This window comes from Rheinheimera sp. ATLC3 (genome assembly GCF_059429535.1).
On sequence record NZ_CM182103.1, the window covers coordinates 2,765,869 to 2,881,211 of the forward strand.

The 115,343-nt window shown below is 51.8% G+C and carries 102 protein-coding genes, 1 pseudogene and 1 riboswitch (2 of these 104 only partly in view); of the genes and pseudogenes, 54 read left to right on the top strand and 49 right to left on the bottom strand.

Features of this window, described 5'->3' with window-relative positions:
* Positions 1-1,028, bottom strand: the 5' portion of a protein-coding gene (locus tag AC5SV9_RS12820) for a sugar porter family MFS transporter (RefSeq protein ID WP_475149788.1). Its footprint begins 409 nt before the window's first position; the window shows 1,028 of its 1,437 coding nt (coding positions 1-1,028); its start codon is at positions 1,026-1,028; its stop codon lies off the left edge, out of view.
* A gap of 170 nt (positions 1,029-1,198) precedes the next feature.
* Between AC5SV9_RS12820 and AC5SV9_RS12825 the strand changes: the two genes are divergently transcribed.
* The 5 genes from AC5SV9_RS12825 to AC5SV9_RS12845 are packed head-to-tail and all read left to right on the top strand — an operon-like array spanning position 1,199 to position 10,145.
* Positions 1,199-2,527, top strand: coding sequence for a family 8 glycosyl hydrolase (locus tag AC5SV9_RS12825; protein WP_475149787.1), 1,329 nt, complete (start codon positions 1,199-1,201; stop codon positions 2,525-2,527).
* A gap of 29 nt (positions 2,528-2,556) precedes the next feature.
* Complete coding sequence (locus AC5SV9_RS12830) at positions 2,557-4,044, top strand: MFS transporter (protein ID WP_475149786.1); 1,488 nt, start codon at positions 2,557-2,559, stop codon at positions 4,042-4,044.
* A 4-nt stretch (positions 4,045-4,048) separates the two neighbouring features.
* Positions 4,049-5,068 (top strand): glycoside hydrolase family 43 protein, encoded by a 1,020-nt coding sequence (locus AC5SV9_RS12835; protein ID WP_475149783.1) that lies wholly within the window; start codon positions 4,049-4,051, stop codon positions 5,066-5,068.
* 14 nt (positions 5,069-5,082) lie between these two features.
* On the top strand, positions 5,083-7,551 hold the full coding sequence (locus AC5SV9_RS12840; RefSeq protein ID WP_475149782.1) for a glycoside hydrolase family 3 N-terminal domain-containing protein: 2,469 nt from the start codon (positions 5,083-5,085) through the stop codon (positions 7,549-7,551).
* 29 nt (positions 7,552-7,580) lie between these two features.
* Positions 7,581-10,145, top strand: coding sequence for a glycoside hydrolase family 3 protein (locus AC5SV9_RS12845; RefSeq protein ID WP_475149780.1), 2,565 nt, complete (start codon positions 7,581-7,583; stop codon positions 10,143-10,145).
* 254 nt (positions 10,146-10,399) lie between these two features.
* Here AC5SV9_RS12845 and manD read toward each other — a convergent pair whose 3' ends face one another.
* Entirely contained in the window at positions 10,400-11,608 is a 1,209-nt protein-coding gene (gene manD / locus AC5SV9_RS12850) for a D-mannonate dehydratase ManD (RefSeq protein WP_475149779.1), read from the bottom strand.
* 173 nt (positions 11,609-11,781) lie between these two features.
* On the opposite strand from manD, the gene AC5SV9_RS12855 reads away from it, so the two are divergent.
* On the top strand, positions 11,782-13,671 hold the full coding sequence (locus AC5SV9_RS12855; RefSeq protein WP_475149777.1) for a sialate O-acetylesterase: 1,890 nt from the start codon (positions 11,782-11,784) through the stop codon (positions 13,669-13,671).
* Positions 13,672-13,708: 37 nt separating this feature from the next.
* Here AC5SV9_RS12855 and AC5SV9_RS12860 read toward each other — a convergent pair whose 3' ends face one another.
* From AC5SV9_RS12860 to AC5SV9_RS12925, 14 genes are all read right to left on the bottom strand, one after another.
* Positions 13,709-14,011: a type II toxin-antitoxin system RelE/ParE family toxin gene (locus AC5SV9_RS12860; protein ID WP_475149776.1), complete on the bottom strand. Its 303-nt coding sequence runs from the start codon at positions 14,009-14,011 to the stop codon at positions 13,709-13,711.
* Positions 13,999-14,256 (bottom strand): type II toxin-antitoxin system Phd/YefM family antitoxin, encoded by a 258-nt coding sequence (locus tag AC5SV9_RS12865; RefSeq protein ID WP_475149774.1) that lies wholly within the window; start codon positions 14,254-14,256, stop codon positions 13,999-14,001. Before AC5SV9_RS12865 ends, AC5SV9_RS12860 begins: the two co-directional genes overlap by 13 nt.
* Positions 14,257-14,348: 92 nt before the next feature.
* Positions 14,349-14,693, bottom strand: coding sequence for a hypothetical protein (locus AC5SV9_RS12870; RefSeq protein WP_475149772.1), 345 nt, complete (start codon positions 14,691-14,693; stop codon positions 14,349-14,351).
* A gap of 53 nt (positions 14,694-14,746) precedes the next feature.
* Positions 14,747-14,983, bottom strand: a complete 237-nt coding sequence (locus AC5SV9_RS12875) for a helix-hairpin-helix domain-containing protein (protein WP_475149771.1) — start codon at positions 14,981-14,983, stop codon at positions 14,747-14,749.
* A 70-nt stretch (positions 14,984-15,053) separates the two neighbouring features.
* Positions 15,054-15,392 carry a hypothetical protein gene (locus AC5SV9_RS12880; RefSeq protein WP_475149769.1) on the bottom strand — a complete coding sequence of 113 codons (339 nt, stop codon included), beginning with the start codon at positions 15,390-15,392 and terminating at the stop codon, positions 15,054-15,056.
* A gap of 426 nt (positions 15,393-15,818) precedes the next feature.
* Positions 15,819-16,055: a Tsi2 family anti-toxin gene (locus tag AC5SV9_RS12885; RefSeq protein ID WP_475149767.1), complete on the bottom strand. Its 237-nt coding sequence runs from the start codon at positions 16,053-16,055 to the stop codon at positions 15,819-15,821.
* Entirely contained in the window at positions 16,048-16,524 is a 477-nt protein-coding gene (locus AC5SV9_RS12890) for a Tse2 family ADP-ribosyltransferase toxin (protein ID WP_475149766.1), read from the bottom strand. The genes AC5SV9_RS12885 and AC5SV9_RS12890 overlap by 8 nt, the downstream gene beginning before the upstream one ends.
* A 310-nt stretch (positions 16,525-16,834) precedes the next feature.
* On the bottom strand, positions 16,835-17,308 hold the full coding sequence (locus AC5SV9_RS12895; protein ID WP_475149764.1) for a hypothetical protein: 474 nt from the start codon (positions 17,306-17,308) through the stop codon (positions 16,835-16,837).
* Between the two features lie 77 nt (positions 17,309-17,385).
* Complete coding sequence (locus AC5SV9_RS12900; RefSeq protein WP_475149762.1) at positions 17,386-18,330, bottom strand: hypothetical protein; 945 nt, start codon at positions 18,328-18,330, stop codon at positions 17,386-17,388.
* A 191-nt stretch (positions 18,331-18,521) separates the two neighbouring features.
* Positions 18,522-19,232, bottom strand: coding sequence for a DUF6445 family protein (locus AC5SV9_RS12905; RefSeq protein WP_475149760.1), 711 nt, complete (start codon positions 19,230-19,232; stop codon positions 18,522-18,524).
* Positions 19,233-19,237: 5 nt separating this feature from the next.
* On the bottom strand, positions 19,238-20,740 hold the full coding sequence (locus AC5SV9_RS12910; protein WP_475149757.1) for a tryptophan halogenase family protein: 1,503 nt from the start codon (positions 20,738-20,740) through the stop codon (positions 19,238-19,240).
* A gap of 16 nt (positions 20,741-20,756) precedes the next feature.
* A complete protein-coding gene (locus AC5SV9_RS12915; protein WP_475149755.1) occupies positions 20,757-21,824 on the bottom strand; it encodes a cupin-like domain-containing protein in 1,068 nt (355 codons plus the stop codon).
* A gap of 9 nt (positions 21,825-21,833) precedes the next feature.
* Positions 21,834-22,577, bottom strand: coding sequence for a SapC family protein (locus tag AC5SV9_RS12920; RefSeq protein WP_475149753.1), 744 nt, complete (start codon positions 22,575-22,577; stop codon positions 21,834-21,836).
* Positions 22,578-22,833: 256 nt separating this feature from the next.
* The gene (locus AC5SV9_RS12925) at positions 22,834-25,914 is read right to left on the bottom strand and encodes a TonB-dependent receptor (protein ID WP_475149751.1); all 3,081 of its coding nucleotides are present in this window, start codon (positions 25,912-25,914) and stop codon (positions 22,834-22,836) included.
* A gap of 404 nt (positions 25,915-26,318) precedes the next feature.
* On the opposite strand from AC5SV9_RS12925, the gene AC5SV9_RS12930 reads away from it, so the two are divergent.
* From AC5SV9_RS12930 to AC5SV9_RS12960, 7 genes and pseudogenes are all read left to right on the top strand, one after another.
* Complete coding sequence (locus tag AC5SV9_RS12930) at positions 26,319-27,326, top strand: isopenicillin N synthase family dioxygenase (RefSeq protein ID WP_475149748.1); 1,008 nt, start codon at positions 26,319-26,321, stop codon at positions 27,324-27,326.
* 54 nt (positions 27,327-27,380) lie between these two features.
* A complete protein-coding gene (locus tag AC5SV9_RS12935) occupies positions 27,381-28,538 on the top strand; it encodes a trans-sulfuration enzyme family protein (RefSeq protein WP_475149745.1) in 1,158 nt (385 codons plus the stop codon).
* Positions 28,539-28,750: 212 nt separating this feature from the next.
* Entirely contained in the window at positions 28,751-28,906 is a 156-nt protein-coding gene (locus AC5SV9_RS12940) for a hypothetical protein (protein WP_475149742.1), read from the top strand.
* Between the two features lie 257 nt (positions 28,907-29,163).
* Positions 29,164-29,295: pseudogene (locus AC5SV9_RS12945) on the top strand (DUF1993 family protein); the annotation flags it as partial.
* Between the two features lie 79 nt (positions 29,296-29,374).
* A complete protein-coding gene (locus AC5SV9_RS12950; RefSeq protein ID WP_475149740.1) occupies positions 29,375-31,774 on the top strand; it encodes a TonB-dependent receptor plug domain-containing protein in 2,400 nt (799 codons plus the stop codon).
* Between the two features lie 292 nt (positions 31,775-32,066).
* Positions 32,067-33,035, top strand: a complete 969-nt coding sequence (locus AC5SV9_RS12955) for a DUF1852 domain-containing protein (RefSeq protein ID WP_475149737.1) — start codon at positions 32,067-32,069, stop codon at positions 33,033-33,035.
* Positions 33,032-34,063: a methionine synthase gene (locus tag AC5SV9_RS12960; RefSeq protein ID WP_475149734.1), complete on the top strand. Its 1,032-nt coding sequence runs from the start codon at positions 33,032-33,034 to the stop codon at positions 34,061-34,063. The genes AC5SV9_RS12955 and AC5SV9_RS12960 overlap by 4 nt, the downstream gene beginning before the upstream one ends.
* A 93-nt stretch (positions 34,064-34,156) precedes the next feature.
* On the opposite strand, the gene AC5SV9_RS12965 is transcribed toward AC5SV9_RS12960, so the two are convergent.
* The 8 genes from AC5SV9_RS12965 to AC5SV9_RS13000 all read right to left on the bottom strand — a co-directional run bounded on the left by AC5SV9_RS12965 (position 34,157) and on the right by AC5SV9_RS13000 (position 42,141).
* A complete protein-coding gene (locus AC5SV9_RS12965) occupies positions 34,157-34,900 on the bottom strand; it encodes a hypothetical protein (protein WP_475149732.1) in 744 nt (247 codons plus the stop codon).
* Positions 34,901-34,930: 30 nt separating this feature from the next.
* The gene (gene recG / locus AC5SV9_RS12970; protein ID WP_475149730.1) at positions 34,931-37,009 is read right to left on the bottom strand and encodes an ATP-dependent DNA helicase RecG; all 2,079 of its coding nucleotides are present in this window, start codon (positions 37,007-37,009) and stop codon (positions 34,931-34,933) included.
* Positions 37,010-37,019: 10 nt separating this feature from the next.
* Complete coding sequence (locus AC5SV9_RS12975; RefSeq protein WP_475149727.1) at positions 37,020-37,850, bottom strand: substrate-binding periplasmic protein; 831 nt, start codon at positions 37,848-37,850, stop codon at positions 37,020-37,022.
* Positions 37,851-37,858: 8 nt separating this feature from the next.
* The gene (locus AC5SV9_RS12980) at positions 37,859-38,251 is read right to left on the bottom strand and encodes a RidA family protein (RefSeq protein ID WP_475149726.1); all 393 of its coding nucleotides are present in this window, start codon (positions 38,249-38,251) and stop codon (positions 37,859-37,861) included.
* 5 nt (positions 38,252-38,256) lie between these two features.
* Entirely contained in the window at positions 38,257-40,380 is a 2,124-nt protein-coding gene (spoT, locus tag AC5SV9_RS12985) for a bifunctional GTP diphosphokinase/guanosine-3',5'-bis pyrophosphate 3'-pyrophosphohydrolase (RefSeq protein ID WP_475149724.1), read from the bottom strand.
* A gap of 126 nt (positions 40,381-40,506) precedes the next feature.
* Positions 40,507-40,782: a DNA-directed RNA polymerase subunit omega gene (gene rpoZ / locus AC5SV9_RS12990; protein WP_134052557.1), complete on the bottom strand. Its 276-nt coding sequence runs from the start codon at positions 40,780-40,782 to the stop codon at positions 40,507-40,509.
* Positions 40,783-40,827: 45 nt separating this feature from the next.
* Entirely contained in the window at positions 40,828-41,460 is a 633-nt protein-coding gene (gene gmk / locus AC5SV9_RS12995; RefSeq protein ID WP_475149722.1) for a guanylate kinase, read from the bottom strand.
* Between the two features lie 198 nt (positions 41,461-41,658).
* Positions 41,659-42,141, bottom strand: a complete 483-nt coding sequence (locus tag AC5SV9_RS13000; RefSeq protein WP_475149721.1) for a DUF4442 domain-containing protein — start codon at positions 42,139-42,141, stop codon at positions 41,659-41,661.
* Between the two features lie 175 nt (positions 42,142-42,316).
* Here AC5SV9_RS13000 and AC5SV9_RS13005 point away from each other — a divergent pair, with 175 nt between their 5' ends.
* On the top strand, positions 42,317-45,271 hold the full coding sequence (locus tag AC5SV9_RS13005; protein ID WP_475149719.1) for a ligand-binding sensor domain-containing protein: 2,955 nt from the start codon (positions 42,317-42,319) through the stop codon (positions 45,269-45,271).
* A gap of 95 nt (positions 45,272-45,366) precedes the next feature.
* Positions 45,367-46,842, top strand: coding sequence for an aminoacyl-histidine dipeptidase (locus tag AC5SV9_RS13010; protein ID WP_475149717.1), 1,476 nt, complete (start codon positions 45,367-45,369; stop codon positions 46,840-46,842).
* Between the two features lie 74 nt (positions 46,843-46,916).
* On the opposite strand, the gene AC5SV9_RS13015 is transcribed toward AC5SV9_RS13010, so the two are convergent.
* On the bottom strand, positions 46,917-47,852 hold the full coding sequence (locus tag AC5SV9_RS13015; protein ID WP_475149716.1) for a DMT family transporter: 936 nt from the start codon (positions 47,850-47,852) through the stop codon (positions 46,917-46,919).
* A gap of 89 nt (positions 47,853-47,941) precedes the next feature.
* On the opposite strand from AC5SV9_RS13015, the gene AC5SV9_RS13020 reads away from it, so the two are divergent.
* Together AC5SV9_RS13020 and AC5SV9_RS13025 are read left to right on the top strand one after the other, a co-directional pair.
* The gene (locus tag AC5SV9_RS13020; RefSeq protein ID WP_475149714.1) at positions 47,942-48,841 is read left to right on the top strand and encodes a LysR family transcriptional regulator; all 900 of its coding nucleotides are present in this window, start codon (positions 47,942-47,944) and stop codon (positions 48,839-48,841) included.
* 74 nt (positions 48,842-48,915) lie between these two features.
* Positions 48,916-49,326 carry a hypothetical protein gene (locus AC5SV9_RS13025; RefSeq protein ID WP_273021913.1) on the top strand — a complete coding sequence of 137 codons (411 nt, stop codon included), beginning with the start codon at positions 48,916-48,918 and terminating at the stop codon, positions 49,324-49,326.
* A 6-nt stretch (positions 49,327-49,332) separates the two neighbouring features.
* Here the strand turns inward: AC5SV9_RS13025 and AC5SV9_RS13030 are convergent, their stop codons facing one another.
* Complete coding sequence (locus AC5SV9_RS13030; protein WP_475149712.1) at positions 49,333-50,253, bottom strand: M14 family metallopeptidase; 921 nt, start codon at positions 50,251-50,253, stop codon at positions 49,333-49,335.
* A gap of 196 nt (positions 50,254-50,449) precedes the next feature.
* Here AC5SV9_RS13030 and AC5SV9_RS13035 point away from each other — a divergent pair, with 196 nt between their 5' ends.
* From AC5SV9_RS13035 to AC5SV9_RS13060, 6 genes are all read left to right on the top strand, one after another.
* Positions 50,450-52,171 carry a GAF domain-containing protein gene (locus AC5SV9_RS13035; protein ID WP_475149710.1) on the top strand — a complete coding sequence of 574 codons (1,722 nt, stop codon included), beginning with the start codon at positions 50,450-50,452 and terminating at the stop codon, positions 52,169-52,171.
* 13 nt (positions 52,172-52,184) lie between these two features.
* Positions 52,185-52,829, top strand: coding sequence for a response regulator (locus AC5SV9_RS13040; RefSeq protein WP_475149708.1), 645 nt, complete (start codon positions 52,185-52,187; stop codon positions 52,827-52,829).
* Positions 52,830-53,056: 227 nt separating this feature from the next.
* Complete coding sequence (locus AC5SV9_RS13045; protein WP_475149706.1) at positions 53,057-54,040, top strand: alpha/beta fold hydrolase; 984 nt, start codon at positions 53,057-53,059, stop codon at positions 54,038-54,040.
* A 71-nt stretch (positions 54,041-54,111) separates the two neighbouring features.
* The gene (locus tag AC5SV9_RS13050; protein ID WP_475149704.1) at positions 54,112-55,551 is read left to right on the top strand and encodes a catalase; all 1,440 of its coding nucleotides are present in this window, start codon (positions 54,112-54,114) and stop codon (positions 55,549-55,551) included.
* A 27-nt stretch (positions 55,552-55,578) separates the two neighbouring features.
* Positions 55,579-56,076 (top strand): hypothetical protein, encoded by a 498-nt coding sequence (locus AC5SV9_RS13055; protein ID WP_475149702.1) that lies wholly within the window; start codon positions 55,579-55,581, stop codon positions 56,074-56,076.
* A 52-nt stretch (positions 56,077-56,128) separates the two neighbouring features.
* Positions 56,129-56,833 (top strand): SDR family oxidoreductase, encoded by a 705-nt coding sequence (locus tag AC5SV9_RS13060; RefSeq protein WP_475149700.1) that lies wholly within the window; start codon positions 56,129-56,131, stop codon positions 56,831-56,833.
* Positions 56,834-56,864: 31 nt separating this feature from the next.
* Here AC5SV9_RS13060 and AC5SV9_RS13065 read toward each other — a convergent pair whose 3' ends face one another.
* Positions 56,865-57,140, bottom strand: a complete 276-nt coding sequence (locus tag AC5SV9_RS13065; protein WP_475149698.1) for a Rho-binding antiterminator — start codon at positions 57,138-57,140, stop codon at positions 56,865-56,867.
* Between the two features lie 148 nt (positions 57,141-57,288).
* Between AC5SV9_RS13065 and AC5SV9_RS13070 the strand changes: the two genes are divergently transcribed.
* The 4 genes from AC5SV9_RS13070 to AC5SV9_RS13085 all read left to right on the top strand — a co-directional run bounded on the left by AC5SV9_RS13070 (position 57,289) and on the right by AC5SV9_RS13085 (position 60,427).
* Positions 57,289-57,795: a MarR family winged helix-turn-helix transcriptional regulator gene (locus AC5SV9_RS13070; protein ID WP_495473514.1), complete on the top strand. Its 507-nt coding sequence runs from the start codon at positions 57,289-57,291 to the stop codon at positions 57,793-57,795.
* Positions 57,792-58,856 carry an HlyD family secretion protein gene (locus AC5SV9_RS13075; protein ID WP_475149694.1) on the top strand — a complete coding sequence of 355 codons (1,065 nt, stop codon included), beginning with the start codon at positions 57,792-57,794 and terminating at the stop codon, positions 58,854-58,856. Before AC5SV9_RS13070 ends, AC5SV9_RS13075 begins: the two co-directional genes overlap by 4 nt.
* 10 nt (positions 58,857-58,866) lie before the next feature.
* The gene (locus AC5SV9_RS13080) at positions 58,867-59,922 is read left to right on the top strand and encodes a DUF2955 domain-containing protein (RefSeq protein WP_475149692.1); all 1,056 of its coding nucleotides are present in this window, start codon (positions 58,867-58,869) and stop codon (positions 59,920-59,922) included.
* Positions 59,923-60,031: 109 nt separating this feature from the next.
* Positions 60,032-60,427: a cupin domain-containing protein gene (locus AC5SV9_RS13085; RefSeq protein ID WP_475149691.1), complete on the top strand. Its 396-nt coding sequence runs from the start codon at positions 60,032-60,034 to the stop codon at positions 60,425-60,427.
* 61 nt (positions 60,428-60,488) lie between these two features.
* Here the strand turns inward: AC5SV9_RS13085 and AC5SV9_RS13090 are convergent, their stop codons facing one another.
* Both AC5SV9_RS13090 and AC5SV9_RS13095 read right to left on the bottom strand, forming a co-directional pair.
* Positions 60,489-61,502, bottom strand: a complete 1,014-nt coding sequence (locus AC5SV9_RS13090) for an alpha/beta hydrolase (protein ID WP_475149688.1) — start codon at positions 61,500-61,502, stop codon at positions 60,489-60,491.
* Between the two features lie 61 nt (positions 61,503-61,563).
* Positions 61,564-62,355: an alpha/beta fold hydrolase gene (locus AC5SV9_RS13095; protein WP_475149685.1), complete on the bottom strand. Its 792-nt coding sequence runs from the start codon at positions 62,353-62,355 to the stop codon at positions 61,564-61,566.
* Positions 62,356-62,528: 173 nt separating this feature from the next.
* Here AC5SV9_RS13095 and AC5SV9_RS13100 point away from each other — a divergent pair, with 173 nt between their 5' ends.
* A complete protein-coding gene (locus AC5SV9_RS13100; protein ID WP_475149683.1) occupies positions 62,529-63,344 on the top strand; it encodes a cupin domain-containing protein in 816 nt (271 codons plus the stop codon).
* Between the two features lie 15 nt (positions 63,345-63,359).
* On the opposite strand, the gene AC5SV9_RS13105 is transcribed toward AC5SV9_RS13100, so the two are convergent.
* On the bottom strand, positions 63,360-65,732 hold the full coding sequence (locus AC5SV9_RS13105) for a fatty acid cis/trans isomerase (RefSeq protein WP_475149681.1): 2,373 nt from the start codon (positions 65,730-65,732) through the stop codon (positions 63,360-63,362).
* A gap of 110 nt (positions 65,733-65,842) precedes the next feature.
* Between AC5SV9_RS13105 and recC the strand changes: the two genes are divergently transcribed.
* The 5 genes from recC to AC5SV9_RS13130 all read left to right on the top strand — a co-directional run bounded on the left by recC (position 65,843) and on the right by AC5SV9_RS13130 (position 76,912).
* The gene (gene recC, locus AC5SV9_RS13110) at positions 65,843-69,238 is read left to right on the top strand and encodes an exodeoxyribonuclease V subunit gamma (protein WP_475149679.1); all 3,396 of its coding nucleotides are present in this window, start codon (positions 65,843-65,845) and stop codon (positions 69,236-69,238) included.
* Positions 69,235-72,969, top strand: a complete 3,735-nt coding sequence (gene recB / locus AC5SV9_RS13115; protein WP_475149677.1) for an exodeoxyribonuclease V subunit beta — start codon at positions 69,235-69,237, stop codon at positions 72,967-72,969. Before recC ends, recB begins: the two co-directional genes overlap by 4 nt.
* Positions 72,959-74,884, top strand: a complete 1,926-nt coding sequence (gene recD / locus AC5SV9_RS13120; RefSeq protein ID WP_475149675.1) for an exodeoxyribonuclease V subunit alpha — start codon at positions 72,959-72,961, stop codon at positions 74,882-74,884. Before recB ends, recD begins: the two co-directional genes overlap by 11 nt.
* Before the next feature lie 24 nt (positions 74,885-74,908).
* Positions 74,909-76,360 carry an NAD-dependent succinate-semialdehyde dehydrogenase gene (locus AC5SV9_RS13125; RefSeq protein ID WP_475149674.1) on the top strand — a complete coding sequence of 484 codons (1,452 nt, stop codon included), beginning with the start codon at positions 74,909-74,911 and terminating at the stop codon, positions 76,358-76,360.
* Positions 76,361-76,489: 129 nt separating this feature from the next.
* On the top strand, positions 76,490-76,912 hold the full coding sequence (locus AC5SV9_RS13130) for a BLUF domain-containing protein (protein WP_475149673.1): 423 nt from the start codon (positions 76,490-76,492) through the stop codon (positions 76,910-76,912).
* A gap of 25 nt (positions 76,913-76,937) precedes the next feature.
* On the opposite strand, the gene AC5SV9_RS13135 is transcribed toward AC5SV9_RS13130, so the two are convergent.
* Positions 76,938-77,798 carry a YicC/YloC family endoribonuclease gene (locus AC5SV9_RS13135; protein WP_475149671.1) on the bottom strand — a complete coding sequence of 287 codons (861 nt, stop codon included), beginning with the start codon at positions 77,796-77,798 and terminating at the stop codon, positions 76,938-76,940.
* A 125-nt stretch (positions 77,799-77,923) separates the two neighbouring features.
* On the opposite strand from AC5SV9_RS13135, the gene rph reads away from it, so the two are divergent.
* From rph to AC5SV9_RS13150, 3 genes are read left to right on the top strand one after another with little or no spacing between them, the layout of a single operon-like run.
* Positions 77,924-78,637: a ribonuclease PH gene (rph, locus tag AC5SV9_RS13140; RefSeq protein WP_008219734.1), complete on the top strand. Its 714-nt coding sequence runs from the start codon at positions 77,924-77,926 to the stop codon at positions 78,635-78,637.
* A gap of 34 nt (positions 78,638-78,671) precedes the next feature.
* Complete coding sequence (gene pyrE / locus AC5SV9_RS13145) at positions 78,672-79,316, top strand: orotate phosphoribosyltransferase (protein WP_230818440.1); 645 nt, start codon at positions 78,672-78,674, stop codon at positions 79,314-79,316.
* Between the two features lie 19 nt (positions 79,317-79,335).
* Positions 79,336-79,707: a diacylglycerol kinase gene (locus tag AC5SV9_RS13150; RefSeq protein ID WP_134052513.1), complete on the top strand. Its 372-nt coding sequence runs from the start codon at positions 79,336-79,338 to the stop codon at positions 79,705-79,707.
* Positions 79,708-79,871: 164 nt separating this feature from the next.
* Here the strand turns inward: AC5SV9_RS13150 and slmA are convergent, their stop codons facing one another.
* The 3 genes from slmA to coaBC are packed head-to-tail and all read right to left on the bottom strand — an operon-like array spanning position 79,872 to position 82,161.
* The gene (slmA, locus tag AC5SV9_RS13155; RefSeq protein WP_331924654.1) at positions 79,872-80,462 is read right to left on the bottom strand and encodes a nucleoid occlusion factor SlmA; all 591 of its coding nucleotides are present in this window, start codon (positions 80,460-80,462) and stop codon (positions 79,872-79,874) included.
* A gap of 1 nt (position 80,463) precedes the next feature.
* A complete protein-coding gene (dut, locus tag AC5SV9_RS13160; protein ID WP_273024589.1) occupies positions 80,464-80,922 on the bottom strand; it encodes a dUTP diphosphatase in 459 nt (152 codons plus the stop codon).
* Between the two features lie 24 nt (positions 80,923-80,946).
* Positions 80,947-82,161 carry a bifunctional phosphopantothenoylcysteine decarboxylase/phosphopantothenate--cysteine ligase CoaBC gene (coaBC, locus tag AC5SV9_RS13165; RefSeq protein WP_475150110.1) on the bottom strand — a complete coding sequence of 405 codons (1,215 nt, stop codon included), beginning with the start codon at positions 82,159-82,161 and terminating at the stop codon, positions 80,947-80,949.
* A gap of 82 nt (positions 82,162-82,243) precedes the next feature.
* Between coaBC and radC the strand changes: the two genes are divergently transcribed.
* The 5 genes from radC (at position 82,244) to mutM (ending at position 84,873) form a co-directional block, all read left to right on the top strand.
* Positions 82,244-82,918: a RadC family protein gene (gene radC / locus AC5SV9_RS13170; RefSeq protein ID WP_230818441.1), complete on the top strand. Its 675-nt coding sequence runs from the start codon at positions 82,244-82,246 to the stop codon at positions 82,916-82,918.
* A 164-nt stretch (positions 82,919-83,082) separates the two neighbouring features.
* Entirely contained in the window at positions 83,083-83,319 is a 237-nt protein-coding gene (gene rpmB / locus AC5SV9_RS13175) for a 50S ribosomal protein L28 (protein ID WP_040551802.1), read from the top strand.
* 11 nt (positions 83,320-83,330) lie between these two features.
* Positions 83,331-83,486 carry a 50S ribosomal protein L33 gene (rpmG, locus tag AC5SV9_RS13180; RefSeq protein ID WP_008219722.1) on the top strand — a complete coding sequence of 52 codons (156 nt, stop codon included), beginning with the start codon at positions 83,331-83,333 and terminating at the stop codon, positions 83,484-83,486.
* Between the two features lie 95 nt (positions 83,487-83,581).
* Positions 83,582-84,061 (top strand): hypothetical protein, encoded by a 480-nt coding sequence (locus AC5SV9_RS13185; protein WP_226766507.1) that lies wholly within the window; start codon positions 83,582-83,584, stop codon positions 84,059-84,061.
* 2 nt (positions 84,062-84,063) lie between these two features.
* Complete coding sequence (gene mutM, locus AC5SV9_RS13190; RefSeq protein WP_134052503.1) at positions 84,064-84,873, top strand: bifunctional DNA-formamidopyrimidine glycosylase/DNA-(apurinic or apyrimidinic site) lyase; 810 nt, start codon at positions 84,064-84,066, stop codon at positions 84,871-84,873.
* Position 84,874: 1 nt separating this feature from the next.
* On the opposite strand, the gene AC5SV9_RS13195 is transcribed toward mutM, so the two are convergent.
* The 3 genes from AC5SV9_RS13195 to AC5SV9_RS13205 form a co-directional block, all read right to left on the bottom strand.
* A complete protein-coding gene (locus tag AC5SV9_RS13195; protein ID WP_475149666.1) occupies positions 84,875-86,491 on the bottom strand; it encodes a BamA/TamA family outer membrane protein in 1,617 nt (538 codons plus the stop codon).
* 84 nt (positions 86,492-86,575) lie between these two features.
* A complete protein-coding gene (locus AC5SV9_RS13200; RefSeq protein ID WP_134052499.1) occupies positions 86,576-87,424 on the bottom strand; it encodes a mechanosensitive ion channel family protein in 849 nt (282 codons plus the stop codon).
* Between the two features lie 12 nt (positions 87,425-87,436).
* Positions 87,437-88,237, bottom strand: coding sequence for a DUF432 domain-containing protein (locus AC5SV9_RS13205; protein WP_397471171.1), 801 nt, complete (start codon positions 88,235-88,237; stop codon positions 87,437-87,439).
* A 162-nt stretch (positions 88,238-88,399) separates the two neighbouring features.
* Here AC5SV9_RS13205 and mgtE point away from each other — a divergent pair, with 162 nt between their 5' ends.
* The gene (gene mgtE / locus AC5SV9_RS13210; RefSeq protein ID WP_134052495.1) at positions 88,400-89,743 is read left to right on the top strand and encodes a magnesium transporter; all 1,344 of its coding nucleotides are present in this window, start codon (positions 88,400-88,402) and stop codon (positions 89,741-89,743) included.
* A gap of 3 nt (positions 89,744-89,746) precedes the next feature.
* On the opposite strand, the gene AC5SV9_RS13215 is transcribed toward mgtE, so the two are convergent.
* The 5 genes from AC5SV9_RS13215 to AC5SV9_RS13235 all read right to left on the bottom strand — a co-directional run bounded on the left by AC5SV9_RS13215 (position 89,747) and on the right by AC5SV9_RS13235 (position 95,207).
* Positions 89,747-91,648 (bottom strand): putative bifunctional diguanylate cyclase/phosphodiesterase, encoded by a 1,902-nt coding sequence (locus tag AC5SV9_RS13215; protein WP_475149664.1) that lies wholly within the window; start codon positions 91,646-91,648, stop codon positions 89,747-89,749.
* Positions 91,649-91,716: 68 nt separating this feature from the next.
* Entirely contained in the window at positions 91,717-92,580 is an 864-nt protein-coding gene (locus AC5SV9_RS13220; RefSeq protein ID WP_475149661.1) for a cation diffusion facilitator family transporter, read from the bottom strand.
* Positions 92,581-92,640: 60 nt separating this feature from the next.
* Positions 92,641-93,852: an organoarsenical effux MFS transporter ArsJ gene (gene arsJ / locus AC5SV9_RS13225; RefSeq protein ID WP_475149660.1), complete on the bottom strand. Its 1,212-nt coding sequence runs from the start codon at positions 93,850-93,852 to the stop codon at positions 92,641-92,643.
* Positions 93,853-93,855: 3 nt separating this feature from the next.
* Positions 93,856-94,866 (bottom strand): ArsJ-associated glyceraldehyde-3-phosphate dehydrogenase, encoded by a 1,011-nt coding sequence (locus AC5SV9_RS13230; RefSeq protein WP_475149657.1) that lies wholly within the window; start codon positions 94,864-94,866, stop codon positions 93,856-93,858.
* A gap of 11 nt (positions 94,867-94,877) precedes the next feature.
* The gene (locus AC5SV9_RS13235) at positions 94,878-95,207 is read right to left on the bottom strand and encodes a metalloregulator ArsR/SmtB family transcription factor (RefSeq protein ID WP_475149656.1); all 330 of its coding nucleotides are present in this window, start codon (positions 95,205-95,207) and stop codon (positions 94,878-94,880) included.
* A gap of 160 nt (positions 95,208-95,367) precedes the next feature.
* Between AC5SV9_RS13235 and AC5SV9_RS13240 the strand changes: the two genes are divergently transcribed.
* A complete protein-coding gene (locus AC5SV9_RS13240) occupies positions 95,368-96,999 on the top strand; it encodes a methyl-accepting chemotaxis protein (protein ID WP_475149654.1) in 1,632 nt (543 codons plus the stop codon).
* A gap of 32 nt (positions 97,000-97,031) precedes the next feature.
* Here AC5SV9_RS13240 and AC5SV9_RS13245 read toward each other — a convergent pair whose 3' ends face one another.
* Positions 97,032-98,372 carry a hypothetical protein gene (locus tag AC5SV9_RS13245; protein WP_475149653.1) on the bottom strand — a complete coding sequence of 447 codons (1,341 nt, stop codon included), beginning with the start codon at positions 98,370-98,372 and terminating at the stop codon, positions 97,032-97,034.
* A gap of 155 nt (positions 98,373-98,527) precedes the next feature.
* A riboswitch (TPP riboswitch) is annotated at positions 98,528-98,626 on the top strand.
* Between the two features lie 38 nt (positions 98,627-98,664).
* On the opposite strand from AC5SV9_RS13245, the gene AC5SV9_RS13250 reads away from it, so the two are divergent.
* From AC5SV9_RS13250 to AC5SV9_RS13265, 4 genes are read left to right on the top strand one after another with little or no spacing between them, the layout of a single operon-like run.
* Complete coding sequence (locus tag AC5SV9_RS13250) at positions 98,665-100,752, top strand: TonB-dependent receptor (protein WP_475149651.1); 2,088 nt, start codon at positions 98,665-98,667, stop codon at positions 100,750-100,752.
* 47 nt (positions 100,753-100,799) lie between these two features.
* Positions 100,800-101,048, top strand: a complete 249-nt coding sequence (locus AC5SV9_RS13255; protein ID WP_134052479.1) for a YkoF family thiamine/hydroxymethylpyrimidine-binding protein — start codon at positions 100,800-100,802, stop codon at positions 101,046-101,048.
* Positions 101,045-101,674: a nicotinamide riboside transporter PnuC gene (pnuC, locus tag AC5SV9_RS13260; RefSeq protein ID WP_397471162.1), complete on the top strand. Its 630-nt coding sequence runs from the start codon at positions 101,045-101,047 to the stop codon at positions 101,672-101,674. Before AC5SV9_RS13255 ends, pnuC begins: the two co-directional genes overlap by 4 nt.
* Positions 101,626-102,486, top strand: coding sequence for a phosphotransferase (locus AC5SV9_RS13265; RefSeq protein ID WP_475149648.1), 861 nt, complete (start codon positions 101,626-101,628; stop codon positions 102,484-102,486). The genes pnuC and AC5SV9_RS13265 overlap by 49 nt, the downstream gene beginning before the upstream one ends.
* Here the strand turns inward: AC5SV9_RS13265 and AC5SV9_RS13270 are convergent.
* Positions 102,481-102,663: a MerR family transcriptional regulator gene (locus AC5SV9_RS13270; RefSeq protein ID WP_134052473.1), complete on the bottom strand. Its 183-nt coding sequence runs from the start codon at positions 102,661-102,663 to the stop codon at positions 102,481-102,483. The two genes, AC5SV9_RS13265 and AC5SV9_RS13270, sit on opposite strands and share 6 nt — an antisense overlap.
* Before the next feature lie 186 nt (positions 102,664-102,849).
* Between AC5SV9_RS13270 and AC5SV9_RS13275 the strand changes: the two genes are divergently transcribed.
* The 4 genes from AC5SV9_RS13275 (at position 102,850) to AC5SV9_RS13290 (ending at position 108,980) form a co-directional block, all read left to right on the top strand.
* Positions 102,850-104,973 (top strand): S9 family peptidase, encoded by a 2,124-nt coding sequence (locus AC5SV9_RS13275; RefSeq protein ID WP_475149647.1) that lies wholly within the window; start codon positions 102,850-102,852, stop codon positions 104,971-104,973.
* Positions 104,974-105,164: 191 nt separating this feature from the next.
* The gene (locus AC5SV9_RS13280) at positions 105,165-105,962 is read left to right on the top strand and encodes a DUF4198 domain-containing protein (protein ID WP_475149646.1); all 798 of its coding nucleotides are present in this window, start codon (positions 105,165-105,167) and stop codon (positions 105,960-105,962) included.
* Positions 105,963-106,008: 46 nt separating this feature from the next.
* The gene (locus tag AC5SV9_RS13285) at positions 106,009-106,605 is read left to right on the top strand and encodes an EF-hand domain-containing protein (RefSeq protein ID WP_475149644.1); all 597 of its coding nucleotides are present in this window, start codon (positions 106,009-106,011) and stop codon (positions 106,603-106,605) included.
* Between the two features lie 26 nt (positions 106,606-106,631).
* Positions 106,632-108,980 (top strand): TonB-dependent hemoglobin/transferrin/lactoferrin family receptor, encoded by a 2,349-nt coding sequence (locus tag AC5SV9_RS13290; RefSeq protein WP_475149641.1) that lies wholly within the window; start codon positions 106,632-106,634, stop codon positions 108,978-108,980.
* A 72-nt stretch (positions 108,981-109,052) separates the two neighbouring features.
* Here AC5SV9_RS13290 and AC5SV9_RS13295 read toward each other — a convergent pair whose 3' ends face one another.
* From AC5SV9_RS13295 to AC5SV9_RS13310, 4 genes are all read right to left on the bottom strand, one after another.
* A complete protein-coding gene (locus AC5SV9_RS13295) occupies positions 109,053-109,619 on the bottom strand; it encodes a type 1 glutamine amidotransferase domain-containing protein (RefSeq protein ID WP_475149639.1) in 567 nt (188 codons plus the stop codon).
* 140 nt (positions 109,620-109,759) lie between these two features.
* Positions 109,760-110,218 carry a hypothetical protein gene (locus AC5SV9_RS13300; RefSeq protein WP_475149636.1) on the bottom strand — a complete coding sequence of 153 codons (459 nt, stop codon included), beginning with the start codon at positions 110,216-110,218 and terminating at the stop codon, positions 109,760-109,762.
* Positions 110,219-110,320: 102 nt separating this feature from the next.
* A complete protein-coding gene (locus AC5SV9_RS13305; protein ID WP_475149634.1) occupies positions 110,321-110,896 on the bottom strand; it encodes a hypothetical protein in 576 nt (191 codons plus the stop codon).
* A 162-nt stretch (positions 110,897-111,058) separates the two neighbouring features.
* Positions 111,059-111,649 (bottom strand): TetR/AcrR family transcriptional regulator, encoded by a 591-nt coding sequence (locus AC5SV9_RS13310; protein ID WP_475149632.1) that lies wholly within the window; start codon positions 111,647-111,649, stop codon positions 111,059-111,061.
* A gap of 173 nt (positions 111,650-111,822) precedes the next feature.
* On the opposite strand from AC5SV9_RS13310, the gene AC5SV9_RS13315 reads away from it, so the two are divergent.
* Together AC5SV9_RS13315 and AC5SV9_RS13320 are read left to right on the top strand one after the other, a co-directional pair.
* The gene (locus AC5SV9_RS13315; RefSeq protein WP_475149631.1) at positions 111,823-112,215 is read left to right on the top strand and encodes a RidA family protein; all 393 of its coding nucleotides are present in this window, start codon (positions 111,823-111,825) and stop codon (positions 112,213-112,215) included.
* A gap of 88 nt (positions 112,216-112,303) precedes the next feature.
* Positions 112,304-113,152, top strand: coding sequence for a DMT family transporter (locus AC5SV9_RS13320; protein ID WP_475149629.1), 849 nt, complete (start codon positions 112,304-112,306; stop codon positions 113,150-113,152).
* Positions 113,153-113,193: 41 nt separating this feature from the next.
* Here AC5SV9_RS13320 and AC5SV9_RS13325 read toward each other — a convergent pair whose 3' ends face one another.
* Positions 113,194-114,696, bottom strand: coding sequence for a S10 family peptidase (locus tag AC5SV9_RS13325; RefSeq protein WP_475149626.1), 1,503 nt, complete (start codon positions 114,694-114,696; stop codon positions 113,194-113,196).
* Positions 114,697-114,953: 257 nt separating this feature from the next.
* On the opposite strand from AC5SV9_RS13325, the gene bfr reads away from it, so the two are divergent.
* Positions 114,954-115,343, top strand: the 5' portion of a protein-coding gene (gene bfr / locus AC5SV9_RS13330; RefSeq protein WP_134052449.1) for a bacterioferritin. The gene runs 84 nt beyond the window's last position; the window shows 390 of its 474 coding nt (coding positions 1-390); the start codon lies at positions 114,954-114,956; its stop codon lies off the right edge, out of view.

Sequence of the window (115,343 nt, forward strand, 5' to 3'; positions counted from 1 at the left end):
TTCAGCAGTGGTTTGCGGCCAATTTTATCAATCACCAGCAGTGTAATGACACAGGCCGCTATACTAAGCGCGCCGCTGATCACATTAATCAGCAAGGCATCCGATTCGGAAAAGCCTACCGCCTGCCACAGCACAGCGCCGTAATAAAATACCACGTTAATGCCCACCAACTGCTGAAAGGTGGCCAGGCCAATGCCCACCCAGACAATGCGGCGCAGTTTGCCGCTGGGCTTATCCATTAAATCACTGAGCCGTGGCTGATGATTACTGCTTAAAGACTGCTCGATATCAACCTGCTTGCGCGCGGCTGCCGCATCGCCATACAGCTTACGCAGCACCTGAGCCGCCAGCACGGCTTTACCTTTTAGCACCAGAAAGCGCGGGCTTTCGGGAATAAACAGCAACATCAGCAAGAACAGTATTGCCGGCAGTAGCTCCATCCAGAACATCCAGCGCCAGGCGCTGTAATCCAGCCACAGTACAGAAGTAGACGCGCCGGCAAACTTTGCCAGCAGGTAATTGCTGATAAAGGCCATAAACAGGCCAAAAATAATGGCTATCTGCTGCACGGTAGTTAACATGCCGCGATAGCGCGCCGGCGCCACCTCGGAAATATAAGCCGGCGCCATTACCGATGCTGCACCCACGGCCAGGCCACCTAAAATGCGGTATAGCACAAACTCCAAAGAGCTTTCTGCAATACCCGAGCCCCAGGCGCTGATCACAAAACAGACGGCCGCGATTTGTAATAAGGTGCGCCGGCCCAGAATATCGGCTAAGCGGCCGGCAAAAAACGCCCCTACTGCACAGCCGAGTAACATGCTGGCGACATTAAAACCGGTACCGGCGCTTTCAGAGTTAAACGCCTGTTGCAAGCCATCAACAGTACCGTTGATAACGCCGCTGTCGTAACCAAACAAAAAGCCGCCCAGCGTGGCAACAACAGTAATAAATAAAATAAAGCCACGATTGTCAGCTTCTGCTGCGTGGGTGGCGGGGGTGGTCAGTGTTGCTGTGTCAGGCTGCAAAATGGTAACTCCTGTTGTTGTCGTTATCTTTAAGCAGCATAAAGTTTAATCGCCCGCTGTACAGTCTGCTTGTTAAAAAACATAAATCTTTCAGTACATTTCATTAATCCGCTTAACACTCTTGCGTTGTATGGTAAGGCCATTCAGCCATTTTCGTCGCGACGGTCAGCATGACATCAGCACTTAGCATTACTGCCTTCCTCAAGCCCTGCATGTTGGCCAGCATACTGTTATTCGCGCTTTGCGCCGGTGCAGCTGAAACAACCCAACAGCCACAGCAGGGCAGTGCCGTAAGCGGGCAATACCCTGATTTGTTTGCGGCCCAGGGCTACAGTGCACAGGCGGTGAATGCCAAAATTCAGCTGGCTTTTACGCAGCTGTTTTATGGCGATGCGGCAACTGAGGCGGTGTATTTTCCGGCGGGCAGCAATGCCGCAGGTGCCAAGGCGTATATTCTTGATATCAACAACAACGATGTGCGCTCTGAGGGCATGTCTTACGGCATGATGATCGCCGTGCAACTGAATAAACAAGCTGAATTCAATGCGCTGTGGAACTGGGCCAAAAGCCATATGTACCATGCCGATGCCACTCACCCGGCCTACGGCTACTTTGCCTGGTCGGTGCGCAGCGATGGCGTAGCACTGGATGAAATGCCGGCACCGGACGGTGAAATTTACTTTGCTACCGCCTTGTATTTTGCCGCGGTACGCTGGGGTGAAGGCGAGGGTATTTACCAATACAAGGCGCAGGCCGATACGCTGCTAAAACATATGCGTCACCGCCAGTTGATCACCGGCAATACACAGCGCGGCAGTCAAACCGGTACTAATATGTTCCATCCGCAGTATGCGATGGTGCGCTTTACGCCGGATCTACCCAATGCCGACCATACCGACGCTTCTTATCATTTACCGGCATTTTACGAAATCTGGGCCAGAGTAGGGCCAGAAGCTGACCGCAGTTTCTGGCACAAGGCGGCGCAGGTTAGCCGCGACTATTTTAGCAACGCTGCCCATCCGCAAACCGGCCTGACACCCGATTATGGCAATTTTGATGGCAGCCCCTGGGCCGCGCCCTGGCGGCCTGAAGCCGCCGACTTTCGTTTTGATGCCTGGCGCAGCGCAATGAACTGGTCGTTTGACTGGAGCTGGTGGCGTAAAGACCAACGTGCGGTAGAGCGCAGCAATCGTTTACAGACGTTTTTTGCCAGCCAGGGCTTAAATAATTATGGCGGCCAGTACAGTTTGGATGGTAAAAAACTCGATACAGATCAAAATGCTGGGCCAACAGCCGGTCTGGTTGCGATGAATGCGGTAGCCAGCCTGGCGGCAAGCAACCCGCACTCGGCAGACTTTGTCCGGGCCTTGTGGCAGCAGCCGATCCCAAGCGGCCAGTACCGCTACTACGACGGCATGCTGTATTTACTCGGGTTGCTGCATGTCAGTGGTCAGTTTCAGGCATGGTTGCCGGCTGCACAAGCAGCAAAAACAGAATAAAAACAACGATAACCAACAGGCAAATTTAAATGCAGACAGTAACGCATAAACTAAGTGTGACGGAGAAAATCGGCTACAGCCTGGGTGATCTGGCTGCCAATCTGATTTTTCAGACGCTGATGACTTTTCTGGCATTCTTTTACACCGATGTGTATCAGATCCCCCCGGCCGCCGCGGCTAGTATTATTTTTGCCGGCGGTGTTATTGGTGCCTGTTTTAACCCGGTGATGGGCCTGATAGCAGACCGTACCCAAACCCGCTGGGGTAAATTCCGGCCATGGATCTTATGGACTGCCGTGCCTTTTGGCGTCATAGCGTTACTGGCGTTTAGCACCCCGGATTTCAGCCCACAAGGCAAAATTATCTATGCCTTTACCACTTATGTGTTGCTGGTGCTGGTTTACTCTGCCAATAACCTGCCGTACTCGGCATTAAGCGGTGTGCTCACCGGCAATATGGCCGAACGTAACAGCTTGTCGGCTTACCGTTTTGTCGCTGTGATGATAGCGCAGTTTATTATTCAGGCCTTGTTGCTGCCACTGGTGCTGATCTTCGGCGAAGGCGATAAAGCCGCCGGTTTTGAAAGTGTGATGTTGCTGTTTGCCGGCACCGGTATAGTGTTTTTTCTGATCACTTTTTTCACTACCCGTGAGCGTGTGTTTGCACCACAGGCCGAAAAATCCAGTATCCGCCAGGACTTAACTGATCTGGCCGGCAACAAACCCTGGGCGATTATGCTGCTGCTGACCGTGCTGGTGTTTATTACGCTGGCACTAAAAGGCGGCATGTATATTTTTTACTTCGAGCATTACTTAAGTGCACCGGATATCGCGCAATTTTTGCAGGATATTGGTTTTAATGGCTTTATTAACGGCTTAAATGCACTGCTGAACAGTATTGGCTTAAACAGCTTTTTATGGCCTGAAGATGCGGCAACGTCCGGTTTCAGCCTGTTTAATGCCGGCGGCATTATCTGCATGATTATTGGCATTGGCTTTTCCAAGCCGCTGGCCGACCGCTTTGGCAAACGCGATGTGTTTGCTACAGCGCTGTTTATCTCGACGCTGTTTATTCTGCTGTTTTATTGGCTGCCTGCCGATGCTATTGGCCTGGTGTTTTTAGCGCAGATACTGCACGGCTTATTTTACGGCATTACCATTCCGCTGCTGTGGGCGATGATTGCTGATGTAGCCGATTACTCTGAATGGAAACATCACCGCCGTGCTACCGCCATTATTTTTTCGGCGATGATTTTTGGCCTGAAACTGGGCCTGAGCATTGGCGGCGCATTGGTAGCAGGCATACTGGCGCACTACGGCTATGATGCCCAGCTACCGCTGCAGGCCGCCGATACGGTGCAGGGTATTAAGCTGTCGGTCAGTATTTATGCCGCCTTGCCGTTCCTGCTTGGGGTTGCCTGCATGCTGGTATACGAAATTAATAAACGTAAAGAATCTGAAATTGAGCGGGAGTTGCAGCAGCGCCGCGCTGTTTCTGCTGCCGTGCAGGGAGACTAACACCATGGCCGACACTCTTCTGACCGACAACGAATGTGAGGCTTTGCGCGAGCGCGCCTTGTCACAGCCACTGGTCACGCATATTTATACTGCAGACCCTTCTGCCCATGTGTTTGAAGGCCGCATCTATATTTACCCGTCGCATGATATCGAGGCCGGTGTGGCCTTTAATGACAATGGTGATCATTTTGCCATGCAGGACTATCATGTGCTGTCGCTGGACCATCCGCAGGCACAGGCGGTGGACCATGGCGTGGCGCTGCATATCGATGATGTACTCTGGGCCGAGCGGCAAATGTGGGCGCCGGATGCCGCCTGCAAAGAGGGGCGCTATTATTTTTACTTTCCGGCAAAAAATGCCGCCGGTCGCTTTCAGATAGGCGTTGCCTGCGGTGACAGCCCGGCAGGGCCCTTTACGCCGCAGCCAGAACCAATACAGGGCAGCTACTCAATCGATCCGGCGGTGTTTGCCGACGATGACGGCAGTTATTATCTGTATTTTGGTGGTATCTGGGGCGGGCAGTTGCAGCAGTACCGTGACAATCAGTACAGCGCACAGTATGGCGAACCTGAAGCCTCGGCGCCTGCACTGGGGCCAAAAGTGGCCAGGCTGCGTGGTGACATGCTGGAATTTGCCGAAGCGCCGCGTGAAATTATTATTCTGGATGAGCACGGCAAACCCTTGCTGGCCGGCGATACTGAGCGGCGTTTCTTTGAGGCATCCTGGCTGCATAAATACCAGGGTAAGTACTATTTTTCTTATTCTACCGGCGATACGCATTTTATCTGCTACGCCACCGGCGACAGCCCGTACGGCCCCTTTACCTATCAGGGCCGCATTCTGCAGCCGGTCGTTGGCTGGACCAGCCATCATTCAATCTGCGAAGTGGACGGCAACTGGTATCTGTTTTACCACGACTCGGTGTTGTCAAAAGGCGTCACCCATCTGCGCTCGGTAAAAATGGCGCCGCTGCAACACGACGCCAACGGCCGTATTGTTACCCTGACGCCATACCGTGATTAACCGGGAGCCCCGTTATGCATAAAGCTTTGTTGTTTGCTGCGCTTGTATCTGCCGGTGCACTGGCCGCAGCGGAGCCTGCGGCTTTGCCGTATCAGGACAGCAGCCTGGCGGTAGATCAGCGGGTAGATGACCTGCTGGGCCGCATGACACTGGAAGAAAAAATTGCCCAACTGCAAACGGTATGGCAGCAAAGACGCACGCTGGAAGATAAACAGCTGCGGTTTGTTGCTGACGCAGCCGCTAAGCTGATACCGCACGGTATTGGCCATATTGGCCGGCCAAGCGAGTTTAAAACGCCTCAGCAGACCGCCGAATTTAATAATGCGTTGCAGCGCTGGCTAAAACAACACACCAGGCTGGGCATACCGGCGCTGATGCACGAAGAAGCCTTGCATGGTTATGCCGCCTTTGATGCCAGCAGCCTGCCGCAGGCGATTGCGCTGGCCAGCAGCTGGTCACCACAAATTATGCATGATGTGTATGCGCTAGCAGCGCAGGAAATGCGAGCCACCGGTGCGCACTGGGCGCTGACGCCAATACTGGATATCGCCCGCGACCCGCGCTGGGGACGGATTGAAGAAACCATGGGCGAAGACCCTTATCTGATGTCAGCACTGGGCGTGGCCGCCGTTAAAGGCTTTCAGGGCAATGCTGGCAAAGACGGCGCCTTTGCTGAAGATAAAGTGGTGGCCACGCTGAAGCATCTTACCGGCCATGGCCAGCCGCAGGCGGGCGTTAACATTGCACCGGCGCAAATCGGCCCGCGTGAGCTGCATGAAGTATTTTTACCGCCGTTTGAAGCCGCAGTAAAGCTGGCGCATGCCGGCAGTATTATGGCGTCTTATAACGAAATTGACGGTATACCGTCACACATTAACCAGCCGTTGCTGCAGGGCATAGTGCGCGGGCAATGGGGTTTTAACGGTGTGATTGTCAGTGACTATTTTGCCATTAAAGAGCTGAACAGCCGCCATCAGTTATACAGCAGTGATGCGCTGGCCGCTAAAGCCGCACTGCTGGCCGGCGTGGATATGGAAACCCCCGATCCGGACACCTTTTTGCACTTGCAGGCCTTGGTTGAAGGCGGCGAGTTAGCCGAAACGGCTATTGATCAGGCGGTGCGGCGCGTGCTGCGGGTGAAGTTCCGGCTCGGCTTATTTGAAAACCCTTATGTTGATGCCGCTTTGGCGGATGCAAAAGTGGGTGCTGATGCCAGCCAGCGCTTTGCGCGCGACGTAGCGGAAAAATCAATGGTATTGCTGAAAAATGACGGCACTTTGCCGTTAAATGCCGGCAAAATTAAAAAACTGGCGGTCATCGGGCCGCATGCGGATGAAACCTTACTCGGCGGTTACAGCAGTATTCCGCGCCAAACGGTCAGTATTTATCAGGGGCTGAAACAAAAACTGCAGGGTAAAGCTGAGGTGGTGTTCGCCCGCGGCACACTGCTCACCAAGCCCTTGCCGGCAGCACCGGCAAGCTCAGCCGAACAGGTCTTTGCATTGGCCGATGTACGCCAGCGTAGCGAGCAGGCCGGTACCTTTTCCATGCAGCGCTGGAACCATGATGATATAGCACTGGCTGACGAGCAGGACCGCCAGGGGTTACTCGATGAAGCCGTGACACTGGCAAAAAGCGCTGATGCGGTGGTGCTGGTACTGGGTGAAAACGAAGGGCTGTCGCGTGAAGCCTGGGCCGATAAACACCTGGGCGATCGCACCAGCCTGCAGCTGGTGGGTAATCAGCTGCAGCTGGCCAACGCGCTGCTGGCAACCGGTAAGCCGGTGGTGCTGGTGCTGCAAAATGGCCGGCCACTGGCGCTGGGCGAGCTTGCGCAAACCATGCCAGCCATTATTGAAAGCTGGTATCTGGGCCAGGAAACCGGCAGTGCAGTGGCGAATGTGCTGTTTGGTGATGTTAACCCCTCGGGTAAATTGCCGCTGACATTCCCGCGCAGTGCCGGCCATATTCCAAGTTATTACAACCATAAAGCATCAGCAAAACGCGGCTATCTGTTTGACGATATCAGCCCGCTGTATCCGTTTGGCCATGGCCTCAGTTACACCAGCTTCAGCTACAGCGACCTGAAAATTGATGCCAGCAGGGCTCAGGCCAATGGTGAGGTCGGCATCAGTCTGACGGTGCGTAACAGCGGCCAGCGTGACGGCACCGAAGTGGTGCAGTTATACATTCACGATCCGGTAGCCAGTGTTACCCGGCCGGTACAGCAGTTGAAGGGCTTTACCCGGGTTACGCTCAAACGTGGCGAACAAGCCACAGTCCGTTTTAGCTTGCCGGTTAACTTACTGGCATTTTTTGATCAGGCTATGCGCTGGGTAGTGGAACCTGGCGAAATCAGCGTGCAGCTTGGCAGTTCGTCAGCAGATATCCGCTTACAGGGCAGTTTCAGTATCGGCGGAGCGCTGACCGAGGTCAGTGACAACAAAGCCTACTTAAGTCAGGTTAGCGTCACCGCGCGCTGAGCGCAGATACAGGGTTCACAGGAGGCATAATGATGTCTGATAACACTAAATACCGCACGCCGTTACGCAGCTGCCTGCTGCTTGGCAGCGTTTTACTGGCTGCCTGCAGCCAGTCACCGCAGCAGGGCAGTAGCGACGCACAGCTGCAGCCGCGCATTGAGCCCGAGAACTGGCCAATGCAGGCCTCGCCGGTTGCGCGCTCTGCAGCCATAGAACGCAAAGTCAGCAGTTTGCTAAGCCAAATGAGCACCGAACAGAAAGTCGGCCAGATTATTCAGGCCGATATCGCTTCGGTTACGCCACAACAGGTACGGCAGTATTATCTGGGTTCCGTACTCAATGGCGGTAACTCGGCGCCGGGGCGTGATAACAGAGTGGGCGCTGCGGCCTGGCTTGAGCTGGCTGATGCCTTCTGGCAAGCCAGCACCGACACCAGCGATGGCCGGCCTTATATTCCGGTGTTCTGGGGCACTGATGCCGTGCACGGCCACAGCAACGTAAAAGGTGCGACGATATTTCCGCACAATATCGGCCTTGGTGCTATGCACGAACCCCAGTTACTGCAGGCTATTGGCCGGGCAACCGCGGTTGAAATGCAGGTAACCGGGCTGGACTGGACTTTTGCACCGACGATAGCGGTAGCGCGTGATGACCGCTGGGGCCGTACTTATGAGTCGTACAGCGAAGATCCGGCGCTGGTTGCCAGTTATGCGCCTTATATTCTGCAGGGCATTCAGGGCAAGGTTGGCGCAGAAGATTTTTTACGCGGTGAACATATGCTGGCCACGGTAAAGCATTTCCTTGGTGATGGCGGCACAGTGGCCGGTAAAGATCAGGGCGATAACATCAGCACTGAAGCTCAGCTGCGCGATATTCATGCCTTGCCGTATTACAGCGCCATTAAAGCCGGTGCCCGGGTGGTAATGGCGTCGTATAACAGCTGGCATGGCAGTAAAATGCATGGTTTTGCGCCTATGCTGACCGATGTGCTGGTAAAGCGCATGGGCTTTGACGGCTTTGTGGTAGGAGACTGGAACGGCCACGGCCAGGTTGCCGGCTGCACGCCAACTGACTGCGCCAACGCGCTGCTGGCCGGGCTGGATATGTATATGGCACCGGACAGTTGGCAAACGCTGTATGCCAATACGCTGGCGCAGGTAAAAGATGGCCGTATCAGCATGGCGCGGCTGGACGAGGCAGTAAGCCGCGTGCTGCGCATCAAAGCCGAAATGGGGCTGTTTGATCAGGTCAGGCCGTCACAGCGGCCGCTGGCCGGGCGTTATGAGCTTTTGGGGAACGCCAACCACCGCGCACTGGCGCGCGAAGCTGCGCGTAAATCGCTGGTACTGCTGAAAAATAATCAGCAACTGTTACCGCTGCGCGCTGGCAGCAGAGTGCTGGTAGCCGGTGACGGTGCCGATAATATCGGTAAGCAAAGTGGCGGTTGGACGCTCAGTTGGCAGGGCTCTGGCAACAGTAATCATGATTTCCCCAATGGTGAGTCTATTTATGCCGGTATTCAGCACGCTGTGCAGGCCGGTGGCGGTAGCACGGAGCTAAGTGAAAACGGCCGTTTCAGCGTTAAGCCCGATGTCGCCATAGTGGTGTTTGGTGAAGAGCCGTATGCTGAGTTTATTGGCGATCGCAGCCATCTGGCGTTTGACGATGGCCGGGCACTGCAAATTCTCAAACAGTTAAAAGCCCAGGGAATTCCAACCGTTAGTGTGTTTTTATCCGGCCGGCCATTGTGGGTAAACCCGGAGCTGAACCAGTCTGATGCCTTTGTAGCGGCTTTCTTACCGGGCTCAGAGGGTGGGGCTGTAGCTGATGTATTGTTTCGTGCCGCTGATGGCAGCGTGCGTTACGACTTTCAGGGCCGGTTATCATTCTCCTGGCCTGACAACGCCAAAGGCGAGCCGCTTAATGTCGGTGACGCTAACTACAACCCGCTATTTGCTTACGGCTATGGCCTGAGTTACCGCGACAATACTGTGCTGGCGCCTTTGCATGAAAATGCCGGCATCAGCGCCGCGGCAATGTTAAATACCAGCCGTTATTTGTATGCCGGTAAAGCCGTGACGCCGTGGCAGTTACAGCTGTCAGATGCAGGCACCATCACGGTGGTGGCGGATGCGCAGCAGCGCTCTGCAGCAGGGGCGGTTACCGCGCAGGCCACCGACCGGCTGCAACAGGAAGACTCGGTCACGCTACGGTTTGACAAAACTGCGACAGTACGGCTGGGCCACGCTGATGGCATAACACTGGATTTAGCCCGCCAGTCAAACGGTGATATGGCGCTGGAGCTGGAGTATCAGGTGGTGTCGGTTGCTGCAGGCACTAAGGTTGAACTGGGTATGCAGTGCGGCGATAACTGCGCCAGTATGCTGGATATCAGCAGCAAGCTGCAGGCAATGCAGGGTAAAGGTTGGCACAGTACGAAAATAGCGCTGCGCTGCTTCAGCCAGGCCAACGGTAACTTTGATATTAGCCGGGTAACACAGCCTATGGTTCTGCGCAGCGATGCTGGCCTGGTACTGCAACTGGCCAATGTGCGGCTGGCACAAAATGAAGGGAATGCCACCTGCGGGAATTAACAGCGGTGTCTGGTAGGAATGGCGCTGCTGGTTGAGGAGAACAGGTTTACCCTAAGCCAACCGTTGAAGCCCTGGACGGGCGGACAAATTCGCCGGGAACGAATTTGAACAGCTCTGCTGGCCCGTAGGGTGAACTTCATGGATGAAGTTCATAAACGAGCCCCCAGGGATGGGTTTACGGCGTGTTGGCGTGGGTAAACCTGTTCGGGTGGATACAGCTTTACTACGGCGTTCAGATTTACCAGTTAAGCTTTTTACCAATTAAATAAGGTGCCATCTTCCAGCCGGTTTACCGGCAGATAAGCCCGCTGATACGGGTATTTGGCCGCCAGTTTCTCGTCAATATCGACGCCATGGCCCGGGTTTTCACCGCAGTGCAAAAAACCCTGCGCAAAATGGTAGTCGTGCGGAAATACCGCATCAGTTTCATCCGTGTGGCGCATATATTCCTGAATACCAAAGTTAGGCACCCAGGTATCAAAATGTAGCGCCGCGCCCATGGTAACCGGCGATAAATCGGTGGCACCGTGAAAGCCGGTTTTAACGTGGTACAGCTCAGCCAGGGCGGCAATGCGGCGCAGGTGCGTAATGCCACCGGCATGTACTAACGTAGTGCGGATATAATCAATCAGTTGCTCGCTGATAAGCTGCTGGCAATCATGAATTGACGAGAACACCTCACCCACTGCCAGTGGCGTAGTGGTGTGCTGGCGAATGAGCCGGAAACCCTCCTGCAGCTCCGCCGGTACCGTATCTTCCAGCCAGAACAGCTTGTAAGGCTCCAGCTCTTTACCCAGCCTGGCGGCTTCTATCGGCGTTAAACGGTGATGTACGTCATGCAGCAGGTGCAGTTCATCACCAAATTGCTGGCGCAGCTTGGCAAACAATTTTGGTGTGTGGTTAAGGTACTTGCTGGTTGACCACAGGTTTTCTGTTGGCAGGCTGGCATCGGCCGGCTCGTAAAATAAAGTATCTTTAGACACGCCATAGGTAGAGGCTAAACCTGGCACGCCAGACTGGGCGCGGATGGCCTGATAGCCCAGCTCGCGGTATTTCGCCACGGCTTCTACCGTATGGTCGATGTCGTTACCGTTGGCATGGCCATACACCAGCACTTTATCGCGGCTGCGCCCGCCCAGTAACTGATACAGCGGCATACCGGCGGCTTTGGCTTTAATGTCCCACAGCGCCATATCCACCGCTGCCAGCGCCGTCATATTCACCGGGCCACGGCGCCAGTACACTCCGCGGTAAAAATACTGCCAGATATCTTCAATCTGGCTGGCATCCCGGCCAATCAGGCAGGGCAGCATGTGGTTGTTCAGTATACTGGCCACCGCCAGCTCGCGGCCATTTAGCGTGGCGTCGCCAATGCCGTACAGGCCCTGATCGGTTTCGATTTTCAGCGTGACAAAATTACGGCCGGGGCTGCAAACAATCACCCGTGCAGCAATGATTTTCATAGTGGTTACCCTGTTAGTAAAAACACAGGCTAACATGGCGTTATGGCAGGGCAATTGAGAAAGCCATTGCCAGTTTTACGTTTTTTTATTCGCTATTAGCCATTCTTAGGCAAAGGCTTGGCGCACTGATACAGCATGGTAGGCTGAAGCCATCGTATTGCCGGAGATACCCGATGACGAAAACACTATTACTGCTGGCCTTAAGTTGTAGCTTCTGTGCACAGGCCGCGATTACTTTGCCCAAGCTGCTCAGTGACCACATGGTATTGCAGCGCGGCAGCGCCATTACGCTGTGGGGTTACGCAGATGATACTGAAAAGGTGACAGTAAGCTTAAACGACACTGTGCTCGGCCAGACGCGCGCTAAAAACGGCCGCTGGCAGTTTACGCTGCCATCGCAAGCGCCGGGTTGTGGCCATAGCCTTACATTTGCCGCCTCAAATAACATTACGCTGACCGACATTTGTTTTGGCGATGTCTGGCTGGCGTCGGGCCAGTCGAATATGGAGCTGCCAATGGCAAGGGTAGCTGAGGCTTATCCGCAGGATTTAAGTAGCGCCAATTATCCGCAGGTTCGCCAGTTTACCGTGCCGCAGCGTTATAACTTTGATGCGCCGCAGCAGGATCTGAGTGGCGGCAAATGGCAGCCCGCTACCACAGAACATATTGCCGGTTTTTCGGCGCTGGCATTTTATTTTGCCCGCGAGCTGTATCAGCACAATGGCATCCCTGTGGGTATTGTAAATAACGCGCTGGGCGGCTCGCCGGTTGAGGCCTGGCTCAGCGAAGAAGCGTTGCAGGCGTTTCCGGATGCACTGGCACAAGGGCTAAAGTTTCGTGATAAAGCGCTGATAGCGCAGATTGAAGCGGCCGATAAAGCCAAAAATGCACAGTGGTATGGTGCTTTGGCCAAAGCCGATGCCGGTTTAACCGGTGATACGCCCTGGTATGCACCAAAGCTGGATGACAGCAACTGGCAAAGCTTCAGCGTACCGGGCTTTTTGCCCGAGCCCTTTACCGGCGTTTGGTGGTTGCGTAAAACCCTGCAGCTCACAGCGGCGCAAGCTGCAGCTGCCGATACCTTGCGGCTCGGTTCTATCATCGATGCCGATGAGGTGTACATTAACGGCGTGCAGGTTGGTCATACTACGTATCAGTATCCGCCACGGCGCTACCCTTTACCTGCAGATGTGCTGAAAGCCGGGCCTAACGTGATTGCCGTGCGCATTACCGCGACCACCGGTAAGACCGGCCTGATGCCGGATAAACCTTACTGGCTGGGTAACGATACGCAGCAAATAGCGCTTAGCGGCGACTGGAAAATGCGTACCGGTGGCAAAGCAGAAGTGTTACCGGGCGATACCTTTATCCGCTGGCAGCCGCTGGGTTTATATAACGGCCTCACGGCGCCACTGACCAAATTGCCGCTAAAAGGCGTGATCTGGTATCAGGGCGAGTCGAATGTCGGCCGCGAACAGCAGTATCTAAGCCGTTTTCGCGCGTTAATTCGGGACTGGCGCGCTAAGTGGCGCCAACCAGACCTGCCGTTTTTATATGTACAGCTGGCTAATTATCTTGAAAAGAACCCTCAGCCCGTCGACAGCGGCTGGGCAGCGCTGCGTGAGGCGCAGCGCCGGGTACAGGACGAGCCCAATACCGCCATGGTAGTGGCGATCGACGTAGGCGAGTGGAACGATATCCACCCGGTGGATAAAAAAACGCTCGGTCAGCGCCTGGCATTAGCGGCACGTGCGGTAGCACTGGGCGAAGATGTGCAATATCAGGGGCCGCAGCTGCAAAAGGTGCAAGCGCAGGGCGATAAGTTGCTACTCAGCTTTGACCTGCAGCTGGTGCTTAAACCCGGCCAAAGCTTTGCCATTGCCGGCAGCGACGGCCAGTACCGCTGGGCGCAGGTAAAATTACAGGGTAAACAGGTAGTGCTATCGCATGCTGATATTAAAGCGCCGGTGCAGGTGCGCTATGCCTGGGCCGATAACCCGGATGCAGTGCTGTATAACCAGGCAGGCTTACCAGCATCGCCTTTTGTTTATCCGGCAGATTGATGCCATTTGCAGACGTAGCAGAGTTCGCTGCGGGTTGTTAGCGGTTTTCAAGCATGTACGCGCGAAGCTGTCTTTCCTCCCGCATCACATGGAGGATAAACACCTGCTGCTGTTCCTGACGGTAAAAAATGCGACAGGGCGGCACCACCAGCTCCCGGTAAACCGAGTCAGGCAGTTCTGGTGGCATGCGGCCGGATTCGGGGAAGTTTTCCAAACGCCCGGTTTTATCGAAAACATCTTGTACCAGCTTGCTTGCGGCAGCAGGATTATCTAAAGCGATGTACTCAGCGATGGCGTCCAGTTCCAGAAGAGCGGGCTCTGTCCAGATTACTTCAGCCATTTACTCATTTTCTGTTTGGCTTCACTCTGGCTATAGGTTCTGCCTTCGAGTACCGCACGTTCTCCGCGTGATAGCCCCTCAAGCAGCTTAAGCCGATGCTGCATAAATTCATAATCCTGCACATCAACCAGATAGGCAGATGGCTGGCCGTGCTCGGTAATCAGCACGGGCTCTTTCGATGAATGTAGCTCCGCCAGAATCTTAGTAGCCTGGCGCTTAAGGTTGGTAACCAGCTCAACTTTCATAGGCTCACTCTGACCTGAATTAAAGTGATACTATAGTGTCACTTTGCCAGCGGGGCAATCTCAAAGCTTAAAGCAAGCGCGATAGATGTCGCTTACTCAATATTAGTAACTTGGTATTTTGCCCCAAAACTATTGCCTTGCTCCAATTCTCGTAGTGTTATTACAACACCATTTAAATCCTGTTTTAGCAAAGCATGTCGGCCATAAATAACTTTAAATGACGGGCTAGGTTCAGTACCAACGATTACTTTGTTCACATTCGCATTGAACAAGTAGAACGTAGACCAGGTCGAGCAATCGTTTTCACCAAAGCATAATTTTCCAGATTCCTTTTGGGTATCTAACAGAAACTCTAGATCGGCTTGCACTTTGATTTCATTCACCGCGAATGCACAACAAGGTAAAAGCAAAAAGATTAAAATGATTGAGTTTTTCATAAAGGCTTCTAACCCCCGGCTTGGATCATTTCGATCTGATGCTGTTTATTGGTCTATAAACCTTGTCTTGCTCTTTCTATTGCAGACGCGACCGCCGACAAGGCTTGAGGGCTGTTTTTCCAGCAAGTCGTTCTAAGCATAGACGCCACTCTTTCAGCAACTTCTTTTGGCTCATAGGTCGCTAACTCAGCAAATGAGTCTATACCTATTTCCTCAAAACGTTTCACTACCGTAGGCCCGACACCCTTCACGGCGAGTAGAGCGTTTTTTTCTGATTCACTAAATGCCAAACGAAGTTCCTTACGCCACATAGCTATAATTTTGATCTGACGCCGTTTATTACTGCTGGTTATACATTTTCTAGTTGATAGCAGATAACAAGTTATTGCGGTTCTGTTCTACTGCTTTTATATCACCACCGGCAACATTGACATACACAAATGATCCATTACCTTGAGCAAGGCATTGAATGCCAACTCTCATTTTTTCTTTTGTCGCGTAGAGAAAATTATACTCTTCATTCAACGAAATATTTTTATACCCATTCTTCAAAAGCGCGACTTGCGACTTTAAGACACACTTCTCAACATCGCTTGTCAAAGCTTCATGGCCCCACCACAAATGCGGAGCCTCGTCTTCGGCAAATGATAAAGAACTAAACAAAAGCCCAGCTACGAAAATTTCTGCTTTAAATTTCATATTCATCCTTAAAGAGTACGTATAACGCCGTCAACAGCAGCGGAGTGATGCTGACTAGTCTTGTTATAACTATTCCTATGCATCCCGAATTGGAGCCGTAAAATACGATGAAACAATGAAAAGTACCAGGCCAACAATGACGGAGATAGCCACGACAAAAGGGCTGAAACCACCTAACAGTTTACCCAAGATATAGCCGCCAGATGAACACATCACACACGGCACCCACAAGCTTGCTCCACCTTCTGCCGATATAACCGATTTGCATGAAGGACAAATTAACGGCTTGGTTTTAGACGATGTCATTCGTTGCGGAACAATGTTAAAGAACGGCAGCATCTTTGTGCAGTATGGGCAGGTTTTTATGGTTCATTCCTTTGATTTATAGGGCTTTCTGATTTACCCGCATTTAAATTTAAGTGCGGATTAACCCGCTTTTGGCTGTACCAACTTCTCATACACCGGGAAATTGCTACCTTCTTGCCGACGGCTTTGGTATACCTGTTTAAGTTCTTCTGCTGCATTATCCAGTGACAACAGCAATTCTTGGATTTCTTCTTTATCCCTTACGGTTTCAGAACTCAACAGACCTTCAAAATACTCAATTTGTTTGGCCACTGCCTGGATGCTTACCATCAGGGTAGCAAGACTAAGTTCAACCATTTCCCAGCTTCCTTCTTTGCGCTTCTGCATTTCGGGCTAATTGATCCAGCAAAGCGATAAATTGTGACTTTGGCATAGTGTAATTGGGGCTTATCGAATAATGCGTGGCATTAAAACGTCTGTTATAACTGTCTTTGGTAATGATTAATCCAGATGGAATCTGTGTGCCTTCCGGGATCTCAAAGTAAGTCCAGTTGCCTGCTCCGAACGCGCCGGGCTTATCGAATAACGATGTACCTTTACCAAGTTGCGATACGACCAATTCGTTGCCGCTTTTATCTTTTGTTACTTCTACATCTGGCGCTCGCAATACGCCAGCGCGAACTTCACGCTCCTCAAAATCAGGATATAGCGGATTATTTGCTTTGGTTGAGTTGTGAAGTGCCCGCCAAAGGTACAGATGTAACTGTCCAACGTAAATGCGCTCAAGCTCACCACGCGATATTAGTAGTTTTTCAATCGTGTTCATAGAGTAGTCCTTTATCTTATAGGTTTAACGTTTGGTTCTTACCAGAAGGCCTGAAACTGGATTACAAAATCAGATTCATAAGTGCTCAAAATATTAACCTATAAAACGATATTTTAACAATGAGTAAGACTGGCTTTATCAGAAGTGAAAAGGTAGGCAATTTATAAAGATGCTTTTACGTTTAACAACAAGGCTTTATAACAGTGGGATGGTCGTTTTATCTTGGTTTACGTTAATCTTGATTTGACCTCGCTTATTCTTCACGCGGGGCGCTCGGGTGCACTTTAGTGCATCCAGATGAGGCGAATGGCTATAAATTTTTTTGGACAAATTGCTCAATGCTGAGATGCTGTCCCTTGCTCTGGTAATGGCGTTCTAAGGCATAGGCCATTTTTTCTAGCGGAGCATTGTCATACTTATATTTATGAATCTCTTGAATATAGCGCTCTATGAAACCTTGAGGGCCTAGCTCTCGCCATTGCAACACATGAACCAATTCATGGAAGTGAAGCTGAAGATTGTTTGCGGCCTCTTTCTTTACGTAATAGGTATCGTTGTAAGTAATACCTCCAACATCCATGTCGATGAAGTCTCCTAAACCTGCTTCCCGGAGTTGTGGAAAATCAGGCTTTGGAATTTCGTCGGTAACAACGAAAAATGCTGTCTTGAGAAAGTCAGGCGAGTAAAAACCGTTAAAATGTTCGGCAAATACGGAGCAAGACCGACGCACTTTTCTATGTAAATAATTCACGTGTTGTATCCATTCCCAAATATCTCTGATCATTACTCCTCCTATTATAACGCTCGCAACACCGGACAATTTTTCAGCGCGGCGGAAACTCATTTGAAGGCTTGAGATTTTTATATTTTTGCTTGAATGTCGATATAACCAACACCCCAATCTCCATCATCTTGTTGCGTAAAAACTAAGTTCACTTTGGTGAGGAAAGAACTATTTGTACCCATCCATTTGACCAACTTTGCTTTCTCATCAGATAGCTGTACATTTTTCTTCGAAACTTCTCTTTGAAGGATTTCTTGTACAATACCAGCTGAAAAATCAGTCAAGCTGAGTAAGTCATTTGTTACTGCATCCTTTTCAAATGGCTTTGCAAACCCATATATTTTGTACAGATTATCGCTATACATTGCGAGGCATCGTCCAAATATCTTCTGTGTGTGGGTGAAATCCCGTTTTTTCCCGTCCACATTTATTGAATCGTGATCGCATAACCACAGTATTTTTTGGCCTGAGAAAGCAACAAGAGACATAAATATACTAATTGCATGGCATACCCGAAGTACTTTTTCTGACTCCTTGCCTTTCCACTCGCCTAAATCGTTTTTTAGAAATAGATCAACAATTTGACTTTGAGCTTCTTTTTTATCAAGACCAAAAAGACTCGGTATTTTCTGATCTATTGAAATAGTCACCAAGATTCCATGAATGAAATTATTAGCGAGACTAAGAAATTCATCTAATGACCTAGAGATTGGGCCATAAGCTAGATCTTTAAAACCAAATTCTTTCCATGGATTATCCAGACCATTTTTAGCTCTTAATTGTTTAGTTTTCTCTTCGAAAAAAAATCTTTTGTCAGCAGAGCAGATCAAGATTGAGTAGGTTGTAAAGTCAGCCCCTTTATGTTCACCACCAAAATCGGAAAGAATAAACAACCCTTTGTCATCAGAAAAATCAGGCAGGGAAGCCAACTTCTCTACTTCTCTAGCAAGCAATTGTCCATAAAATGGGTGATCATCTGATAATTTAGGAACCTTAAAGGGACCGCTCTTAATTATGTTCATACTTCCTCTAAAATATGACACTTATTCGGTGGGTCGAGCCGCTTTTAAATACGGATTAACCTGCTTTTGTAAATTTAGTTTACTGAACACTACACCGCTTATTTAGAACTTACAACAACTTACAGGAACAGCTGATAGTTGTGTTGGCGACAAATAAGGGGGTAAGCCATCTGACAAAGTATCAGTAGTGTTTAGCCAAGCTCTGGCTGCAGGTCAATAAAGCTGCTGATGGTTAGCCGCCCTTGTGCTGGATTGGCCGACAGGCTGGCGGTGGGCGGGATTATGCCGCTGTGCAGCGCATGGCGACGGTAGATCACCAGCCGGTTAAATACGCCTTCGGCTTCTGCTATCTGTGTAAATAAAGGCGTATCGCCGTGAATATAGCCGGCATCGCGGCCCGGCAGGTTGGGGCCGTCGTTTTCGGCTTCCAGCGAGCGGTAATACTGTGCAGCGCGGCTGTCATCTATGGTTTCAAAACCACTCTGGCGGTGGCGGTAAAAGGCGGTACCGCCCTGATTGCCGTGAAATAAGTAATGCACTGCCGCCAGCGCGTGTTTTTCGGTGGTGTCAAAGTGTGGAATGCGCTGCAGCAGCTTTAACTGCTCAGGCGCTGTGGTGACCAGTGAATAGTGGCAAACCGAAAAGCTCAGCGCGCCGGCGGGCAGGGCGAATATTTCACGCAATACCGGCGTCAGGCTTTGCAGCAGCACTTGCTGATACGCTTGCGGTGCCGGTGCACGCACGCCGGGGTAATAAGGCGAGTTAGCGCTAAAGTGTTGCTGACAGGCATCGGCGACTAGCAGCTCTGGCTTCGCCAGAAAGTTATCCACCAGCAGCAGCGGTGATTGCTCGTCGCCGGGGCGCAGGCATTGGATCTGCATAGCGGGGTTAGCAGCGAGCATAGCGGTTAGTCCGTATTGGCGGCACAGTACTGGCGGATAAAATCGCTGTGCTGTGGTAAACGCGCCACGGCATGGCTGATGGTGTCACGAATTTGCTGCAGGTGCGCCTGCAATTGCTGCGGCGGCAGGCTGGCGACTAACTGATGATAGCTTTGTGGCATCAGGCGCTGCCCCAGCATCACATGCGACCATGACTCCAGCCGGAACATTTCTTCCCCGGTTTGAAACGCATGCGCGCTGGCGCGGAACAGCTCGATGCGGTGTGCCAGTGAATCGGGAATGCTCATAGTGCGGCAGTAGTTCCAGAACTCGCTGTCGCTGCGCTCAGTCTGGTGGTAATGCAGAATAATAAAGTCGCGGATTTTTTCCAGTTCGCTGATCGACTGGTGGTTATATTCATCAATCAGTGGTTGCTGCACGCCGTTAAACGGGAATAACCGCAGCAGCCGGATCACGCCATTCATAAACAGATAAATACTGGTTGATTCCAGTGGTTCAATAAAGCCGCTGGATAAGCCCAGTGCGACACAGTTTTTATGCCAGAACTTTTTACGCCGGCCAGTTTGATAACTCAGCATTCGTGGCTCAAACAGCGCTGCTGTTTCCAGGTTACCGAGCAAGCGTTGCCGGGCTTTATCGTCTGACAGGTAGTCGGCGGCGTACACCAGGCCATTACCCACGCGGTGTTGCAGCGGAATACGCCACTGCCAGCCGCTGTCGTGTGCCATCGCCCGGGTGTAAGGCGGCAGGGTGCTGGCTGATTCAGTTTGTACCACCATGGCTTTATTGCAGGGCAACCAGTGGTCCCAGCGTTCAAAGCCGGTTTGCAGTGTTTGTTCAATCAACAGCGCGCGAAAACCGGTGCAGTCGATAAATAAATCACCGCTGATTTCAGTACCGTCTTCCAGTACCAGGGCGCGGATATCGCCGTTAACCTGTTGCTGCACCTGTGCAATTTTGCCTTCTATGCGCACCGCGCCCTGTGCTTCGCTAAAGGCACGTAAAAAGCGGGCGTAGCGTGTGGCATCCAGATGATAGGCATAGCTGATAACAGAGCTGTCGGTTTTGGCAAACTTGCCGGCCAACGCTGCCTGCAATTCGTAGCAGTAGTCGCCAAAAGGCGCCTCTATGCCAAGCGTGCGGCCATGCAGGTAATAATGCTGAAAATCAGCCAGAAAACTGCCTTTGCCGGTAACGCCAAAGGGGTGGATATAGCGGTCGCCCAGCTGACCCCAGTTTTCAAACGAAATACCCAGTTTGAAGGTGGCGTCGGTGGCGCGCATGAACTCCTGCTCGTCGATACCCAGCAGGTTATGAAACAGCTGCACCGGCGGTATTGTCGACTCGCCAACGCCGACAGTGCCAATCTCTGCTGACTCGACCAGCACGACGTCGATTTGGCCTTTCAGGCGTTTTGACAACGCCGCTGCCGCCACCCAGCCCGCCGTGCCGCCACCGGCTATAACCACTTTTTTAACCGCAGGGTGATGTTCAGTATCAGTGTGCACGGCAGAGTCCTTCTTGTTAGCGATTTAAACGGTTAAGCAGCATGGCTCTGAGCTGGCGGGCCTGCATATCGTCCAGCGGGCCAAGCACGCCTTGTGCCTCTGGCGGTAAATGCGCTGCTGCCTGCTGTGGGTCGTCAAATACGTAGTAATTCAGCAGTGCCTGCCAGGCCTTGCGTTCATGTTCAGGTTTATCGCGCAGGCTCATCAGCGCGTGATACAGCAGGTTCATACCCGAGCCGGTATAGCGCGGGGCGTTGCTCCACCAGTAATTAATCAAAACGTTAAAAGTGCCGCCCGCTTCTACCTGATGCCACCACATACTGGGCAGATACAGTGCATCGCCGGGTTCCAGTTCGGCAATGTAACCCTGGTGTATTGCCTCGACAAAACGCGGGTAGCGCTGCAGATCGGGCTGGTCAAAATTCACCATGCTGATCACCTGGCCCCCCGGTGTGGGCTGCAGTGGGCCCGGGTATAAATTAGCAACCTGATCCGGTGGAAACAGCGTAAAACGGCGCTTCCCAGCCACGCAGCAGGCTAAATTTTCTGACGCGTCATAATGGCAGGCGGCAACCGAGCGGTTACCCAGCCAGATACTGACCCTGTCCGGCTCGGTGGCATAGTATGGCTTGGGCCGGTTCAGCTGTAACGGCAGCTCAGCGCTGAGTGTCGGGAAATGGCTCTGGATCAGGTTAGAAGCGATATAGGCTGAAGGCGGCTCTGGCAAACTCTGCCAGGCCAGCAGCTGCTGCAGAACCTCGTCTACCTTGCCTGTGTCAACGGTGAAATTCAGCGCTGTGGCGTTTTCGTTGTAAAAATAGCGGCCATTCAGCCCTGGCCCGGCGCGGTACACTTGGGTGGGCTGGCCGTTGTAGTGGCCGGCAATATAACCGGCCAGTGCGCTGTTACCCTGTTGGCCTTGCTGCACTATCGGCCAGTGGCTAACCAGGCCTTTAAGCACCACAGGTTCGGCGGTGCTGAAAATATCCTGTGGCACCTCGCCGCTAGTACAGCAGTCAATAACACGGCATTGCCGGCTGATTGTCAGCGTTTGGGATGTCGTGCTTGCAGCGGTGTTATGCATGATGCCGCCTCAGGCCGTCGCGGCCAGGCGTTGCAGCAACTGGTTTTTACGCTCAATTAAGCCACTGATATGGCGCAACGAGCCTTGCATGGCAAATGCCAGTTGTAAAAAACCGGCCTGGTGTAATTGCTCCAGCTCTGGGCCACGCAGCGCTGCCAGCGCTTCTGTATTAAGGCAATAATTGCCGCTCAGGCGGTGTTTTTCGCCGTTTTGCAGGCTGTATTCAATATTGGCCGGCTGCAGCAATTGCAACTGGCGAAAGGCGTTAAACACAGGTTTAGTCAGCGCCATGCCCTGATGAATACGCTGCAGTGTATCCGTGATGTGCTGCAGGTAAGGGCTGTTGCCACCCTGGTCTAAAAACAGCTGCTGGCCATGTTGGTTATTAACCTTAGGATGTGCCAGATCGATATGCACCACCGCCTCGGGCGTGGCGTGTTGCTGCTGTGAAAAGCCGATACGAAACGGGCCTTTTTCCATTAGCGCCGGTATATAACGCGCATCCCAGCCATTACCGCTGTTGTTGCTCAGATACAGGTTTTCGTCTGGCGCTAAGCCCAGTAAGGCGATGGCGTGAAAGCTGTCGTCCTGTTCGTTATGGCGTGCCAGAATGGCGTATTCGTGTTGCAGCGCAGTAAATTCGGTGGGAAATACCGGTACCGATACCTGATTGTCGCCGTACTCAGCACTAAAATGGTGTAACACCCGGGTATGCTGGTGGTCGATATTGTTCAACAGTACGTGTTGTGTCATGTCTGTGTCCTGTCTCTGTTGTACAGCTGCTGTTGTACTGCAAAAACCACGCTGGTCAGTGAATGCTTCAGCTGCCATCGGTTTGCCCACGCCAACACGCCGTAAACCCTTCCGTGGGGGCTCCTCTCAGCCCATCCAGGGCTGAGACGGTTAGCTTAGGGCAAACCGACTCTGCTTGAGTTATCTTTATCCAGGTGTTGGCTTTTACAGTACAACGAACAGAGAAAAGCCGCCACTGTCAGTGGCGGCTAGCGCATCAGAAATCGTAGCGCAGGCCAATCTGGTAGCGTGGCCCCAGATCAGTCAGATACCACAACATGGCTTTGTTACGTGCATGTGAGCGGCTGTCTTCACCGGTCAGGTTCAGCGCTTCAGCAAATACCGTCAGCTGCGGGTTAATATCGTAGCTAACGTTAACATCAATTTGCCAGTAGGCTTCTTCAAACCGCGGGTTGTTCGAGCCACCCTTATTCACTTCTGCCAGATACTTGTCACGCCAGTTCCAGGCAATACGCGCCTGCCAGCTGTCTTTCTCGTATATACCAATCAGGTTAGCGGTATCACTAAGGCCGACCAGCGCAAACTGTGACTCATTCGGGTCAGCATTGGTGTCAAAACCGACATCGCCACGTACTACTGTGTAGTTGGCCTGGATACCAAAACCGCTTTCACCAAAGAAATGCTGAATTGCAAACTCTGCACCGTAGATTTTTGCGGCTCTGTTGTTATCCGGCGTACTGGTACGGAAAATAACTTCAGGGTCGGCATCGGTAGCGCGTAAATCGAAGCCCGGGTTATTGGCCAGGAAGTCTATCTGTGACGGGCTACCGGTAAACTGCGGGTTAGCACCAAACTCAGCAATCATATCCGGGTGGTTACGGTATTCATTAAATACCATCATCGCATACAGATAGGTATCATCCAGCGGGAAACCACCATCTTGTATTGCCTGTGCAGCGGCCAGCGCGCGTGGGCCAGAGGTAACATCACGGATGCCCAGTAACGGCTGATCAACCTGGCGGCTACCGATAAAATTAACCACGTCTTTCTGAAAGAAACCGGCCGACATATAACTGAACGGGTTGTAGTACCACTCCAGTGACAGGTCGAAGTTACTGGATTCCAGTGGCAGCAAACCAGGGTTTGAAGCCTCTGCGGTAGGTTTTGCACCCAACAGTGTAGAGCCGCCGCCGCCGCCGAAGTCAGATGCGGAAACCCCCAGGCTGCCAAGGCCGGCTCGGGCAATGGTTTTACTGTACGAGAAGCGGCTTATCAAATCATCTGTTATATGCAGGCTGACGTCTAAGCTGGGCAACAGGTAATCGTAGTCGTTTTTCGCAGAAACAGGCTCTGCCGGCACGGTGGAGTCGACATAGGCAACCACATCATCGTTATCTTCCCACTGGAAGTAAACCTGGCTAACCAGTGAGCTGGATTCCGTATCGGTTTTCTCGTAGCGCATGCCGGTTAATACATCAAACTGCATACCACCAAGCTCGCCTTCCAGTGCAACCTGGAAGTACACTGCATCGGTATCTTCTTTAACAATGTTGTCGTACGACAAAGAGCTTTCCACAGTGGTTGGAATGCCAGGGTATAAATCCAGTGCCGCGGTGTATAACGCGCGTGGGTCGGCGATAAAACCATAACCGCCTGGCAGCGCGCTGAAATCATCAAACTCGCCTGGTAAATCAAACGGCTGGATCAAGTCGCCAAACTCACCCGGGTTACCAACGTTCCAGTTACCCAGTGCGATATTATTACCGGCGGTTTGAATAGAGCGTGACTCCATCCGGCGCAGCTCGGCACCAAAATCAAAGCGGCCATCGTCAAACTCGTAGCTGCCGTCCAGTTTTACCTGTTTAATTTTACTTTCCTGGCTGGCGTTGCGGATGCGGGCAATGGATGAACCCACATCTCCGGCATCGACCATGCCGTTAGCATTGGCACCTTTATCCGGCAGGGTGTCGTCATACACGTTCAGGTAAGTGGGTAAATCAGCACCCCAGAACCATTCACGCGATGTCACTATAGGTGCACCCAAACCCACTGCCAGCTCGCCCGAGCCACGCGGGCCGGTACCACGGCTGAATAATTCAGAGCTATGCGCATCCAGTGCCAGTGTCAGGTTGTCGTTTACCTGATACTCCAGGTTTAAACCGGCAGATTTCAGTGTATTGGTTTGCTCACGCCATTGTTGCTCGTAGCCTTCATCAACGGCGCTGGCATAGGTTTCCTGAATGTAAGACGGGGTTTTTACCGTGTTATTGTCAAACTCTACTACCTTGGTGTTGCTGCCTCTTTGCACCCAGTTGGTAATTTCGCCGCGGTGTTCTACCAGGTTGTTTTCGGCAAAGGTGTAGTCGGCGGTGGCGGTAAAGTTATCGTGTGGCCTGAATTGTAATGTCAGTTGCGCATTGTCACGTTTACGCTCGGTGTTCGAAAACGCATAACGAATATCGTTTGGCCGCGCATAAAGCTGCCCTTGCTCCGGCGCGTTAATAACTTCGGTGTCGGCGTTGTTCCATAGCCGGTCAGCATCGGCGATATCATCCCAGTAACCGACTTCCCAATCGTTAACGGTTGCGCCGGTATAACCGGAATCACGTTGCTGATGGCTGGCTGAGATACTGACACCAAATTTGCCGTCGTCCAGTGCATGGCTAAAAATACCTGAGATTTCAGGCGTAACATCGTCGCCGGTGCGGTTGGTGGTGTCGTGTACGGCTTTTACCCCGACACTGGCTACCGTTTCACCGGTGTCCAGCGGACGCGCGGTTTTTACGTTAAGGGTGGCACCAATACCGCCGGTAGCGATATTGGCTTTACCGGTTTTATATACTTCTACCGCGCGGATACTTTCTGACGCCAGATTAGAAAAGTCAAAGGCCCGGGCGCTGCCGCCGCGGGTGGTGCCGTCGGCACCGGAACCTGCGCCATAAGTTGTGGCTGATGGCATGGTACGGCCGTTCAGTGTCACCATATTATTGTCGCCGCCAAAGCCACGCACAGTCACTTCAGAACCTTCACCGTTGGTGCGGCTTATTGACACACCGCTAATACGTTGCAGTGATTCGGCCAGGTTGGTATCGGGGAATTTACCGATATCTTCTGCTGAGATGGCATCGACCACCCCCATAGAATTACGTTTAATGGATGCGGCTTCCTGCATACTGGAGCGCACGCCCCGCACCATAATAACTTCAATGCCGCTGGCATCTGTTTCTTCCTGAACCGGTGCCTGCTGTGCGTATAGCGGCATAGCCGCCGCACTACCAAGTAACACTGACACTGCCCGGGCCAATGCCGTCCTGGTAAAGGTTTTCCTGTTTTCCATTTTCTCTACATCCCCTCGTGATTTGTTATAAGTCATTCAAATCAAACAGTCGGGCAGTATGGCTTTTAGTTATTGCATGAATCAGGCCCTGCCGGCATGTTCGTTTGTGCAGGTGCTGACTGTTACGGCTTCCTGCATGTCCATGCTGAATAGCCAACCCCCGACCCTCATTGTAGTAATGTTGTTACACAGGGGAAGTTGCCAAAATGCGTTACCTTTTTGCTTTTTTTATCAGGCGGTATAAAACCTGTTGTGCAATGCCGTAAAGACTGCACTTTAGCTAGCTATATATCCAGACGGCCGAATATCGTGATTTGATATAACTAATAGTTATCAAATCCTTCGGCTTGTGTTGCTACAGGCATAAAATGCCAGCATTGAGAATAACTGCAATGGTGAGTCTAATGAATGTCAACCTGCCTGTACTGGATCTAACCTTATGGTATGCCGGTGGCGAGTCTCGCCGCCGTTTTCTGGCCGAACTTGGTGCGGCCGCGCGTGATGTCGGTTTTTTCTATCTGACCGGCCATGGTATCGCGCAAAGTCAGCAGCAAGCCATACTGCAGCTGGCCGCTGATTTTTTTGCCCTGCCGCAGGCCGATAAACACAGTGTGCAGATGGTAAACTCGCCGCATTTTCGTGGTTACACCCGCTTAGGTGGCGAGTTAACACTGGGTAAGGCTGATCAGCGCGAGCAGTTTGATATTATGGCCGAGCACAGCGCACCGCAGGTGCAAAGCGCTGAACCGGCATGGTGGAAACTGTACGGACCAAACCAATGGCCGGCGGCCTTACCGCAAATGCAAAGCACGCTGTTACACTGGCAGGATCAGCTGACGGACCTTACCGTAACCTTACTGCGGGCCTTCGCGCTGGTATTGCAACAACCTGAAGACGCGTTTGACAGTACGATTAAAGATGGCCCATACCGCCATATGAAACTGATACGCTACCCGGGCCGCGCCACACAGCAGGCGAAGCAGGGTGTGGGTGCGCACAAAGATCCGGGTTATCTGACACTGGTGCTGCAAGACGGTCAGAGCGGACTTGAAGTACAAACCGAGCAGGGCTGGGTTAGCGCCACGCCTTTACCCGGCGCCTTTGTGGTAAACATTGGTGAATTGCTTGAGTTGGCATCAAACGGTTATTTACGGGCAACCTATCACCGGGTAAGCAGCCCGCCTGCCGGGATTGAGCGGTTGTCCTGTGCTTTTTTTATGGCAGCACAGCTTGATGCGACGGTACCCTTGCTACCACTGCCGCCAGAGCTGGCGCAGCAAGCTAAAGGCCCGGCCAGCGACCCGCTTAACCCGCTGTTTTATCAGGTGGGGCAAAATGTATTAAAAGGACGGCTGCGTTCGCACCCGGATGTGGCCGCAGCACATTATAATGCGCTACAACATGTTGTTTAATTATCCATTTTAAATCGCCGCTGTTGGCGGCGATGCTTATATAAGAGCCTGATAATGAAATTTAAAACCCAATTGTTGCACAGTAGCGGCGGCGATCAGCAAACCGGCGCTTTAACCACGCCGATTTATCAAAGCAGTACCTTTACCTATGGCACTGCCGCCGAAGGTAAAGCCCGTTTTGCCGGTGAGCACAGCGGCTTTATCTACAGCCGCATGGCTAACCCGACGGTGCAGGCACTGGAGCAACAACTGGCGGTACTGGAAGGGGCAGATGAAGCGCTGGTCGTTGCCAGCGGTATGGCGGCTGTCAGCAGTATTTTTTATGCGCTGGCAAGCGCAGGCGATGAAGTGGCGTTTATCGACCCGGTTTATGGTGGCACAGCGGCGTTTTTGGTGAATACCCTAAGCCGTGCCGGCATTAATGTCAGCCGTTATGCCAGTGATGACGACTTGCTGGCCAATATTCACCCGGCGACTAAGCTGGTGCTGTTTGAGCCGATTACCAACCCTAACCTGAAGGTAACCGACTATCGCAAGATCAAAGCCGCCGCGGCGAAAACCGGCGCCGTGACGGTGTGCGACAATACCTTCTTAACACCTTACCTGTTTAAACCGCTGGAGCACGGCATCGATTTAGTGATGCACAGTGGCACCAAGTATTTAAGCGGTCATGGCGATATTATTGCCGGCGTGGTAGCCGGGCGCACAGAGCTGATGCAGCCGGTGCGTACCATAGCACTGAAGCATATTGGCGCTGCGATAGGCCCGCAGGAAGCGTATCTGCTACAGCGCGGCTTGCGTACGCTGGCGCTGAGGATGGATGCACACCTGGCTGGTGCGGCCAAGGTGGCGGCGTTTTTAGCCCAGCACCCGGCAGTAAGCAAAGTGATATACCCTGGCCTGACAACCGATGCCGGTTACCCGGTACTGGCGGAAACGGTGGGCGCTTTTGGTGGCATGGTCAGCATTGAGCTGGAAGGCGGCTTTGCCCGCGCTGAGCGTTTTCTCGATAAACTGGCACTGTTTACTCAGGCCGTTAGCCTGGGCGATTTGGAAAGCCTTGCTTGCCACCCGGCCAGTACGACGCATGCGGCGATGGATGCCCCAAGCCGCTTAGCAGCAGGTGTAACCGATGATTTAATCCGCCTCAGTATCGGCGTAGAAGATCCCTCAGATCTTATCGCCGATTTAGCTCAGGCATTGCAGGTGTAATACCAAAGTGCATAGCGGCGTTAGCGTAAAAAATACTTTTATATTCCATAAGTGAATTAATATAACTATTTACCGGTTAAAAAGTCATATTAAGATGTTTGAGTAGGTTTTGCTTACTCCTGCTTGTCACCTGTCTTTCACGGCATCTTATGATGCCGCGTTTTTTACAGTGCAGGATAACTATCCCGTTTGTCCGGCACAGGAGAGGTAACATGGCTATCAGTTTGTATGACATGACCGTCCCGGTTTTTATTCGCAGCTTAACCAATCTGGCCAGTTTTTTACGCAAAGCGGGTTATCAGTCCACTGATGAAGCGCTACCCGGCAGCGCTGCTATTACGAAGCTGTTTGTACCTCGATATGTATGAAATATCGCGCTAGATGAAGCGATCAGCTGATATCGCCAGTGAAACCGTTGAGCTTTATAGCGGAATTAAAAGTGTAGCCTTTACCGAAGATGTGGGACGATTGAGCAGCGTATTGCGTATGTTAACCACAGTATCAGTTATCTTTTAACGATAGCACCGCGACAGTTTGAAGGCTTAGAGCAACAAAGTTTTAGCCTGCCGCCGCAGCACGAGGAGCGTTACAGTGCTTTAGGCTATGCTTTGTTTTATACCTACCCAACTTTTATTTTCACATTACTACGGCCGGTAACATTTTACGCCACCAAGGTGTGGAAATAGGTAAACAGGATTATCTGGGTCTGCACAATTATCAGCAAGATGGCTGGCACAGTGACGGCTCTGGTATCTGAGCCGTCAATATAGCCGGGCAGAATTCAGGCTACATATCAGGTTTTATTACAATAACAGCAACACTTACAAGGAATGACTATGGCATTGCAAACAAAACTGACCGTATCAATTGGGCTGGCACTGGCAGCAAGTTATGCTGGGGTAGCACAGGCACAACAGGAACAGGCTGACGTAGAGAAAATTTCGGTGATCGGCAGCCGTTTATCGGTGCGCTCGGCCACGGAAACCAGCGCGCCGCTGGATATTATCGGCGCAGACCAGTTAGTAGCCACTGGTGCACTGGAAACCGCAAAAGCGTTACAGTTGCTGGTGCCGAGTTTTAACTTTCCGACATCCTCTATTACCGACGGCTCTGATGCTGTGCGCCCGGCCAGTTTACGTGGATTATCGCCTGATCATACTTTGGTGCTGGTTAACGGTAAGCGCCGGCATGGCACGGCGTTAGTGCATCTTAACGGTACTATGGGGCGTGGCAGCTCTAATGTCGATTTGAACGCTATACCCATGTCGTCTATTAAACGTATTGAGGTATTACGTGACGGCGCCGCTGCACAATATGGCTCTGACGCTATTGCCGGTGTGATTAATATCGTACTAAAAGACCAGACACAGGGCACCGATGTGGCCATCAGCACCGGCCAAACCTATGAAGGCGATGGCGAATATTATAAAGCCAGCTTTAACTCGGGTTTTCAGTTTGGCCGCGATGGTTTTGTTAATTTCAGCGTAGAGCAACAACATAAAAATGCGACGAACCGCGCTGGGTTAGACCCACGCCAGCAGTATGCCACCATAGATGGCGAGCCTGATCCGCGTGAGGCTAGCTTTAACCGGCTGAACCATGTGGTGGGTGATGCGTCGTTTGAGCAACAGGCAGTATTTTTCAATGCAGGCTGGCGGCCGGACAATATACAGTTTTACGGTTTTGGCGGCATTAGCCACCGAGAGTCTTCATCGGGAGCCTTTTATCGACGCGCATTGGATGACCGAAATTTAACTGAAATTTACCCGGACGGTTATCTACCGAAAATTGCGCCGGAATCGACAGATTACTCTTTCACCGCTGGGGCCAGGTTCGAGCTGGCAGATTGGCAATTTGATGTATCGGCAGGTATTGGCGAAAGTGAGTTTGATTATTATGTCAATAATTCACTTAATGCCTCGTTTGGCCCGACCAGTCCAACCCGTGCCTATGCCGGTTCACTGGAAAACCAGGAACAAAACTTTAATATTGACGCCAGTAAGCGCTTTGATTTCGTCAACAATTCTGAACTAGTTGTATCGGCAGGTATCAGCCGCCGCCACAATGCATACCGCATCAGCGCCGGTGACGAGCTATCGTGGCGTAATTATGGTTATCAGGAGAAAGCAGGTGGCATTCAGGGCTTCGGTGGCTTTACGCCTGAGTCTGCAGTTGATGAGTCACGCCATAATACCGCAGTGTATCTGGAAGTAGAAAATGCATTAAGTGATGCCTTTACCTGGGGCGCAGCGCTGCGTCAGGAAGACTATTCAGACTTTGGTAACGACACCAGCTGGAAAATCTCGGGCCGTTATCAAATCAATGACCAATGGGCATTCAGGGCAACCGCAAACGATGCCTTCCGTGCGCCAAGTGTGCAGCAGCTGTATTTTTCTAACCTGTCGACCCTGTTTGTTGCCGACCCGCAAACCGGTGTGCTGATGCCTACCGAATCAGGTACCTTTAATAACGTGTCTGAGGTAACCCGTGCTATCGGACAAGGCCAACTTCAGCCTGAGTCTGCTATCAGTCTTAGTGCCGGTATTACCTTTCAAGGCGACAGCGGTTTAACCTTTACGCTGGATACTTACCGTATAGCAATAGATGATCGCATCATTCTTACCGGCAGTGTTAACCGTACCAGCAGCCCGACGCTTGACGAGTTGTTAGGTAACTCCGGCGCGAATGCTGTACGGTTCTTTACCAATGCCGTAGATACTACAACCGAAGGGGTTGAAGCTGTTGTGGCTTACCAGTGGGATACGGCGAGTTTAGGCCAGTGGAAAACATCGTTCAGCGCACAATACAACGATACCAGTATTGATCAGATTAAAGTGCCTGCTTTACTTGATGGCCTGCAGGACAGCTTGTTTGACCGGGTAGAGCAGGTGCGTTTAACTAAAGCTAACCCTAATAAAGGCGCAGTACTGAGCTTAAACCATCAGTATAATAAACTGACATCTGATATCCGGCTGAACTATTTTGGTGCTTACACCTTAGGTTATGCCACCGGCGATAAAATCTACAGCGGCAAAACCACGGTAGACATCAGCTTTAACTACGCCGTTACCGATGCACTGCAGCTAGGTGTAGGGGCCACTAACCTGTTTGATACCTACCCGGACAAACAGCCAGAGGTGAACAGCTTTAACGGTATTTTTGCCTACCCGAATACCAATGCCCCGTTTGGTTTTAATGGCGGGTCTTACTACGCTGATTTACGTTATTCGTTTTAAAAAAGCACGCTTAGCAACGGCAAACGTGTAGCTAAGCATAGTAGTTAAAACGTATTTTACGCCTGAAAACCGGCTTGCTCCATGCTTTGTAAATGTCATTTTGCAGGGTGTTGGGTAAGCCGGTTTTTGTTGCCTGCAACTAAAGGCAAATAGGCTGAATCATTAATTTTACTCATGTATTAATGAAATAATATCATTTTTATTCATGCAGCCCTGCGCGTATAACTATCTCGTGATTTTAGACGTCTAGATGCCTTTATGGCGGGTTGGCGAAAAAGGATACCATAGCATCATGAGTAACAATCTTAGCTTTACGATTAAAAGCATTGGTTTTGATGAGAATTATCAGCCAGCGGATAGTACGCGGCTTACTACCAACTTTGCTAATCTGGCCAGGGGCGAAAGCCGCCGGCAGAATTTACGCAATGCGCTGAACATGATCAACAACCGTTTTAATGCGTTAGCGCAATGGGACAACCCAAGTGCAGACCGTTACTCGGTAGCGCTGGAAATAGTGTCGGTTGATATTAATATCGAGGGCAGTGGCCATAGTTTTCCATCGATTGAAGTGCTGAAAACCAATATTGTCGATCACAAAACCAATACGCGCATAGAAGGTATCGTCGGTAATAATTTTTCCTCTTATGTGCGTGATTATGACTTCAGCATACTGCTGCTTGAGCACAATAAGCAGCAGGCCAGGTTCAGCGTGCCGGCTAACTTTGGTGAATTGCACGGCAAACTGTTTCAGCGCTTTGTTCACTCCGATACCTACAAGCAGCATTTTAGCAAGCTGCCGGTAATATGCCTCAGTGTGTCGGATGCCAAGGTGTATTACCGCACTGAGAATCAGCATCCGGTATTGGGGGTGGAATACCTGCCAAATGAATCCTCGTTAACCGAGCAGTATTTTAAAAAGATGGGTTTGCAGGTGCGCTATTTCATGCCGGCAAACAGTGTTGCGCCGCTGGCATTCTATTTCTTTGGCGACCTGCTGAACGATTACACCAATCTGGAGCTTATCAGCACCATCAGCACTATGGAGACGTTTCAAAAGATCTACCGGCCGGAGATATACAACGCCAACGCGGTGGCAGGTAAATGCTATCAGCCAAATTTAAAAAATCAGGACCATTCTATTACACAAATTGTGTATGACCGGGAAGAGCGCAGCAAGCTGGCGGTTGCCCAGGGCAAATTTGCTGAAGAACATTTTATTAAACCGCACCGGGCAGTACTGGAACAGTGGAGCTTAAGATGAAAAAACTATTACCAACCTCAACGGCGGGCAGTTTGCCTAAACCGTCCTGGCTGGCGCAGCCCGAAACACTGTGGTCACCGTGGAAACTGCAGGGTGAAGAATTGATCGCAGGTAAACAGGACGCACTGCGCCTGGCACTGCACGAGCAGCAACTGGCCGGGGTCGATATTGTTAGCGATGGCGAACAAACCCGGCAGCACTTTGTTACCACCTTTATTGAGCATTTAAACGGCGTCGACTTTACCAGGCGCGAAACGGTGCGCATTCGTAACCGCTACGATGCCAGTGTGCCTACTGTGGTTGGGCCGGTATCGCGGCCTAAACCGGTGTTTGTCGACGACGCTAAGTTTTTACGCCAGCAGACTAAACAACCGATAAAATGGGCTTTGCCAGGCCCGATGACGATGATCGATACTCTGTACGATGCACATTATAAAAGCCGCAAAGAACTGGCCTGGGAGTTTGCCAAAATACTGAACCAGGAAGCCAGAGAGCTAGAGGCAGCCGGTGTTGATATTATCCAGTTTGATGAGCCGGCCTTTAATGTGTTCTTCGATGACGTAAACGACTGGGGCATCGCCTGTTTAGAGCGCGCCATTGAGGGGCTGACATGCGAAACGGCCGTGCATATTTGCTATGGCTATGGCATTAAAGCCAACACTGACTGGAAAAAGACGCTCGGCAGTGAGTGGCGCCAGTACGAAGCAGTATTCCCCAAACTGCAACAATCGAATATCGATATTATTTCGCTGGAGTGTCATAACTCACGGGTGCCGGTTGAGTTGCTGGCGCTTATCCGCGGTAAAAAGGTGATGGTAGGTGCCATTGATGTGGCGACCGACAGCATTGAAACACCGGAAGAAGTAGCCGCTACGCTACGTCAGGCGCTGAAGTATGTTGACGCTGATAAACTATACCCCTGCACCAACTGCGGTATGGCACCATTAGCCCGGCATATTGCAAGTGGCAAGCTCAATGCGTTAGCCGCCGGTGCAGAAATCGTACGCCAGGAACTGCTGGCCGGGTGATCAGCGATACATTTACCAGGTTATCGGTCGGGCGAGTACGAACTGCCAATAAAAACCGGTAACCTTGATTTTATAAAGGCGGGCCATCCCCGGTTAATCTGGTAATTGATAAAACGCTTCGCGTGACTCAGCTATTTGTTGCCAGATTTGCAGCATTTCTGCGTGGCTCAGTAAATGCTGTTTCTGACTGAAAACAGTAAAGACAGGTTGTGAGTAGAAGTAGGGTTTGAGTTTTCTGATAATGCCTAAATTTTGCTCTTCCAGCAGTTTATCAGCGGCATTTTCGGGTAGCACCAAACCGTCCACCCTGTGATTTATCAGCAGATTAAAACCTGCTTCAATACCAACGTCGATATTGAGTAACACACTCATCTGCTGCAATAGCTTTTCAACAATATAACCTTTAGGTGCAGCAATACCGAACTCGACATTGTTAAATGCTGTACCATCCCAACTTAGCCGGCTATCTGCACGTACATACACCGGGTAATTTATGCTACTTAGCCTGAACGGAGCCTGGGTATCGCTAAGCGGAGGAAAGATATATTTTTTGCTGCGTTCAGCTGTCCATCCCATACCGATGGCGGCCGTGTAAACGCCCGTTTCAACCAGCTGGGTGCAACGGGTCCAGGGTAACTGGTCTATAACAAACTGGTATTGAAGTTGTGTCAGAGCCTGTGCTGTTATAGCAACATATTTGCCAACATAAGAGATATTGTTAACTGTGTAGTGGGGCAGTTTTAGCTCTTCTGCAATAAACTCCTGACACAGGCGCAGTGATTTGGCAGAGGCAAATAGTGGCAGCAGGCAAAACAGGACTATTATTTTTTTCATCATGCAGATCTGCCGTTTCGAGCGTGTTTGGTATTAAGCATTGCCGTAAACTTCTTTGTTTGCCAGCCAGCGTTTTATCAGCTGCAGGCTGGCGTTGCGATCCTGCTGCCATAACCGGGTAGCAAGTTGCTGCGCCTGCGGCAATAATTCGGCGTCGCGGCTTAAGTCGGCAATTTTAAATTGCAGTACGCCAGTCTGACGGGTGCCGAGTAATTCACCCGGGCCGCGTATTTCCAAATCGCGCTGGGCGATAACAAAGCCGTCGTTGCTGTCACGCAACACACCCAACCGGGCCTGAGCTGTTTTCGACAGTGGCGCATGGTACAGTAGCACACAATGCGACGCAGTGCTGCCGCGACCTACCCGGCCCCGTAGCTGGTGCAGCTGGGCTAAACCGAGCCGCTCCGGGTTTTCGATAATCATCAGACTGGCGTTGGGCACATCTACACCCACTTCAATCACCGTGGTCGCTACCAGTAAATCCAGCTCGGCGTTGCTGAACTGCTGCATCACAGCCTGTTTTTCGGCGGCTTTTAGCCGGCCGTGTACCAGCCCGATGCGCAGGTCAGGCAGCGCTTGCTGCAGCAGTACTAACGTATCTTCAGCGGCCTGATTTTGCAGCGTTTCTGACTCTTCAATCAGCGTACATACCCAGTACGCCTGACGATGCTCGGTTTTAACGGCACTGCGCACCCGCTCAATAATATCGTCGCGCCGGGTATCCGGTATCGCCACTGTTGTTACCGGTGTGCGTCCGGGAGGCAGCTCATCAATAATCGAGGTGTCTAAGTCGGCGTAGGCGGTCATTGCCAGCGTACGTGGAATGGGGGTTGCAGTCATCACCAGTTGGTGCGGATAGACACCGGCGATACCGCCTTTTTCGCGCAGGGCCAGTCGCTGGTGCACGCCAAAACGGTGCTGTTCGTCAATAATAATTAAAGCCAGCCGCTGAAAGCTGACCTGCTGCTGAAACAGCGCATGAGTGCCGACTATCATTTGGGCACTGCCATCGGCAATGGCAGCCAGCGTGGTTTGCCGGGCTTTACCTTTGGTTTTACCGCCAAGCCAGGCCACGCTGATGTCAAGCGGGGTAAACCAACGGGCAAAGTTGGTAGCGTGTTGCTCGGCCAGCAGTTCAGTCGGTGCCATTAATGCCACCTGATAGCCATTACCGATAGCGGTCAGCGCGGCCAGCGCGGCCACCAGCGTTTTACCTGAACCAACATCTCCCTGCACCAAACGTAGCATGGGCAGAGTCTGGCCTAAGTCATGGCGTATTTCTGCGGTGACCCTTTGCTGCGCGCCAGTGGGGGCAAAAGGTAATGCCGACAGAAAGCGCTGCTGCAGGCTTTGGTCGATCTGTAACGCTATGGCCTGTTGCTGCTGGCCCTGGCTGCGCAGTTTATACATGCTCAGCTGCTGGGCTACCAGCTCTTCAATAATCAGCCGCTGCTGCGCCGGATGTTTGCCAAGTTCCAGCAGCTGCAGGCTGGCATCCGGCGGCGGGCGGTGGATATAGCTAAGGGCTTGTGTCAGTGACCAGCTGTGCTGCGTGTGGTCAACGGGTAAATATTCATCGGGCTGGCTGCGCTGTAAGTGCTGTAAAGCGGCATCTGTCAGGCTGCGCCAGGTCGCCTGGCGTAAGCCTTCGGTCGTGGGATAAATAGGTGTCAGCGTTTCGCTGACTTCGGTCAGCAACTCGTCGTTAAGCAGCCGGTATTCCGGATGCAGCATTTCCAGGCCGCGCGGGCCGCGTTTGGCCTCGCCAAAGCAGCGCAGCAGCATGCCCGGTGTGACGGCATTTTTTTGCGCCGCACTAAAATGAAAAAATCGTAGCGTCAGATAGCCGCTGCCATCTTTAATTTTCACCAGCCAGCTGCGTCTTTTACCGAGCTGAATTTCACTGCTGACGACTTCTCCGAGCACAGTACCGTGCATCAGCGGCATTAAATCGGCGATGGCATAAATACGGGTACGGTCTTCATAACGCAGCGGCAGGTGAAACAAAATATCCTGTATTGACTCGATACCCAGCTTGCTGAGTTTCTCGGCGGCTTTAGCACCAACGCCTTTGATTACGGCGACCGGGGTTTGTTGTAGTGAACTGCTCACGCTTGGCTTGTCACTCTGGCTTTGCCTTTAACTGCTTGATCCTGGGGCTTAGCACCATATCGGTGTAAAGCCGCTTTACGGTACCATCAGCTTGCATGGCTTTTATATGCCGCTCGATGGTTGGCAGTAGCTTGATATACTGGCTTTGGCGGGATACGCCTATGTTGATATGGGCATTATTGCCGGCGCTGATATTCAGCGCCGCAATACGAAAGCGGTCCTGATAACTGCTGGTAGAAAAAATTGCATCGGAGGTACTGACCGTCGGCGAAATAAGCGCGTCTACTCTGCCGCGATACAGCATTTCCAGGCCAGACTCTATCGACTCCACCTCTGCTACATGCGAGCGGTTTTGCCGGATAAACTGCATAGTATTTTCGCTGTACAGATAGCCGCGGATGCTGGCAACGGTCAGGTTTTTCAACTGGCTGAACTGCGTCAGCGGCCTTTTGTCGCTGCGCAATAAAAACACACTTTCGGCGATGGTGTTTTCATAAGGCAGCAACACCATAATTTTTGCTCTGTCTTCGCTAAACTTCAGGTTAGACATTAAATCGACCTGGCCTTCTTCCATCAGGCGAAAACAGCGGTTTATGGTGGTTCTGGGCGTAAACCGCAGCGTAAAGCCGCTGCGCCTGGCCAGTTCACGCATCAGGTCGACCGATGGCCCATAAGGCTCTGTGACATCTTCATAGTGGTGAAAGCCTGAAAAGTGGTCCAGGCACCAGGTGAGTTCCGGCTGCTGCGGTTCGCTGTGGCTAACCGGTTCTTCAGCTTTGAGCACAGCGCTGAACAACGCTGTGCCTGCAACAAGCATCTGTAACAGCCGGTGGTTACGCATAAAACATCCTAGTGGGTGGACGGCACTTCCATCACGCCATCGATTTCAATCTGGCTGGCGCGCGGCAGGGCTGATACCTGCACTGCGGCACGGGCCGGGTAAGGCTCGGCAAAGTACTGGCTCATAATCTCATTGACGGTGGCAAACTGGCCTAAGTCGGTCAGGAAAATATTCACTTTTACCATATCGTTTAAGCTACCGCCGGCGGCCTCACACACGGCTGCCAGGTTCTTGAATACCTGATGTGTCTGCTCGGCAAAATCGTCTGACACCATTTGCATGCTGGATGGCACCAACGGGATTTGGCCTGACAGATACACGGTAGTACCAATTTTCACCGCCTGGCTGTATGTGCCTATGGCTTTAGGGGCATCATTGGTACGGATAATCACTTTTGACATGGGGGTTATTTCCTTCTGTATACTTTCTGTACATCCGGCATAACGCGTATCTTACGCATTACATTGGCCAGTTGTATTCTGTCGCGTACCGACAGTGTAATTTTGATCACGTACTCACCGGTGTCGCGATCGTCGGTTGCCAGATCCTGAATGTTTGAATCCTGCGAGGCAATAAGGGTGGTCAGTTTCGCCAGCACACCCTGACGGTTAACAATAAACACCCGGATATCGCACAGGAATTGTTTATCGCCGGTTTTATCCCAGCGCACCGGGAAAAACTTACCGGGTTCTTTGTCCCAGCCTTTAATGTTACGGCAATCTGCCCGATGCACATTCAGGCCTTTACCCGGTGTGGCATTGGCAACAATTTCGTCGCCTGGTATTGGCCGGCAACATTTGGCAAAGGTTAACAGCATACCTTCAGAGCCGATAATAAAGGCTTTGCTCTTCTGCATCGGGCCGACATTGTCTTTCTGGCTGCTTTCATCTGACTCAAATTCGCCCAGCAAGCGCCGTGCTACGGCAATGGCCAGCTGGTTGCCAAGGCCGATTTCGCTGCACAGTTCATCCAGCGATTTCTGTTTCGTATTTTGCAGCACCTGCTCGATACGCTCCGGCGCGATATCTTCCAGTTTTACTTCGCCAAGCGCTGAACTGAGCAAGCGCCGGCCCAGGCCAATAGATTCGTTTTGCTGCTGCTTTTTCAGATAATTACGGATACCCAGAATGGCACGGCTGGTCACCACATAGTTCAGCCAGTTGGCATTGGGTTTACCGCCCGGGCTGGTGACAATTTCTACCGTCTGGCCAGTTTCCAGCGGTTTATTAAGCGGATAGGGGCGACGGTCGACTTTGGCACCGACACAGCGGTTACCAATATCGGTGTGAACGGCATAAGCAAAGTCAACGGCAGTGGCGCCTATCGGCAGCTCAACAATTTTACCCTTGGGTGAGAACACATAAAGCTCATCCGGGTACAGTTCAGATTTAACGTTTTCGACAAACTCTGCGCTGTTGCCGGCATTTTGCTGCAGCTCCAGCAGACTTTGCATCCAGCGCCGGGCACGAATTTGTGCAGTGGTATCCTGATGCTGGCCGTTGGCTTTATACATCCAGTGCGCAGCAATACCTTTATCGGCCATTTCATCCATTTCGCGGGTACGCATTTGTATTTCAACCGGAATACCGTGCGGCCCAACCAGCGAGGTGTGCAGCGACTGATAACCGTTCTGCTTGGGAATGGCGATATAGTCTTTAAAGCGAATTTCTATTGGCTTGTAAAGGTTGTGCACCACGCCCAAAGTACGGTAGCAATGATCAATGCTGTCTACCACAACACGAAAGGCGTATATGTCCATTACATCGTTGAACATCAGCTCTTTGTTTTTCATTTTGCGGTAGATGCTGTACAGGTGTTTTTCGCGGCCACTGACATCAGCATTGATACCGGCTTGCTCCAGCCGGCCTAAAATTTCATGTTGAATTTTTTCCAGCAGCTCGCGCCGGTTGCCACGGGCCTGTTTAACGGCAGTCGACAGTGCGCGGTAGCGCATTGGGTATAATGCCTGGAAACCCCAGTCTTCCAGCTCGTTTTTAATATTGTGAATACCCAGGCGGTTAGCGATAGGGGCGTAAAGTTCAAGCGTTTCTTTGGCAATACGGCGGCGTTTCTCTGGCCGCAGGGCGCCCAAGGTGCGCATATTGTGGGTGCGGTCTGCCAGCTTGATTAAGATAACGCGGATATCCTGCGTCATCGCCATAAACATTTTCTGCAGATTGGTGACTTCAAACTCGTGATAGTCTTTAAACTTCACTTTATCGAGCTTACTGACGCCCTGTACCAGCTCGGCTACAGTGTCACCAAATTTACTGGCAAGTTCTTCTTTGCTAACCGGTGTGTCTTCAATAACATCATGCAGTAGCGCGGCCATCAGGGTTTCATGGTCCATATGCATATCGGCCAGAATACTGCTGACAGCAACCGGGTGGGTAATATAAGGCTCGCCGCTGGAGCGGATTTGCGGCGCGTGCGCGTCGCGCGCGACCACATAGGCCTGTTGCACTAGGGCAACCTGCTCGGGTGGTAAGTAAGCACTAATCTGTTTTTTCAGACCTTCAAATAAATACACCTGTGCTCCCAAACTGCGACAGCAAACAAAACACGCCCTTAAGCGCGGGATTTATTATGAATATACGTCTATTTGTTACAGTTGCCAACGGCTAATGCGCCGCTGGCCTGCAGATGGCGGGGGTTTTTAGTGGTCTGAACCAATAATAGCGGCTACCGCTGCCATTTCTGACGCTTCCTGCTGGATTTGATCGCGACGTTCCTGCTCATCCAGTACTGAGTTGGTGATCAGGCCTTTTTCGATTTCTCGCAGGGCAACAACAGTAGGTTTATCGTTTTCGATATCTACCATCGGCTCTTTGCCTTCAACGGCTAACTGACGGGCACGGCGTGCAGCCACCAGAATTAAGTCAAAACGGTTACCAATTTTATCTACTGCATCTTGAACAGTTACGCGTGCCATTTACCACTCCAGTGTTCGGGCCATCACAAGACCGCATAGTTTACGCTAGTTTGCTGTTTTCGCCAACAGTTGTGTAAGCAGCGTCTTATGCTTGCAGGCCTGGCTGCCAAAACCATTACGTTGCGCCAGCACTATTCGTTCAAACTCCGCCAGTGCTGTATCAAAGTTATCGTTGATAATCAGGTATTCGTATTCACCGGCATGGCTCATTTCACTTTGTGCCTGTGCCATACGTTTGGCAATAACCTCGCTTGAATCCTGGCCGCGGTTATTCAGCCGCTGCTCCAGCTCGCTTAAGCTTGGCGGCAGGATAAAAATACCCCTGGCTGAAGGCTCTTGCTGTTTAATCTGCCGCGCGCCTTGCCAGTCGATATCTAAAAACACATCAATACCAAGGCTTAAGCTGTCGCGTATTGTGCTTTTAGAGGTGCCGTAGTAGTTGCCAAATACTTCAGCCCATTCAAAAAATTCATTGTTGGCAATTAAAGCTTTAAACTCATCCACGCTGATAAAATGATAGTGCACGCCGTTTTGCTCTCCGGGGCGTGGCGCGCGGGTAGTGTGAGACACACTGACCTGCATATCGTGATGGCGTTTCAGTAATGCCTGGATCAGGCTGGATTTACCGGCACCACTTGGTGCGGAAATAATAAATAAGTTACCTGCAAGTTCCTGCATAGCTGTTCACAGTTGGCGGTTAAAGACAGCGGATTTTAGACGCTACCTGTTCGACGTGCAAATTTGCATTGATTTAGGTGAAGTTTGGCTTGTACTAAACCAACCGTTGGAGCCCTGGACGGGCGGAAACGAGCCCCCATGGATGGGTTTACGGCGTGTTGGTGTGTATAAGGTAAATTTCACCACTCGCTGATGCAACTAGCGTCGCTTTTTTGCCTTAACAGACAGTGTCAGGGTAAAGGTTGCCATGGCTTCATCACCATGCAGGCTGGGGCAGGTAACGACTACCGATACCGGCTTATTTATACGCTCGCCTGTAGCTAACGACTCGTCAATCATCGCATCAATAACATCACCATCGTGGCTGGTAAAGTGTACCCGCGCTTCAGGCCGTTTTAAAAAATGCCCTTGCACATCTTTAAAAGCAAAGTTGGCATTTACACCCCGTGCTTTGGCTTTGCTGAACACCAAAAAAGCACCGGCTAAATCAGCGCCTATCGCCAGCGCACCGAAATAAATGCTGCCCAGATGGTTTTTTGTACGCCAGCCATGCGGCATGGTGACTTCCAGAGTTTTGCTGTCCATCCGCACGATCCTGGGAGAACAAAAACCTATCAGCGGAATATAACGCCAGGCGAATAATTTCAGGCCCCAGTTGGCTTTGCGTAAAGAGATGGCCATTGCTCTGGCTCCTTGGTTAACTATGCAGGCGAGCTTACACTGGTAAGACCATTGCTGCAAGGCAACCGCTCGGGCGCTTAAAGATACCACTCGTCCGGATTCTGTTGGTTCGCCTAAAGCGAGCTATAGTAGAGTCTGAATACATAATAATTTCTAAAAGCAGGGTGTTAACGACGTGCGCTGGTATGTTGGCTTTTATGCGCTGATGCTGCTTGGTTGCGTTTGTCTGACCAAGTCGCAGGCTATGGTGCTGAGTCAGGATGAGTATCTGTATCGTGTCTGGTCGGTAGAGTCCGGCTTACCACAGATTTCGGTTACCGCTATTGCCCAGGATGCACAGGGTTTTCTCTGGCTCGGCACGCAAAATGGCCTGACGCGGTTTGATGGCGTGCACTTTGATGTATTCAATACCGCCAATACCCCTGCGTTGTCGTCAAACCTGATTACGGCACTGCATATCGATCAGCAGCAGCGGCTCTGGATTGGCACGGTAAATGGCTTGATGCGTTATCAGCAGGGCCAGTTTACCCGGCTGGATCAGCAACAACCGTTGCAAGGCAATATTACCAGTTTTGCTGAGCTGTCAGATGGCACTATGTATGTTGGTGGTGCCCAGTTGTATCAATGGCAGGAGCCTCAGGCTGAGCTGACACCGGTTGCGGCACATAACGGCGCGGTATTTCAGTTGTTTCAGCAGCAGGATACCGTTTGGGTTGGTGCGTTAAATGGTTTTGGTATCTTAACGGCTGGCGGTTATCAATGGCACAGCGCACCACAAAACCTTGCCGGGCTTCAGATAAGCGAGTTGGCCAGACAAGACAGTGATCTCTATCTTGGCTCGAATCTTGGCTTGTTCCGCTGGCAGCGTGGACAATGGCAGGCGATGCCGTTGCCGGGACAGCCGGATGAAACCCGGATTGAGCTGCTGTATCTCGATCCTCAGCAGAAGTTGTGGGTTGCCAGTTATGACAAGTTGTATAGCCTGCAGCAGGGGCAATTGCAGCTGGCAGACAGCGTGCAGGGGCCAGTGGAAAGCTTCTCCTGGATAGAATCGATGCTACAAGACCGGCACGGTAATATCTGGCTTGGCAGCCACTCTCACGGCTTGAAGCGGCTGCGGCGGCCACCGACCCAAAGATTTAGTAAAGAGCAGGGCATCGCCGACCCTTATGTCTGGGCAGTACAGCCGTGGCAACAACATTTACTGGCTGGCACCAGCGGTGGCTTGTCGTTGTTGCAGCATGGCCGGTTTCAGCCACTGATGGCGAATCAGTATCTGCCCAGTGTATTTGTTTACAGTATGCTGCTGGACAGTGAGCAAAGGCTGTGGGTAGGCACCCGGGCCGGTCTCAGCCGGTTAGACGGAAAAAATCTGGCCTGGCAGCGTAATTATGCTGACATTTCTCATTTGCTGGTGACCACGCTGGCGCAGGAAGGTGAGCGTATCTGGGTGGGCACTAATGGCGGTCTGTTTTATCTGCAGGATGATGAGTTACAGCAACAACAGGTGCCGCAAGCACTGCAAGGGGCCAAAATACGCATAGTGCTGCCCGACAGCCGGCAAAGGTTATGGGTTGGTACCGAAAATGGTTTGTTCCTGCGCGACAAGGAGAGTTTTGCCCGGCTTGATAATATGCCGCTATCCGGTAGCTTTATCAGCATGGTAAAAGAGTTTGCTGACGGCAATATTTTGGTTGGCAGTTTTGACCAGGGTTTTGTATTGGGGCAACCCGGGAACTGGCGTTGGTTTACCCAGTTGCAGGGGTTACCCGGTAATGGCGTAATGCACGCAGAGTTAGTTGAAAATCAGTTGCTGATCAGTAACTTTCAGGGCTTTTACCGGGTGAATTATCCGGCCTTAAAGCAAGGCAGCGTGGAACAGCTCTATATGCTGGTGGACGACCGCCGGCCCGATGCAGAAACTGATTCGCACCGCTGTTGCAACGGAGCCGGCAGCAGTAAAGGTGTGGTACATCAAGGGCGGGTGTGGTACCCAACATTAAACGGCGTGCTGTCTTTACCTTTGCAACAACTTATCCAGCATGCGCCGGTACCTGAGCCGGTAATCAGAAGTTTATCTGCTGGTTCAGAGACCTATCGCAGTAATAACGTGCGTTTAGCCCCGGAGCAGAGCGACTGGCATTTTCGCTTTACCGCCCCTTATTTTGTGCATCCTTCATCAGTGCAGTTCCGCTATCAGCTGCATGGCTATGACAGCAACTGGATTGATGCCGGTACCCGGCGCGAAGCCTTTTATACCAACCTGCCGCCGGGACATTACACTTTTAGTGTACAGGTGCGCCAGGCAGCCGATTACCGCTGGAGCGACACCATCAGCATGAACGTAGAGCTCAGGCCATACTGGTACGAAACTGCCTGGGCCAGAGCACTGTTTTTACTATTGTTTTTACTGGCGTTTTGGGGGCTGTACCGCTGGCGGCTACATGCGATGGCCAATGCGCAGCAGCAACTGGCTGATCTGGTTGCGGCCCGCACCTCTGAATTGCATGCTGCGAACGAGAAGCTGCAACAGATGAGTATGCATGATGCACTGACGGGTCTGCACAACAGACATTATCTGGACACGAACATCCAGCAAATCCTAGCACGGGCAGATCGCCACGGCACACCACTGATCTGGGCACTGCTGGATTTAGATCACTTTAAACGGATTAATGACTCTTTTGGCCATCAGACCGGTGATGCCATTCTAACCACAGTGGCCGAGCTGTTAAGGCTTAATAGCCGCAGCTCTGACCACCTGATCCGCTGGGGCGGCGAGGAGTTTCTGCTGCTACTGGAACACAGTGATGATGCATTACAGGTCTTGCAGCGTATTCATCATGCTATTGGTAGCTACAACTGGCAGAAAAATATGGCATTGGAACAGCCTTTAACCTGTTCAATCGGGGCCGTTGCGCAACTGCCTGACGGCAGCTGGCAGCAAAGCCTGCGGCTGGCTGATCAGGCGCTGTACTGGGTAAAAGAGCATGGCCGTAATGGTTACATGCTATTGCATCCTGCATCAGGCGGCGCTTTATCAGCTGAAAACACTGATATCAGCGTATTGCTGGCGCAAGGTAAACTGCACGCCACCAGTAACAAAGACTTTACTGTAGCAGAAGCCTGACAATTGACGGCAACAGAGCTGTGGCTGTAAAGGCGGCAGCGGGCTGTGCTAAAATAGCGGCCTTTAATTTGTTGCAGTTGTTTCAGGAGAGCGCAGTGTCAGCACCCGCAGAGTCAGTTTTAGCATCATTATATCCACAGCCACTGTGGCAGTGGTTCGCCCGGATTTGCGCCATTCCGCACCCCTCTAAGCATGAACAGGCACTCAGTCAGCATATTCAGGGCTGGGCCCGCGATAAAGGATTAAGCCTGACAGAAGATAAGGTAGGTAACCTGATTATCCGCAAAAGTGCTACTGCAGGCATGGAAAACCGTAAACCTGTGGTGATCCAGGCACACCTGGATATGGTGCCGCAAAAGAACGCCGATAAAGTACACGACTTTACCAAAGATCCTATCGACGCTTATGTTGATGGTGACTGGGTAAAAGCCAACGGCACCACACTGGGTGCTGATAACGGTATTGGTATGGCGTCAGCTTTGGCGATTCTGGGCAGTGATGACATTAAGCACGGCCCGCTGGAAGTGCTGCTGACCGTTGATGAAGAAGCTGGCATGACCGGTGCTTTCGGTGTTGAGGCGGGTATGCTGCAGGCAGAGATCCTGATTAATACCGACTCAGAGCAGGAAGGCGAAATATACATGGGCTGCGCCGGCGGTGTTGATGCCGAGTTCAGCGTACCCGTGCAGTGGCAAGCTACTGCAGGCGATGTAACTGCATTTAACCTAAGCCTGACCGGACTAAAAGGCGGCCATTCCGGTGTTAATATTCACCTGGGCCGCGGTAATGCCAACAAACTGCTGGCACGGTTTTTAGCCGATAACGTCGCAGCATTAAATATCGCTGTCGCCGGTTTCAACGGCGGTTCTTTGCGCAATGCGATACCACGTGAAGCGAGCGTCACGTTAACCGTTCCGGCGGCAAACCTGGCCCAGCTGCAGCTGCAGGTCGCAGACTTTGAAGCCTTACTGCGCCAGGAGCTGGCAGCCGTTGAACCAGCCCTAACATTAAGCCTGACAGAACAGCCTTTACCACAAAAGGTGCTGACAACGGCGACTCAGCAAAGGTTGATCAATCTGTTAAATGTCTGCCCGAACGGCGTAATGCGCATGAGTGATGAGGTTGAAGGTGTTACCGAAACATCGCTGAACATGGGCGTTATTACCACCAAAGACAACAGCGTACAGGTACTGTGTTTAATCCGCTCGTTAATCGACAGCGGCCGTGAGCAGGTACAAAGTATGCTGGATTCACTGGCGCAGCTCTCGGGTGCTGAAGTGACGTTCAGTGGTGCTTATCCGGGCTGGAAACCGGACCCGGCATCGCCAATCATGGCGGTGGTAAAAGACACCTATCAGGCCATTTACAATAAAGAACCGGTCATTATGGTGATCCACGCCGGTTTAGAGTGCGGCCTGTTTAAAAAACCGTATCCGGATATGGATATGGTGTCTATCGGCCCGACTATCCGCTTTCCGCATGGGCCGGATGAAATGGTCAATATCACTACCGTAGGGCAATACTGGGAGTTGCTGCTGGCAGTATTGGAACGTATTCCAGAGCGCAGCTGAGCGGTCCGTTGTTAAGCAAAAAGCTAAGTGGGTAAACCGCTTAGCTTTTTTCTTTTCAGCACGCGTCTATTTGCTTAACTCTGACAAGGCTGTACTGCCGTGCGTGGCCGCAGCAGTTTCAGCAACTGTGGCAGCATTAAACCGCATAATACTATTGCCATGCCGCTTACTTGCACTGCTGTCACGGTTTGTCCCATCATCACAGCCGTAAGCGCAGCACATACCGGTATTAAGTTAAAAAACAACGCCGCCGGTGCTGAGCCCAACCGCTGTACTGCATTTAAAAAGAACACATAGCCCACCACAGTGCCAAATACACCTATATAGACAACTGCCATAATGCCTTGTAGTGGCAGGCTCAGCAGCTCTGTCACCGGATGGATATCGCCGTGAAAGCTGTTAAAGGCCAGAATAAACGCATCGCCGGCTAGCATGCTGACCAACGTAAAGGGTAACAAAGGTAACCAGCCCGCCACTTTTTGTGAGGCTGTGGTGTAGGCGGACCACAATAACATGGCGGCGATAACCGTCAGATCGCCCTGATTAAACTGAAATTGTGCCAGTGCCTGCCAGCTGCCATTAGTAATAACCAGCAACACGCCGGACAAGCCGATCGCCAGGCTCAGCGCTTGTGTTCTGCTTAACCATTTACGCGACAGCGCAGCAACCATCAGTGCGGTAACCAAAGGGCTTAGTGCCATCACTAAAGCGCCGTTGGTCGCCGCCGTGAGTTTTACGCCTGTAAACAGCAGTAAATTAAAGCCACCCACGCCCGCTACGCTGAGTACCAATAACCAGGCGTACTGTTTAATGCTAAGCCGGGGCCAGTGCTGGCGTTTAACCAGCAGACAAATCACCAGACACAGAGCAGCGATACTAAACCGCCACACCACCAGTGAGTTTTCAGACATTTGGCCCAGTACCAGCTTGGATACCGGGAATACGCTACCCCAACAAAAAATGCTGAGTAATAACAGAAAGATAGTAACAATGGGTGTTTGAGGTTTCATAAACTTGACCAGCTGTTTTTACTTGCCGTATAGTTTATTTGTTTCAAAATTAAAATATATAACGATATTTAGCAGGTTAAATGCCATAAATGAAACCTAATTACTCACTGGACGATATGCGGCTGTTCTGGTTAGTGGCAAAAGCGGGCAGTTTTCGTCAGGCGGCAGAGGTGGTTGGCATTCCGCCATCGACACTAAGCCGGCGCATTAACGCACTGGAGCAGGCATTAGGGCTGCGCCTACTGCACCGTGATGCGCATCGTATTAACCTGACTGGCACCGGCCAGCAATATTTTGAGCGCTGCGGCCCGCTGTTTAACGAACTGAATGATATTTCCGGCGATTTGCACGCTGAGAAGCATGAGCCAGCCGGAGCACTCAGAGTCGCTGTGCCGGTGAATACTATGTACCGCTGGCTTGCCACAGCATTGAACCAGTTTCAGCTGCGCTATCCGAAAATTGATTTAGATATCCGCATGTCAAACTGGGTGATTGATGTTGGCGAGCAGGCAATCGATTTAGCTATCCGGGTCGGCGAGCCTGCGCTGCAGGGCTGGATAGCACGGCCGCTAACCAATGTGCAGTCATTGCTGTGTGCCAGCAGCCAGGCTGTGCAGTGGCATCAGATCACGCACCCGTCTGAGCTGGTGCATTACCCTGTGGTGGTAAGTAGCCCAATCAACGTCTGGCGGTTTGAACACCAGCACTCTGAGCAGCAATTTGAATTCCGGCCGCAGGGTAATGTGCGGTTGTCCGTTGATGATATGAACATTGCTATGCAAGCCGTAGCCGCCGGAGTAGGTATCGGCTACTTACCCCGACGGGTGGTATTTGAACATATGCAGCAGGGTGAGCTGACGGCACTTGCGCCAGACTGGCAGGGGCCACTGCGTAAAACCTATCTGTTATACCGCGACCGCGATAACCAGCCGCTGCGCTTGCGTTTGTTAATTGAGCACCTGCTGCAAGTCGCACCGGCTGAATACTAGTAACATTTAGTTGTAAAAACGGGTGCACTAGTTTTACATGGTGGCTGTGTTTCCTCATTAGGGATGATTAAAATTTGAAGCTCAAATATCTTTTGTTACTGTGTGTCAGCTGTAGCGTGTTGTCTCAGGAGTTTGTTGATAAAGATGATGGTGCTGCAATAGGTAACGGCGGTATTCCATGGGAACTGTTTGTCGATCGGGGCAAATTACTGGGTTGTATTTACGACAGCCGCTTCTATTCGCTTGGATCTATTTTAGTTCTTGAATCCCTGCCACGAAAATGTGAGCTGGCATCTGATCGCACCGGTATGTGGTCTCAACTGTCTGAAGCTGAATTATTGCTGTTCAAAGAGAATATTGAAACGCAGCAAAAGCTGGAGCGTGAGTCGACCTATATTGGTAAAGAGCCGATTAACGAAGAAGAAGCCCGGGTGATAAGATACCTACGCCGGGCAAAAGATTTTGCAGATAAGCAAAAACGGTAATCGTTATTATGCTTGCAGCAAATATTCCAGCGCGCCGGTTACTGCCGCTACCTGCGCCTGAATACATTGCTCGGGTGTCGCGCTTGGGCTGTCCGGATACACTTCTGTGGTGCTAACCAAAGGTGCGTCAGTTACGCTACCACACAGGCCCAGTGTGGCTTTGGCGTAGTTAATCACGCCCGGTTGCTGCATGGGCTCACCGATTAATTTACCCTCGTCATCCGGCTCGGCAATATGGGTCACGTTAGCCACGCTGCTGATAATGGCTTTTTGCAAGGCCGGGCACGGGTGCTCAGCGTCATCCACGGTGTAAAAGCCATCAGGAATATTCCAGTTCTTATTCACTGTGCCATCTTGTGCTGCTTTCGCCGGGCGAAACTCGCTGTTATCTGAGTCAGTGGTTTCATGCAGGTCAATATGCAACGCAAACTGGCTATTCAGGCTGGCCAGGTATTGCTTTACCTGCTGCGCTTCGCTGGCTTTGCCGGTTTCGCCAAAGCTGCGGTTTGGGTCTATCGCTTGTGGATTCCAGCGGTTGATCGTTTCATAGCCCCAGGGGCTGATACAAGGCAGTACCAGGATATTCAGCTCGTCGCTGTAAGCTTTGGCCTTGGTTTGCAAAAAACGCAGTGCGCCATGCACGCCGCTGGTTTCATAGCCATGCACGCCGCCTGTTACTAAAACGGTGGGTTTATCGCTTTGCCAGTTGCGGCTTTTTACCGCAAACAACGGGTAGCTTTGTCCACAGACATGCTGATAGTCCAGCTCGCCGTATTGTTCAACGTTGAAGTCGTTTTTAAGCGCGGCTATAGCCGGTAGTACGTCGTCGAAAAAACTGCGTTTTATCTGTTGCTCGCTCAGCCAATGTGCTTTTTCAGCGTCTCCCCAGGGTTGGCCGACAGTGCCGATATGGTAAATTTTGTCCATTGGTAATCCTGTATTGTTTGTTGCGACATAGACGTTGACCAGCACTATACCACTTAGGGTACCGAAGCCTCCAATTAAGGGCGTTGAGCTGTTCACCTTGCCGGATCAATACAACCAGAATGCCGAAAACCCGCGTGCAAGTGAAAAAATATGTTTCATACTGAGTTACCGGCAGTAAAAAACTGACAGCAGCAGAATGATAAGGGAATCGCGGCCAAATACGGATTTGATAAGTTCAGCCAATCCTTTACTGGCAGGTGAAAAGCACCTGTTGGAAATGACAGCTCGTAATGCACCTTTGCCACAGATCCTGAATGCTCTGTGCTATCTGGTTGAGCAACTTATTCCAGATTGCCATTGCAGTATTGTGATGTTGGATAAATCCGGCGGGCATTTGCGTCAGTGTATCGCCCCTAACCTGCCGCAAGCGTACAGCGAGTTTCTGGTGGGCCAGCAGGTACAGGCCGCCGCCGGGCCTTGTGCACTTGCTGCGAAGCTGAAGCAGCAAGTGGTTATTGCTGATGTGGCGGGTGAAATCAGTGCTTCATTGCAGGAATGGTGTCAGCATGCGCTGCTGCACAATCTGCGGGCTTGCTGGTCAACCCCTATATTATCTTCTGACAACGCTGCGTTGGGCAGTTTCGCTATCTATTATGAAAAGCCCCATCAGCCCAATGCACAACAACAATACCTGATTGAGCAGTTTGTGCACCTTGCCAGTATTGCGATTGAACGTAGGCAAGCTGCAGCTGCTTTGCAGGCTTCTGAAAAACTGGCGCGAGATCAGTTACAGGCGTTGACCAGTATGCTGGATTCAATGGCACTGGAGGCAGATCCTGACAAACTGATCGAACATGTGTTACGCACTATTACCTCCCATTTAGGGGCTGTCAGTTGTTGTGTCTGGTTGCAGGATACTGCTTCACCTTTGATGGCCTTTGCCTATGGTTTTGAACACGACAGATTACTGAACCGTAACGATGCCAGCCTGAGCAGCATTTTTCCAGTGCTGGACTTACAACAGCATTGGCCAAACCTGCGGCAAACCCGGCAGCCGTTGGTGCTGGCGGACATTCGCAGTGTACCTGACTTTCCATGCCGTCAGCGTCAGCTGGAGCTCGGGGTGCGTGCCATGCTGATTGTGCCGATACTAGTGTCAGGGCAGGTTGAAGGGATCCTGGCGGCAGGCTTTACCTCTTTGCGGCAGTTTTTAGCCGAAGAGTTAGTACTGGCGCAGGCTTTGGCACATCAGACTATGCTGGTGCTGCAATTATCTCGCCTGTCTTTACGAAACCAGCAGGCTGCTATAGTTGCAGAGCGATGCCGGCTTGCCCGGGATATACACGATACGCTGGCGCAGGGCATGACAGGGGTTATTCTGCAATTAGAAGCCGCGGCCGATGCCCTTGGTAGCGGCTACGCAGTGCAATTAGAACAACATTTGTTGCGGGCAAATAATCTGGCCAGGCAAAGTCTGCAGGAAACTAAACGTTCAGTGCAAGCGCTGCGGCCACTGGCGCTGGAAGATAAAAGTCTTGGCGTCGCACTACGCGAACTATGTGAAACGGTACTGGCCGGACATGCTATCCGGCTGCAATATACAGAGCAGGGCATAGCGCCTTGTTTACCTCAGATACAGGAGGACAATATTCTGCGCATTGTGCAGGAGGTACTGACAAATTGCCTGCGTTACGCCAGAGCCAGCGAGTTTGCCCTGAGTGCTCGTTATGCCGTCAGTGAACTTGAGCTAATACTGCAAGATAACGGCTGTGGCTTTGATCTGTTCAGTGCCAGCGATGGTTATGGCCTTACCGGCATTCGTGAGCGGGCGCAGCTGATGGGGGCAGAGGTGCAGATATATAGCTCCGCTGTCTCAGGTACGCGGTTGGAGTTAAGGCTACCGATACTGGACGTTTAGGAAGGAAGCACTTATGTCATCTGTTCAGTCGCATTTTGCTCAGCCAATAAAGGTATTAATTGCCGACGATCATGTCACTGTACTGGAAGGATTGGCAGCTATTATCGGTCGTCAGCCCGATATGTGTGTGGTAGCTCAGGCGTCAGACGGGGCTATGGCGGTTAGGCTGTGGCAACAACACAGGCCTGACCTGGCATTATTTGACCTGCGAATGCCGTATTTGGATGGCGCAGAAGCCATTGCCGAAATCCGCAGGTCTGACACTGCTGCCAGGGTTGTTTTGCTTAGCACCTTTAACACTGATAGTGATGTCTGCCGTGCGATTAAAGCCGGCGCCAAAGGATACTTGCAAAAAGAGGCCCGGCGCGAAGAGCTATTGCAATGTATCCGCACTGTACATGCCGGCCAACTGGTATTTCCGGCTGATATTGCCAGCAGGCTGGCCAGTGAGCTTGCTGAGCAGCCACTGACAGAGCGGGAGCAGGCTGTGTTGTCGCTTTTGGCATCGGGTAAAAGTAACCGAGAGATGGCGACAGCGCTTTATATCAGTGAAACAACGGTAAAAACACACCTGCGAAATATTTTCACCAAGCTCAACGTTATCAGCCGTACCGAAGCTATTGCTACCGCGTTACGCCGTGGGTTGATCCAACTTTGAACGGCTTCGAAACCTTTAAAATCAAGGCGACTCCGCCAAAAGAATGATATTTCACTCGTCCGATACTAGTAGCTAAAAAGCATTCTTTGGTGGCATGGCGTTCTGTTGCTTTTCGCCGGATGCTTAACAGGTGCTCCGTCTTACCTTGTTTTAGGTTTGCGTTAATAAGTCATTGGGTTGCCGTGTCGAAGCGCTGTTTTGTGGCAATGTTAACAAAGGAATGACTTATGAACGACAACGCTTTTACCGCTCAGCCTGCCAGTAAACCGCGGCGGCAATTTCTCAAAACCGGCGCTGGTCTGGCTGCTGCCGCCAGCCTGACAGCTGTCAGTGCAGCAGTACCTGTCGCTAACGCTTCCCAGAAAGTAACCTCACAAGGAAACCAGGCTATGAGCATGATCACCACTTCTGATGGCACCCAGATTTTCTACAAAGACTGGGGCAAGGGGCAGCCCATTTTGTTCAGCCATGGCTGGCCGCTGACCAGTGATGACTGGGACAACCAGCTGGTATTCTTTGGCAAGCAGGGCTATCGCGTTATTGCCCATGACAGGCGTAGCCACGGCCGCTCTTCGCAAACCTGGGATGGCAATCATATGGATCAGTATGCAGACGATCTGGCAGAACTGATTAACAAGCTTGACCTGAAAAACCTTGTGATGATTGGCCACTCTACCGGCGGCGGTGAGGTCGCGCATTATCTCGGGCGCCATGGTACTTCGCGTGTAGCTAAGGTGGTGCTGGTAGGTGCGGTGCCGCCATTAATGCTGAAAACTGCCAACAACCCCAAAGGTTTACCGATAGATGTGTTTGATGGTATCCGCAAAGGCACGCTGGATGACCGCTCGCAGTTTTACAAGGATGTGACCATTCCGTTTTACGGCTATAACCGGCCCGGTGCCAAGATATCTGAAGGCGTACGCGACTCATTCTGGCTGCAGGGCATGATGGGCGGTTTACAAGGTCAGCTTGATTGTATCCGGGAATTTTCCGAAGTGGATTACAGCGACGATCTGAGAAAAATCGATAAGCCAACGCTGATCCTGCACGGCGACGATGATCAGATAGTCCCGATAGAAGCGTCCGCACTAGAGTCGGCCAAACTGGTCAAAAACGCCACTCTGAAAATATACAAAGGCTCATCCCACGGACTGGCCAAAATTGAAGCTGACCGCTTTAACCAGGATGTACTGGCCTTTATTAAATCCTGACGGGCAAGGCGGTGACAGCATCCTGAACTATTTAGCCGTGGCTTGGTGGTTGAGCTTTATAGGTAATCAACATGACAGCACTTAAACTGACTCATGCTAACGGTGCGCCGGTAGCTGACAATACGAATATTCGTACCGCCGGTGCCCGTGGCCCGGCTTTACTGGAAGATATCTGGCTAATTGAAAAACTGGCCCATTTTGACAGGGAAGTTATACCTGAGCGGCGCATGCACGCAAAGGGCGCGGGTGCCTATGGCACCTTTACTGTGACTGGCGATATCAGTGCTTACAGCCGGGCTGCGTTATTCAGCCAGGTTGGTAAGCAAACGCCGGTATTTCTGCGGTTTTCCACTGTGGCCGGCGAGCGTGGTGCGGCCGATGCAGAGCGCGATATCCGTGGCTTTGCGGTGAAGTTTTATACTGAAGAAGGTAATTGGGATTTGGTGGGGAATAATACACCGGTATTTTTCTTTCGCGATCCGCTGCAGTTTTCTGATCTGAACCATGTGGTAAAGCGGGACCCTCGCACCGGCGTGCACAATGCACAAAGTAACTGGGATTTCTGGACGTTGTTGCCGGAGGCCTTGCATCAGGTCACTATTTTGATGAGCGACCGCGGCATTCCGCGCAGTTACCGCCATATGCATGGTTTTGGCAGCCATACGTTCAGTTTTACCAATGCTGCCAGGCAGCGACACTGGGTGAAGTTTCATTTTCAGTCACAACAACCGATTGAGAACCTGACCAATGCGCAGGCCGCTGCCGTTATCGGGCAGGATCGGGAGTCGCACCTGCGTGATCTGTACGACAGCATTGCTGCCGGACAATATCCGCGCTGGACCTTGTCAGTACAGCTGATGACTGAGCAGCAGGCCGCCCGCCATAAGCATAATCCGTTTGATCTGACCAAAGTCTGGCCGAAAGCTGATTATCCGCTGCACGAAGTAGGTGTGCTGGAGTTAAACCAGAACCCGCAAAACTATTTTGCGGAAGTCGAGCAAGCCGCGTTTTCTCCGGCGAATGTGGTACCCGGTATTGGCTTTTCGCCCGACAAAATGTTACAGGCCAGGTTGTTTTCGTATGGCGATACCCAGCGTTACAGGCTTGGCGTGAACTTTAACCATATACCGGTAAATGCGCCGCGTTGCCCGTTTCATAGCTACCATCGTGACGGCTCAATGCGCACAGACGGTAATCTGGGCGCTACCGTCAGTTATGCGCCGGATTCTGAGGCGACCTGGCAGGATACGCCGGCGCTGTCTGAGCCGCCGTTGCCACTAACCGGCGAGGCCGATCATTGGGATCACCGGGTGGATGAAGATCATTACGAACAGCCGGGGTTATTGTTCCGGCTGATGTCAGTAACCCAGCAGCAAGCGCTTATCAGCAATACTGTCGCCAGCTTGTATGGTGTCAGTGAAGAGGTGCAGCGCCGGCATGTAGCCAATTGCACAAAAGCAGATGCCCAATACGGCACCATGCTGCAGCGCGCGCTGGAGCTGGAAATGTAGCTGGCAGCAGCCAGCGGGGAGATGAAGATGGACACCTATTTGTTTATTCATGTGGTACTGAGTTTTATCGGATTGCTTAGCGGTTTGGTGGTGATGCTGAGCATGCTCAGCGGCCGGCATAGCCCGGTCTGGACGCTGCTGTTTTTGCTCAGCACCGCACTAACCAGCCTGACTGGCTTTATTTTGCCGGCAGACAAACTGTTGCCCTCGCATATTGTGGGTTTGTTGTCGCTGCTGGTGCTGGGGTTTGCTGTTCACGGCTATTACATCGAAAAACTGCAGCGGCGCTGGCGGCTGATATATGCCATCAGTGCAACTATTGCATTTTATTTCAATAGCTTCGTTGCGGTAGTGCAGGCATTTTTGAAGATACCGGCGTTGTATCAGTTGGCGCCAACGCAAACTGAACTGCCTTTTATAGTAGCGCAGGCACTATTGTTATTACTGTTTGTTATTGCCGGGTTATTAGCGGCAAAACGGCTGCCGGCTCTGGCCCCATCACGTATGGGCATGCAGCATATCTGAGTCAGGTACACCGTTGTTTTATATAACAAGGTCACCGTACAAGGAGAGCAATATGCAACTGAACAATGAAGTTGTCTTTATCAGCGGCGCTAATCGCGGTCTGGGGCTGGCGTTTGCCCGCGAGGCGTTGGCACGCGGTGCTAAAAAAGTCTATGCCGGCGCGCGCAAACCAGAAAGTGTCACGCTGGCAGGGGTGATTCCGCTAAAGGTGGATGTTACCAATCAGCAGGATATTGCAGATGCTGCCAGACAGTGCCCGGACGTAACTGTGCTGATTAACAATGCCGGCATTGCTGAAACCGGCAGTTTTTTAACTGACGGGGCTGAAGCAATGTTGCTGCGGCAGATTGAGGTTAATGTGTTAGGCCCGCTACGTTTAACCCGCGCTTTTGCGCCTGTGCTGGCCAATCAGGGTGGCGGCGCTGTGATTAATGTGCTGTCGGTTGCCAGTTGGATCACCGGGCCCTTGCTGGCTACTTATGCGGCGACTAAATCTGCTGCCTGGTCGCTAACTAATGCACTAAGGCAAGAGCTGGCCCCACAGCAGACTCATGTGCTTGGGCTGCACGCCGGCTTTATTGACACCGATCTCACCACGGAGCTGGATGTACCCAAAGCGTCACCTCAGTCAATTGTGACAGCTGCGTTTGATGGTCTGCAGCAAGGCGCTATGCAGGTGCTGGCCGACGATATCACTAAGCAGGTGCATCAGGCGCTGTCAGCGCACCCGCAGGTGTATTTAATGGCCGCGGAGTAAGGCCGCGACAGTATTGTTCCAGCTGTGGATGTTAAATAGCGCAACTACCACCCTGTTGCAACCAGATTGTCTGTTGCGGTGCGCTGGCATCCAGTACGTCAATGTGCTCAATCTGCAGCAGGGGGATTTCAATGCTGTCGCTGTCCTGCTGCAACAACAAAAACTCTTGTTGTGCATTGCTGCGGGTGTCGTATGCGGTGCCCTGAACGGTCGAACCGTCGAGCAGGTGTACAGCGACCGGGTAACGGCGCATGCAGATGATTTCTATATGATCATGTAAATCGCAGGCTAGAACATTGGGGGACATGTTGACTCCGGGTAAAGGTAACAGTAAGGGCGGTAGTCATGTAATAGCGCCGAATATTGTGCTCGTCAAATTCATCACTAAATGCTTAGCTTGCTAACTATTTAAAGGTTGTGTAAAATACTTAGCATGCTAACTAATTGCTGGGTGTATGATGACTGACACCACTGATCTGAATGATATGAAAGCCATGTTGCAAGTGCCGCTGGGCAACCAGATAGGCCGTGTGCACCGCTTATGGCGCAGTGCTATTAGCGCTGCCGTGCAATCACTGGATATGACCGAAGCCCGCTGGACTGCCATGCTGCACTTGCAGCTGTTAGGCGAGGGCGCAACGCAACAGGCGCTGGCGCAGGAGTTAGGGATTGAGATGCCGTCGTTAACCCGCACGCTTGGCCAACTGGTTGAACTGGATATGCTGGAGCGGCGGCCACACCCAACCGACAAAAGAGCACACTGCCTGTATTTTACGCCTGCCGGCCAAAAAACACTGACTAAACTGATTGAACGCACGATGCAGATAAGGCAGGCGCTGTATCGGGATTTAACACCGGCTGCCGTGCAGCAGCTGATGCAGGCGCTGGACCTGATGGAGCGCAACGCCCGAACGTTACTGGCCACAACAGCAGCAGCCACCGCAGTGGAGGATAGCCTATGACACCGGATCAGGTTTTTAAACGCTGGGTGCACGGTGCGATCGTCGTCTTTGTTGTCGCCTTTGTGTATTTTATTGTCGCCGATATCTGGTTACCACTCAGTGCCCAGGCCAGGGTGATGCACCCGGTCGTGGGTATTGCTCCGGACGTGAGCGGCCAGGTAACACAGGTGCTGGTGCAGAATAATCAGCAGGTAAAAACCGGTGACATTTTATTTAGTCTGGACAAGCAAAGCTACCAGTTAGCAGTGGACAAAGCTGAACTGGCGCTGGAGGGCGCACAGCAGGAAAATGCCCAGCTGGACGCCGCTATTGCTTCGGCCCAGGCCAGTGTCGCAGCGTATCAGGCTCAGGCTGATGAACTGGGGCTGGAGGTTAAGCGGCTGCAGCAGTTAATTGGTTCACGTAGCGTGTCGCAGCAGCAACTGGATAAAGCCGCTGCCAATTATCAGGCAGCGCTGGCACAAGTTGATGCGGCCAAAGCGCAGGCACATGAGCTGGTCGTGCGCCGGGGCGAGCAGGGCGAGGCTAACTTACTGTTACGCCAGGCCGCTAATGCGTTGGCGAATGCACGGTTAAACCTGCAGTACACCGATGTGCGCGCCAAGGTAGATGGTGTGATGACCAACCTGCAGCTGGTACCGGGCAATTACGCGACAGCAGGTAAAACGCTGGCTGCACTGGTGGCGAGTAAGGCCGATATTATTGCTGACTTCAGGGAGAAATCGCTGACTAAAGTTAAAGCTGGCACAGCAGCCAGTGTGATGTTCGATGGCTTGCCGGGGCAGGTATTTGCCGCGACGGTGCGAGCTATCGATGCCGGTGTCAAAGATGGCCAGCTTAACGCGGATGGCAGCCTGGCGAACCCGGAAAGTTCTGACCGCTGGGTGCGTGATGCGCAGTATTTACGCTTACACCTGACACTGGATGACAACGACGCGGTGTTGGCCGCGTTGCCTACCGGTGCCCGCGCGACTGTGCAGCTTTACCCTGCCGCAGGCCCGGCGCGTTGGTTGGGGCAGGCGCAGGCACGCTTTATCAGCCTGTTGCATTACATCTATTAAGGGGCAAAGCATGTCTTCGCCCGCCAGTATTACTCACCCAAAACTGCAGCTTAGCAGCAATGATGTCAGGCAGTGTCTGCGCATTGCCTTTGGCGGCACACTGGGCTTTGTTGTGTGCAAACTGATGGACTGGAATTACGGCACCTTTTTTGCCGTCAATCCGATGCTGTTACTCGGGCTGGTGCCGGTATTAAATGCGCATGTGGTCCGTCAGTTTATTGCCGGTATTTTGTTTGTCAGTGTCAGTGTGTTACTGGTACAGGGGCTGTTTGGCGACAAACCCGGCCTGATGACATTGCTGGTGGTTCTGCAGTTTGGTTTTTTATTCCGTTGTATGACACAAGGCGTATATTTTTTATTTGGTGCCACCACCCTGGTCGGCTTGTCGATGCAACTGCATTTTGCCAGTTATCCGGCACCGCTGACCCATGTTGGTGATATCGTGATGTCGAATCTGGTGGCCGGTGTCTTTACGTTGTTTGTTACCTTTTTGATGTATACCTTGTTTCCGGATACCTCACCGCGCGCTGCTCGCCAGATGCCGGCTAAGCCGCTGAGCAACCAACGCCATGAAGTGATCCTGGCAACAACGGTGGCAACCCTGTCGTTTATGGTATTTCAAAGCTTTGATCTGATTGATTCACTGTCGGCACAGATAGCATCGGTACTGGTGTTGTTTCCGCTAAACTGGCACGGCGCCGGTAAAGCAGGCTGGAACCGTGCGGTTGGTACCCTGGTGGGGTGTAATGTCGGTCTGGCTATTCAGCTGTTGCTGTATAGCCATTCGAATATTTTGCTGTTTGTCACGCTGGCGATGTGGGTCAGTATTATGCTGTTTGCCCGTCATCATATGTTTGAGGGCGGCCAGTCCGGTGCTGGTTTTGGCGCCATGACAACGATGGGGATTTTATTCGGCCAGTATCTGACGCCACAAAGTGATCTGGTGTACAGCGCTTTGTACCGCTTCAGTTCAGTCGCTATTTCGGTGGTTTGTACGCTGATTGCGGTGTATCTGATGCATCAGTTGTTAAACCGCTTCGCCGCCACACGCTTAGAGTTACCCTAGCCAGCGTTGAAACCGTCCGGGGGGAGCTGCAGCGTTTTCTGCCCTGCTGTGCTTTACTGTTGCTATGTTGCCGGTGTTTTTGCCCGGGCAAAGCAGTGCAAAGGACAGTATGATGACAAAAACAACCTTGTCGATTGACAGCGAGTTTGTGGTGTTAAACCCGAACCAGCAGGCATCCGTTGAGTTGGCTGACGGTGAGTTATATCAGCGGCTGGATTCAGCCTATAACGGCTTTGCCGGCCATCAGTTGGTGTCGTGTTACGCATTCAGTGCTAACTGGCCAAGCTGGGAGAGGCATCCGAACGGTGATGAAATCGTGATCCTGTTAAGCGGCCAGACGGAGTTTATTCTGCAAACCGACGATGGCGATGTCAGTATTAAGCTAAGCCGGCAGGGCGAATATGTGCTGGTTCCTCGTAATGTCTGGCATACCGCCAGAACAGAGAGCAGTTGTAAATTGTTGTTTATCACCCCGGGTGAAGGCACCGAACACCGGCCTGTTTAAATACTGCAACATGAGCGTAAATAGTAAAGCCCCATGTAGGGGCTTTATCCGGCACGGGGGCTTATTGCAGGTGGTCTTTTAACTCACGACCGGCCTGGTCCAGTGCGTCTTGCACTGCCGGTACGTCGCTTAGCACGTTCAGCAAGCCAAAGTCATGGATCATACCGTTGTAACGCACTGTGGTTACGGTTACACCCGCATCGTTCAGGTGGCGGCCATAGGCTTCACCTTCATCACGCAACACATCCATTTCAGCGGTCTGAATTAATGCCGGTGGCAAGCCTTGCAACTGGGCTTTGGTCGCACGCAGCGGTGAGGCATAAATCTCGTTACGCTGCTCCTGTGACGTGGTGTAGTTATCCCAGAACCACTGCATCATGTTGCGGGTTAAAAAGTGACCATCGGCATAGGTATGGTACGACGTATTGTTAAAGCCGGCATCGGTGACCGGCCACAGCAACAGCTGGAATTTCAGCGTCGGTGTGCCTGCTTCTTTCGCTTTCAATGCCACTACCGCCGCCATGTTACCACCGACGCTATTACCGGCGACGGCCAGGCGGTTACCATCCACACCAATTTTCTGACCATTTTCGGCGACCCATTTGGTGGCGGCATACGCCTGGTTGATTGCGGTTGGGTATTTCGCTTCCGGTGATGGGGTGTAATCAACGTACACTGCCGCTGCACCAGAGCGCTGCACCAAATCACGGATTAAACGCTCATGCGTTGGGAAATCCCCCAGTACCCAGCCACCACCGTGGAAGAACATAAAGGCCGGTAAGGTGCCGGTGCTGCCTTGTGGTTTAACGATAACCAGTTTAATGCTCTGGCCATCCACTTTGATAATTTTTTCGCTGACATCAGCAGCCGGTAAGATGGCACCTTGTTGTGCGCCGGTTAATACCGCACGGGCATCTTTAGCCGATAACTGCTCCAGTGGTTTACCGCCGCCCTGGGCTAAGGCAGTTAAAAAGCCCTGTGTTTTCGTTTCAACACCCGGTGAGCCGGCCGCCATGGCGTTACCGATACTTAATGCTAACAGGCTGGCAGTGATAACAGTGTTTAGTGTTTTCATGATGGTTTCCTCAATAATTCAGTTAATTTAGCTTCAGTTGGGTTTGCTGTTTACACAGCTGTTATTTGTTAGTCGCAGTTGCGGCTTCGGCAATTAGTGCGGCGACTTTGTCCGGGTGTGATGTCATCACCACATGGGAAGCGCCGGGTACTTCAACGATTTTTTTCGCTTTAGCACGCTGTGCCATAAACTTCATCGCAGCAGGCGGAATGTTCTTGTCTGCAGTACCATAAATTGACCATGACGGTACGGCATGCCAGGCAGGCAGGCCAGCGGGCTCAGTTAAAGCCAGCTCAGTGACCGGGCGTTGTGTCGCGGCCATCAGCGAGGCTTCTGCGGCGGGTACATCGGCTGCAAACTGTTCGCCGAATTTGTCTTGTTGGATATACAGGTCTTTATTGCCGTCTTTTAATATCACCGGCGTGGCCAGTGTCGGGCCTAAAGTGCTGCCCGGGTAACGGCCAGATAATTCCAGCACTGTCTCACCCTGTTCCGGTGCGAATGCGGCAACATAGACCAAAGCGGTAACATTAGTGTTGTTCTGCACGGCATTGCTGATTACCGCGCCTCCGTAGGAATGGCCTACCAGTACAACCGGGCCGCTGGTATGTTGTACGACACTAGCAACATAGTCAGCATCGGCGCTTAAACTGCGAAGTGGGTTGGCAACCGCTACAACCGGGTAACCCTGTTGCTGCAGGTTAGCCACTACGCCGTTCCAGCTGGATGATTCGGCGAAAGCACCATGTACCAGCACCACTGTTGGTTTTTCAGCAGCAAAAACAGCGCTGCTTAACGTTAATGCTGTGGTAGCAACAGCAGCGGCGATATGGCGAAATTTGAACTTAGTCATGTTGTATTCCTTTTCTGTTGATAAAAATGTTCGTTAGTTAACGTTATGCCCAGAGTGGCGTACTACTCAGCTGCAGTTCAGTTGCAAGCGTTGGGAGTATATTAGGGGGGCTGGTTTGACTTTTGGCGTCAAATTGTCTAAATTTTGATGCAGATAGTCTAATTGAGGTGGTTATGGACAGGCTTTCAACATTACTGGCGCAGTTTGGTATGCACGCCACTACCTTTTACGCTGGCTTGTTCAGTGGTGAACTGGCGTATGATTCACAGGATCGCAGTGGCAGGCTTTATCTGCTCAATACCGGCAAAGCCAGGTTGCATATAGCACGGCAGGAAATCGTCATTAGTCAGCCCAGCCTGCTATTTATTCCCAGGCCTTACAAGCACAGCTTGACTGCCATCCCAACGGACAATACTCAGCTGGTCAGTGCGACGGTAAGCTTCGATGGCGGACAGGATAATCCGTTAACCACGGCCTTGCCCGATTACATGTTAGTGCCAGTCAGTGAGTTACCTATTCTGGGCGATAGTGTTTTGTGGTTATTCAGCGAAGCTGCAGAGCAGAACTGTGGTAGAAATGCGGTGTTAAATCGTTTGCTGGAACTGGTGATGATCCAGTTGTTGCGCCATATCATGGCGAATAGCAGTTTATCTTCCGGTATGATGGCCGGGCTGGCCGATTTGCGCCTGGCGCGGGCCGTAACGCTAATGCATGACCAGCCGCAAAAAAGCTGGTCGGTGGCAGAGCTTGCCAGTGCTGCCAGTATGTCGCGGGCCAGTTTCGCCGCGCAGTTTCATAAAGTAGTGGGTAAAACACCGGCGGACTATCTGCTGAGCTGGCGTGTCAGCCTGACGCAAAAACGGCTGCGTGAAGGCAAACCCATAGCGCTGATTGCTGACGAAGTGGGCTATGACAGCCCGTCAGCGCTGGCGCGGGCGTTCCGGCGTAAAACCGGTGCCAGCCCGCGAGAGTGGTTACAGCAGCAGTAACCAGTACGCAGGCTGTCAGCGGTTTTCCAGCCGGTTATAGTCAAGGTAACCACTGTCTATCGGGTTGCGCTGCTGGAACACTGCGTTCAGCCGGTCGCTAAACTGCCAGAAATTCACATTACTGCGCCGTACACCAAACGCATTTAGCAAGGCGGTGTAATCCTGCTCGCTGTTAATCGCTCTGGCCAGCTTTACCAGCTGAGGTAAATCGGCTTCCTGCACATGCCAGAATGCATCGGGGTAACTGCCCAGAATGCCGCGCACCAAGGTGACATCGTCATTTTGTTTATCGCGGTTTTGCTCTTCAGAAAACAGGCTGTTGACATTGTAATGAGCGCTGTTGCGCAGCAAGGTAAACAGTTCAGGGTCTTTACCCTGCTCAGGCTCAACCACCAGCATGGTGATTTCTGGCAGTATGGCTGCGCTTTCACCTTTTATTTCATTAAGTTGCTGCAATAAAGCCAGGCTTTGCCTGCTCAGGTTACCGGCTGTTAGCTGATACTGTTGTGGTTGTACAGCAGCAAGATGCGTAGCAAAAAGATCATACAGCTCTTGTTTGGGGTTATCAGTTTGGTAATGAATTCCGCTTGGCTGATTAAAGGGATTAATATCGCCTTCAATAAATTGTGTCAGCTCCGGGCCGGCTTTCTGATACCAGGCATTAAACTCGCTGCGACGGCGCTCAGGTGGCAAAAACGCCAGAAAGTTAGATTCGCCTTCCATGCGTAAAAAATCCATGTACAGCCGGGTCATCAGCTGATGGCCATAATTGCCGTACACATCAAAGCCTGCCACCAGCAGGTAATGGATCCGTTCCAGCAGGCCGTAATCAATTACCCAGGCAGTTTTGGGCGCAGTGCCAACCAAACCTTTTACCACAGTGGCATTATCAAAGTGGCGAAACACCGTCAGGCTGGCATTCTGATTATCTCCGTCACCATCCCAAATGCCCTCCATCGTCAGGTGCTGGCCGCCTTGTAGTGATTCGTTTAAAAACCGGCTGCGGGCCCGCAGGTAATCGCCCTGACGTTTGGCAAACGCAACCCAGCTGACGGCAAAAGCGGTGCTGTCTTTTTCTGCCGGCATACGCAGGTTATTTTGCTGCGACAGGTAAAAGGCGTCTACATCAGCGGCTGTCGCCATTTCCGGTTGCACAAAATACACCCAGAACCTGTCGTTGATCACATTCAGCGCAACCTGTCCGCGGCATACCGGGCCTTTGATATAGCCCATGATGGTATTTTCGGCCCGTTCCAGCATAAAGCGGTAGCGGGCATTTACCGGTAGCCGGGCAAAAGCGGTAAGCGGATTGGCCGCGATTTCGCTGTCGTAGCTGGGCAAGGCCTCTACGCTGTAATCGGCGTCAACAAACCACTGCTGCCATTTTTTCAGTAAGTCGGCATTAATATCGTACGGCTGATGGGTTTTATTGACGATGGTCGACTGCATCGGCGTCAGCCGGTAGTACACCCGTTCAACACCGGGGTCATCAAAAGGCCTGCGACTGGCAATCACACTGACCGGCTGGCCGGGCGGTGTTGCTGAACGTACCAGCTGATAAAACTGTGGTGTTTGGCCCGCTTGGTTCAGTGCTGAAAAATACAGGTGCGAGGTAAATAAATGCTCATAAATATAACGGGCGCTAAGCTGCATTTTCAGGTTGTCGGCGTTTAGCCAGTGTTCAAGTTTGGCTACTTGCGCCAGCTCAGCCTCGGGTAGCACAGCGGCTGACGGCATAGCGGCGCCCTGGCTTAGCCAGTGCATTAACTGCTTATGCTCACTGCTGCTTAGCGCCGGTAAACCGTAAGGCATACCCGCCAGTGGTTGGTTGCGGGCGTAGTTTTCAAACTCTTCAATAGTGGAGCATTGCTGCTCGCGGTCCAGGCTAAAGTCGAAGCTGTCGGGTAAAATCGCGCCCTGTGGCAAAGGCTGTTGCTGCTTAAGCTGCAGCATTCTGGCCAGCACTGACGCCTGGGTATTGGCTTCTGTGGTCTGGCTGCGCTCATTCAACGCCGGGAAAAAGCCGCGCTGCCGCCATTGCTGCACGGTCTGGGCATCAATAAACAAACGGTTAGGCGTTGCTGCCAGTAATCTGGCGCCGTCATAGACTTTTTCTTTATGCGCGCCGCGTTCAATACCGGCGTTTGATGCCATATTCAGCTGACAGGGTGAGTCGTAACAGGCGTGGCATACCACGCAGCGCCGGTCGATTATCGGCCTAATCTGCTCGTTAAAGTAAGCGGCATCGCTGCCGGTGGCAGCTCTGTTATCTGGTGTTGCGCTGCCATACAGCTGGTTTAAATCAAACCGGGCCAGTGTCGCGCAACCTGCCAGTAGCAGTATCAGCACAAACAGCAGTTTTTTTCGGGTCAGGGCGGTGCTTAACATAGTCTTCCTTTGCTGCATGGCGCAATCAGTCATATCGCCAGCGGCAATGGTAGCTCAAAACTTGCCGCTTGTGGTACTCTGCCAGCATCTTGTTTTCGCTGAGAAATTGCATGCTACAGCCGGGTTTTGTTGTGATCCATAGCAATAAACTGGAGACGCTGCGCGAGTTGCTGGTGCAGTGGCTGGCAACGCATCCTGTATCGGTGCTGGGGACTGAAGAGATCCTGGTGCAAAGTAATGGTATTGCACAGTGGCTGAAAATGGCATTGGCCGAAACAGCAAACGGCCATCCGGGTATTGCTGCCGGCCTGCAGGTAGAGCTGCCGAACCAGTTTGTCTGGCAACTTTACCGGGCGGTGCTGGGCGACAGCATTCCGAAAAGCCTGCCGTATGACAAAGCTAATTTAAGCTGGCGCTTGCTGGCATTGCTACCCCAGCTTACCGCGCCGGTGTTTGCGTCGCTACAACGCTACCTTGAGGATGATGTCGACGGCCGTAAAGCCTATCAGCTGGCACTTCGGCTGGCTGATTTATTTGACCAGTATCAGGTATACCGTGCCGACTGGCTGCAACGCTGGCGTGATGGGCAAGACCTGCTGAACGGCACTAACGCTGTGCCCGCCGATCAGCTGTGGCAACCGGCGCTATGGCGGTTACTGCAGCAACAACTGGCCAGCGTCTGCGCTGAAAATGCCTATTCCAGCCGGGCCGATGTGCATAACACTGCACTTGCCGCACTGCGTGAAGGTAAGCTTGCCCGGCCTGATCTGCTACCCGATCGCGTCGTTGTATTTGGTGTGTCTTCTCTGCCGCAGCAAACTGTCGAACTGTTATCAGCCCTCGGGGCGCAGCGCCAGGTGCTGCTTACCGTATTAAACCCGTGCCGGCATTTTTGGGGTGATATCAGCAGCATTAAGGATGAAATGCGTGTTGCGCAAAAACGCCAGCAGCGCAAAAGCGGCTTACCGCCGGTGCTGGATGCCGATGCGCTGTATCTGCATGCGCCGGTATTGCTGGCCAGTTTGGGTAAACAGGGGCGTGACTATATCAGCCTGCTGGATCAGTTTGACCAGCCAGAGCATTATCAACACTGGTTTAATGGCCGTATTGACCTGTTTTCTGACCCGGTTGCCGATATCAGCGCTTTGCCGTTATTAACGCAGTTGCAGCAGGACATGCTGGAGCTAAACCCAACACCGGCAGTGCCGCGTATGTTGGCAGCTGCCGATAGCAGCATCAGTTTTCATATCGCTCATAGCCGCCAGCGGGAAGTGGAAATTCTGCAGGACAACCTGATCGCAGCGTTTAGCGCCGACCCGGCACTACAGCCACGCGATATTATTGTGATGACACCGGATATCAGCCAATACCAAAGCCATATTCATGCAGTGTTTGGCCGCCTGGCGCAGGACGACCCGCGCTTTTTACCCTATACGCTGGCCGATCAGAGCTTGCGCGGCAGCCAGCCGCTGTTGCTGGCGCTGGAATACCTGCTGGATTTGCCAAAACAGCGTTTTGCCTTAAGTGAAATCAGCGATTTACTCGATGTACCCGCTATTCAGCGCCGCTTTGGCGTATATGCTGACGCTTTGCCGCAATTACGGTTATGGCTGACCGAGGCCGGTGTGCGCTGGGGGCTGGATGGTGCGCAGCGTAGCACACTCGAGTTGGGTGAGTTGGACAGCAATTACAGCTGGATGTTTGGTATTGAGCGTATGTTGCTGGGGTTTGCCATTGGTGATGAACCCTTGTGGCAGGACACCGCACCTTATGCGGAGGTTGCCGGGCTGGCTGCAGCTGAGCTTGGGCCGGTGCTGCAGTTTATTCAGCAGTTAAAGCACTGGCACAGTGTTATAGCGGCTGGGCAGTCGCGCAGCCTGTTACAGTGGCAACAGCTGATGCTGGGTGAGAACGGTTTGCTGCTGAGCCTGTTTGATTTTAATGATGAGCAGGACCAGCTGGTTTACAGCCGGTTGAGCGACGCGCTGGACCAGCTGGTTGCCGCGGCAGACAGCGGGGATTTTAGCGGTGAAATCAGCCTGCTGGTGCTGCGCGAAGCCTGGTTGGAACAAGCGGCCAGTAGTGGTTTAAGCCAGCGCTTCCTGGCTGGCAGTTTAACGTTTTCGACACTGATGCCGATGCGCGCCATACCGTTTAAGCGTATTTACCTGTTGGGCCTGAATGATGGTGATTACCCGCGCTCCAGGATGCGTGATGACTTTGACCTGATGGCAACAGATTACCGCGCCGGCGATCGGTCGCGGCGTGATGATGACCGGTACCTGTTTCTGGAAGCGCTGTTAAGTGCGCGCGACAGCCTGTATCTGAGCTGGGTAGGTCGCGATATTCGTAACAATAGCGAGTTACCGCCAAGTGTGCTGGTTAGCCAGTTGCGCGATCTGATCAATAACGGCTGGACAGCAGAGCAACAGCCGGATACCGCACAAAGCCTGACTCACGAATACCCGATGCAGCCGTTTTCGGCGCAGTATTTCAATGGCCGCTACCACACTTATGCTTATGAGTGGCAAAGTGCGCACCAGCCTGGCAGCGCCCCGCTATTGCCAGAACCTGCAGCTATGCAGCCAGAAGCTGAGCTATTGCCTGTTCTGACACTACGCCTGCTGGACGACTTTCTGGCCAACCCGTGCCGGCATTATTTAACCCAGCGTTTTAAAACCCGGTTTTATCAGCAGAACGACGGCACAGAAGATGCTGAGCCTTTTGTGCTCAATGCGCTGCAGTTGTACCAACTGAAACAGCAAGTGCTGGACCAGTTATTACTTGATGCAGACACCGACATTGATGCAGCCGTACAGCAACTGGCGCGCCAGGCCAGGCTGCCGCTGGCGCTATTTGGGCAACTCAGTGCAGCCCAGATAGCGCGTGAAGCCGGTGTGGTGTTTTCACGCTACCGCGCTGACGGCACGCACTGGCAAAGACGCAGCAAAGCATTGAGCTTACAGCTTGAACCCGCTGGCATTGTGTTAAATGACCGGCTGGGTAATGTCTACAGTAATGATGCTGGCCAACAAGCGCTTATTTTGCTGCGGCCAAGTGCGGTACGGGATAAAGGCGGGCTGCGCGTGCATACGCTGCGCAGTAGCTGGCTGCAACAGCTGGCGGCAAACAGTCAGGGTGAGGCACTGGCGATTTATCAGTACGGCCTGGATGATGCGATACATATCCGGCCTCAGCCGCAGATACAGGCAGCAACAACACTGGACGCGCTGGTACAACACTGGTTGGCAGCACTACAGCAGCCGTTGCCGCTGATGCCGAAAACCGCGCTGTGCTATTTGCAAACCGGCGACGAGAATAAATGCCGCGACATGTTTGAAGGTGGGTATCAGCGCAGTGGCGAACGTGACAACGCGCCGGAGCTGACGCGCTACTACCCGGACTTTAACAGCCTGCTGGCAGCCGGTTTTACCGATTGGGCGCAGAAAGTGTATGGCCCTATGCTGCAAACTCTGACCGATAACGACAGCGGAGCCGCACTATGAGCCAGCCTGGCCTGCCAGCGATAGCTGCGCGCAACAACGATGTAAAACCGCTTGATGCATTAACTTTTCCGCTGCACGGTAGCCGGTTAATCGAGGCCAGCGCTGGTACCGGTAAAACCTTTACCCTGGCTGCGCTGTATCTGCGCCTGGTGTTGGGCCATGGTCAACGCGCAACAGACAGCGAACAAAACAGTGGCTTTGTCACTGCGTTAACGCCGCCACAAATTCTGGTCGTAACCTTTACCCGGGCGGCGACGGCTGAGCTGCGTGATCGTATCCGGTTACGGCTGGTTGAGGCCGCCACAGCATTTCGTGCCGGTAATACTGACGATGAGCTGTTAAGCCGGTTATTGCAGGACTACAGCAAAAACGAGTATCCGGCCTGTGCCGGTATCTTAGAGCGTGCAGCGCAATGGATGGACGAAGCGGCGATATTTACTATTCACAGCTGGTGTCAGCGCATGCTGTCAGAGCATGCTTTTGACTCCGGTATGGGGTTTGCTGAGCAGCTTAGTGACGATAATCAGCTGCTTTTGCACACGCTGGCGTGTGACTACTGGCGCCGCTTTTTATACCCACTGACTGATGCTGCTGTGTTACACGAGCTGGGGCGGGTAGCGCAGTCGCCTGAGGCACTGCTAACGGATGTGCAGCCCTGGCTGCAAGCCGATGCAGAAGATATGCAATTTAACGCCGGCGGCGAGCCGTTACCCGGGCCGCTAAGCCCACAGCAGGCCGCAGCACCGCTTAGCCAGTGGCAGCAGCAACTGACAGCGCTGTGCCAGCAGTTGCCGCCATTGCTGACCGAGGATGTACTGCCACTGCTGGATGATGCCTTTGACAACAGCTGGTTAAACGGCAACAAGTTCCGTGCCGCCAGCTGGCCGGCAGAGCGCCAGTGGTGGCTGGCGCTGCTGGCTGAACCTGAAAAGCTAAACAGCCAGGACGCTGACTTTACCAGCATGGTGCAAAAATACAGTGCGGCCAATCTGGCTGCTGCACAGAAAAAAGGCCAGCCGCTGCTACGCCATGCAGTATTTGAACATTTTGATGCGATAGTACAGTTGTTACAGGCGAAGCCCGAACTGGCAATGGCAGTGCGGCACCATGCGGCCATATGGCTAAGTGGCGAGTTTCATACCCGTAAACAGCAGCGCGGTGAGCTGGATTTTAATGACTTGCTGCTGCAGCTGCATAAAGCGCTGCTAAGTGACAGCGGTCAGGTATTGGCCGCCCGGATCCGCACACAGTATCCGGTGGCGATGGTGGATGAATTTCAGGACACCGACCCGCTGCAGTTTGCTATTTTCCGTGCCATTTACCCCGATGTGCAAAGCCGTGACAACGCGCTGATTATGGTGGGGGATCCGAAGCAGGCAATATATAGCTTCCGCGGGGCCGACTTACATACCTACCTGCAGGCCCGCACGTTAACAACTGGCCGGCATTACAGCCTGAGCACAAACTTTCGCTCGACCACGGCGCTGGTAGAAGGGGTGAACCAACTATTCAGTGCTGCTGAGAGCCAGCGTGGTGCTTTCGGTTTTGGCAGCAGTGATGTGACGGAGCTGCCGTTTTTGCCGGTACAGGCTAAGGGTAAAAGTACACAGCTGCAGCGTGGCAGTAATGAAGTCGCGGCCGTGAATTATTGGCTGGCGCAAGCTGAGCCAGGCGAACTGAAAAAAGGTGGCTATCAAAGCCTGATGGCGCAGGCGTGTGCCGATGAAATTACGTATCTGCTGCATCAGGCACAGCGCGGTCAGGCGCTGTTTAGCGGTGACGATAGTGGCGCTAAACCTCTGCAGCCATCGGACATTGCTGTTTTGGTACGCGACCGCAATGAAGCTGCACTGATCAGGCGTGAGCTGAGCGCGCGTAATGTGCGCTCAGTATATATGTCGGATAACGAGTCGGTGCTGCAAAGCGCTGAGGCCGCCAGTGTGCTGTGCTGGTTAAAAGCCTGTCATCAGCTGGAAGATGACAACCTGCTGCGCCAGGCGCTGGCATTACCCTTGTCGCAAAACAGTGATACCCAGCTGCAATACTGGCTGAACAACGAAATAGCCTGGGAGCAGCTGACTGATCAGATCCGGTTGTTTCGCCAAATCTGGCGTTACAAAGGCGTACTGGCCATGCTTACGGCCTGGCTGCATTACTTTGGTTTGCCGGCAAAGTGGCTGGCGCAGGAGCAAGGTGAGCGCTGCCTGACCAATGTGCTGCACCTGGCAGAATTACTGCAAAGTGAAAGCCAGCAGCGTGATGGTGAAAGCGGCCTGATCCGCTGGCTAAGCGAGCAGCTGGCAGGTAATGGCAACAGTGATGAGCAGCAGCTGCGGCTGGAAAGTGATCAACAGCTGGTGCAGGTGGTGACCATCCATAAAAGTAAAGGCCTGCAGTATAACCTGGTGTTCCTGCCGTTTATCTGTGGTTTTAAAGCAGCCAAAAAAGATCGGCCGCAGCGTTATTTTGATGGCCGCCAGCGGGTGCTGGATCTGACGCCCGATGATGCAACGCTGCAAAAGGCTGAACACGAGCGCCTGTTGGAAGACATCCGGCTGTTATATGTTGCACTGACCCGGCCGGTATACGCCTGCTGGCTCGGTTTGGCGGTGTTTAGCGAAGGCAACAGTAAAAAAAGCAAACTGGCGCAAAGTGCGCTGGGCTACCTGCTGAACTTACCGGATGACTGCACCCTGGCAGATTTAACCACGGCGCTTAGCGCACTGCCCTGGCAGCAACAGCCGCTGCCTGCAGTACAGCCACCACTTAGTGTGGCGGGCTTGCCTGAACTGATACCGGCGCTGACACTTACTGCACCGCTCAGACGCGAGCGCTGGTGGATAGCCAGTTATTCTGCGCTGCGTACCGGCAGCAATCAGGCGCCCGAGCTTAGTGATGCTGCGCCAGACAAGGGGGCCTTAGCGGCCGATACTGTGCTCGACAGCTTGTTGCAGGAGGAGAATAACGAGCCTTTGCTGCACAGTGAGCAGTACCAGAGCATGCATGATTTTCCACGTGGTGCTGTGCCCGGCACCTTTTTGCACCAGCTACTTGAACTGGCGCAACAGCAAGGGTTCGCCCGGTGCGATGATGTCTTTTGCGATGACATGTTAGCGCATCAGCTGGCGCGGCATAACTGGCAAAGCTGGCATCAGGTGCTGCGCAGCTGGCTGGGACAGATGTTACAGGCGCCGCTGGCCGGTGTGCAGCAGTCGCTTAAGCAGTTACAGCAGGTGCGATCAGAACTGGAGTTCTGGCTGCAAACTGAGCAGGTACCGGTATTAGTGTTAGATAAGCTGATTTGTCAGGCCGTTCTACCCGGTATGTCGCGCCCGCCGCTGTTACCCGATACGTTAAACGGTATGTTAAAAGGCTTTATTGACTTAACGTTGCAAGGCCATGACGGCCGCTACTGGGTGCTGGATTACAAATCAAACTGGCTGGGCCCGGATGACAGTGCCTACAGCGTTGAAGCGATGCAGCAGGCTTTGCTTGATAAGCGTTATGATGTGCAGGCCGTGCTGTATATGCTGGCACTGCACCGGTTGTTGAAGCTGCGCCAACCCGGTTACCTGCAGGCGCCAGAGCGTTATCTCGGTGGTGCGCTGTACTGGTTCATCCGCGCGCCAGAGCAGGGCCAACTGCTTTTACCCGCGCCTGTTACGCTGTTAACCCAGCTTGATGCCCTGTTTGCCGGCAAAGCCGTGCCGGAGGTTTCAGATGCAAATTGACTTATTTGCCAGTGAACATGAGCCAGAACCGCAAGCGGCGTTTCATCCGGCGCTGCAGGATCTGGCACAGATGCAGGCTATGTTACAGCGCTGGCAGCAGCGGCGCTGGCTGCGTGCTTTAGATGTGCAACTACCGCAAACCCTGCATCAGCTGGCGGCTGAACCAAACCCGCTGTTATGGTTGCTCTGTGCTTTACTGTGCCATCAGTATGGCCGCGGCCACAGTTGTATTTTGTTACAGGATTTACTGCAAGACCCGGACGGCCTGCTGAGCCTGCCGCCGCAAAACCAGTTTTTACAGCGCTTTACTGACCGCCCGGCAGTGGTGTTAAAAGGCCTTACGATCGGGGATTTCCGCGCGGCGCTGCAGGGCAGCAGCTGGCTGGCAACGGCAGGGGCAGCACCGCTGGTGCTTAACGAAGACAGGTTGTATCTGTACCGGCTATACCAGGCAGAGCAGCGCGTAAAGCAGCACCTCAGTTTAATGCTCAGCACCACGCTGCCGCTGGCCAACGCCGTAACAGCTGAGCTGGATATATTATTTGCCACACCGCAGCAAACCGAACCCGACTGGCAGCGGCTGGCCTGTGTGATGGCATTACAACGCCGGTTTGCCATTATTACCGGCGGGCCGGGTACCGGTAAAACGACTACAGTGGTAAAGCTACTGGCGTTGTTACAACACGGTGCCGGCGGCGCTCTGAATATAAAACTGGCTGCGCCAACCGGTAAGGCCGCTGTGCGCCTGACCGAGTCTATCAGCGGTGCGCTAACTCAGTTGCCGGCAGAGCGCGCCCGCACCATACCGACAGAGGTGACCACCTTACACCGGCTACTGGGGGCAGTGCCAAACCGGCGCAGCTTCCGGCATAACCGTGACAACCCGTTACAGCTGGATGTACTGGTGGTAGATGAAGCCTCAATGGTGGATTTAGAAATGATGGCGGCGCTGCTCGATGCCTTGCCAGAGCAGGCTCAGCTGGTGCTGCTTGGCGATAAAGATCAATTGTCGTCAGTTGAGGCCGGTTCAGTACTGGGCGATTTATGCCGGGGCGCGGAATTGGGCGGCTACCGCGACGACACCGTGGCGCTGTTGCAAGCGTTTAGCACCGTGGCGCTGGATAAATGGCGCGGTGAGGGTTCAGTGCTTAACCAGGCTACGGTAATGCTGCGCAAAAGCCACCGTTTTGATGCGCACTCCGGCATCGGTCAGCTGGCTGCGGCAGTGAACCGCGGCGATACCGGCGCGGTGGAATTGTTTGCGCAGTACACGGATATTGAACTGTTTGGCGCAAATCAGCTCAGTATACTTAAGGCCACCGTTGTTGCCGGTTACCGGCAGTATCTGCAGCAGGCGCAGCCAGGCCCCGCAGATGAGCGGGATAACTGGGCACGCAGCGTGCTTGGCAGTTATAGCCGGTTTCAGGTGCTGTGCGCGCTGCGCAGCGGTGACTGGGGCGTAGAAGGCGTAAATGAGCAAATCAGCCAGTGGCTGCACAGCAGCGGTTTAATTAACCGCCAGCAGCAGTGGTACAGTGGCAGGCCGGTTATGATGCAGCGCAACAATTACAACCTGGGGTTAATGAACGGCGATATCGGCATTACGTTAGTTGATCCGCTCAGCAACATGCTGCGTGTGGTGTTTCAGCTGGCTGATGGCAGCATCAAATGGGTATTGCCCAGCCGTTTAACCGAGGTAGAAACCGCCTTTGCCATTACGGTGCACAAATCGCAGGGCTCGGAATTTAATCATTGTTGCCTGGTACTGCCACCGGATAACAGCCCGTTGTTAAGTCGTGAATTGCTGTATACCGGTATTACCCGTGCCAAACAGCACTTTAGTTTGCTGTGTGCTGCCCCGGCACTGCTGCGCCAGGCTATAAGCCGCCGTGTGGCCAGAAGCAGCGGGCTCTAAGCCCGGCAAACAGAGGAGATCACTATGCTACAACTAGACGCGAGCGAATTGGTAAAGAACGGTAGTTATATCAATGGCCGCTGGCACAATAGCGATAATACGTTCAGCGTAAAAAACCCGGCTGATTTGCAGCCGCTGGCCGACGTTGCTGATGCCGGTAAAACGCAGGCCGAACAAGCGGTGCAGGCTGCGAGCGACAGCTTTGCCAGCTGGGCAGCCAAACCCGCAGCCGAGCGCTCAGCGCTGTTGCTGGATTGGTATCAACTGGTGATGAAACATCAGGATGACCTGGCGCGTTTAATGACGTTAGAGCAAGGCAAACCGTTAGCGGAAGCCAAAGGCGAGATAGCTTATGGCGCGTCCTACTTGCAATGGTTTGCTGAAGAAGCCAAGCGGCTGTATGGCGATACAATACCGGCACCATCTGCCGACAAACGTATCATTGTACAGCGCCAGCCGGTTGGCGTGGTTGCTGCCATTACGCCGTGGAATTTCCCGAATGCTATGCTGGCCCGCAAAGCTGCGGCAGCGCTGGCGGCAGGCTGCACCTTTGTGGTGAAACCTGCACACCAGACACCGCTTTCGGCGCTGGCGCTGGCAGAGTTGTCGCAGCAGGCCGGTATTCCGCCGGGCGTGTTTAATGTGGTTTGTGGCACCGATGCCAAAGCGATTGGTGAGGTGCTAACGCAGGACCCCCGGGTCGCCAAATTCAGTTTTACCGGCTCGACAGCGGTGGGCAAAGTGCTGGCAAAACAATGTGCTGATACAGTAAAAAGGGTCAGTATGGAGCTTGGCGGCAACGCACCTTTTATTGTGTTTGATGATGCCGATCTGGATGCCGCTGCTGAAGGCTTAATGGCTTCTAAGTTTCGTAATGCCGGCCAAACCTGCGTTTGCGCCAACCGTATTCTGGTGCAGAGCAGCATCTACGATGCCTTTATTGAAAAATTCGTTGAGAAGGTAAAAATGCTGCGCATCGGCGATGGTCTGGAAAAGGGCACCGATATTGGCCCGCTGATAGATGACAAAGCGCTGCAAAAAGTAACCGAACTGACCCAGAGCGCGTTAGACGATGGCGCGACGCTGCTGCTTGGCGGGCACCATCACAGCTTTGGTGAACGTTTTTTTCAGCCAACAGTGCTGGGGGATGTCACAGCAGAGATGACGATCAGCCAGCAGGAGATTTTTGGCCCGGTTGCTGCGATACAGCAGTTTGACACCGAACAGGACGCGATTGAACTGGCAAACGCTACCGAATATGGTCTGGCGGCCTATTTCTACAGCCGCGATATTGGCCGGGTGTTTCGCGTATCGCAGGCACTGCAGTTTGGCATGGTTGGCGTAAATGAAGGCATGGTATCTAATGCTGCGGCTCCGTTTGGTGGGGTGAAACAATCCGGCTATGGTCGCGAAGGTTCAAAATACGGCCTGGATGATTACACCGATATTAAGTACCTGTGCATTGCTGGTGTTTAGTGCGCTGCACATGCTAAAAAGCCGCCAGCATGATACATAAGTGCTGGCGGGTCTGATTGTCTTGATGTGCATTGCTTTGCACCGCTACTGGCGTTATAACAGATGCAGTAAAGCTAAAGGACAAGCGCTGTGGTAACTCAAGACATAGTAAAAGATGAGATCCAGCTGATCTACGTAAGTGAACGTTGCGCCAGCACCGATGACACCGCCATCAACAAAATAAAACTGCGTGCCGAGCCAAATAATCACCGGCGTCATATTACCGGTGCTCTGCTTTATACCGAGCATTACTTTTTGCAATATCTGGAAGGTGAAGCCGCGGTAGTTGATGCGCTCTATGCCAGCATCTGCCGAGATCCACGCCACACTAATGTGCGCCTGCTACTGCGCAAATCAATCACACAGCGCGATTTTTCACGCTGGAGCCTGGGCATAAAAAAGCTGCTGGATAACAGTGAAAATCAGGACTTTATCGCCGTGCTGAATATGATAGGCCAAGCCAGCAAGGTATCAGAAAGCCAGCTTGAATGGTTTAAACTGGCGTTAAAGTAAGGGGTACTTTAACGCCAGGCGCTGATTATTCCACGTTTTGGATCTGCTCGCGCATTTGCTCAATTAACACCTTAAGTTCCACGGCCGCGTTGGTGATCTCGGTGCTGATGGCTTTGGACGATAGCGTATTCGCTTCGCGGTTAAATTCCTGCATCATAAAATCGAGACGCCGGCCGCAGGCGCCGCCTTTTTTCAGCGTGTGGCGGGTTTCTTTGATGTGCGCATCGAGGCGATCCAACTCTTCAGCTACGTCGGATTTGGAGGCTAAAAACGCCATTTCCTGCTCTAACCGGCTTTGGTCTACATCGGCTTTAATCTCGTTTAAACGGTTTACGATACGGTCGCGTTGCCACTGCATAGCTTGCGGTAAATGGCTGCGGACAAACGCAACCTGCTCACCAATTGCCGTTAAGCGCTGCTGTATCATCTGCTCTATGGCTTCACCTTCGCGGCCACGACCGGCAAGAAAATCCTGTAAGGCGGCATCGAAACCGGCCAGTAACTCGCCCTGCAATGCGTCTAAATCTTCAGTCGGCGTTTCCATTACGCCCGGCCAGCGCAGTATGTCGGCAATATTTAACTGCGCTTGCGGCGCTTTTTGCAGTAATTGCTGGGCTTTTTGCAGCAGTTGCTCGGCGAAAACGTCGTTCATCGTCAGCTCGCCAGCTGCCTGGTTAGCGTGGTAACGCAGGTTTACCTCAATTTTACCGCGCTGCAGGTTATTGCGCAGTTTATCGCGCAGTATGCTTTCCAGGCCGCGAAACTGTTCCGGTAAGCGAAAATAGGATTCTAAATAGCGCTGGTTAACCGAACGGATTTCCCACTGGGCAGTGCCCCAGTTGGCTTTGGTTTCGTGACGGGCGAAGGCTGTCATACTGTGGATCATAAAATGCTCTCTGGCGGTAAATAAACACCGAGTATACCGCAGGCTAAGCGATTTTGGCGAATTGATGGCCCTAACTGTCCATAACACTTATAATGGCGAACATTGTTAATTTCAGGAGTGCAGCTATGCGTCCAAGTGGCAGAACCGCCAGTCAGATCCGTCCCCTTACGTTTACCCGTCAGTTTACTGCTCATGCCGAAGGCTCTGTGCTGGTTGAGTTTGGTAATACCAAGGTGATTTGTACCGCCAGTGTGATTGAAGGTGTACCGCGCTTTATGAAAGGCCAGGGCAAAGGCTGGGTGACGGCAGAATACGGCATGTTGCCACGCGCTACGCATACCCGTAACGACCGTGAAGCCGCTCGTGGCAAACAAGGTGGCCGCACCATGGAAATTCAGCGCCTGATTGGCCGTGCCCTGCGCACAGCGGTGGATTTAAAGCTGCTGGGTGAGAATACGATTACTATCGACTGTGATGTCATTCAGGCTGATGGCGGCACCCGTACAGCATCCATTACCGGTGCTTGTGTTGCCTTAGTCGACGCGCTGAACTTTATGCGTGCTAAAGGCATGATCAAAACCAACCCGTTGAATTTTATGGTAGCAGCGGTATCAGTAGGTATTTATAAAGGCACGGCGGTGGCTGATTTGGATTACGCCGAAGACTCAAACGCCGAAACCGATATGAATATCGTGATGACGGAAACCGGCAAAGTGATTGAAATTCAGGGCACAGCAGAAGAAGCGCCGTTTAGCTTTGAGGAAATGCAGCAAATGCTGGATTTAGGCAAGCACGCTATCCGCGAGATCATTGACGAACAAAAGCGCGTGCTGGCTTAAGACTGACTTAAGGTTTGAAGGTAAAAATACAGCTATGAAACCGTTTCAACGTGACTTTATTGAATTTGCGCTGTCGCGCCAGGTACTGAAGTTTGGCAGCTTTACGCTAAAATCCGGCCGTACCAGCCCGTATTTTTTCAACGCCGGTTTGTTTAATACCGGTAGTGATTTAGCCAAATTAGGCCGCTTTTATGCCGCCGCGCTTAACGATGCAGGCGTAGAGTTTGATGTGCTGTTTGGCCCGGCGTATAAAGGTATCCCTATCGCCACAACTACAGCTGTGGCACTGGCGGATCATTATAACCGCGACGTGCCGTACTGCTTTAACCGTAAAGAAGCCAAAACCCACGGCGAGGGCGGTAACTTAGTGGGCTCGCCACTAAAAGGCCGCATTATGCTGGTGGATGATGTGATCACCGCTGGTACGGCTATTCGCGAGTCGATGACATTGATCCAGGCGCAGGGTGCTGAACTTACCGGCGTGCTGATTGCGCTGGACAGGCAAGAGCGGGGCCAGGGCGAGTTATCAGCTATTCAGGAAGTCGAGCGCGATTTTAATACTAAGGTTATTTCGATTATCAGCTTGCCGGATTTAATCAGCTACTTAGCCGATAAGCCGGAAATGGCACAGCATCTGGACGCCGTGAAAGCGTACCGTGCGCAATATGGTGTGAAGTAGATAAAAACAGGACAGCAGTATGCTAAAGCCAAATGGCACCGGAGTTGGTCGTATTATTAAAGCGGCAAAGTGTTCGATGCAGGGCTTTGCTGCCAGCTGGAAGTTTGAATCGGCTTTTCGCCAGGAAACTGTACTGGCGCTGCTATCGGTGCCGGTTGCAGCCTGGCTGGCGACTTCTGTCAGCCAGTTTGCTTTGCTGGTCAGTGTCTGGTGTTTAGTGCTGGTGGTTGAACTGCTGAACTCTGCCATTGAGTCACTGACCGACAGGGTAAGCCTGGAGCGGCACGAACTGTCTGGCCGGGCAAAAGATATGGGCTCGGCAGCGGTGTTTGTCAGCTTGGTAATTGTTGCGCTGGTATGGGGCGCAGCGATATATGAGCGTTTCTTTTAAGCTAGTGAAATAAGCCGGACCTTATTAAGGAAGGGATTAGGTGTGCTTTCGCAGCAGCGGCATGGATGCCGCGCAGGCTGAGAGGGCACAGGGATGTGATCCTTGAAGCCGGCGCAGAAAGCATTTCCTAATCCCTGACGTTATCTCCTAACCTGCAATACCGTTCAGACAAACAGTGCCTGTTGCAGTGCAGCCCACTGATGTGCCCAGTACTGGGTTGGCAAACGGGTAAAGCCGGAGCGGACAAACTGGCTCAGCTTACCTTCCACCGTGGCCAGCAGCATATTGGCCAGCTCGCCTTCGTCGATGGTAAAGCCTTTGCCTTCACGTAGTTTACGTTCGCGCAGACACTGCTTCAGCTGGGTTTCCAGCTTTTCAAACAGCTGGGCAACACGCTCCTGCAAACGCTCTTGTTCGCCCTGTAAGGCGTCGCCGGTTAAAATACGGCAAATGCCCGGGTTGCGTTCGGCAAACACCAACAGCAATTGCAAAATCAGTTCAGTGCGGCTGGCCGTGGCTTTGTGCTCGTCCAGAATCACATTGATGCGTGATAACAGTGTATTTTCAATAAACTCTATTAAGCCTTCGAACATCCGTGCTTTGCTGGGAAAGTGGCGATAAAGCGCGGCTTCCGATACGCCAACTTTTTCCGCCAGCGCGGCAGTGGTGATACGTTGGCCGTTGTTGCTTTGCAGCATAGCTGCCAGCGCCTGCAGGATATCTTCCTTGCGATTGGTACTGCGGGGGGCCGGCATCTTAGGCTTTACCTGATGAACCAAAACCACCTTCACCGCGTTCAGTTTGCTCAAAACTGTCAACGATATTAAATTCAGCCTGCACCACCGGCATAAATACCAGTTGTGCAATACGATCGCCCGGCTCAATGGTAAAGCTGTCCGAGCCGCGGTTCCACATCGATACCATTAGCGGGCCCTGATAGTCAGAGTCAATTAAACCCACCAGATTACCCAGAACTATGCCGTGTTTATGGCCAAGGCCAGAACGGGGCAAAATAGTGGCGCACAGGTTAGCGTCACCGATAAAAATGGATAACCCGGTTGGGATCAGCACTGTTTGGCCCGGCGCCAGCACCAGCGTGTTATCCAGGCAGGCGCGCAGGTCTAAACCTGCCGAACCGGGGGTGGCATATGCGGGTAATGGGAATTCAGTGCCAATACGTGGGTCAAGAATTTTCAAATCAATAGCTTTTTTCATTTACGGCTAAACTCTTATTACTTATTAATTTTCTGAAGAAAAACGGGCCAGGATCTGCTGCACAATGGCATTTGCTAACTGCTCTTTGGGTTGGGCGGCTAACGCCTGCTCACCATCTTGCCACAGCAGCGTGACGGCATTGTGATCGCTGTTAAAGCCGACATCACTTTTAGATACATCGTTGGCGCAAATCATATCCAGCTTTTTGCGTGCCAGTTTATCTTTGGCGTACTGCAGCACATGTTGGGTTTCAGCAGCGAAACCTACGGTAAAGGGGCGCTTGTGGCTTAGCGCTGCGACACTGGCAATGATATCGGGGTTTTGCACCAGCTTTAACTCAAGTGCACTGTCGCCTTGCTTCTTCATTTTTTCATTGGCAACTTCTGCCACCCGGTAATCAGCGACGGCAGCACAACCAATGAAAATATCGCTGTTTACGGCCTGCGCCATAGCTGCTTCATACATTTGCTGTGCACTGGTCACATCAAGCCGTTTTACGCCGGCTGGCGTGGCAAGCTGTACCGGGCCGCTGATCAGTGTTACCTCGGCACCCATCGCCGCGGCGGCTTTTGCCAGGGCAAAGCCCATTTTCCCGGAGCTGTGATTAGAAATATAACGAACCGGATCAATAGCTTCGCGGGTTGGGCCAGCAGTAATTGTAATTTTAATGTTATTAAGTTTTTGTTCAGCTAAAAAATGTTCTTCTACTGCACTGACGAGCTGCAGCGGTTCAAGCATACGGCCTGCACCCACATCGCCGCAGGCTTGCTCACCGGCGCCTGGGCCATAAATGTAAAAATTATATGATTTTAGTGTGGCTAAATTTTTCTGGGTGGCTATGTTTTTATACATCTGCTGATTCATTGCCGGGGCCACAGCAACCGGTGCAGCAGTGGCCAGAATGCAGGTGGTCAGTAGATCGTTAGCCAGACCGTGTGCCAGTCGCGCAATAACATCGGCGCTGGCAGGGGCTATCAATACCATGTCGGCCCATTTAGCCAGTTCAATATGGCCCATGGCGGCTTCTGCGGCCGGGTCGAGCAGGCTGGTGCTAACCGGGTTTGCCGATAATGCCTGCAGCGTTAACGGCGTAATAAAGTGCTGGGCGGCGTCGGTCAGTATTACCCTGACATCGGCACCGCGCTCTTTTAGGCGGCGCACCAGATCAGCACTTTTATAAGCGGCAATACCGCCGCTGATACCAAGTAAAATGCGTTTTTGCGCAAGAGTTTGCTGCATAACAAAGCCGCCGGAACTGGAAAAATCTGGCGTTAAGATAGCATGGAAACATAAATTCAGCATCAATTCAGGGAGTGATTGCATGAGTATTCGCCATTGGCCTGCCGCCGAGCGGCCGCGGGAAAAACTGCTGGACAGGGGCGCTATAGCGTTATCTGACGCTGAGCTGCTGGCAATATTTCTGCGTACCGGTATCGCCGGCACCGATGCCGTGACATTAGCGCGCCAGCTACTGGATCAATTTGGCTCACTCAAACGGTTACTGGGAGCCAGTCAGGCTGACTTTTGTTCGGCCAAGGGTTTGGGCCAGGCCAAGTTTGTACAGCTGCAAGCGGTAATGGAGCTGAGTAAGCGCTATTTGCAGCAGCAAATGCAGCGCGAAACCATTTTTACTGAACCTGCCACGGTTAAACGTTATCTGCAGCATGCAATAAGTGCAGAGCAGCGGGAAGTCTTTCTGTTGCTGTACTTAGACAGCCAACACCGCCTTATTAAAGCTGAACCCTTATTTGCCGGCACAATAGATGCGAGTCCAGTGTATCCGCGTATTGTAGTTCAGCAGGCATTAGCGCATAATGCAGCCGCTGTTATTCTGGCACACAATCATCCATCAGGCGTTGCCGAGCCCAGCCGGGCTGACCGGGCAATTACTGAACGCTTAGTTCAGGCCTTAATGTTGGTTGATATCAAAGTATTAGATCATTTTATTGTTGGCGATGCCGATGTGATCTCCTTTGCTGAACGTGGCTGGCTGTGAAGATCGGGACTGGATCCCGCTCGGATCCTTGTGCGCGAAAAAAGATTTAGCTTGAATAGCGGCCTTAATTCGTGTATAAATTGCGCCCTCTTGTTTTGGGGCAACCTTCTTGGCCGGAAGGGTGATGACAGCTCGAGCTGATGTAATTTTGGAGAACTATTGACATGTCTAGAGTGTGCCAAGTAACTGGCAAAGGTCCGATGGTGGGTAACCGTCGTTCACACGCCAACAATGCTACTAAGCGCCGTTTCCTGCCTAACCTGCAAACTCACCGTTTCTGGGTTGAAAGCGAAAACCGTTTTGTTACATTACGTACTTCTACCCGTGGTATGCGCATCATCGATAAGAAAGGTATCGATGCGGTATTAGCCGAAGTGCGTGCTAACGGTCACAAGGTGTAAGGAAATAAAAAATGCGCGATAAAATCCGTTTAGTTTCTTCTGCTGGTACCGGTTTCTTCTATACAACTACGAAGAACAAGCGCACCATGCCAGAAAAAATGGAAATCAAAAAGTTCGATCCTAAAGTGCGCAAGCACGTGATTTTCAAAGAAGCGAAAATCAAGTAATCGAACACAGAAACCCGGCCAACGCCGGGTTTTTGCTTTTTAGGCCCCGCCTCGGCTACTATGCCTCTGTTGTTTAATCACGTTTGGCCCCGCGCATGCTTAAACTGTCCCGCCGCAACTGGAACAATGTGCTTATTTTCGCTGTTCTGGTGCTGATGTTTGTACTCTATGGTATTCCGCAGCGCCTGCAGCAACTATCTGCCGATGAGCATCGTTTGGTACCGGAAGATAGTCAGTTATTAATGGTGGCGCTGGGTGAGTTGCGGCTTATTCAGGCAGGCAGTGTATGGCGTTTACAGCCGGCAGCTGATAAAGCGGTAGATGCCGCCAAGCTGGCAATGGCCTGGCAGCATACGATCTTAACACCGGTTGACGTTGAGCATGACAGCAAAAGCCATGTTCCCGTTGCCCAGGCCAGTGTGCAGCTGGCAGGGCAAACAGCGCCGCTCATCTGGTTGTTATATCCCTCCGCTGAACCTGGGCAATATCTGCTACAACAGGCTGGGCAGAGTCAGTTTTATCTGTTAACTGCTGCACAGGCAGCTCAGTTGTTTTTAATCGATAGTGCGGAGTAACAGTGCCGGAATTACCAGAAGTTGAAGTCTCCCGTCAGGGTATTAGCCCGTATCTTGATAATCAGCGCTTAGTTAAGGTTGTTGCCCGTCAACGTCAGCTGCGCTGGTGGGTGCCGGATGAGGTCATAGCGCAGCTTGAACAGCCGATCTTGTCGGTCACGCGCCGCGCCAAGTACCTGTTAATTCAATTACCCGCGGGCGATATTATTTTGCATCTGGGCATGTCCGGGCATCTAAAAGTGGTGCCAGCTGATACGCCGGCGACGAAACATGACCATATCGATCTGTTGTTAAGCAGTGGCAAAGTGTTGCGGCTGAACGACACCCGCCGCTTTGGCGCTGTGCTGTGGCAAGCCAAAGGTGAAGTTCACCCGTTGCTGGCCAGCCTGGGCCCTGAACCGCTGAGCGACAGGTTTAACCTTACGCATTTACAGGCTGCTTTTGCCAAACGTAACAGTGCAGTAAAACTGGTGCTGATGGACAACCATGTGGTTGTGGGGGTGGGGAATATCTATGCCAACGAAGCGCTGTTTAAAGCCGGTATTTTACCAACGAAACCGGCTAAGCAGGTGACTGACGCTCAGCTTGCGAGGCTGTTGCCGGTAATAAAAGAGACACTGGCCGCTGCGATTAAGCAGGGTGGTACGACACTGAGAGATTTTAGCCAGGCAGATGGTAAGCCCGGCTATTTCGCTCAGCAGCTGCTGGTATATGGGCGTGGTGGCCAGCCTTGTACCAGTTGCGGTAAAGACCTGACAGAAATCCGCCTCGGGCAGCGCAGCACGGTATTCTGCGCCAGCTGCCAGCAATAGCTCAGAAACTCTTGGTGGCGGTAACCCGGAATTCAACAGAATTCAGATTATCGTTGTCAGTGAGGGCTTTGGTAATATCCATATGGATCATTGTGCCGCGGCTGGAGTGATTCGACAGCAAACGCACACCGCCGCCTATACCAACCAGGGTGCCGCCGGATGACGTATTGGCATCCTGCTCATCGGTTTGCCAGATTTTACCCGCATCCAAATAGCCGGCAAAAGCGACATCCAACAGCTGCCACAGTGACCAGTCGGTATAGCGGCGGTATTCTGCCGTGACAACGGTACGGGATTCGCCACTACGAAAGTATTCCGGGTAGGCACGAAGCTGATCGTCGCCGCCGATATACAGCGGCTCATCTCGAAACAGGTTTTCGCCTTTATCCAGTGCCAGTTTACCGACTAAGCTGCTGTAATCGCTAAGTTGTTTCACCAGTTGCCAATGGGTACTGAATAAATACTGCGTTTGCTCAAATTCGCGTTGCGTCCAGCTGACGTCAGATAGCAACCACAGATCATCTGCCAGTTGCCAGTTTTTTGCGGCGCTAAGCTGCCAGAATATCGCATTGACATCAGCACCAAGTGCTTTGCTGTGCTGTCCGAGCCGGGCATTGAGCTGCCAGCCAAAGTTAAAATCTTCTGTGCGGTTAAATGACTGGATATTAAATAGTTTTTTATAATCTGCCTGAATAAACTCGTACTCCAGCCAGTAACCGGTTAAATTGCGGTCTTGCGGCGCGCCAAATAACGTCTCACTGGTTTCATAGAACTTAAAGTTATCCAGCTCGAATGCTGCTTTTAGGCGGTGAATATTATTGCCGCTGATATTCAGCTTATAACCAAACTCGGCTTTGGCGTGATTATGCTGGCGCTGGTAGCGGTTATATTCATCACCGGCATCGTATTCGATAACATCTTCCGATACCCGGTTTATTTCAAAGCCCAATGCCCAAGGGGATGCTAAACGGTAAAATGGCCTTTGCACACTCAATTGATAGTTATTGCCGTCACTGTTTTTACTGTAGCCCAAGGCACTGTTCCAAAAGCTACCAAACATATTCGGCGAGAAGAACATAAAACCCAGGCCGGTGCGTTCACTTTCGTGTTTATATTCCAGGCTCAGGCGGTTACCGGTGCCAAGCAGGTTATCTTCTTCAAAACCGATAGCACTTTTACTGCGCCCGCCCTCGCTGGAAAAGTCCAGCGTGGGCAGTAACGACCAGTTATCCCAGGTGGCAACATTAACAATAACGCTGTTGCTGTCAGCGCAATAATGGCTGATGCGTACCTCAGCTTCGCGCAGGTAGCGCCGGCTGCGAAGTAAACGTTCTGTTTCAGCTAAATCGTCCAGATGCAGCTTATCGCCTGCCTGAAACAGCAAATCATCTGCCAGCACAGACTCGCGGGTAACGGTATGGGTGTAGTTAGCGAACTCATGCAACCAGAAAGAATCTTTGTCGGTCAGGTCAAATACATTATTGGGGCTGTAAGTGACGCTATGTATGGTGACGTCAGACTCGTTGACCAGAAACTGATTATCGGCAACAGCCTGACACTCTGCGCGGACATATCCGGCAGAGAGCAGCAGTAGGGCTGAGCTGACAGCTAATTTCATAAGTCACTCCATTGCAGGCATCAGTCGAGTGTAGTTTACTAACCTTAAGGTAACATTAACCTTGTTAGGCGTCAGATATTTAGCTTACGTTTTATCGGCTGCTTTATCGTTTTCCTGAGGTTGCGTTTTGTCATCTGTGGCGTGGTTCAGATACACCACACGCTGAGGAAAGGGGATTTCTATGCCGGCTTTGTCAAACGCCAGTTTTACTTCTTCCTGCAGGCTGTTGCGTAAATCACGGAAGTTCTCCCGTTTACTCCAGACCGAAAATTGGATATTCAGTGCAGAATCACCAAAACCAAGAAATAAGAACATCGGGTTGGGTTCGTCCAGGCACAACGGGTTTTTATCAGCGACATCCATTAGCACCTGGCGCACAACAGCGATTTGCTCTTTATAGGCAACACCTAATAGCAGATCAAAACGCCTGATTGGAAAGCGTGTCAGGTTTGTTACCTCGCTTTTAATCAGGGTTTCGTTTGGAATACGTACAAACAGGTTATCAAAGGTGCGCAGTTTTACCGACAATAAATCAATCGACAGCACTTCACCTGTGGTATTGCCTACCTTTATCGTATCGCCAAGTTTAAACGGCTGCTCACCAATCAGAAATAAACCACTGATAAGGTTTGACGCCGAGGTTTGTGATGCAAAGCCCAGCGCGACCGACAATACACCGGCCGCACCCAGTAGTACGCTTAGCGAAAAGCCAAGCTGCTTCAGAGCCGATGCGACAAACAACGCAACAATCAGCCAGTACAGCAGCCGTTTAAATAATACGATATGGTGCTGGGAGAAGTTTTTACTGAAAAACCGGCTGACGGCGCGTGAAGCCATACTGGCACAGATAAAACCGGCCAGCAGCAAAACAGAAGCTTTGATGATGTGGCCAATTTGTTCGCTTTGCCACCAATGTAAAAATGATTCTGTCATAAAGTCCCCGGATTAATCAGTGAATATATCGGTAAACGCGCGCACCAGACTGTGTTTTTCCGGTTTTTGTATCGGTTCTGACAGCAGTGTGGCGCCAATGGCTTCAGACGCTGATAACTTACCGGTGCGAAAATGCGCCAATGCCTGTAAACCTTCGTGGCTCAGCGTTACCGGGTCGGTCCATAAGCTGCCGTCAGGCAAGGCATACAATGCCAGAAAGGGTACCGGTATGCTGAGCTTATCTATCGACAGCATCTGAGTTGAATGGTTATGCACCGTAACAGGCGTGACCGCCCGGTGTGGCCGCACAGATAGTTCTGTTTTGGCGTGGCGGGCGTGGGTTTTATCGGCATAACATAGTTCCCCAATCTGAGTTGAAGGGCCAAACCAGGTGTCGGACAAACGCTGCACGGCTATATTCTGCAACAGTAAATCCGGGCCCTTCAGCATTACACTTAACGTAACCGGCGAGCTGATATACAAGGTGGTTTGCTCATTGGGTGGCAGGTTAACCGGCTGCAGTGTTTTGACCACAACCGGTCTGTCCATCAGGCGGGGTAGCAACTGATAGCCCGCCTGACTTTGATTTATCAGGTAGCGTTGGCTGGTCAGATGTACGGGGATCATGCTAACTTCAGCATGACACGGTACCTGTAACACCTCTTCTGTACTATATTCATGGGCCAGCAACCATTGCTGGCTCTGACGCTGTAAATAAATATTCAGTGGGCCCAGCCGGTAGTGGCGGCAGGCATTGATGGCAAGTTCTTGGGGTTGCCACCAGGCGCACCGCTCGTTCTGCTTGTTTGGCATTTGATCACACCTTTCATGCTTGATGGCGCTATCTTAGCAAGAAGCATCGTCTGTACCCAAGGTGATATTCAGTTGAGATTCACAGCAAGGCTTTATAAAATAGCGCCAATTTTTGCTTATTCAGCAATACGTTAATTTACAACTGCGGAGGGTGACACTGCTATGGAATTACCAGCACTAATCGCCACACTTCGCAATGCTCTGGAATCAGGCACTGTTGTGCAGTTGCGTGAGCAACTGGATGATGTGCACCCAGCTGACTTAGCCAGCGCGCTGGTGGAGTTTGCGCCAAACGATTTATGGACCTTACTGACAGTTCTGCCGCGCGCTGAGCAGGCAGAAGTGTTTGGCTATCTGCCCGCAGAAGAGCAGGTTAGCTTATCTATCAGCATCAGCCGGCGTAAGCTGGCACCCATCATCCGCCAGATGTCGTCAGATGAACGTGCCGATTTATTTAACCGCTTAAGTGACGAGCAGCGTGAAACGTTGTTACCGGCGCTGGCGCAGGCAGAACGCGAAGACCTGTTGCGGCTGACATCGCATGAAGAAGGTACCGCAGGTGCCATCATGACATCTGACTATGCCATTTTGGCGCAGGATCTGACGGTGGCCCAGGCACTGGATTCGCTTCGCCGTGAGGCGCCGGATAAAGAAACCATTTACTCGGCTTATGTAGTCGATGCAGCCCGTCAGCTGATTGGCGTAGTGTCGTTGCGCGATCTTATTCTGGCACCGGTCACAATGCCGATAGATGAGCTGGTTAACCATGATCCTATCTATGCCAGTGTCGATATGCCGCAGGAGGAAGTCGCGGCACTGATCGCTAAATATGACTTACTGGCGCTGCCCATTATTAACAGTGAAAACCAGATGGTTGGCATTGTAACTTATGATGATGCGATGGATGTCGCAGCAGAAGAAGCGACAGAGGATTTTCACAAAACGGCCACTATCGGTAAGTTGGAAAGCAGTGTTAAAGATGCCGGTATTTTCCTGCTATACCGTAAAAGGGTGCTGTGGCTGGTGATCCTGGTGTTTGGCAATATTTTCTCTGGTGCCGGCATTGCGTATTTTGAAGGTACTATAGCAACACACGTTGCCTTGCTGTTTTTCTTACCGCTACTGATTGGCAGCAGCGGTAATGCCGGCGCTCAGTCAGGTACGCTGATGGTACGGGCGCTGGCAACAGGCGACATTAAATTACGTGATTGGGGCTACTTGCTGGGTAAGGAGTGTCTGGTCGCAGGCCTGCTTGGCTTTACCATGGCGGCGGCGGTAGTTGGCCTTGGCTGGTGGCGTGGCGGCTATGATATTGCCATGGTGGTGGCGATGACCATGATGCTAGTGGTGCTGGCCGGCAGTTTAATTGGCTTGTCGCTACCGTTTTTGCTAAGCCGCTTTAACCTCGACCCGGCAACCGCCAGTGGCCCGCTGATTACCTCTATTGCCGACGTCGCCGGCGTGGTGCTGTATTTCTCCATCGCGACCTGGTATTTGGGTTTGTAACCGTTAGCTGTATGTCTGAAGCAAGGCCGGCAGTTTGTGTTCCGGCACTGCGGGCGACCAGTAATATCCCTGGCCTTCATCGCAGCCCAGCCGGGTCAGTAACTGCGCTGTTGCTTCATTTTCTATACCTTCGGCGACCGTTTTTAGCCCCAGCCCTTTGGCCATATTAATGATGGCCTGTACCAGCGGTTCATCGCGTGATGATACGCCAAGCGACGTGATAAAAGATCGGTCGATTTTCAGCGTAGTGGCATTAAAACTGCGCAGATAGCCCAGGTTAGAGTAGCCGGTGCCAAAATCATCAATAGCGAAAGTTACGCCCAGCTTGCTTAAGTTGTTGAGCTGCTTTTGCACCAGTTCGGTATCACTTATCAGTAATGACTCTGTCAGTTCCAGCTCTAACGCACTGGCTGGTAAACGGGCATCCAATAAGGCGTGCTGAATGGTCAGTTCCAGCTGCTCGTTTTTAAACTGTACATAAGATAAATTTACCGCGACCCGCAGTTGACCAAAGCCTTGCCTGCGTAAACGGGCGCAAGCCAGGCAGGCTTCGGCCAGCACCCAGTTACCCAATTCGCCGATGAGACCACACTGCTCCGCCAGTGGAATAAACTCTGCCGGGCTGATGAAACTGCCATCCTGCTGTGGCCAGCGTAGCAGAGCTTCAACCGAAATGATCTGTTGGCTGCGCAGGTCAACCTGCGGCTGATAGTACAAAACAAAAGCGCGTTGTCTGATGGCCTGACGTAAGTGCTGCTGCAGGTTAAATTTATCGGCGTTATCCTGATCCAGCTTGTCGTCGTACTGGCGCACGGTATTACGGCCATCCTCTTTTGCCTTATACATGGCTAAATCGGCCTTACGGCACAGTACGTTAAATTCATTGCCATCCGCCGGAGCCAGTGAAATGCCGATAGAGCCGGAAACGGTAACGCTGGTCTGCATAATATTGAAAGGTTTGGCAACTTCGGTTATCAGCTGTAACGCCAGCGTATTCAATGCGGTACTATCGGCAGCACAGGGCACCAGAAATAAAAACTCATCGCCGCCAAAGCGGATAACCTGCTGATCGGCGCTGAGCGCGTTTTTCAGTCGGGTTGCCAGTTCGCGCAGCAGAACATCACCGGCAGAGTGGCCTAATGAATCGTTTACCGGTTTAAAGTTATCCAAATCCAGAAACAATACTGCCAGCTGGCGCTGCTGTTGCAGGCAATAGCTCAGCGTCTGGTGATACAGCTGTTCACCTAATATCCTGTTAGGCAAACCGGTTAACGGGTCATGGTGGGCCAAACGTTCTATTTCACGCCGGTTGATCCGTACTTTAGCGTTTTCCAGCTGCAACGAATGCATCAGCTGGCGCATGTCTCTTACCATCAGAAACACACTGAAACCTGTTACCAGCATAATCACAGCGACAAACACCAGGTGCTGCCAACCCAGAGCCGGAATGAAGGGGTGCAGATAACCACTTAAGGTAAGCCAGGTTAAAAAAGTACAATACAGCATGACAAACAGCAGCAGCGAATAAAACAAACCAACGCTGCCCAGGATAGCGGCGTAAACCAATAAGCCGGGGTACCCTAAAAGAGCAAGGTCACGTAAGCCGCCCGAGGTATAAGCCAAAGCCGACAGCATTAACGCCATAGACCATAACAATATATAGGCGGATACCAAGGCTTGTTGCTTCAGCGCAAAACCGCCGGCGACAAGCAAAGCGATACAGCCTGACAGAATGAGTAATTGGGTTGCGCCTGATGACACCACCACTGCCAGTATCAGCCCCAGCAACGTGAAACCGATGATTTGCAGCAACCGGCGAATACGAAAATAACTGAACTGCCTTTGAAAATCGGCGCTATCTGTTATCGCATCGGTATACGTTATGGCTGAGAAGTTGTCTGGCATACTGCGTTGACGCCACGTTATTTTAGCTATGTCTGATTAACTGTAGCGCCGAATAGTAAAAAAACCAGCTAGCCGGTCAATGCCGGTTCAATGTGGACAACCAGTTCGATATTGAGCTGTTTGGCTGCCAGCTCTGCATCATCCGCCAGCTGATGTGCCTGCTGCACGCTCCAGCTGCCGGGAACCAGCATATCAACCTGGGCAAAACGCAGTGTGGCGGCGGCACGTGTACGCAGGTTAACAAACTGTACGTTGGCACTGGCAAATACCTGCAGGCTTTGTTCAAGTTGTTGTATGGTCTCATCAGGCAGCGCTTTATCCATCAGGCCATTGACGGCGCGATATAAGATACCGCCGCCTTCATACAAAATATGCAGTGCGACGGCAATCGCGACCAGCGGATCAAGCCAATGCATGTCTGTCATGGCTGCGAGGGCTACACCAACCACCACGCCAGCAGTTGTCCAGACATCTGTCAACAGGTGCTTGCCATCGCCTTCAAGTGCAGGAGAATGGTGCTGCTTGCCGCCTTGCAATAGTAGCAATGCAATACCCAGGTTAATCAGGCTGGCCAGAACGGTAAGCGCTGTACCAAGCCCTAGTGTGGCGAGGGGCTGAGGGTTAATCAGGCGCTCTGCGGCGGTAAACAAAATGGCCACTGCCGCCAGAAAAATCATGCCGCCTTCAAATGCAGCCGATAAATACTCGGCTTTGCTGTGGCCATAAGGGTGGCTGTCATCCGCTGGCCGGCGCGCTATGCTGACCATCAGCAGGGCAAAACCGGCACCGGCCACATTCACCAATGACTCAATGGCGTCTGATAAAAAGCCGACCGAGCCGGTTAAATACCATGCCAGCGTTTTCAATGCCATAGTGGCAAAAGCAGCCAGCAGAGACAATAACAGTAATTGACGCGGTTGCAGGCTAAACATAATGATATTCCAGAGTGTTATCAGCGGCTTATTGCAGTGTAGAGCAGGTGAAGAACAAAGTCATGCCTGGTGTTTGCTCAGCCTGGCAGAAACGAGCACTGTGGCTGCCAGCAGGGCAGAAGAGACCCATAAGCAGGCCGTGAGACCATAAGCCTGGTACAGCCAACCGGATAGCAAAGTTCCCAGTAAGCGGCCCATGGCATTTGCCATGTAATAAAAACCGACGTCCAGTGAAACGCCATCATTAGTGGCGTAGCGGATAATCAGGTAGCTGTGCAAAGACGAGTTAACCGCAAACACAGCGCCAAACAGCAGCAAGCCGCCAATAAGCGCAGCCTCACTGTGCCACTGCAGCCATAAAGCCAGTGCAATCAGTGCCGGTATCACGCTAAGCAATATTGCCCAACGCATTAAGCTGTGCCCGTCCGGCAATGTAGCAGATGGGCCTGACCTTGTCAGAGCCGGTGTGACGCTTTGCACCGCGCCATAGCCAATAACCCAAAGTGCCAGAAAACTGCCCACTGCCCAGTGGCTCCAGCCAAACTGGCTGGCCAGCGTTAGCGGCAAGGCAATCACAAACCAGACATCACGGGCGCCAAAAAGCAGCATACGCGCAGCCGAAAGTAGGTTAATTGCCCTGCTTTTTGACAGCAGCTCAGTAAATTTAGGTTTGGTTTTGCTTTTACCCAAATCGGCTTTAAGCTGCGATACGCTTAATAACCAGACTAAGCTAAGCATCAGTAACATAAGCAGAACTGCTGTGTTAAAACCATATAAACTCAGCAGTAAACCACCGACAAAAAAGCCTACCCCTTTCAGGGCATTCTTTGAACCGGTAAGAACAGCGACCCATTTAAACAAGGTGTGTTGGGCGTTGTCTGCCACCAGCAGTTTGATACTGCTTTTAGCACTCATTTTATTTAAGTCTTTGGCGATGCCTGACAGCGCCTGGGCTGCCATGACCCACGGCACAACTAAGTACTGTGCTGGCAGCAATAGCATGCCAAGTGCCAGGATTTGCAGCAGCAGGCCAATATTCATGGTGTTATTCAGGCCGATGCGGGCACCGAGCCAGCCACCAACTAAATTGGTAATGACGCCAAAAATTTCATAAAACAAAAACAGCATGGCAATGGCCAATCCACTGTAACCCAGGCTGTAAAAGTGCAGCACCACCAGCATACGCAGGGCACCGTCTGTCAGGGTAAAAGCCCAGTAGTTGCCGGTGATCAGCAAGTACTGCTTTAATTGCGGGCTCAGGCTGTTAAACATGGCTTAGTGCTGATCCAGCAAGCCAACCATTCTGGCCAGCTCGGCGGTGCGGTTGGCGTAGCCCCATTCGTTGTCATACCAGGCATAAATTTTTACCTGGGTAGCGTTAACCACCATAGTCGATAGTGCGTCAATAACGCTGGAGCGCGGGTCGGTTTTATAATCCACCGACACCAGCGGCCGGGTTTCATAACCTAAGATGCCTTTTAAATCACTTTCTGCTGCTGCTTTTAGCAGGGCATTCACTTCATCACTGGTGGTTGCGCGTTCTACTTCGAAGACGCAGTCTGTTAACGAGGCATTCGCCAAGGGTACCCGCACCGCATGGCCATTTAACCGGCCCTTAAGCTCAGGAAAAATCTCGGTAATGGCGCTGGCTGAGCCGGTAGTGGTGGGGATCAGGCTGCTGCCACAAGCGCGGGCGCGGCGTAAGTCTTTATGCGGTGTGTCCAGAATGCTCTGAGTATTGGTTAAGTTATGGATGGTGGTTATGCTGCCGTGCCGAATACCCAGTTTTTCATGGATCACTTTAACCACCGGTGCCAGACAGTTCGTCGTGCAGCTGGCAGCGGTGACAATACGATGCTGCTGTTTGTTGTACAGCTGATGATTAACCCCCATCACTATATTGAGCACACCCGGCTCTTTTACCGGTGCACTGACCACAACCCGTTTCACGCCTTGTGCCAGATAAGCTTCTAACAACGCTGTGCTTTTCATTTTGCCTGAGGCTTCAATCACCACATCACAACCTGACCAGTCGGTATCGGCAATGGCGTTATTACTGCTAACTGCAACCGCTTTGCCATTGATCACGATGTTATTGCCCTCTGCCACAGCAGTGTGATGCCAGATACCGTGCACAGAGTCAAAATTAAGCAAATGGGCCAAGGTGGCGGCATCGGCTGCCGGGTCGTTAATCTGTACAAATTCTATGTCAGACCAGTCAAAGGCTGCCCGCAGTGCCAGCCTGCCAATACGGCCAAAGCCATTTATACCTAGTTTGATAGTCATATCTGTGTTCCTTAGCAACAGTTGGCGGCTGGGTAGTTCGCCAGACTGGCGATATTGTCGCGGATAAATTCCGGGTTATGTGCCAATGTTTGGCGCAGTACCGTTTCTGCCCACGCCGGCAAGGCAGGATGTAAGCGGTAAAATACCCACAGACCCTGCTTTCTGTCCTGCAGCAGGCCGGCGTGTTTTAACAATGCCAGATGGCGCGACACCTTGGGCTGTGGCTCATCCAGCGCCTGCACCAAGTCACAGACGCACAACTCAGGCAGTTGGCACAGCAGTAACACTGCTTTAAGGCGGGTACCATCGGCAATGGCTTTGTAAAGGGTTAGGGGCTGCATGGCAAAATCGTTATATCTGTTTTTTCGTATGTAATTTTGCGTGCAAAATATGACACTTTGATGACGGTTAGTCCAGAGATGGCAAAAGCCTGCCTGTCACACAAATATCATCTGTGGCTTTTACACTGCGCGCGTCAAAGCCTTGCAAAGTGGAGCCGTTATGTTGTCGAAGCTGAAAATCTCATCCCGGATATTGCTGCTGGGTGTTATTCCTCTGATTCTGGTAGCGCTGGTGCTGATGGCAGCATTTTTCAGTGTGCAACATAAAGACCGCTTGTTTAACCGGCTTTACAGTGATCATCTGGCCATTTTGTCTGATGTGATGGCGGTGCAGCAGATCCTGCAACAAAGTGCATTGCAGGACATCCGTAAATACCGCACCGGCTGGGCGTCTGCTGAAGCAACCGAGCATGCCATCAAAAGCCAGCTGGAGCAAGCCACACAGCAGTGGCAGAACTTTGTGCAAAGCCGGCCGGTGATGGCAGATACAGAGTATTACACCGCGCTGGATCAGGCGTTTGAAAAAGCGGTTAAGCACTATCAGGAGTGGATAAGTTACGCTGGCAGTGATGCACTGTTAGTACGTATTTTGAACGAATCTACTGTTAACAACGAAATTGAATTGCGTATTACCGCTTTTGCCAAGCTTGCCGAAGGGTTTATTCAGCAGCAATTGGCCGCTGGCGCTGTTGTGCGGGATGAAGCGGCACATTTTACTGCACAACTGGTGCAGGCTTACCTGCTTGCGGGCATTGCGCTGCTGCTTATGATTAGCCTTCTGGTTTGGCGGGTGCAACGCTCGGTGTGCCGGCCGCTGTGGGCACTGCGTGATATGTTAAAGCAGGTGCAACAAAGCTCGGATCTAAGCCTACGCGCCAATGATAGCGGTAGCGACGAAATTGCGCAGGCATCGCAGGCGCTTAACCATATGATCAGTCATTTCGAACAGCTTGTTGCCCGTTTGGGCAGCAGTGCTACTGCCCTTAGCGAACAGGCCGAATCGGTGTTTCAGAGCAGTGAAGATGTCAGTCAGGGCGCCGGCCGTCAGGCACAGCAAGCCGGACAACTGGCTGCTGCAGTGGAGCAAATGACGGCAACAGTACAGCAGGTCGCGGCTAATGCCAGAGAAGCAGCTTCAGCTGCCCAGCAGGCTGAGCAGCTGTGTAGCGCAGGCAGTGCAGTAGCAACCGGTAGTGCAGAGGGTATTACCGCACTGGCGCAGCAGCTTAATCATAGCGCTGCCGTTGTGAAGCAGTTGCAGCAGGAGTCTGGCCAGATTTCATCTGTGCTGGATGTCATCCGCAAAATCTCCGAACAAACTAATTTACTGGCGTTAAATGCCGCCATTGAAGCCGCCAGAGCCGGTGAAGCCGGCAGGGGCTTTTCTGTCGTCGCAGACGAAGTGCGCACGTTATCGGCCAATACCAAGCAGGCAACAGAGTCTATTCATGCGATGATTAGTAAGTTGCAGCAGCAGGCCAGCAATGCGATGGATGCGATGCAGGACGCTCACGGCCAGGCTGAAAGCAATGTACAACTGGCTCAGGACGCCGGCCAGCGGTTTGCCGAGCTTTCCGGTGTTGTTGAACACATTAGCAGCGCAAACACTCGAATCCACACAGCTACAGTCCAGCAACAAGCCGTGTCAGAAGATATTGGCGCCACCATACATCAGTTGAACGACGAGGTAAGCCAGTTAAGCAAAGAAGCTAGCCGTTCAGCCATTGCCAGTGAGCAATTAACCCAACTGGCTGGCCAACTAAATAAGGACTGGCAAATATTTTCTCATTAAAACAGCCGCTTTCGCGGCTGCGGCTTGATAAATTACTGGGTACTAAATTGTACCGACACAGTACTGAATTTCGCCCATTCGCCGGAAAGTCGTTCATTGATAGCCATGTTGCTGCGCTTTACTCTGCTCGATAGATATTGCTGATAGCTTTGATTGTCACCATCGCGGATAACAGACGCTTCGAATAGTACCGCTGCATTGTCATCAAATTTATCTTCTATGTCGTAGTCGGCAGGTACAATTTCATCAGGGTAAGTACCCTGCAGCGGACCAAAGAAGCTCTGACTGTAATATGTACCGTCGGTCAGCGTGGTTTGAGCATAAAGGTAAAAGGTATTAAACCCATTTATTGCACCAAGATTATAATTGGTGCTATCAGAAGTCAGGTTAGTAACAAGGAAATCCTGCAATGCAAGCTGTGCGGTATTGTCCGGCACTGTCACCGATACTTGCTCTGTAAGTGGTAACTTATAGCTGGCGCGTTGTGATTCGCGTAGCCATATACTTATGCCGTCCACATACTCTGTATTGTTGCGCGATGCATTTACGGCAATTAGCTCTGCACCGTCAAGCTCATCGTAGACATAGATATCAGAGTACGGAGACTGCACAGCTGAGCCGATCGAACCATTTTCTGTATAGTGAGTTTGTCGCAATGAAACATTAAGATCATTTAGCATTATCGGATAAGAAACCGCATCGTGTTCTAAACTCAGTGAAACTTGCTGGCTGATATCATAATTACGTGAGCTACCCGCAATCATATTGTATGGTTCTGAGCTTGCGGCAACTAATACCGGCCAATCTCCACCTGTAGCACGGCATAGGGTAACGCCAGAAAATAAAACTTCATTGTAAGAAAGTGAAGATTTACTTTCTATCTCACCATTGTAGCCGGTAAGTTGGACATACTGCTGGTTTAATGAGCCAACTGGTGACGATACCACTACGTCTGTTCTTTGGCATTCACAACCCTGCTGGGTAAAACCAGGCACCGAGAAAGTACCAAGATCTCCGGTCGGATGTTGAGCATAAGAAAGCACTCTTATGGCGCGGTCAGCACCTGTACCGCCGCTGCTTATTAAGCTGATGTTTACATTGGGTTTGGCCGGTATTGTCGCTGAAATTCTCCCGTCACTATCGGCTTTATGCCGGCTGGATATGCTCCAATCATTGTTGTGCACCAGCAACTCCGCACTTGAAGCGCTGATGCTAGTACCACACACCGTTTCTTGAATAATGTTTGCTGTCAGATTTACTGTGGCTCCACCATTATTCCCGCCAGAGCTACCAGTTTCAGCGTTACCTCCACCACCACAAGCCGCCAGCAATGACACAGATAAAAATACACCTAACTCTTTAGTTTTTTTCATGGTAATCCCTTATTTTTACTGCGCGGGATAGTACCTATTTTTCATAAAATTTAGAAGAGGGTAAGTCCGGCATAGTTTGTCCTGGAGTTATTTTGCTATTGCAGCGCAATGATAGGCAATGCATTGCATGTCGAAATAAAACGCTTTACACTTGCCGCGCAACCAAGGGGTGCTTTTGCTGAGATGCCTGTATAGGCAAACCCTTAGAACCTGATCCGGATTATACCGGCGGAGGGATGGTGCTAACTCCTCAGGCTGGTGTGATCTCTGAAGTTTGGAGATTCATACAACAATGCGTTTACTTCCGTCTTTACTGGCTGTTGCCGTTGGCAGCAGTTTTACTATCAAGGCCAATGAGGCCGAATCATCCGTTGAGCGTATCACCGTACAGGGTGATTTTCGCCAGCAATCGGTGCAGCAATTATCCGGCAGCATTGCCGTTGTCAGCGAGCAGGATGTCAAGCGCACATCTTCGCAGCATCTTGACGATTTACTCAATCAGTTTGCCAACGTTAATTTCACCGCCGGTGCTTCACGCGGGCGCTATATTCAGGTGCGCGGCATTGGCGAGCGCAGCGAATTTGTCGATACCATCAACCCGTCGGTCGGCATTCTGATTGACGGTATTGAATACTCGGGGTTAGGCATCAGTGGCATCAGTGATCTGGCGCAGCTTGAAGTTTTCCGGGGCCCGGAAGCAACCCGCTTTGGTGCCAACGCGCTGGCAGGTATGGTGAATCTGACCACTAAGGGGCCAACTGCAGCACCTGAAGGTAAATTCAGCGCCACGTTAGCCAATTATGACAGCCGCCAGCTGGCCGCCCAATTCAGTAACAGCCTGAATGAACAGGTAGGCTACAGCCTGGCGCTGGAGCAGCAGTACTCTGATGGTTTTATTGATAATGCTTACCTTAACCGCGATGACACCAACAACATCGATGAGTTTACCGGCCGTTTTAAGCTCAGGTATCAAGCGACGAATACGCTGGCACTGCAGCTGGTAACACATATTGTTGATCAGGATAACGGCTATGATGCGTTTTCGCTCGACCGTAACCGCACAACGTTATCGGATGAGCCGGGGCAGGATCAGATCCGCAGCAAAGCCGTGGCATTGCAGGCCGATTACAGCGGTTTGCCGTTTGCCACCGTGCTGGCGCAGTTAAGCTGGCTGACAGCAGACAGTGATTACGGTTTTGATGAAGACTGGAGCTACGTCGGTATTCACCCCGATGAATATTCAACCACAGACCGCTATTTGCGTAGCCGCGATCAACTGACACTGGATTACCGTTTTGTTTCCACGCCTGAGGGCAAACTTGGCAACAGCGACTGGACTGTCGGCTTGTATGCTGCCAATAAAAGTTTCGATTTAACCCGTCAGTTCTGGAACTGGGATTTGTGGCAGGCTGACCGCTTTGTCAGTGCGTTAAACCGTACCAATGCAGCCTTGTATGGTGAGCTGTCCACACCATTAAATGCTGGCTGGACCCTGGTCTCCGGCTTGCGGTTAGAGCGCTATGATGATGATTACAGCGATAGCAGCGCTAATGCCATTAAAAATCACGACACAATGTGGGGCGCTAAGCTGAGCCTGAATTACCAGGTAAATCAGCAGGCGCTGGTGTATGTGCTGGCATCGCGGGGTTATAAAGCCGGTGGCGTTAACGGCGATGCGTTGTCAAAAGCGGCCGACGGCAATTTAACCGAACTGCTAACCAAGGCCAGTTTTAAACCGGAAACCTTATACAACGCCGAATTTGGCGTGAAAGGTAGTGCGCTGGATCAGAGTATTACAGCACGGGTTGCGGCCTTTTACATGTGGCGGGACGATATGCAGGTTAAAGGCTGGCTGAACCCGGAGAGTGGCCCGCAGTTTGCCGGTTTTATTGATAACGCTGGCAGCGGCCGTAACTACGGGATCGAAATGGAAAACCGGCTGCAGCTGAACCCGCAGTTGGCCGTGTCATTGTCTGCCAGCTGGTTGAAAACTAAGCTGGGCAGCTACATTACGTTAGAGGGTGACGATTTCAGTGGCCGTGAACAGGCACAGGCACCACGTTTTCAGTACAGCCTGGCAGCAGACTGGTATATCACTGATGCATTGCTGTTTAACATCAGCCTGCAGGGTAAAGATGCATTTTATTACTCTGATGGCCACAACGCCCAATCAGAGCGCTACGAATTGCTGGGTGCCCGCCTGAGTTATCAGCTGAGCAACTGGGAGCTGGCGCTGTGGACGCGTAATGCGCTGGATCAGGATATTGGAGTACGGGGTTTTTACTTCGGTAATGATCCGCGCGATGGATACGAACCTCATGTGTATGAGCAATTCGCTGAGCCGCGCCGTTTTGGCGTGAGCGCCAGTTATCAATTCTGAACACAATACTGATGACTCATTCAACAAGTATTGATAAGGAGAAAATTATGCAATTGTCAGTCGAAATAAGTAAGTACCCGTTGGCAGAAGACTATATTACGCCGATCAAAGGTTTTATTGCTGAACTGAATAAATACCCTGATGTGAAGGTGTTAACCAATACCATGAGTACGCAGCTATTCGGTGATTACGATGCGGTGATGCAAGCCTTGCAGGCGTGTATTAAATGGTCGTTTGAGCAATACGGTAAGGTGGTTTTTGTCTGTAAATTTATTCACGGTGACTTGCGGCCATGAATGAACTGCTAAGCCAGGCCATAGCACAGTGGCAGTTGATGCATAGCATTGAGCTTACTGCCACTGTGCTGGCGCTGGCTTATGTGATACTGGCTTTGAAACAAAGCTTGTGGTGCTGGCCAGCCGCACTGCTCAGCACAGTGTTGTTTACCCACGTTATGTGGCAATCAGCTTTGTTATCTGATGCGCTGTTACAGTTGTACTATGCCGGTATGGCACTGTATGGCTGGTGGCGCTGGCAACAAATACGGCAGCGTGCACCGGGCGAGCGCGGGCCGGTATATGAATGGCGCTGGCAATACCATGCGATACTTATTGGTATTACCGCGTTGGTGGGCTGGGGGCTTGGTGCACTGATGGCTGAGCACACCAGCGCAGATTTTGCCTATATTGATGCGCAAACCACAGTATTTAGCGTAATGGCCACCTTACTGGTCGCGCGCAAGCTGGTATCAAACTGGCTGTATTGGGTGGTAATTGATGCGGTATCAATTTATGTTTACGCCCAAAAACATCTGTATTTCCTCACTGGCTTGTTTATGCTGTATACGGTTATCGCGATTGCAGGATATTTTATTTGGCGCAGTCATTATCAGCAGCAGCCGGCAGTGAACTTGAGTCTGTAAGGCGGCTATGCCAGCGGCTGGAATTCTTTTTCAGTCAGCCGGTGTTACAGGTTCGGCCGTTATCCCACGGTGAAAGTAACCAAAGCTACTATGTCAGAACTGCGCGTGGCGAATATGTGCTGCGCTGCTATCCGGCTGAGTCAGCGGTGTGCCGGCAGCAGGAGCTGCGCTGCCAGCATGCGGCAGCAGCAAAAGGTTTGGCCCCGGCTCCGCTATGTCTGAATAATCATTATCAGGTGATGTTAAGCGACTATCTTGCCGATGGTGTCGCTTATAACTTTGGGGTACATGGGTTACCGATACTGCTGACTGCACTGGCCCGGTTTCATCAGCTATCAGTGCAAACACCGGTGCTGGAGCCTGGTGTTTATCTGCGCCAGTTAGCCAGGGCGGTCACACTATCAGAAGCTGATAATGTTTTAATGGCTGTGTTGCAACAGGCAGCTCAGCAGTTGCAGCAACTGCCGCAGGATACCGTGTTGTGTCATCTGGATTTACATAGCGGTAATTTATTGTTTGCTAAGAAAAAGCTCTGGCTGCTTGATTTTGAATACAGCCAGCTGGCCGACAGCAGTCTGGATCTGGCGGCGATAAGCCTGCATTTCGATTTATCAGCGGCGCAAGAGCAAGACATGCTGCTGCAATATGCCGGCTTGCGGCAACAGCCGGAACTGACAGAAATACTAACGGGCAAACTTAATGCGGCAAAGCAGCTGTATAGCGGGTTTTGCTGGCTGTGGTATCAGGCACAGCCTGTTTACGAAAAGCAAGCTAAGCGCTGGCATCAGCGCTTGCAAACCTTAGCGCTATAAGCCACCTAAGCGTTCGGCCAGGGTTTTGTAACGCTTTACATCGTCTTCATTGAACAGCGGCTTACCAGCGGCGTCTTTCTCTGCCGGTACTAACAGGTTCTCCCGTGCCAGACGTTCCACTCTGATCGTTTGTACACCCAGAAACTCTGCTACCTGCTCAACTGTCATTAACGCCATGTTGTTTTCCTTATACGTAATAAACCTAGAAGTAATAGCTTAAAATCAGCCATTTGTGAATAGGCTAACTGCTGTCGGTTATCATATCAGCAGACAAACATAACCGGTTACACTTTTTATTGTGCCTCAAATAGGCTAAGTGTAATTTTCATGTTAATTTCGCCAGCCTGAAGCGGAGAAATTAATATGCAAAAAACGATTATAAGCCTGTTGCTTGGCGTCAGTTGCCTCAGCAGCAACTGGCTAAGTGCCGAAGACTTTGCTGCCCCTGTGGCAGTACAACAACCTTACACTGTAAAGTCGCCTCATGGTAACCGCCAGGATCCTTATTACTGGTTGCGTGACGATACGCGCACATCACCAACGGTGCTCGATTATCTGCAGCGTGAAAATGATTATTTCAGCCATTACAGCAGTGGTTACCAGGCGCTGACGGATAAACTGACTGCTGAAATTATTGGCCGTATTAAACAGGACGACAGCTCGGTTCCTTATAATAAAGGCGATTATAGCTATTACAGCCGCTATGAAGCAGGCAAGGAATACCCGATATATGCCCGCAAGTCGTTAAAAGATGGCATCGAGCAGGTTATGCTGGATGTTAACCAGTTGGCCGCCGGTAAGGACTTTTATCAGGTAGCGAACATGCAGGTCAGCCCGGACCAGCAGTTGCTGGCTTACATGGAAGATACCAATGGCCGGCGTCAGTACACGTTAAAAGTACGTGATCTGCGCACCGGCCAGGATCTACCAGATCAGTTAACCGGTTTGTCCGGCAGCATTGCCTGGGCCAAAGACAATAAAACACTGTATGTGGTTAAAAACGACCCGACTACGCTGCTGAGCACCCAAGTTTTGCAGCATAAGCTGGGTAACGATGCTGCCAGCGCCAAACTGGTGTATGAAGAAAAAGACAACAGCTTTTACATGGGTGTGGGCAATACCGGTGACAACAATTATGTGGTTATTTTTTTAAGCAGCACAGTTTCGGGTGAAATGCGGGTGCAGGATGCGGCTAAGCCCGACAGCGCCTTTAACGTGCTGGCACCACGGCAGCGTGATTTTCAGTATTCAGCTGGCCACATTAATGGTCGTTGGGTTATCAGCACAGACTGGAATGCACCTAACTTCCGCCTGATGACGGTAGCTGATAACGATATTGGCGATCGTGAAAAATGGCAGCCTCTGGTGGCACATGACGACAAAGTGTTTATTGAAGACTTTGAGTTGTTTAACAACTATCTGGCCATTAACGAGCGTAGCGACGGCTTGCGCCGGTTAAAGGTTGTACCGTGGAACGCGCCTGATAAAGCATTTTACGTCGCTTCTGATGAGGCGGCTTATGTTACCGCCTTTGAAAGAAATGCCGAGCAGGATACAGACTGGCTGCGTTATAACTACACCTCGCTGACTACACCACAAAGCGTATACCAGCTGAATATGAAAACCGGCGAAAAGCAGTTACTTAAAGAAACTGAAGTGCTGGGCGGTTTTGATAAAAATGGCTATAAAACCGACCGCGTCTGGGCCACAGCGGCAGATGGTGCGAAAGTACCCGTGTCGCTGCTGTATAAAAAAGATTTTAAACGCGATGGTTCAGCACCTTTATACCAGTACGCCTATGGCTCCTACGGCAGTTCGATGGATCCGTCGTTCCGTAGCACAGTGTTCTCATTAGTTGACCGTGGTTTTGTATATGCTATTGCCCATATTCGTGGTGGCCAGGAAATGGGCCGGCAGTGGTACGAAGATGGTAAGTTGCTGCATAAAACCAATACTTTTACCGACTACATCGCGGTGACCGATTATCTGGTGGAACAGGGCTATGCGGCCAAAGACAAGGTGTTTGGTATGGGGGGCAGTGCCGGTGGTTTGCTGATGGGGGCCGTGGCCAATATGGCGCCACAAAAGTACCGCGCGCTGGTGGCGCATGTGCCTTTTGTTGATGTGGTCACGACGATGCTGGATGAAACGATACCGCTTACCACCAACGAATTTGATGAGTGGGGCAACCCGAAACAAAAAGCCTACTATGACTATATGCTGGCGTATTCACCTTATGATCAGGTAAGTAAACAGGCATATCCGGCGATGCTGGTGACCACAGGTTTACATGACTCGCAGGTACAGTATTTTGAACCGGCCAAGTGGGTAGCGAAGCTGCGTACCCATAAAACAGATAGCAACCCGCTGCTATTTAAAGTCAATATGGAAGCCGGCCACGGCGGTAAATCCGGCCGCTTCTCGCGCCTTACCGAGTATGCACAGGAATATGCTTTTATTCTTAACTTACTGGGCCAAAAGGACTAAAGCGAATACCGCTTTACTAACACTCTGAACAAGCCGGGCATCATTGCCCGGCTTTTTCTTTTCTGGGTAATGAAATTCCTTTTAAAGGTAATTAATTGCAAATAAGATCAATTATCATTTGCAATTGATGTGTGTTTGGCATAAAGTGCCGCTCCGAAGTTAATAAGAATTATTATCATTAAGGAGCCATTATGCTGTTGTCATTTAACCGGGCCGCTTTTGCCAGCGTGATGCTGGCGGGTAACTTTGCTGCCCAGGCGCATGTACCTTACTTGCAACCAGCCAGTTTTGAGCCTGTTCGCGGCGGCTGGGTAAGTCTGGATGCAGCTTTTGCCGATCGGTTTTTTATTCCTGAGGTGGCTTTTGACAACAGCGAGTTCAGTGTGCTGACACCCGCTGGTACCGCGCTTAAACCAACGCTGCTGCAGTACAGTCATACCCGCGCACTGGCAGAACACCAGTTAACAGATGATGGCACTTACCGTTTCAGCACCGGGCTGCGTTATGGCGCGGTGTTTCACACTTATGAGCTTAATGGTGAACGCAAAAGCAGCCGTGACAGTAACTTTGTGCTGCCAAAGGGGGCGAAATCCATTGCGCATTTTCAGGCGGTTACCCGGGCGGAAACTTATGTCACTAAAGGCGCGCCGGATCATACTGCGCTAAAGCCCGGTGGCACAGCGCTGGAGCTCGAATTTTTGAGTCATCCGAACGATTTGTATACCGACAGCACCTTGCGTGCCCGGGTGCTGTTTAATGGTAAACCCCTGCCACAGCAGGCGGTAAATGCCTACTTCATTGAAGCTGGCGCGAATGACGAAAAAATTACCCACCCACTTATCAGCGATGCTGCCGGCATTATTAGTTTTCAGCCGCAAAAAGCCGGTACCTATTTCCTGTTAAGCCGGTTCAGAACCGATGCCCCCGACACGGCTTCAGTGCCTACCTATAGCTACACCTACAGCGTGGTACTGGAAGTTACCCAATAGCAGTAAAAGAAGGTTGCGCTTTTAGGCGCGATTAAGGAGTCGCACAATGAACAAACAGCATTTATACACCACGTTATTTCTGGCGCTTAGCAGCGCTTACCTTAGTGCCTGCAGCAGTGTTGCTGCCGAAAAAACTGCCCTTAGCACAGAGCAGCAGCAACAACTGGCCGCTGAGCGCGCCGGGCATTTACGTCAAACACATGTTCGTTTTAATGCACTGGATAAAGATGAAGACGGTTACATCAGCCGCGACGAGTTTAATCGCTCCGGCGACAGCGCTTTTAGCCGTATGGATACGAATAAGGATGGTGTGATCTCAAAAGCAGACCCTAAACCTGCACCACGTGGCGAGGATACCCGCAGTGAACAAACCCGGTTGCAGCAACAGCAGGCACGTCAGCAACAGCCGCGGCCAGAGCGTTTACTGAAAATGCCTACCACCCATTCTGCTGACGGCATGCTGGCGATGTATGACCGCAACAAAGACGGTGTGGTCAGCCGAGAAGAATACCAGCAGGGGCGCGATGCGCAGTTTGCTGCAGTGGATAGTAACAACAATGGCGTGCTGAGCTACGACGAGTACGTCAGCGAGTTTGCCGGCCGTCTGGATCAGCAAATCGCCCGCACACTACGTCAGGATTAAACACGCGCGAAGGAGAGCCGTAGTTCATGAAAAATTATGTTATACAACGCCCGTCACTGCAAAAAACCGTATTAGCATTGCTGACCAGTGCCGCTTTCAGCCAGGCCGCACAGGCACAGAACACACAAACCACTATGCAAGAGCTGGCAACTGCAGAGGTTAGTGCAACAGAAGCCATTAATAGCCAGGCCAATACTCAAAACAGCCAACGCTTGGAAGCAACAGAGCTGCAGCAACAACAGGCACAGCATATCGCTGACGCGGTACGTTTTGTGCCGGGTGTAACGACCACAGATATGGGGCGTTTCGGCAGTAATGGTTTTAATATCCGCGGTTTGGATGGAGACAGGGTTGCGATTACGGTCGATGGCTTATCGCTGGGTGAAACGTTGGACCCGCCGACTTTTGTCGCCTACGAGTTTTTCCGCTCTGCCCGCGGCGGTGTGGATATAGACGCGTTAAAACAGATTGAGATTATCAAAGGTGCTGACGCCATAGCGGCAGGCAGCGGCGCCCTGGGTGGTGCGGTGTTATTTGTCACCAAAGATCCGGCAGATTACCTCGCAGCCAGCGGTGATGATACCCACCTTGGTATCACGGCGGGTTTTAGTGGTCAGAATGATGAGACATCATTCAGTGCCACTGTTGCCAACCGCAGTGGCAAGCTGGAATCGCTGCTGGTGTACACCCGTCGCGACGGCCACGAAACGGAAACCGCCATATCAGGTGACGACATTATTGGCGCAGGCCGCACTGTTGCCGACCCACTGGATTACCGCAGCAATAACGTGCTGGCTAAACTGCAATATCAACTTAGTGCTACCCAGCGTTTAGGCTGGACCGGTGAATATTTTAAACAAGACAGTGAGCTGAATAACCGTTCCAGGCTGGACAGTACTTACTTGTCGCGTATCGGCGATGATGAGATTGAACGCAAGCGCTTTGGGGTGCAGTACGAATGGCTGGCTGCCCGTAGCTGGGCCGACAGTGTAAATGCCACGGCGGATTACCAGTCAAATTATACCCATGGTGTCACAAAGATGCTGACCACCAGTTGTGCCGGTGCGACTAACGGCGATGTAGCGCCGTGTTTGCGCAGCGAAGATCGTGATTTTAACCAGCGTCAGCTAAAGCTGGCCGTAGCTCTGGACAAAGAGATATTCACTGATGCGTTGCAGCAGCAGTGGCTGTACGGCGCGTCGGTTGAACAGCGCGAAGTAGAATACTCGGCGGTAGACCGGCGCTATATCGGCGAAACAGACGAGTTGGCCAGCCCGCCGGTTATCGACCCTGATCAGGTGCCGCAAACCGATATCAACGCCTTTAGTCTGTACGCCCGCGATGTGATTAAGTTCGGCCAGGGCTGGACACTGAGCCTGGGCGGGCGCTACGACCGTCTGAAATACCGCCCGCAGTTTGATGACCAGTTCACTGACAATACGCAGACGGTAGCTGATGTTGATTTCTCCGCTTTTACCTGGCAAAGCAACCTGAGTTATCAGCTAACGACAACCCAGCAGGTATGGTTGCAGGCCGGGCGCGGTTTTCGCGCACCGACGGTTGCAGAGATGTATGCGCCTACGTCACTTATCAGCCGCACCGAGCAAGCGACCGGTACGGTAGTAGACGATTTATGGAGCAGCGTGGCGAACCCGGATTTGCAGGCCGAGCGCAGCCTGAACCTGGAAGTCGGCTACCGCTACCAAAACGACAACGTAATGCTGGGTGTTGCCATATTTAAAGATAAATACAGCGATATGATCGACACCGTCACCCGGTTACAAAACCCGGATATCGTGTACGAAACCTGTAGCCGCGGCGAATGCACTGTATCTCAGGGCAATCAGTACAACACCTTTGATAATATCGGCGAGGCCGATGTAAAAGGTATTGAGCTTGAAGCCGCCTGGCGTGTCACCGAAGCGTTCAGCTCGCGCTTGGCGTACTCGTACAACGAAGGCGATAAAGCCAATGGTGATCCGCTGCGCAGCATTAACCCGGCGTCTGCGGTACTGGGGCTTAGGTACGACGCAGCTAACTGGCAGGTGACCGCCAATATCACGCACAGTGCAGCCAAAAAAGCAGAAGATGCGTACGACTCGACAGAAAGCGATTTTGAAGCCAAACCTTATCTGACAGACAGCTACACCGTAGTGGATCTGATGGCCAGTATTGACCTGACATCGCAGTGGCAGCTAAGAGCCGGTATTTATAACCTGTTCGATGAAGAGTATTACCAGTGGCAGCGTGTGCGCTTTGTTACCAATTGGGTCGGCAGTGGCGTACGTGGCGGGGTTTTACCCGATGGTACCGGCTTGCAGCGTTACAGTGAACCGGGCCGCTACGCTAAATTATCGGTCAGTTACAGCTTCTGATGCTTTCCTCCCGCCGTTGTGCAACCTGCGCTGTGCGCACCCCCGGTTACTAAAACCGGGGGCTTTTTAGCATTAAAGGTGGTGGCGGCCTTCACGTACTTCTTCCACCAGTTTGCGGTTAAATGCCGCCAGATCGTCAGGGAAACGGCTGGTAACCAGGCCATTATCGACGACGACATCTTCATCTACCCACTGTGCCCCCGCATTTTTCAGATCGGTCTGAATGCTGGCATAGGATGTGACTTTACGGCCTTGTAAAACACCCGCTTCGGCCAGTAACCAGGGGCCGTGACAAATAGCTGCAACCGGCTTGTTGGCGTTGTCGCTGAAAAAGCCCTGAATAAAGCGGATCGCCTGTTTGTCCTGGCGTAGCGTATCCGGGTTAATTAAACCACCCGGCAGTACCAGGCCATCGTAATCTTTGGCATTGGCCTCCTCCAGCGTTTTATCGACACTGACGTCATTGCCCCAGTTTTTACCGGACCAGCCTTTAATGCTACCGCTTTGCAGAGAAATAACGTCTACTTCGGCACCGGCGGCCAGCAGAGCTTCACGTGGTGACTCCAGTTCACTCTGTTCAAAGCCGTCAGTTGCCAGTATTGCTACTTTTTTTCCTGAAAGTTTGTTCTGTGTGTTCATACTCAGTCTCCTCTTGGTGATTAAACCGTTTTTGTTAAATAAATAGCGTCCTGCAGGTTGGCTCAGAGGGTCTGAAAACCGCCATATTTACATCAAACCCTGTAAAACTTACCTGCATTTCAGCAGGCAAGCCGCCTGCTTCAGATATCTTCCAGCCGATTGGCGCCGTGCATCATCTGTTGTGATTCATTCACTTCCAGGTCCCGCACTTCCGCCAGTAATTCCTGCATTTTCGGTGGTTGGGTGCGGTCATACAGGTTCTGATACAGCAAGATAATAAGTTGATGCTGTTTTTCGACTTCAGTGATGATTTCAGTGGTGCTCATCAGCGCAAAGTCCTCATCACAAGCGGCATCCACCATCAGTGGGTGCCGGTCCAGATGCTCGGTACACCAGGTGTTAAGCGCTTTGTCTTCCCCCTGATGTTTGAAGCCCAGCACACAGGCTGCCAGGCGCAATTCTTTATCTGCCAGGTAGTCCAGTAACATACCCGAACGCTCATTTTTCTGCAGGTGGGCACATTGCCGGAAACACTGCGACAAGTGCAGGTGATAGCCCGACGTCCAGTCCAGTAAGTCCCTGAATGACTCAACGCGCATAATTCCTCCTTACCGTATTTGCCAGGGAAGTGCTACGTTAATGCTATGCAAAGATGGGGCCGGTATGTAAAGTGCCGCGTAAGCAGACGCTGTAGCAGGTTGTTAGTCGACTGTTTCTGTAGTCAGTGCCAGTTGTTCACGCAAAGCCGGAATGAGAGGGTAGAGAGACTGACTGACAACATGGCATATGGTGTAATCAGCGACTGTTTGCCAAACAACTTGAGCCTCGGGTTCTGAGTCTAGAAAACTCTCGGCGGTGCGGCTATCCTCCAGCACGATATCAACCCGGCCTTGCAGCATCAGCCCAAAGGCTTGCTCGTCATTGGCGACAGTGATCCTTTTGCCGGAAAAGTCCTGTAATTCTGCCATTTTAAAACCACGGATGTGGCTTATTAACAGGTCATGGCGTTCACGCCAGTTAGTCAAGGTAACTGCTGATAAACTGTATGCATTAAGGCTAAGTTTATCCAGTGCGACCGGCACTACCTGCAACAGCGGATCAGTATCATCCAGTTGGCAGATACGGAATAAGTCTGCCTCTATGTCGCCTTCACGCAACAAGTGCAAACGCCGCTGCGACGGTAGCTCAACAAATTGCGGTTGGTACCCCAGTTGCAGGTAGGCAGTATTTACCTGCTGCTGAATTTTCTGTCTCAGGGCAGTGTCACCTAATGGCATGCCAATTCGTACCGGTTGTGCAAGTGCACAAGCACAGATTACGGCTAAGGTAAGTAGTAGACCTGGCACTGTTATTTTCACATGAGAACCCGGGTACGACAGATATCAACAGTATAGCCAATAGATATTGATGCTCTGTAGTTTTGCATGCACAGGCCTGGCTTAGCTGTCGTGCTTAAGCAGGCCGGATGCAAGCAGTTTAAAAGCCTCGATGGCTTTAGGCATAACATCCTGCGGAATTGGGCTTGCAGCAATCCACAGTGCTGCATTGAGTGCGGCACCGCTGAGCAAGCGGGCTGCCGCTTCGGCATCCACTGGTTTAATCACACCTTGTGCAATTAAACGCTCCACTGTTGTGCGGGTAGCCTGCAAACAGCTGCTCTGGCTGGGCCATTGCGATGGATCGCCAAGTACTGCAGGGCCATCAAGTAACACAATGCGCTGCACTTCAGGTTCAAGTGCCATGCGTATATACGCAGCACCTTCTGCCAGCAAGCCCTGAAACTCATCTTGCTCTTTTGCGCCGATGGCATGCGCCCGCATTGCCATATCCGAGTCTATTTGCTCCACCACTGCCGCCAGCAAGCCGCGTTTATCACCAAAGTTATGGTACAGAGCGCCACGGGTTAAACCTGCATCGGCGGTTAGATCGTCCATCGATGCACCGGCGTAGCCCTTTTCTGCAAAGGCTTTTCGGGCAGCTGTTATTAACTTTGCCCGATTATCGGCCATATTTTGCATACGTTTATTCACATTAGCCCCCTCAACATTAGATACATACGGAGCGTATATTAAATTGACATACGTTCCGTATGTGGTTATCTTATATACGAGGCGTATGTATAGCAGAAAGCCATACCGCTTGTGAAGAGCAGCAACACACCGTTGTTGATATCTGTTGTAAAACACTAATTTGAGGTCAAATTATGTCTAAACGCGAAGTTATTTTCCCGGCCAACCGCCATGCATTGTACGAAGAGCATGGCTATTCAGCGGCTATCCGCTCTGGTGATTTGTTATTTGTCTCTGGGCAGGTTGGTAGCTTGCCGGATGGCAGCCCGGAGCCGGATTTTACCCGTCAGGTTGAACTGGCTTTTGATAATCTGAAAGCCACACTGGCAGCAGCCGGATGTACGTTGGATGATATTGTCGATGTCACCACCTTTCATACTGATCCACAAAACCAGTTCGATCGCATTATGCAGGTAAAGCAGAAAGTGTTTCCGGTTAAACCTTATCCAAACTGGACTGCTGTCGGCGTTACCTGGTTAGCAGGCTTTGATTTTGAGATAAAAGTGATTGCCCGTGTACCGCAATAGCTGCCGATGTAGCTCGGGTTAGGGTTAGTGCACAACAGCGATATTTAGTGATAGCCTGTGGTCGTTCAATCACTTACCGAGATATCTGATGTTGAATGTCCGTGCTGTGTTATTAACCACCCTGGCCTTACTTGCCTTTGCGGGTAATTCATTACTGTGCCGCATGGCATTGGCCCATACCGGCATGGATGCCGCCAGTTTTACAACAGTCAGGTTGATATCCGGCACTTTAGTGTTGTGGCTGCTGGTCGTGCTGCGGTCGGGGTCGTCACAAGTGCAGGGCAGCTGGTTGTCAGCACTGGCGCTATTTGTCTATGCCGCTGGGTTTTCCTTTGCTTATCTTCAACTGAATACTGGTATCGGTGCCCTGATTCTGTTTGGCGCAGTTCAAAGTGGCATGATTGGCTATGGTTTGTGGCGTGGCGAGCGGTTCTCTGCCCGGCAATGGCTGGGGTTGTTAATGGCTTGTGCGGGTTTAACCGGCTTATTGCTACCAGGGTTGTCGGCGCCGCCGTTAATGGGATCAATGCTGATGCTGACAGCGGGCTTTGCCTGGGCAGTATATTCACTGCGCGGAAAAGGTGCAGCCAATCCGTTACAGGTTACCGCCGGTAATTTTATCCGCACCTTACCGATGACACTGCTGCTTAGCGTCGTCTTTTTCGGGCAGTTGTCGTTCGGTAATAACGGCATCTTGTACGCAGTGTTATCCGGCGCGCTGACATCTGGCGTAGGTTATGCCATCTGGTATAGCGTTTTACCACAGCTCAAAGCCACTACTGCAGCTACGGTGCAGTTAACGGTGCCAGTACTGGCTGCGATTGCCGGCATACTGATATTGAGTGAACCGCTGACACAGCGTCTTATATTGGCGTCGGTAGCCATTTTAGGGGGTATAGCACTGGTGGTGTTAACGCCGGTACGGCGGATAAAATAAAAACCCCCGCTTTAGCGGGGGTTTTAAGTGTTTTTTAACGTTTAGTACTTAGCTGCCACACCTTCAGCAGGCAAAGCACCCAGAATAAACTCACGCAGGTCGTCGTTTGATTTTTTCAGATCTTCGCGGCGCAAGTACATCATATGGCCGCTGCGGTAGCCTTTAAAACTCAGGCGGTGTTTCATTTTGCCGCTTGGGTCTAACTGCCACATATTGTATTTGGCATCGAAATAGTTGGTCGCACCGTCATAGTAGCCAGATTGTGTCATCACTTTCAGGTAAGGGTTTTGCGCCATCGCCTGGCGCAGATTCTCGCCGGTATTGTCGTCACTTCTGTCCCACGGGTGTACCGGGCCGAACATGTTGTATTTAATGTCAGTTTTGTAGTTAAGTTCATCACGCAGGTAGTGATTAATGGCCGGTGTAAAAGAATGCAGCCAGGATGTCAGCTCTGCGTTGTAATCCGGCCGGTCACCGGCGTCGCTTTTGTCGATACCTAAATAGCGCGAATCAAGCCGGCCAACGGTCTGACCGCGGTCACGCAATAATTCTTTCCAGAAATAGCGGGTTGGAATATCCAGGTTATTTTGCAGTACAGCTTCTACTGACAAGCCTGAGTATGTGGCAACCTGTTGTGCAATGCGCTGTTTTTCGTCGCTGCTGATCGCGTTGCCTTTAGCCAATGCTGGCAGATACTTATTCAGCGTAAAGTCTTCCACCTCTGGCAAGACATCATACAAATCTTTTTGCTGCAGCTCATTAGCCAGTTTCTTGTGATACCAGGCGGTGGCGGCGAAATATGGCAGGCGGTTGGCTGCTTCTACGGGGCCTTCGCGCTTAATACCCAGCTCGGTCGGCGAGACCAGGATCACACCGTTTAAATACAGCCACTGCTGGTTTTGCAGTGCCAGTGCCAGGCCGGAAACACGGGTGGTGCCATAGCTTTCGCCAATCAAGAATTTGGGTGACTGCCAGCGCTCATTGCGGGTGACAAACGTATTGACCCACTCAGCCAGATACTTTACGTCGGCATTAACGCCGAAGAACATTTTTTGCTGCTGATCTTTAGATGGCATTTTACCGTCTTTACCCGGCAGAACCCGCGAGTAACCGGTATTGACCGGGTTAACAAACACGATGTCGGCGACATCCAGTACAGAATAAGGGTTAGTTTTTACGCCATACGGCTGCAGCGGGTAACCTTCATCATCGATGATCAGCGATTTCGGGCCGGTGTAGGCGACATGCATCCAGACAGACGCTGAGCCCGGACCGCCGTTAAATGAAATCAGCAGTGGCCTTTTGCTACGATCTTTAATGTCACTGCGCTGGTAATAGGTATAAAACAGCGTAGCGGTTGGGTTGCCTTCGTCATCCCATACTGGTTGCGTGCCGGTGGTGGCTGTGTAGCCGAAGCGTTTACCATTTACTTCAGTTTTGTGTTCGGTAACCACTTTACTGTCAATTTCTATCTGGCGCTCTGTCGCCAATACAGCCGTGCTGCTTAGCAAGAACAGCAGCGCGAACGATTTAAGTAGCTGCATAAGATCCTCGGATTTCTCTGGTTATTATCATTTTAGCCTGTTCTGTTTAACGTAAAAACGTACACAATTCAAAGCAGTTGAGACCAGCAAACGAAAAAACGCTGCCATGTACTGCTGCTAAAGCGGGAAGCGAAACAAGTTAATAACGCGAATTGTTATCAGTAGTATGTTATTGAAAATAAACAAATTTTTGCTTTTTATGCTGAGTTGGGCTACACTTTGCCGCATATTTTAAGCCGGACGAAAAGGGTCATGTTATGAAAGGTAACCCGCAGGTGCTGTCAAAGCTCAATGAAGTGCTGACAGCCGAATTAACCTCTATTAATCAGTATTTTCTGCATGCACGTATCTATAAAAACTGGGGCTTAAAAGCGCTGAATGATGTGTGTTACAAAAAGTCGATTAAAGATATGAAGCAGGCTGATGAGCTGATTGAACGCATCTTAATGCTTGAAGGGCTACCTAATTTACAGGCACTTGGCAAATTACGTATTGGTGAAGACACCCCAGAGATGTTGCTGTGTGATATGGAGTTTCAAACCGAGCAGCTGCCGTTGCTGAAGGCGACTATTGCGCTGTGTGAAGCCGAGCAGGATTATGTCAGCCGCGATATTCTGACTGAAATTCTCGAATATGAAGAAGAGCAC

Excerpts from the sequence above, each read along its gene's own strand:
- AC5SV9_RS12860 (WP_475149776.1), bottom strand. The coding sequence starts at position 14,011 with ATGGCTGAAGTAATCTGGACAGAGCCCGCTCTTCTGGAACTGGACGCC.
- rpmG (WP_008219722.1), top strand. The coding sequence starts at position 83,331 with ATGCGCGATAAAATCCGTTTAGTTTCTTCTGCTGGTACCGGTTTCTTC.
- AC5SV9_RS13105 (WP_475149681.1), bottom strand. The coding sequence starts at position 65,732 with ATGTTAAGCACCGCCCTGACCCGAAAAAAACTGCTGTTTGTGCTGATA.
- radC (WP_230818441.1), top strand. The coding sequence starts at position 82,244 with ATGAGTATTCGCCATTGGCCTGCCGCCGAGCGGCCGCGGGAAAAACTG.
- mgtE (WP_134052495.1), top strand. The coding sequence starts at position 88,400 with ATGGAATTACCAGCACTAATCGCCACACTTCGCAATGCTCTGGAATCA.
- AC5SV9_RS13280 (WP_475149646.1), top strand. The coding sequence starts at position 105,165 with ATGCTGTTGTCATTTAACCGGGCCGCTTTTGCCAGCGTGATGCTGGCG.
- AC5SV9_RS12870 (WP_475149772.1), bottom strand. The coding sequence starts at position 14,693 with ATGAAAAACTCAATCATTTTAATCTTTTTGCTTTTACCTTGTTGTGCA.
- gmk (WP_475149722.1), bottom strand. The coding sequence starts at position 41,460 with ATGCAGGAACTTGCAGGTAACTTATTTATTATTTCCGCACCAAGTGGT.
- AC5SV9_RS13055 (WP_475149702.1), top strand. The coding sequence starts at position 55,579 with ATGGACACCTATTTGTTTATTCATGTGGTACTGAGTTTTATCGGATTG.
- arsJ (WP_475149660.1), bottom strand. The coding sequence starts at position 93,852 with ATGTTTAACAGCCTGAGCCCGCAATTAAAGCAGTACTTGCTGATCACC.
- recB (WP_475149677.1), top strand. The coding sequence starts at position 69,235 with ATGAGCCAGCCTGGCCTGCCAGCGATAGCTGCGCGCAACAACGATGTA.
- AC5SV9_RS12905 (WP_475149760.1), bottom strand. The coding sequence starts at position 19,232 with ATGCTCGCTGCTAACCCCGCTATGCAGATCCAATGCCTGCGCCCCGGC.
- AC5SV9_RS12940 (WP_475149742.1), top strand. The coding sequence starts at position 28,751 with ATGGCTATCAGTTTGTATGACATGACCGTCCCGGTTTTTATTCGCAGC.
- AC5SV9_RS13275 (WP_475149647.1), top strand. The coding sequence starts at position 102,850 with ATGCAAAAAACGATTATAAGCCTGTTGCTTGGCGTCAGTTGCCTCAGC.
- recC (WP_475149679.1), top strand. The coding sequence starts at position 65,843 with ATGCTACAGCCGGGTTTTGTTGTGATCCATAGCAATAAACTGGAGACG.
- AC5SV9_RS12835 (WP_475149783.1), top strand. The coding sequence starts at position 4,049 with ATGGCCGACACTCTTCTGACCGACAACGAATGTGAGGCTTTGCGCGAG.
- AC5SV9_RS12935 (WP_475149745.1), top strand. The coding sequence starts at position 27,381 with ATGAAATTTAAAACCCAATTGTTGCACAGTAGCGGCGGCGATCAGCAA.
- AC5SV9_RS12960 (WP_475149734.1), top strand. The coding sequence starts at position 33,032 with ATGAAAAAACTATTACCAACCTCAACGGCGGGCAGTTTGCCTAAACCG.
- rph (WP_008219734.1), top strand. The coding sequence starts at position 77,924 with ATGCGTCCAAGTGGCAGAACCGCCAGTCAGATCCGTCCCCTTACGTTT.
- AC5SV9_RS12930 (WP_475149748.1), top strand. The coding sequence starts at position 26,319 with ATGAATGTCAACCTGCCTGTACTGGATCTAACCTTATGGTATGCCGGT.
- dut (WP_273024589.1), bottom strand. The coding sequence starts at position 80,922 with ATGAAAAAAGCTATTGATTTGAAAATTCTTGACCCACGTATTGGCACT.
- AC5SV9_RS12915 (WP_475149755.1), bottom strand. The coding sequence starts at position 21,824 with ATGCATAACACCGCTGCAAGCACGACATCCCAAACGCTGACAATCAGC.
- AC5SV9_RS13200 (WP_134052499.1), bottom strand. The coding sequence starts at position 87,424 with ATGACAGAATCATTTTTACATTGGTGGCAAAGCGAACAAATTGGCCAC.
- AC5SV9_RS13305 (WP_475149634.1), bottom strand. The coding sequence starts at position 110,896 with ATGCCATTAGGTGACACTGCCCTGAGACAGAAAATTCAGCAGCAGGTA.
- AC5SV9_RS12925 (WP_475149751.1), bottom strand. The coding sequence starts at position 25,914 with ATGGAAAACAGGAAAACCTTTACCAGGACGGCATTGGCCCGGGCAGTG.
- AC5SV9_RS13015 (WP_475149716.1), bottom strand. The coding sequence starts at position 47,852 with ATGAAACCTCAAACACCCATTGTTACTATCTTTCTGTTATTACTCAGC.
- slmA (WP_331924654.1), bottom strand. The coding sequence starts at position 80,462 with ATGCCGGCCCCCCGCAGTACCAATCGCAAGGAAGATATCCTGCAGGCG.
- AC5SV9_RS13295 (WP_475149639.1), bottom strand. The coding sequence starts at position 109,619 with ATGAACACACAGAACAAACTTTCAGGAAAAAAAGTAGCAATACTGGCA.
- pyrE (WP_230818440.1), top strand. The coding sequence starts at position 78,672 with ATGAAACCGTTTCAACGTGACTTTATTGAATTTGCGCTGTCGCGCCAG.
- AC5SV9_RS13300 (WP_475149636.1), bottom strand. The coding sequence starts at position 110,218 with ATGCGCGTTGAGTCATTCAGGGACTTACTGGACTGGACGTCGGGCTAT.
- AC5SV9_RS12965 (WP_475149732.1), bottom strand. The coding sequence starts at position 34,900 with ATGATGAAAAAAATAATAGTCCTGTTTTGCCTGCTGCCACTATTTGCC.
- AC5SV9_RS13235 (WP_475149656.1), bottom strand. The coding sequence starts at position 95,207 with ATGCAGCCCCTAACCCTTTACAAAGCCATTGCCGATGGTACCCGCCTT.
- AC5SV9_RS12895 (WP_475149764.1), bottom strand. The coding sequence starts at position 17,308 with ATGATCAGAGATATTTGGGAATGGATACAACACGTGAATTATTTACAT.
- AC5SV9_RS12865 (WP_475149774.1), bottom strand. The coding sequence starts at position 14,256 with ATGAAAGTTGAGCTGGTTACCAACCTTAAGCGCCAGGCTACTAAGATT.
- AC5SV9_RS12830 (WP_475149786.1), top strand. The coding sequence starts at position 2,557 with ATGCAGACAGTAACGCATAAACTAAGTGTGACGGAGAAAATCGGCTAC.
- AC5SV9_RS12845 (WP_475149780.1), top strand. The coding sequence starts at position 7,581 with ATGATGTCTGATAACACTAAATACCGCACGCCGTTACGCAGCTGCCTG.
- AC5SV9_RS13250 (WP_475149651.1), top strand. The coding sequence starts at position 98,665 with ATGCGTTTACTTCCGTCTTTACTGGCTGTTGCCGTTGGCAGCAGTTTT.
- manD (WP_475149779.1), bottom strand. The coding sequence starts at position 11,608 with ATGAAAATCATTGCTGCACGGGTGATTGTTTGCAGCCCCGGCCGTAAT.
- AC5SV9_RS13125 (WP_475149674.1), top strand. The coding sequence starts at position 74,909 with ATGCTACAACTAGACGCGAGCGAATTGGTAAAGAACGGTAGTTATATC.
- AC5SV9_RS13080 (WP_475149692.1), top strand. The coding sequence starts at position 58,867 with ATGTCTTCGCCCGCCAGTATTACTCACCCAAAACTGCAGCTTAGCAGC.
- AC5SV9_RS13215 (WP_475149664.1), bottom strand. The coding sequence starts at position 91,648 with ATGCCAGACAACTTCTCAGCCATAACGTATACCGATGCGATAACAGAT.
- AC5SV9_RS13290 (WP_475149641.1), top strand. The coding sequence starts at position 106,632 with ATGAAAAATTATGTTATACAACGCCCGTCACTGCAAAAAACCGTATTA.
- AC5SV9_RS13070 (WP_495473514.1), top strand. The coding sequence starts at position 57,289 with ATGATGACTGACACCACTGATCTGAATGATATGAAAGCCATGTTGCAA.
- recD (WP_475149675.1), top strand. The coding sequence starts at position 72,959 with ATGCAAATTGACTTATTTGCCAGTGAACATGAGCCAGAACCGCAAGCG.
- AC5SV9_RS12975 (WP_475149727.1), bottom strand. The coding sequence starts at position 37,850 with ATGCGTAACCACCGGCTGTTACAGATGCTTGTTGCAGGCACAGCGTTG.
- AC5SV9_RS13000 (WP_475149721.1), bottom strand. The coding sequence starts at position 42,141 with ATGGCCATCTCTTTACGCAAAGCCAACTGGGGCCTGAAATTATTCGCC.
- AC5SV9_RS12825 (WP_475149787.1), top strand. The coding sequence starts at position 1,199 with ATGACATCAGCACTTAGCATTACTGCCTTCCTCAAGCCCTGCATGTTG.
- AC5SV9_RS12890 (WP_475149766.1), bottom strand. The coding sequence starts at position 16,524 with ATGAACACGATTGAAAAACTACTAATATCGCGTGGTGAGCTTGAGCGC.
- AC5SV9_RS13035 (WP_475149710.1), top strand. The coding sequence starts at position 50,450 with ATGATAAGGGAATCGCGGCCAAATACGGATTTGATAAGTTCAGCCAAT.
- AC5SV9_RS12885 (WP_475149767.1), bottom strand. The coding sequence starts at position 16,055 with ATGGTTGAACTTAGTCTTGCTACCCTGATGGTAAGCATCCAGGCAGTG.
- AC5SV9_RS13220 (WP_475149661.1), bottom strand. The coding sequence starts at position 92,580 with ATGTTTAGCCTGCAACCGCGTCAATTACTGTTATTGTCTCTGCTGGCT.
- AC5SV9_RS13095 (WP_475149685.1), bottom strand. The coding sequence starts at position 62,355 with ATGACTAAGTTCAAATTTCGCCATATCGCCGCTGCTGTTGCTACCACA.
- AC5SV9_RS12920 (WP_475149753.1), bottom strand. The coding sequence starts at position 22,577 with ATGACACAACACGTACTGTTGAACAATATCGACCACCAGCATACCCGG.
- AC5SV9_RS13195 (WP_475149666.1), bottom strand. The coding sequence starts at position 86,491 with ATGAAATTAGCTGTCAGCTCAGCCCTACTGCTGCTCTCTGCCGGATAT.
- AC5SV9_RS13240 (WP_475149654.1), top strand. The coding sequence starts at position 95,368 with ATGTTGTCGAAGCTGAAAATCTCATCCCGGATATTGCTGCTGGGTGTT.
- AC5SV9_RS13315 (WP_475149631.1), top strand. The coding sequence starts at position 111,823 with ATGTCTAAACGCGAAGTTATTTTCCCGGCCAACCGCCATGCATTGTAC.
- AC5SV9_RS13325 (WP_475149626.1), bottom strand. The coding sequence starts at position 114,696 with ATGCAGCTACTTAAATCGTTCGCGCTGCTGTTCTTGCTAAGCAGCACG.
- AC5SV9_RS12880 (WP_475149769.1), bottom strand. The coding sequence starts at position 15,392 with ATGAAATTTAAAGCAGAAATTTTCGTAGCTGGGCTTTTGTTTAGTTCT.
- AC5SV9_RS13040 (WP_475149708.1), top strand. The coding sequence starts at position 52,185 with ATGTCATCTGTTCAGTCGCATTTTGCTCAGCCAATAAAGGTATTAATT.
- AC5SV9_RS13100 (WP_475149683.1), top strand. The coding sequence starts at position 62,529 with ATGGACAGGCTTTCAACATTACTGGCGCAGTTTGGTATGCACGCCACT.
- AC5SV9_RS13245 (WP_475149653.1), bottom strand. The coding sequence starts at position 98,372 with ATGAAAAAAACTAAAGAGTTAGGTGTATTTTTATCTGTGTCATTGCTG.
- AC5SV9_RS13075 (WP_475149694.1), top strand. The coding sequence starts at position 57,792 with ATGACACCGGATCAGGTTTTTAAACGCTGGGTGCACGGTGCGATCGTC.
- AC5SV9_RS13030 (WP_475149712.1), bottom strand. The coding sequence starts at position 50,253 with ATGGACAAAATTTACCATATCGGCACTGTCGGCCAACCCTGGGGAGAC.
- AC5SV9_RS13185 (WP_226766507.1), top strand. The coding sequence starts at position 83,582 with ATGCTTAAACTGTCCCGCCGCAACTGGAACAATGTGCTTATTTTCGCT.
- AC5SV9_RS12980 (WP_475149726.1), bottom strand. The coding sequence starts at position 38,251 with ATGTCAAAAGTGATTATCCGTACCAATGATGCCCCTAAAGCCATAGGC.
- AC5SV9_RS13090 (WP_475149688.1), bottom strand. The coding sequence starts at position 61,502 with ATGAAAACACTAAACACTGTTATCACTGCCAGCCTGTTAGCATTAAGT.
- AC5SV9_RS13045 (WP_475149706.1), top strand. The coding sequence starts at position 53,057 with ATGAACGACAACGCTTTTACCGCTCAGCCTGCCAGTAAACCGCGGCGG.
- AC5SV9_RS13255 (WP_134052479.1), top strand. The coding sequence starts at position 100,800 with ATGCAATTGTCAGTCGAAATAAGTAAGTACCCGTTGGCAGAAGACTAT.
- AC5SV9_RS12855 (WP_475149777.1), top strand. The coding sequence starts at position 11,782 with ATGACGAAAACACTATTACTGCTGGCCTTAAGTTGTAGCTTCTGTGCA.
- AC5SV9_RS13320 (WP_475149629.1), top strand. The coding sequence starts at position 112,304 with ATGTTGAATGTCCGTGCTGTGTTATTAACCACCCTGGCCTTACTTGCC.
- pnuC (WP_397471162.1), top strand. The coding sequence starts at position 101,045 with ATGAATGAACTGCTAAGCCAGGCCATAGCACAGTGGCAGTTGATGCAT.
- AC5SV9_RS12840 (WP_475149782.1), top strand. The coding sequence starts at position 5,083 with ATGCATAAAGCTTTGTTGTTTGCTGCGCTTGTATCTGCCGGTGCACTG.
- AC5SV9_RS13065 (WP_475149698.1), bottom strand. The coding sequence starts at position 57,140 with ATGTCCCCCAATGTTCTAGCCTGCGATTTACATGATCATATAGAAATC.
- AC5SV9_RS13050 (WP_475149704.1), top strand. The coding sequence starts at position 54,112 with ATGACAGCACTTAAACTGACTCATGCTAACGGTGCGCCGGTAGCTGAC.
- AC5SV9_RS13135 (WP_475149671.1), bottom strand. The coding sequence starts at position 77,798 with ATGATCCACAGTATGACAGCCTTCGCCCGTCACGAAACCAAAGCCAAC.
- AC5SV9_RS13150 (WP_134052513.1), top strand. The coding sequence starts at position 79,336 with ATGCTAAAGCCAAATGGCACCGGAGTTGGTCGTATTATTAAAGCGGCA.
- rpoZ (WP_134052557.1), bottom strand. The coding sequence starts at position 40,782 with ATGGCACGCGTAACTGTTCAAGATGCAGTAGATAAAATTGGTAACCGT.
- AC5SV9_RS12955 (WP_475149737.1), top strand. The coding sequence starts at position 32,067 with ATGAGTAACAATCTTAGCTTTACGATTAAAAGCATTGGTTTTGATGAG.
- AC5SV9_RS13205 (WP_397471171.1), bottom strand. The coding sequence starts at position 88,237 with ATGCCAAACAAGCAGAACGAGCGGTGCGCCTGGTGGCAACCCCAAGAA.
- rpmB (WP_040551802.1), top strand. The coding sequence starts at position 83,083 with ATGTCTAGAGTGTGCCAAGTAACTGGCAAAGGTCCGATGGTGGGTAAC.
- AC5SV9_RS13060 (WP_475149700.1), top strand. The coding sequence starts at position 56,129 with ATGCAACTGAACAATGAAGTTGTCTTTATCAGCGGCGCTAATCGCGGT.
- AC5SV9_RS12950 (WP_475149740.1), top strand. The coding sequence starts at position 29,375 with ATGGCATTGCAAACAAAACTGACCGTATCAATTGGGCTGGCACTGGCA.
- AC5SV9_RS13020 (WP_475149714.1), top strand. The coding sequence starts at position 47,942 with ATGAAACCTAATTACTCACTGGACGATATGCGGCTGTTCTGGTTAGTG.
- AC5SV9_RS13285 (WP_475149644.1), top strand. The coding sequence starts at position 106,009 with ATGAACAAACAGCATTTATACACCACGTTATTTCTGGCGCTTAGCAGC.
- coaBC (WP_475150110.1), bottom strand. The coding sequence starts at position 82,161 with ATGCAGCAAACTCTTGCGCAAAAACGCATTTTACTTGGTATCAGCGGC.
- AC5SV9_RS12900 (WP_475149762.1), bottom strand. The coding sequence starts at position 18,330 with ATGAACATAATTAAGAGCGGTCCCTTTAAGGTTCCTAAATTATCAGAT.
- AC5SV9_RS13230 (WP_475149657.1), bottom strand. The coding sequence starts at position 94,866 with ATGACTATCAAACTAGGTATAAATGGCTTTGGCCGTATTGGCAGGCTG.
- AC5SV9_RS13085 (WP_475149691.1), top strand. The coding sequence starts at position 60,032 with ATGATGACAAAAACAACCTTGTCGATTGACAGCGAGTTTGTGGTGTTA.
- AC5SV9_RS13270 (WP_134052473.1), bottom strand. The coding sequence starts at position 102,663 with ATGGCGTTAATGACAGTTGAGCAGGTAGCAGAGTTTCTGGGTGTACAA.